The organism is Limnohabitans sp. T6-20 (assembly GCF_003063505.1).
GTDB lineage: Bacteria > Pseudomonadota > Gammaproteobacteria > Burkholderiales > Burkholderiaceae_C > Limnohabitans_A.
The window spans coordinates 360172-473662 of record NZ_NERW01000001.1; the positions used below are offsets into that span (position 1 = coordinate 360172).

102 protein-coding genes and 1 pseudogene (2 of these 103 running past the window's edge) are annotated in these 113491 nt (G+C 59.6%); 36 read left to right on the forward strand and 67 right to left on the reverse strand.

Annotated elements, in window-relative coordinates:
* The 7 genes in view from B9Z33_RS01760 to B9Z33_RS01790 are tightly spaced (at most 35 nt apart) and all read right to left on the reverse strand, a layout consistent with a single transcriptional unit that may run on beyond the window.
* Positions 1–658 carry the 5' portion of a nuclear transport factor 2 family protein gene (locus B9Z33_RS01760; RefSeq protein WP_108285305.1) on the reverse strand. It extends 299 nt beyond the left edge of the window, so only the first 658 of its 957 coding nucleotides appear in the window; its start codon is at positions 656–658; its stop codon lies off the left edge, out of view.
* Positions 655–1269, reverse strand: a complete 615-nt coding sequence (locus B9Z33_RS01765; protein ID WP_108285306.1) for a BMC domain-containing protein — start codon at positions 1267–1269, stop codon at positions 655–657. The genes B9Z33_RS01760 and B9Z33_RS01765 overlap by 4 nt, the downstream gene beginning before the upstream one ends.
* A gap of 9 nt (positions 1270–1278) precedes the next feature.
* Complete coding sequence (locus B9Z33_RS01770) at positions 1279–2778, reverse strand: aldehyde dehydrogenase family protein (RefSeq protein ID WP_108285307.1); 1500 nt, start codon at positions 2776–2778, stop codon at positions 1279–1281.
* 19 nt (positions 2779–2797) lie between these two features.
* The gene (locus tag B9Z33_RS01775; protein ID WP_108285308.1) at positions 2798–3856 is read right to left on the reverse strand and encodes a TauD/TfdA family dioxygenase; all 1059 of its coding nucleotides are present in this window, start codon (positions 3854–3856) and stop codon (positions 2798–2800) included.
* A 34-nt stretch (positions 3857–3890) separates the two neighbouring features.
* The gene (locus tag B9Z33_RS01780; RefSeq protein WP_108285309.1) at positions 3891–4646 is read right to left on the reverse strand and encodes an ABC transporter permease; all 756 of its coding nucleotides are present in this window, start codon (positions 4644–4646) and stop codon (positions 3891–3893) included.
* Entirely contained in the window at positions 4636–5436 is an 801-nt protein-coding gene (locus tag B9Z33_RS01785) for an ABC transporter ATP-binding protein (protein WP_108285310.1), read from the reverse strand. Before B9Z33_RS01785 ends, B9Z33_RS01780 begins: the two co-directional genes overlap by 11 nt.
* Before the next feature lie 35 nt (positions 5437–5471).
* Positions 5472–6476, reverse strand: coding sequence for an ABC transporter substrate-binding protein (locus tag B9Z33_RS01790; protein WP_108285311.1), 1005 nt, complete (start codon positions 6474–6476; stop codon positions 5472–5474).
* 168 nt (positions 6477–6644) lie between these two features.
* Between B9Z33_RS01790 and B9Z33_RS01795 the strand changes: the two genes are divergently transcribed.
* The gene (locus tag B9Z33_RS01795) at positions 6645–7355 is read left to right on the forward strand and encodes a Crp/Fnr family transcriptional regulator (protein WP_108285312.1); all 711 of its coding nucleotides are present in this window, start codon (positions 6645–6647) and stop codon (positions 7353–7355) included.
* On the opposite strand, the gene B9Z33_RS01800 is transcribed toward B9Z33_RS01795, so the two are convergent.
* The 4 genes from B9Z33_RS01800 to B9Z33_RS01815 all read right to left on the reverse strand — a co-directional run bounded on the left by B9Z33_RS01800 (position 7356) and on the right by B9Z33_RS01815 (position 12251).
* Entirely contained in the window at positions 7356–8204 is an 849-nt protein-coding gene (locus B9Z33_RS01800) for a 3-hydroxybutyryl-CoA dehydrogenase (RefSeq protein WP_108286082.1), read from the reverse strand.
* A 133-nt stretch (positions 8205–8337) separates the two neighbouring features.
* Positions 8338–10503, reverse strand: a complete 2166-nt coding sequence (locus B9Z33_RS01805) for a TonB-dependent receptor domain-containing protein (protein ID WP_108285313.1) — start codon at positions 10501–10503, stop codon at positions 8338–8340.
* A 55-nt stretch (positions 10504–10558) separates the two neighbouring features.
* Entirely contained in the window at positions 10559–10903 is a 345-nt protein-coding gene (locus tag B9Z33_RS01810) for a cytochrome c (protein WP_108285314.1), read from the reverse strand.
* Between the two features lie 64 nt (positions 10904–10967).
* Positions 10968–12251 (reverse strand): PQQ-dependent sugar dehydrogenase, encoded by a 1284-nt coding sequence (locus tag B9Z33_RS01815; protein WP_108285315.1) that lies wholly within the window; start codon positions 12249–12251, stop codon positions 10968–10970.
* A gap of 315 nt (positions 12252–12566) precedes the next feature.
* Between B9Z33_RS01815 and B9Z33_RS01820 the strand changes: the two genes are divergently transcribed.
* Positions 12567–13811 carry a glycosyltransferase family 4 protein gene (locus tag B9Z33_RS01820; protein ID WP_108285316.1) on the forward strand — a complete coding sequence of 415 codons (1245 nt, stop codon included), beginning with the start codon at positions 12567–12569 and terminating at the stop codon, positions 13809–13811.
* Between the two features lie 90 nt (positions 13812–13901).
* Entirely contained in the window at positions 13902–14519 is a 618-nt protein-coding gene (locus tag B9Z33_RS01825; RefSeq protein ID WP_108285317.1) for a hypothetical protein, read from the forward strand.
* A 123-nt stretch (positions 14520–14642) separates the two neighbouring features.
* Here the strand turns inward: B9Z33_RS01825 and B9Z33_RS01830 are convergent, their stop codons facing one another.
* The 3 genes from B9Z33_RS01830 to B9Z33_RS01840 form a co-directional block, all read right to left on the reverse strand.
* The gene (locus B9Z33_RS01830; RefSeq protein WP_108285318.1) at positions 14643–15080 is read right to left on the reverse strand and encodes a hypothetical protein; all 438 of its coding nucleotides are present in this window, start codon (positions 15078–15080) and stop codon (positions 14643–14645) included.
* A 63-nt stretch (positions 15081–15143) separates the two neighbouring features.
* On the reverse strand, positions 15144–15950 hold the full coding sequence (locus tag B9Z33_RS01835) for an ABC transporter permease (RefSeq protein WP_108285319.1): 807 nt from the start codon (positions 15948–15950) through the stop codon (positions 15144–15146).
* 3 nt (positions 15951–15953) lie between these two features.
* Complete coding sequence (locus B9Z33_RS01840) at positions 15954–16883, reverse strand: ATP-binding cassette domain-containing protein (RefSeq protein ID WP_108286083.1); 930 nt, start codon at positions 16881–16883, stop codon at positions 15954–15956.
* 219 nt (positions 16884–17102) lie between these two features.
* Here B9Z33_RS01840 and asd point away from each other — a divergent pair, with 219 nt between their 5' ends.
* Positions 17103–17960, forward strand: a complete 858-nt coding sequence (asd, locus tag B9Z33_RS01845) for an archaetidylserine decarboxylase (protein WP_108285320.1) — start codon at positions 17103–17105, stop codon at positions 17958–17960.
* 194 nt (positions 17961–18154) lie between these two features.
* Here asd and B9Z33_RS01850 read toward each other — a convergent pair whose 3' ends face one another.
* The 10 genes from B9Z33_RS01850 to B9Z33_RS01895 form a co-directional block, all read right to left on the reverse strand.
* A complete protein-coding gene (locus B9Z33_RS01850) occupies positions 18155–20029 on the reverse strand; it encodes a potassium transporter Kup (protein ID WP_369916194.1) in 1875 nt (624 codons plus the stop codon).
* A gap of 105 nt (positions 20030–20134) precedes the next feature.
* Positions 20135–21430 (reverse strand): glutamate--cysteine ligase, encoded by a 1296-nt coding sequence (gshA, locus tag B9Z33_RS01855; RefSeq protein WP_108285321.1) that lies wholly within the window; start codon positions 21428–21430, stop codon positions 20135–20137.
* A gap of 125 nt (positions 21431–21555) precedes the next feature.
* Complete coding sequence (locus B9Z33_RS01860) at positions 21556–22836, reverse strand: glutamate-5-semialdehyde dehydrogenase (protein WP_108285322.1); 1281 nt, start codon at positions 22834–22836, stop codon at positions 21556–21558.
* A 133-nt stretch (positions 22837–22969) separates the two neighbouring features.
* A complete protein-coding gene (gene holA, locus B9Z33_RS01865) occupies positions 22970–24022 on the reverse strand; it encodes a DNA polymerase III subunit delta (RefSeq protein ID WP_108285323.1) in 1053 nt (350 codons plus the stop codon).
* Between the two features lie 22 nt (positions 24023–24044).
* Complete coding sequence (lptE, locus tag B9Z33_RS01870; protein ID WP_108285324.1) at positions 24045–24629, reverse strand: LPS assembly lipoprotein LptE; 585 nt, start codon at positions 24627–24629, stop codon at positions 24045–24047.
* A 13-nt stretch (positions 24630–24642) separates the two neighbouring features.
* Positions 24643–27477 carry a leucine--tRNA ligase gene (locus B9Z33_RS01875; RefSeq protein WP_108285325.1) on the reverse strand — a complete coding sequence of 945 codons (2835 nt, stop codon included), beginning with the start codon at positions 27475–27477 and terminating at the stop codon, positions 24643–24645.
* Positions 27478–27787: 310 nt separating this feature from the next.
* The gene (locus B9Z33_RS01880; RefSeq protein ID WP_108285326.1) at positions 27788–28222 is read right to left on the reverse strand and encodes a biopolymer transporter ExbD; all 435 of its coding nucleotides are present in this window, start codon (positions 28220–28222) and stop codon (positions 27788–27790) included.
* 3 nt (positions 28223–28225) lie between these two features.
* Positions 28226–28870, reverse strand: a complete 645-nt coding sequence (locus tag B9Z33_RS01885; protein ID WP_108285327.1) for a MotA/TolQ/ExbB proton channel family protein — start codon at positions 28868–28870, stop codon at positions 28226–28228.
* 22 nt (positions 28871–28892) lie between these two features.
* Positions 28893–29708, reverse strand: coding sequence for a 4-hydroxy-tetrahydrodipicolinate reductase (gene dapB, locus B9Z33_RS01890; protein WP_108285328.1), 816 nt, complete (start codon positions 29706–29708; stop codon positions 28893–28895).
* Between the two features lie 58 nt (positions 29709–29766).
* Positions 29767–30306 carry an outer membrane protein assembly factor BamE gene (locus tag B9Z33_RS01895; RefSeq protein WP_108285329.1) on the reverse strand — a complete coding sequence of 180 codons (540 nt, stop codon included), beginning with the start codon at positions 30304–30306 and terminating at the stop codon, positions 29767–29769.
* Between the two features lie 84 nt (positions 30307–30390).
* Here B9Z33_RS01895 and fur point away from each other — a divergent pair, with 84 nt between their 5' ends.
* Positions 30391–30819, forward strand: a complete 429-nt coding sequence (fur, locus tag B9Z33_RS01900) for a ferric iron uptake transcriptional regulator (protein ID WP_108285330.1) — start codon at positions 30391–30393, stop codon at positions 30817–30819.
* A gap of 15 nt (positions 30820–30834) precedes the next feature.
* Here the strand turns inward: fur and hprK are convergent, their stop codons facing one another.
* The 4 genes from hprK to B9Z33_RS01920 form a co-directional block, all read right to left on the reverse strand.
* A complete protein-coding gene (gene hprK, locus B9Z33_RS01905) occupies positions 30835–31776 on the reverse strand; it encodes an HPr(Ser) kinase/phosphatase (protein ID WP_108286085.1) in 942 nt (313 codons plus the stop codon).
* Positions 31777–31801: 25 nt separating this feature from the next.
* Positions 31802–32269, reverse strand: coding sequence for a PTS sugar transporter subunit IIA (locus tag B9Z33_RS01910; RefSeq protein WP_108285331.1), 468 nt, complete (start codon positions 32267–32269; stop codon positions 31802–31804).
* Positions 32270–32433: 164 nt separating this feature from the next.
* A complete protein-coding gene (hpf, locus tag B9Z33_RS01915; protein ID WP_108285332.1) occupies positions 32434–32763 on the reverse strand; it encodes a ribosome hibernation-promoting factor, HPF/YfiA family in 330 nt (109 codons plus the stop codon).
* A 245-nt stretch (positions 32764–33008) separates the two neighbouring features.
* Positions 33009–34229 (reverse strand): MFS transporter, encoded by a 1221-nt coding sequence (locus B9Z33_RS01920; RefSeq protein ID WP_108285333.1) that lies wholly within the window; start codon positions 34227–34229, stop codon positions 33009–33011.
* A gap of 55 nt (positions 34230–34284) precedes the next feature.
* Between B9Z33_RS01920 and B9Z33_RS01925 the strand changes: the two genes are divergently transcribed.
* On the forward strand, positions 34285–35502 hold the full coding sequence (locus B9Z33_RS01925) for a patatin-like phospholipase family protein (RefSeq protein WP_108285334.1): 1218 nt from the start codon (positions 34285–34287) through the stop codon (positions 35500–35502).
* Positions 35503–35659: 157 nt separating this feature from the next.
* The gene (corA, locus tag B9Z33_RS01930; protein WP_108285335.1) at positions 35660–36646 is read left to right on the forward strand and encodes a magnesium/cobalt transporter CorA; all 987 of its coding nucleotides are present in this window, start codon (positions 35660–35662) and stop codon (positions 36644–36646) included.
* Positions 36647–36653: 7 nt separating this feature from the next.
* Here the strand turns inward: corA and B9Z33_RS01935 are convergent, their stop codons facing one another.
* The 4 genes from B9Z33_RS01935 to B9Z33_RS01950 form a co-directional block, all read right to left on the reverse strand.
* Complete coding sequence (locus tag B9Z33_RS01935) at positions 36654–37415, reverse strand: 5'-methylthioadenosine/adenosylhomocysteine nucleosidase (protein ID WP_108285336.1); 762 nt, start codon at positions 37413–37415, stop codon at positions 36654–36656.
* Positions 37416–37508: 93 nt separating this feature from the next.
* Positions 37509–39191, reverse strand: a complete 1683-nt coding sequence (locus B9Z33_RS01940; RefSeq protein WP_108285337.1) for a long-chain-fatty-acid--CoA ligase — start codon at positions 39189–39191, stop codon at positions 37509–37511.
* 76 nt (positions 39192–39267) lie between these two features.
* Complete coding sequence (pntB, locus tag B9Z33_RS01945) at positions 39268–40686, reverse strand: Re/Si-specific NAD(P)(+) transhydrogenase subunit beta (RefSeq protein WP_108285338.1); 1419 nt, start codon at positions 40684–40686, stop codon at positions 39268–39270.
* A gap of 98 nt (positions 40687–40784) precedes the next feature.
* Entirely contained in the window at positions 40785–42359 is a 1575-nt protein-coding gene (locus tag B9Z33_RS01950) for a Re/Si-specific NAD(P)(+) transhydrogenase subunit alpha (protein ID WP_108285339.1), read from the reverse strand.
* A 142-nt stretch (positions 42360–42501) separates the two neighbouring features.
* Here B9Z33_RS01950 and B9Z33_RS01955 point away from each other — a divergent pair, with 142 nt between their 5' ends.
* Together B9Z33_RS01955 and B9Z33_RS01960 are read left to right on the forward strand one after the other, a co-directional pair.
* Positions 42502–42996: an NUDIX hydrolase gene (locus tag B9Z33_RS01955; protein WP_108285340.1), complete on the forward strand. Its 495-nt coding sequence runs from the start codon at positions 42502–42504 to the stop codon at positions 42994–42996.
* An 86-nt stretch (positions 42997–43082) separates the two neighbouring features.
* Positions 43083–43583 carry a glucosaminidase domain-containing protein gene (locus B9Z33_RS01960; RefSeq protein WP_108285341.1) on the forward strand — a complete coding sequence of 167 codons (501 nt, stop codon included), beginning with the start codon at positions 43083–43085 and terminating at the stop codon, positions 43581–43583.
* A 41-nt stretch (positions 43584–43624) separates the two neighbouring features.
* Here the strand turns inward: B9Z33_RS01960 and B9Z33_RS01965 are convergent, their stop codons facing one another.
* The 4 genes from B9Z33_RS01965 to B9Z33_RS01980 all read right to left on the reverse strand — a co-directional run bounded on the left by B9Z33_RS01965 (position 43625) and on the right by B9Z33_RS01980 (position 48712).
* Positions 43625–45328 (reverse strand): GDSL-type esterase/lipase family protein, encoded by a 1704-nt coding sequence (locus B9Z33_RS01965; protein WP_158270157.1) that lies wholly within the window; start codon positions 45326–45328, stop codon positions 43625–43627.
* A 14-nt stretch (positions 45329–45342) separates the two neighbouring features.
* Positions 45343–46779, reverse strand: coding sequence for a DHHW family protein (locus B9Z33_RS01970; RefSeq protein ID WP_108285343.1), 1437 nt, complete (start codon positions 46777–46779; stop codon positions 45343–45345).
* A gap of 2 nt (positions 46780–46781) precedes the next feature.
* Positions 46782–47948, reverse strand: coding sequence for an MBOAT family protein (locus B9Z33_RS01975; RefSeq protein ID WP_233252745.1), 1167 nt, complete (start codon positions 47946–47948; stop codon positions 46782–46784).
* 218 nt (positions 47949–48166) lie between these two features.
* Positions 48167–48712, reverse strand: a complete 546-nt coding sequence (locus tag B9Z33_RS01980; protein ID WP_108285345.1) for a glucosaminidase domain-containing protein — start codon at positions 48710–48712, stop codon at positions 48167–48169.
* Positions 48713–48928: 216 nt separating this feature from the next.
* Between B9Z33_RS01980 and B9Z33_RS15805 the strand changes: the two are divergent.
* Together B9Z33_RS15805 and B9Z33_RS15670 are read left to right on the forward strand one after the other, a co-directional pair.
* Positions 48929–49207, forward strand: a pseudogene (locus B9Z33_RS15805) (LysM domain-containing protein); the annotation flags it as partial.
* 177 nt (positions 49208–49384) lie between these two features.
* Positions 49385–49960: an SGNH/GDSL hydrolase family protein gene (locus tag B9Z33_RS15670; RefSeq protein ID WP_233252691.1), complete on the forward strand. Its 576-nt coding sequence runs from the start codon at positions 49385–49387 to the stop codon at positions 49958–49960.
* Positions 49961–49988: 28 nt separating this feature from the next.
* On the opposite strand, the gene B9Z33_RS01990 is transcribed toward B9Z33_RS15670, so the two are convergent.
* The gene (locus B9Z33_RS01990; RefSeq protein ID WP_108285347.1) at positions 49989–50720 is read right to left on the reverse strand and encodes a lytic transglycosylase domain-containing protein; all 732 of its coding nucleotides are present in this window, start codon (positions 50718–50720) and stop codon (positions 49989–49991) included.
* 74 nt (positions 50721–50794) lie between these two features.
* Here B9Z33_RS01990 and mnmA point away from each other — a divergent pair, with 74 nt between their 5' ends.
* Positions 50795–51931, forward strand: coding sequence for a tRNA 2-thiouridine(34) synthase MnmA (gene mnmA / locus B9Z33_RS01995; protein WP_108285348.1), 1137 nt, complete (start codon positions 50795–50797; stop codon positions 51929–51931).
* Between the two features lie 24 nt (positions 51932–51955).
* Here mnmA and B9Z33_RS02000 read toward each other — a convergent pair whose 3' ends face one another.
* From B9Z33_RS02000 to B9Z33_RS02015, 4 genes are all read right to left on the reverse strand, one after another.
* On the reverse strand, positions 51956–53290 hold the full coding sequence (locus B9Z33_RS02000; RefSeq protein ID WP_108286086.1) for a DUF3422 family protein: 1335 nt from the start codon (positions 53288–53290) through the stop codon (positions 51956–51958).
* A gap of 117 nt (positions 53291–53407) precedes the next feature.
* On the reverse strand, positions 53408–54409 hold the full coding sequence (locus B9Z33_RS02005) for a C4-dicarboxylate ABC transporter (RefSeq protein ID WP_108286087.1): 1002 nt from the start codon (positions 54407–54409) through the stop codon (positions 53408–53410).
* A 76-nt stretch (positions 54410–54485) separates the two neighbouring features.
* On the reverse strand, positions 54486–54983 hold the full coding sequence (ssb, locus tag B9Z33_RS02010) for a single-stranded DNA-binding protein (RefSeq protein ID WP_108285349.1): 498 nt from the start codon (positions 54981–54983) through the stop codon (positions 54486–54488).
* A 46-nt stretch (positions 54984–55029) separates the two neighbouring features.
* Positions 55030–56214, reverse strand: a complete 1185-nt coding sequence (locus B9Z33_RS02015; RefSeq protein WP_108285350.1) for an MFS transporter — start codon at positions 56212–56214, stop codon at positions 55030–55032.
* A 165-nt stretch (positions 56215–56379) separates the two neighbouring features.
* On the opposite strand from B9Z33_RS02015, the gene uvrA reads away from it, so the two are divergent.
* Both uvrA and B9Z33_RS02025 read left to right on the forward strand, forming a co-directional pair.
* A complete protein-coding gene (gene uvrA / locus B9Z33_RS02020; protein WP_233252692.1) occupies positions 56380–59310 on the forward strand; it encodes an excinuclease ABC subunit UvrA in 2931 nt (976 codons plus the stop codon).
* A 64-nt stretch (positions 59311–59374) separates the two neighbouring features.
* Positions 59375–59773: a glutathione S-transferase N-terminal domain-containing protein gene (locus tag B9Z33_RS02025; RefSeq protein WP_108285352.1), complete on the forward strand. Its 399-nt coding sequence runs from the start codon at positions 59375–59377 to the stop codon at positions 59771–59773.
* Positions 59774–59951: 178 nt separating this feature from the next.
* Here the strand turns inward: B9Z33_RS02025 and B9Z33_RS02030 are convergent, their stop codons facing one another.
* From B9Z33_RS02030 to B9Z33_RS02055, 6 genes are all read right to left on the reverse strand, one after another.
* Positions 59952–60680: a GntR family transcriptional regulator gene (locus B9Z33_RS02030; protein ID WP_108331880.1), complete on the reverse strand. Its 729-nt coding sequence runs from the start codon at positions 60678–60680 to the stop codon at positions 59952–59954.
* A gap of 28 nt (positions 60681–60708) precedes the next feature.
* Positions 60709–61482, reverse strand: a complete 774-nt coding sequence (locus B9Z33_RS02035; RefSeq protein ID WP_233252693.1) for an ABC transporter ATP-binding protein — start codon at positions 61480–61482, stop codon at positions 60709–60711.
* Positions 61479–62252, reverse strand: coding sequence for an ABC transporter ATP-binding protein (locus B9Z33_RS02040; RefSeq protein ID WP_233252694.1), 774 nt, complete (start codon positions 62250–62252; stop codon positions 61479–61481). Before B9Z33_RS02040 ends, B9Z33_RS02035 begins: the two co-directional genes overlap by 4 nt.
* An 11-nt stretch (positions 62253–62263) precedes the next feature.
* Positions 62264–63196, reverse strand: coding sequence for a branched-chain amino acid ABC transporter permease (locus B9Z33_RS02045; RefSeq protein ID WP_108285355.1), 933 nt, complete (start codon positions 63194–63196; stop codon positions 62264–62266).
* Positions 63197–63209: 13 nt separating this feature from the next.
* Entirely contained in the window at positions 63210–64085 is an 876-nt protein-coding gene (locus B9Z33_RS02050) for a branched-chain amino acid ABC transporter permease (protein ID WP_108285356.1), read from the reverse strand.
* A 120-nt stretch (positions 64086–64205) separates the two neighbouring features.
* Positions 64206–65396 carry an ABC transporter substrate-binding protein gene (locus tag B9Z33_RS02055; RefSeq protein ID WP_108285357.1) on the reverse strand — a complete coding sequence of 397 codons (1191 nt, stop codon included), beginning with the start codon at positions 65394–65396 and terminating at the stop codon, positions 64206–64208.
* A 197-nt stretch (positions 65397–65593) separates the two neighbouring features.
* On the opposite strand from B9Z33_RS02055, the gene B9Z33_RS02060 reads away from it, so the two are divergent.
* Both B9Z33_RS02060 and B9Z33_RS02065 read left to right on the forward strand, forming a co-directional pair.
* Positions 65594–66340 carry an aspartate/glutamate racemase family protein gene (locus B9Z33_RS02060; RefSeq protein WP_108285358.1) on the forward strand — a complete coding sequence of 249 codons (747 nt, stop codon included), beginning with the start codon at positions 65594–65596 and terminating at the stop codon, positions 66338–66340.
* 367 nt (positions 66341–66707) lie between these two features.
* The gene (locus B9Z33_RS02065) at positions 66708–67322 is read left to right on the forward strand and encodes a CYTH domain-containing protein (RefSeq protein ID WP_108285359.1); all 615 of its coding nucleotides are present in this window, start codon (positions 66708–66710) and stop codon (positions 67320–67322) included.
* A gap of 39 nt (positions 67323–67361) precedes the next feature.
* On the opposite strand, the gene B9Z33_RS02070 is transcribed toward B9Z33_RS02065, so the two are convergent.
* Complete coding sequence (locus tag B9Z33_RS02070; RefSeq protein WP_108285360.1) at positions 67362–68270, reverse strand: LysR family transcriptional regulator; 909 nt, start codon at positions 68268–68270, stop codon at positions 67362–67364.
* A gap of 168 nt (positions 68271–68438) precedes the next feature.
* Between B9Z33_RS02070 and B9Z33_RS02075 the strand changes: the two genes are divergently transcribed.
* The gene (locus B9Z33_RS02075) at positions 68439–69413 is read left to right on the forward strand and encodes a tripartite tricarboxylate transporter substrate binding protein (protein ID WP_108285361.1); all 975 of its coding nucleotides are present in this window, start codon (positions 68439–68441) and stop codon (positions 69411–69413) included.
* Between the two features lie 37 nt (positions 69414–69450).
* On the opposite strand, the gene B9Z33_RS02080 is transcribed toward B9Z33_RS02075, so the two are convergent.
* Together B9Z33_RS02080 and B9Z33_RS02085 are read right to left on the reverse strand one after the other, a co-directional pair.
* Positions 69451–69909: a cupin domain-containing protein gene (locus tag B9Z33_RS02080; RefSeq protein ID WP_108285362.1), complete on the reverse strand. Its 459-nt coding sequence runs from the start codon at positions 69907–69909 to the stop codon at positions 69451–69453.
* A gap of 14 nt (positions 69910–69923) precedes the next feature.
* A complete protein-coding gene (locus B9Z33_RS02085) occupies positions 69924–71630 on the reverse strand; it encodes a sulfatase-like hydrolase/transferase (RefSeq protein WP_108285363.1) in 1707 nt (568 codons plus the stop codon).
* A gap of 209 nt (positions 71631–71839) precedes the next feature.
* On the opposite strand from B9Z33_RS02085, the gene B9Z33_RS02090 reads away from it, so the two are divergent.
* On the forward strand, positions 71840–72670 hold the full coding sequence (locus B9Z33_RS02090) for an alpha/beta hydrolase (protein WP_108285364.1): 831 nt from the start codon (positions 71840–71842) through the stop codon (positions 72668–72670).
* Between the two features lie 106 nt (positions 72671–72776).
* Positions 72777–73952: a serine hydrolase gene (locus tag B9Z33_RS02095; protein WP_108285365.1), complete on the forward strand. Its 1176-nt coding sequence runs from the start codon at positions 72777–72779 to the stop codon at positions 73950–73952.
* 21 nt (positions 73953–73973) lie between these two features.
* On the opposite strand, the gene B9Z33_RS02100 is transcribed toward B9Z33_RS02095, so the two are convergent.
* Entirely contained in the window at positions 73974–74954 is a 981-nt protein-coding gene (locus B9Z33_RS02100) for an AraC family transcriptional regulator (protein ID WP_108285366.1), read from the reverse strand.
* A gap of 109 nt (positions 74955–75063) precedes the next feature.
* Here B9Z33_RS02100 and B9Z33_RS02105 point away from each other — a divergent pair, with 109 nt between their 5' ends.
* Genes B9Z33_RS02105 through B9Z33_RS02120 form a run of 4 tightly spaced genes read left to right on the forward strand, consistent with a single transcriptional unit; the run spans position 75064 to position 78399 of the window.
* Positions 75064–75453 (forward strand): carboxymuconolactone decarboxylase family protein, encoded by a 390-nt coding sequence (locus B9Z33_RS02105; RefSeq protein ID WP_108285367.1) that lies wholly within the window; start codon positions 75064–75066, stop codon positions 75451–75453.
* 22 nt (positions 75454–75475) lie between these two features.
* Positions 75476–76537 carry a 3-keto-5-aminohexanoate cleavage protein gene (locus B9Z33_RS02110; protein WP_108285368.1) on the forward strand — a complete coding sequence of 354 codons (1062 nt, stop codon included), beginning with the start codon at positions 75476–75478 and terminating at the stop codon, positions 76535–76537.
* 29 nt (positions 76538–76566) lie between these two features.
* Positions 76567–77568, forward strand: a complete 1002-nt coding sequence (locus tag B9Z33_RS02115) for a tripartite tricarboxylate transporter substrate binding protein (protein WP_108285369.1) — start codon at positions 76567–76569, stop codon at positions 77566–77568.
* Between the two features lie 6 nt (positions 77569–77574).
* Complete coding sequence (locus B9Z33_RS02120; protein WP_108285370.1) at positions 77575–78399, forward strand: SDR family NAD(P)-dependent oxidoreductase; 825 nt, start codon at positions 77575–77577, stop codon at positions 78397–78399.
* A 110-nt stretch (positions 78400–78509) separates the two neighbouring features.
* Here the strand turns inward: B9Z33_RS02120 and B9Z33_RS02125 are convergent, their stop codons facing one another.
* Positions 78510–79205: a TetR/AcrR family transcriptional regulator gene (locus B9Z33_RS02125; protein ID WP_108285371.1), complete on the reverse strand. Its 696-nt coding sequence runs from the start codon at positions 79203–79205 to the stop codon at positions 78510–78512.
* Positions 79206–79659: 454 nt separating this feature from the next.
* On the opposite strand from B9Z33_RS02125, the gene B9Z33_RS02130 reads away from it, so the two are divergent.
* From B9Z33_RS02130 to B9Z33_RS02165, 8 genes are all read left to right on the forward strand, one after another.
* Entirely contained in the window at positions 79660–81033 is a 1374-nt protein-coding gene (locus tag B9Z33_RS02130) for a DUF1329 domain-containing protein (RefSeq protein WP_108285372.1), read from the forward strand.
* 30 nt (positions 81034–81063) lie between these two features.
* Complete coding sequence (locus B9Z33_RS02135) at positions 81064–82815, forward strand: DUF1302 domain-containing protein (protein ID WP_108285373.1); 1752 nt, start codon at positions 81064–81066, stop codon at positions 82813–82815.
* A 117-nt stretch (positions 82816–82932) separates the two neighbouring features.
* Positions 82933–85284, forward strand: a complete 2352-nt coding sequence (locus B9Z33_RS02140) for an RND family transporter (RefSeq protein WP_108286089.1) — start codon at positions 82933–82935, stop codon at positions 85282–85284.
* Between the two features lie 10 nt (positions 85285–85294).
* The gene (locus tag B9Z33_RS02145; protein ID WP_158270159.1) at positions 85295–86269 is read left to right on the forward strand and encodes a YCF48-related protein; all 975 of its coding nucleotides are present in this window, start codon (positions 85295–85297) and stop codon (positions 86267–86269) included.
* A gap of 39 nt (positions 86270–86308) precedes the next feature.
* On the forward strand, positions 86309–87769 hold the full coding sequence (locus B9Z33_RS02150) for a coniferyl aldehyde dehydrogenase (RefSeq protein WP_108285375.1): 1461 nt from the start codon (positions 86309–86311) through the stop codon (positions 87767–87769).
* Positions 87770–87812: 43 nt separating this feature from the next.
* Positions 87813–88418: a hypothetical protein gene (locus B9Z33_RS02155; RefSeq protein ID WP_108285376.1), complete on the forward strand. Its 606-nt coding sequence runs from the start codon at positions 87813–87815 to the stop codon at positions 88416–88418.
* A 2-nt stretch (positions 88419–88420) separates the two neighbouring features.
* Positions 88421–90007 (forward strand): FAD-dependent oxidoreductase, encoded by a 1587-nt coding sequence (locus B9Z33_RS02160; protein ID WP_108286090.1) that lies wholly within the window; start codon positions 88421–88423, stop codon positions 90005–90007.
* Positions 90008–90130: 123 nt separating this feature from the next.
* Positions 90131–91753 carry a long-chain-fatty-acid--CoA ligase gene (locus B9Z33_RS02165; RefSeq protein WP_108285377.1) on the forward strand — a complete coding sequence of 541 codons (1623 nt, stop codon included), beginning with the start codon at positions 90131–90133 and terminating at the stop codon, positions 91751–91753.
* Between the two features lie 107 nt (positions 91754–91860).
* On the opposite strand, the gene B9Z33_RS02170 is transcribed toward B9Z33_RS02165, so the two are convergent.
* The 7 genes from B9Z33_RS02170 to B9Z33_RS02200 form a co-directional block, all read right to left on the reverse strand.
* On the reverse strand, positions 91861–92481 hold the full coding sequence (locus B9Z33_RS02170) for a glutathione S-transferase family protein (protein ID WP_108285378.1): 621 nt from the start codon (positions 92479–92481) through the stop codon (positions 91861–91863).
* Between the two features lie 34 nt (positions 92482–92515).
* Positions 92516–94054: a sugar ABC transporter ATP-binding protein gene (locus B9Z33_RS02175; RefSeq protein ID WP_108285379.1), complete on the reverse strand. Its 1539-nt coding sequence runs from the start codon at positions 94052–94054 to the stop codon at positions 92516–92518.
* Entirely contained in the window at positions 94051–95160 is a 1110-nt protein-coding gene (locus tag B9Z33_RS02180) for a strictosidine synthase (protein ID WP_108285380.1), read from the reverse strand. The genes B9Z33_RS02175 and B9Z33_RS02180 overlap by 4 nt, the downstream gene beginning before the upstream one ends.
* Positions 95160–97286, reverse strand: coding sequence for an SMP-30/gluconolactonase/LRE family protein (locus B9Z33_RS02185; protein ID WP_108286091.1), 2127 nt, complete (start codon positions 97284–97286; stop codon positions 95160–95162). The genes B9Z33_RS02180 and B9Z33_RS02185 overlap by 1 nt, the downstream gene beginning before the upstream one ends.
* 103 nt (positions 97287–97389) lie before the next feature.
* On the reverse strand, positions 97390–98406 hold the full coding sequence (locus tag B9Z33_RS02190) for a sugar ABC transporter substrate-binding protein (protein WP_199220263.1): 1017 nt from the start codon (positions 98404–98406) through the stop codon (positions 97390–97392).
* A 61-nt stretch (positions 98407–98467) separates the two neighbouring features.
* Positions 98468–99439, reverse strand: a complete 972-nt coding sequence (locus B9Z33_RS02195; RefSeq protein WP_108286093.1) for an ABC transporter permease — start codon at positions 99437–99439, stop codon at positions 98468–98470.
* Between the two features lie 11 nt (positions 99440–99450).
* Complete coding sequence (locus B9Z33_RS02200) at positions 99451–101763, reverse strand: AMP-binding protein (RefSeq protein WP_108285381.1); 2313 nt, start codon at positions 101761–101763, stop codon at positions 99451–99453.
* Between the two features lie 293 nt (positions 101764–102056).
* Between B9Z33_RS02200 and B9Z33_RS02205 the strand changes: the two genes are divergently transcribed.
* A complete protein-coding gene (locus B9Z33_RS02205) occupies positions 102057–103244 on the forward strand; it encodes an acyl-CoA dehydrogenase family protein (RefSeq protein WP_108286094.1) in 1188 nt (395 codons plus the stop codon).
* Between the two features lie 26 nt (positions 103245–103270).
* On the opposite strand, the gene pyrF is transcribed toward B9Z33_RS02205, so the two are convergent.
* Positions 103271–104113: an orotidine-5'-phosphate decarboxylase gene (pyrF, locus tag B9Z33_RS02210; protein WP_199220265.1), complete on the reverse strand. Its 843-nt coding sequence runs from the start codon at positions 104111–104113 to the stop codon at positions 103271–103273.
* Positions 104114–104213: 100 nt separating this feature from the next.
* On the opposite strand from pyrF, the gene B9Z33_RS02215 reads away from it, so the two are divergent.
* Complete coding sequence (locus tag B9Z33_RS02215; protein ID WP_108286095.1) at positions 104214–105098, forward strand: DMT family transporter; 885 nt, start codon at positions 104214–104216, stop codon at positions 105096–105098.
* A gap of 127 nt (positions 105099–105225) precedes the next feature.
* On the opposite strand, the gene B9Z33_RS02220 is transcribed toward B9Z33_RS02215, so the two are convergent.
* The 4 genes from B9Z33_RS02220 to B9Z33_RS02235 are packed head-to-tail and all read right to left on the reverse strand — an operon-like array spanning position 105226 to position 108345.
* The gene (locus B9Z33_RS02220) at positions 105226–106062 is read right to left on the reverse strand and encodes a uracil-DNA glycosylase (RefSeq protein ID WP_108285383.1); all 837 of its coding nucleotides are present in this window, start codon (positions 106060–106062) and stop codon (positions 105226–105228) included.
* Between the two features lie 8 nt (positions 106063–106070).
* Entirely contained in the window at positions 106071–106568 is a 498-nt protein-coding gene (gene rimI / locus B9Z33_RS02225; protein WP_199220266.1) for a ribosomal protein S18-alanine N-acetyltransferase, read from the reverse strand.
* A gap of 11 nt (positions 106569–106579) precedes the next feature.
* The gene (gene tsaB / locus B9Z33_RS02230; RefSeq protein WP_108285384.1) at positions 106580–107365 is read right to left on the reverse strand and encodes a tRNA (adenosine(37)-N6)-threonylcarbamoyltransferase complex dimerization subunit type 1 TsaB; all 786 of its coding nucleotides are present in this window, start codon (positions 107363–107365) and stop codon (positions 106580–106582) included.
* On the reverse strand, positions 107362–108345 hold the full coding sequence (locus tag B9Z33_RS02235; RefSeq protein WP_108285385.1) for a DMT family transporter: 984 nt from the start codon (positions 108343–108345) through the stop codon (positions 107362–107364). The genes tsaB and B9Z33_RS02235 overlap by 4 nt, the downstream gene beginning before the upstream one ends.
* A 53-nt stretch (positions 108346–108398) precedes the next feature.
* Between B9Z33_RS02235 and dacB the strand changes: the two genes are divergently transcribed.
* Both dacB and B9Z33_RS02245 read left to right on the forward strand, forming a co-directional pair.
* On the forward strand, positions 108399–109967 hold the full coding sequence (gene dacB / locus B9Z33_RS02240; protein ID WP_233252696.1) for a D-alanyl-D-alanine carboxypeptidase/D-alanyl-D-alanine-endopeptidase: 1569 nt from the start codon (positions 108399–108401) through the stop codon (positions 109965–109967).
* Positions 109968–109971: 4 nt separating this feature from the next.
* The gene (locus tag B9Z33_RS02245) at positions 109972–110226 is read left to right on the forward strand and encodes a SemiSWEET transporter (protein ID WP_108285387.1); all 255 of its coding nucleotides are present in this window, start codon (positions 109972–109974) and stop codon (positions 110224–110226) included.
* A gap of 19 nt (positions 110227–110245) precedes the next feature.
* Here B9Z33_RS02245 and B9Z33_RS02250 read toward each other — a convergent pair whose 3' ends face one another.
* From B9Z33_RS02250 to purE, 3 genes are read right to left on the reverse strand one after another with little or no spacing between them, the layout of a single operon-like run.
* Positions 110246–111250, reverse strand: coding sequence for an L-threonylcarbamoyladenylate synthase (locus B9Z33_RS02250; RefSeq protein WP_108285388.1), 1005 nt, complete (start codon positions 111248–111250; stop codon positions 110246–110248).
* A 19-nt stretch (positions 111251–111269) separates the two neighbouring features.
* Positions 111270–112439 carry a 5-(carboxyamino)imidazole ribonucleotide synthase gene (locus B9Z33_RS02255; RefSeq protein ID WP_108285389.1) on the reverse strand — a complete coding sequence of 390 codons (1170 nt, stop codon included), beginning with the start codon at positions 112437–112439 and terminating at the stop codon, positions 111270–111272.
* Complete coding sequence (gene purE / locus B9Z33_RS02260) at positions 112436–112945, reverse strand: 5-(carboxyamino)imidazole ribonucleotide mutase (protein ID WP_108285390.1); 510 nt, start codon at positions 112943–112945, stop codon at positions 112436–112438. Before purE ends, B9Z33_RS02255 begins: the two co-directional genes overlap by 4 nt.
* 81 nt (positions 112946–113026) lie before the next feature.
* On the opposite strand from purE, the gene trxA reads away from it, so the two are divergent.
* On the forward strand, positions 113027–113491 hold the beginning of the coding sequence (gene trxA / locus B9Z33_RS02265) for a thioredoxin (RefSeq protein WP_108285391.1). The gene runs 489 nt beyond the window's last position; 465 of the gene's 954 nt are visible here — the first part of the coding sequence; its start codon is at positions 113027–113029; its stop codon lies off the right edge, out of view.

The window sequence follows — 113491 nt, forward strand, 5'->3', positions numbered from 1 at the left end:
CTTGCGGGGCAGGCGCAGCAGCGGCCACCGCCTTGACGGCCGCTTCGTCCACACGCATGTCAAAACGCAGCAAGCCCGATTGCGCTGCCTGCAGCAAAGCCGGGCTGGCGGCCAGGCGCTTGAACAAGTCGGTCAGCGCTTGTGCGTGGGCGGCCGTGCCCACACGCAAGGGCACCACCACACCCTGCGGTGCAGTCGCTGGCGCAGCGGCCGGAGCTGCTGGTTTGGGCGCACCAATCTGCTTCCAATAAGCGTCTTTGCGGGCGATCAGGCCATCGCGGATTTGGTACACATCGGTGCCATCCAGGGTGACCGATTGACCACCGGGCAAGGGCACGCCCACCTTGTAGTTTTGCACCACGGTTTGGCCCAGCACGTTCATGTGCGAGTCCGAGAACTTGGGGCCTGTGGGGCTGGCAAAGCGTTCTTTCAAAAACGCCAAGCATGCGGCGCGGCCATTGAGCACACGCGAGTCGGGCAAGGTCCACACCACATCGGGTGCAAAACAGGCCACGATCGCCTCGGCATTCGCAGCGGCGTAACCGGCTTCAAAGCGCTGCATCAGCGCGGCCACCGATGTATCTGCCCCCGTGGCTTTGGCACCCAGGGCCGTGCGCACCTGCGCCCGAATTTGTGCGCGCAAAGCGTCTGCGCTCATGCAGCACCTCCGGCGTCGCGAATCACAGCCTCGGCAACAGCGGCTGCGGCCCGCACGTCCGACGCATTGCCCGACAGGTACAAGCGACCGGCTGGGCCCATGAAGCGGCAGTCGATCAGCTTCACGTTGGCGGCTTTTTCGGCCTCGTTGGCCACCAGCAGCGCATAAGACGAGGTGGTCATCTCCATGATGTAGAGCGACTCGCCGGGCAAGAGCATGCTGCCGGACTTGCTGCGGTTGATCAAAAACGCGTGGTAGCCATCGACCCGGTCAATCACCTTGGAGGCCAAAATTTCGGGCTTGAGCACGCTCTTCTCGCTCACGCCCATGGCGTCCAATACGGCCGCACCGGCCGACTTGACCGACGAGGAAGACTGGCCGTGGAACTCCAGATAGCCAAACTGACGCTCCACCACCAGGTTGCCGGGCTTGACGTTGTCGTGCTTGAGGGCGATGTCGGTCAGCCACTCGATATCCATGCCGGGGGCCACTTCAATGAGCATGGCCGCATCGTTGTGGCGCGGCAAAAAGCCACGGGCGGTGGAGCCCAGCAAACACATCAGTTGTGGCTGCAAGCGGTCCAAAAAAATATAGCTGCGCAAAGTGGACATGAAGGGCTTTCAGCGAAGGTGTTCGAGTTCTTCCTGCACGATGCGCAGGACCATGGCCTGGAGTTCAGGCGTGAGGGTGGACAGTTGCGAAGGCGAGGCCCCGGCTTGTGAAGCCGCGCCCGAAGCCATGGCCCCGGCCCAGCCACCGGGCAGCGGAAAGGCCACGCGTTTCCAGTTGACCAGCAGCTCGGGGCCGACGTTGCAGTCCACCGAGCTTTTGCCCGCGTAACCCGTGCCGATGGTGAAGGTGTAGGGCAAGCCGGTGTTGGCACCGGTGGTGTCGTGCACTGTGGAGCCGTTGACGACCACGCGGTAATAGTCAAGGGCCGCGCCCCAGACCACCGCTTGTTCAGCGTTGGCGGTGTGGATGCCCGAGGTGTGGCCTGCACCGCTGTGCTGCAGCATGAGGCGCGCCACCTCAATGGCCTGGTCCATGCCTGGCACCACCACGCAGCCCAAGATGGGCGAGAGCTTTTCCTTGAGCAACACATGGCCCGCTTGCGGTTTGGCGATGGGGCAGACCAGCGCCTGACAATCCACCGGCACCTGCACGCCAGCGGCTTGTGCAATCTCTTGCGCCGGACGGCCGACCACCTTGCCGTTGAACTTGCCGCCAGGAAAGGCGTGGTTTTGAATTTTCAGCGCTTCTTGCTCGGTGCACACATGCGCACCCTGGCGGGCCAGCGCTTGCTGCATCTGCGTGGCGATGCTGGCGTGCAGCATCAGCACCGAAGGAGCCGAGCAAGGGCTGCCGTGGTCAAAGTTCTTGGCCGTCACAATGGTCTGCGCAGCGGCTTCGATGTCGGCGCTTGCGTCCACATAAATCGGCACGTTACCTGAGCCCACGCCAATGGCGGGGTTGCCCGAGCCGTAGGCGGCGCGCACCATGGGCGTGCCGCCGGTGGCCAAAATCACGTCGGTGCGGCTGTCGCGCATCAGGGCGCCTGTGGCCTCTACGGTGGGGCGGGTCAGAATCTGCAAAGCATGGGCTGGACCACCGGCTTTTTCGATGGCCGCTTGCAACTCGCGGGTCACGGCGGTGCAGCAACCCAGCGCCACCGGGTGCGGCGAGATGACCAGCGCGTTGCGCGTCATCAGACACAAAATGGTTTTGAAAATGATAGTGGCCACCGGCGAGGTGGAGTTGGACAAGCCCACCACCACCCCTGCAGGGCGACCGATTTCAACGATGCGCAGCGCATCGTTACGGCGAACACCACCCAAAGCGACCTTGTCCCAAGCCGTGGGCGTGAGCGTGCAAGCAATCTGGTTCTTGGCGATCTTGTCAGCCACTTTGCCAATGCGGCTTTCGCGCACGGCCCACTCGGCATAAAACTCGGCACGCGGCAGCAAGGCGGCCGCCACTTCTTTGGCCACGCGTTTGGCTTCTTCGGGCGTCCAAAGCGCCAGCGTGGCAGCGGCTTGTCGGGCACGGCCCAGCAAGTCGCGGGCCTCCTGCAAGGCAGCCAGGTCGTGGTCGGCCAGATCGATGGGGTTCATTGAACTCATGTAAGGGTGCGTCCCAGTTTCAACGTCGCTGAGCGACGTTGGCCACCGCGTTCAGGTCCACGCTTTCGAGCGCGCTGAAGATGGCTTCCACCGCCTGCTGTTCACGCGGGCTGGCCGCTTGCATGCGGGTGGTGTCCAGCAGCTGGCGCATGACAGAAGGCTGGCCACCTGCAGCAGCACCGGCACCGGCACCGGGGTTCAGCGTGGGCACAAAGTTGCCGCAAGTCATGCGCTGGCCTGCGCGGTAGTGCGGCGCGTAGTCGAACACGGCGTAGTGCTGCGTGGCGCAGTTGTCCCACATCGCCACCGAATCGTTTTCCCAGCGAAAGCGCACCATGAATTCGGGCTTTTTGACCCATTCGTACAGCATGTTGAGCACCGCCTCGGACAGGTCCATGTGCATGCCCAGCAAACGCTTGGTCCAGATCGAGTTGACAAACAAAATCTTGCGGCCGTTGTAGGGGTGCGTGATGACCGCCGGGTGGGTCACCGTGGGCGTGCTCTCGATCATCTTGCACTCTTGGGCACTGGCCTGCACCATCATGCCGCTCTTGGCAGAGGCACGCTGTGCCAGGCGCTCATTGATGTTGATGCGGCGGAAGTGCCAAGGCAGGTCGTGGTCAGCCTGCAGGCCTTCGAGCATCTGTTGCATGCCGGGGTTGAGCGCGTCATACGCGGCACCTGCGTGCATCCACATCGTGTCGCCACCCGAGGGGGGCAAGTCGGTGATGCGCAAGATGGAGACCATGTTGGGCTTCTTGCGAAAGGTCACGTCGGTGTGCCAGCGATCGGTCTCGGGCGCCTCGTTGCCCTGGTTCGAAATCAACTGGATTTGGGGGTGCCCTTCAATGTGCGGGAAGAACTCGTGCTGCTCCATCTCGCCAAAGTTCTGACCCAGACGGATATAGGCTTCAGGCTTCAAAGCCTGCTTGCGGAAAAACACCACGCCATATTGCCACAGCGCTTGTTTGATTTCTTCGTAAACGTCTTCCGAGCGGGTGTTGTTCAGGTCAACGCCGCTGATCATGCCGCCGATGGTGGGCGTCATGGGGTCGACTTGGATGTGACGGAATTTCATTTTTAATCTCCTTGATGTGTCAAAGCAGCCCGGCTCATTGCCAGTGCAGCAAACGTTTTTCAAGCCAGGTCATGGTGCGAACCACGGCCACGCCCAGCAAGGCCAGCACCAGCAGCAGCGCCATCACGCCATTGACTTCAAAGGTGGAGCCCAGGTAGGCCAGCGACTGGCCCAGGCCTTTTTCGGACGCGATGATCTCGGCACCGATCACGCCCAACATGGCGTAGATCAGACCCAAGCGCAGACCGGAAAAAATCACAGGCACAGCACCTGGCAAGGTGACTTGAAAGAACGTGGTCACGGCGCTGGCGCCCAGGGTTTTGCACAGCGTGACGTGGTCTTGGCTCACGCCACGAATGCCCGCCACCGTGCTGGACAACACGATGAAAAACGTGAGGCTGCAACCCACGGCGATCTTGGAGCCCAGACCGAGTCCAAACCACAAAATGAACAGCGGGGCCAGGGCAATACGGGGCATCACGTTCATGGCGTTGAGGTAGGGGTCGAGGAATTTCTCGACCTTCGGAAACGCCACAAACAGCAGGCCCACAGCCATGGCCGCCGAGCTGCCTAGGGCAAACGAAATCAGCGTGCCCGCCATGGTCCATCCCAGGTCGGTCCAGAGCTTGCCCGTGGCGATGTTGTTCCACAAAAATTTAATGACGCCGCTGGGCTGGCCGACAAAGGTCGGGTCGAGCCACCGGTTGACAGTCAACCACTCGCCCAGCGCCAGCAGCACGGCGATGAACACGATGTGGGCACCGCCCCAGCGCAATGTGTCAGCCTTCATGTTTGCTCCAGCCAGATTCGAGGTGCGACCACAGCTGCGCATACAGCTCGTGGAAATGGGGGTCTTTTTGCAGCTCGCGAATGGAGCGCGGGCGGGGCAGATCGATGGTGATGTCGGCCACGATGCGACCGGGCCGCGAGGTCATGACGACCACACGGTCGGACACGGCCACCGCTTCGGACAGGTCGTGTGTGACGAACAACACCGATTGTTTGTGTTGCTGACACAGGCGCAGCAACAGGTCTTCAAGTTGCAGCTTGGTTTGTGCATCCAGCGCACCAAAAGGCTCGTCCATCAGGAGCAGCGGCGAGCCCATGGCGAAGGTGCGGGCCAAGGCCACGCGCTGGCGCATGCCGTGCGACAAGGCCTTGGGCAAGGCGTTTTCAAAACCCGCCAGACCGACTTCTTGCAGCATGGCGCGAGCACGCTCCTCGGCCTGGGCACGCGGCACACCGCGCACTTCCATGCCAAACATGGCGTTGCCCAAAGCGGTTTTCCAGGGCATCAGGCTGTCGCGGGCCAGCATGTAGCCCACCTGCGGGTTGCCCTGACGCGGCGCCTGCCCACCCACCTGCAAGCCGCCCTTGCCGGTGTGCGGCACCAGCCCGGCGGCCAGATTCAGAAGCGTGGTTTTGCCACAGCCGCTGGGGCCCACCAGGGAGACAAACTCGCCTTGCCTGACGTGCAGCGAGACATCGGACAACACCTGGTGGGTGCCGTCAAAGCTCAGGTGCACGCCATCGGCAGCGATGGCCAGGGACGTTGCGCTCAATTCAGGTGCTCCGCTCATGCAAACAGTCAATCGTTCAGGTTCGCGTACTGTGATCAGCGCAGGCCCAGGATCTTGCTGGTGTCAAAGCTCCTGTCGATCTGCTTGGTGTTGAACAGGTAATCGGCCGCGTGCTGCAAAGCTTTGGGGTCCAGCGAGAACTTGGAACCGCCAATCGAGTTGCGCAACGAGGCCTCGACCGCTGCGGCACCCGCAGGGCCTTCGATCTTGAAGGTGTCGTTGATGACCTTGAGCACGGCCGCAAAGTTGGCGGGGTTCTGAATGAAGGCTTCAGACTCGCGCATGGCTTTGGCAAAAGCGTCCAGCGTGGCGCTGTTCTTTTGCGCAAAGTCACCCCGCACCGTCATCGGGCCAGAGGCACCGTTGAGCTGCGTGATCTCCTTGGGGCCTTCGCCTTTGCGGGGGTCCACGATCACTCGGCACACTTTCATGGCCGCGCAAAAACCGTCCATGGGGGCGAACAGCATCACGGCATCGATTTGCTTGTTGGCAATGGCGGGCAAGGCGGTGTTGGGCGCGCCCACAGGCACGATGGTCACGTCGCTGCCCGACAGGCCAGCACCCTTGAGCATGTCGAGCAACTGGAATTCAGCGCCGGAGCCACGGGCGGTCACACCAATCTTCTTGCCCTTGAGGTCTGCCATCACGGCGGGGTAGCCTTTGGCGGCGTTGGGCGTCTCGGTGTGGGCACCGGCCATCAAAAAGAAGATGTTGTCGCGTGCAGCGTTGCCAATGATCTTGAGGTCAGCGCCTTTGTTGGCAGCCTGAATCACCACTTCAGAGGGTCCAAACGCGACGTCAATGTCGCCGGCCATCAGGGTCTGGATGCCCAATGGGCCTGCGGGGATGGTCTTGAGCTCGCACTTGAGGCCGTTCTTTTCGCAGTAACCGTTGGCCGCGGCCACGCGAACAATCATGTTGCCCAGGCCCGGATAGTCCTGGATGCGCAAGGTTTGGGTTTGCGCCATGGCGCTGGCACCCAGGGTCAGAGCGATGGCGCCGAGGGTTGTGCGCACAAATGCAGGGGCAGAAAATTTCATGTCGTCTCCAAGGGTGTAGGTTCAGCGCTTGATCAAGGTCAAGTTCGGTGGGACTGATTTAAAAGCCCAAGGAAACGGCAAACTGTTTCTGAGGTGACAATTTAAGGGAAAGCACTCAAAATGAGTTCCCCATTGACCCATTCGTCCTGACCACGCACCACTACAGCCATGAATTCAACACGCCTTCACACCCGAGGATTGGCCTTCAAAAACATGGATGTGGACACCCTGTCCCACACCTGGGCAGCCAACTCCGCCTTGACACAACGCTCGGCCGCTGCCTTGCAAGGCATCGGCGTGCAGCGCCGCTGGCAAGAGGGGCAAGTGGTGCTCAGCCGAGGGCAATCCATCTCCACCGCGCTGTTGCTCATGAAAGGGCGCTTGCGGGTGAGCGTGACCACACCCGAAGGCGAGGAGCAATTGCTGCGCTGGATGTTGCCCGGTGAGATTTCAGGCTTGAGTTCGGTGTTTGCCGAAACCACCTACCCGGCCGATTTGGTTTCGGCAGGCCCAAGCCAAGTGCTGCACATTGAGCGTGCCAAATTGCTCGACCTGATCCGCCAGGACGCGACTGTCGCGGTCGATCTGCTACGCATCCTGGGTCTGAGGATCAACCAGCTTTTTGACACCCTGGCCGACCAGGGCATGCACACGCTGGAGCAACGCGTGTGGGCCACTTTGGAGCGCATTGCCAAGTTCAACAGCGTGCAAGTGGCTGATGGGGTGCAGCTGCGCGTGAGCCAATCGGACCTGGCGCAAGCCGCCATGGCCTCGCGCCAACGCGTCAACCAGCAGCTGCAACGCTTTCAGGACAAAGGCCTGATCCGGCTGGGCTACCGCAACATCGTGCTGCTGCGGCCAACCAGCCCCAAGGCTTGATCAGTAGGTGTAAACGCCCTGACCCGTCTTGCGGCCCAAACGCCCCGCAGCCACCATTTCTTTGAGCAAAGGGCTGGGGCGGTATTTGCTATCGCCGAATTCCTTGAGGTAAACCTCCATCACGGCCAGGCACACGTCCAGACCGATCATGTCGGCCAACGCCAGTGGGCCAATGGGCTGGTTGCAGCCGAGCTTCATGCCCGCGTCGATGGCTTCGGGTTCGGCCAGGCCTTCGCCCAGCACGAAGAAGGCTTCGTTGATCATGGGCACCAAAATGCGGTTGACCACAAAGCCGGGGGCGTTCTTGACGGTGATGGGGGTCTTGCCCAGCGCCAGTGCCATGTCGTGCACGGCGTCGTGCGTGGCGTCGCTGGTCTGCAGGCCACGGATGATTTCGACAAGCGCCATCATGGGCACGGGGTTGAAGAAGTGCATGCCGATGAAGCGATCAGCGCGCTGCGTGGCGGCGGCCAGCTGGGTGATCGAGATCGACGAGGTGTTGGACGCAATGATCACGTTGGGGGCCAACATGCCGTCGAGCTGCTTCAAGATCTTGACCTTGAGTTCGTGGTTTTCGGTAGCGGCTTCGATGACGAGCTGGGCACCCTTGAGATCGTCGTAGCTTGAACTGCCTTTGATGCGGCCCAACGCTGCGGCCTTGTCGGCTTCGCTGATTTTTTCTTTCTTGACCAGGCGGTCCAGGCTGCTGGCCACGGTGGCCACGCCTTTGGCCACGGCCGCGTCCGAAATGTCCACCATCACGACCTGGATGCCAGAGACGGCGCACGCCTGTGCAATGCCATTGCCCATGGTGCCTGCGCCGATGATGCCTACGGTTTGGATGCTCATGCTCTTCATTCCTTCAAAGTGGGTGGGACTCAAAAAGGAATGATCTTAACGGGACTGAACAAGGGTTTGACTGACAAATCGGTCAAGCTGGGGCAGCCGGACGCCAGAAAAACCGGTCTGGAGGAAACCCCTTTCAGAACCGGCGCTGAGCCTCCAAGCCCAGCAAGAGCTTGCGCCCCGCACCCGGCTCAAAGAAGCGGCCGTTGCCGTCGTTGACGATCACCGACCCTGCGTGTTTGCGGTCGCTCAGGTTGTCTACCCGGATGAATTCGCGCAAGGTCCAATCGCCATGGTCTTGCTTGAACTGGACAGCCAAATTGAACAAGGTGTGGCTCGCCGCAAAATCCGTGTTCAGGTCGTTGACTGCCACTCGGCCCACATGACGCGCCTCCAACGTCAAGCGACTGCCCGCCCAACCCATGTCCCAAGCAGCCTGCACAAACAACTGATGCTCTGGCAGGCCAGGAATGCGGTTGCCCGCAGGCACTTGCACTTGCGGGTTTGCATTGGGGCAACCCGTGGTGGTACAGGTCATGAAGGCATCCCTGTAATGGGCGCGCAGCCAAGTGTAAGCGGCGGTCCATCCGACTGCGCCCATGCGCGTCTGTCCCGACAACTCCAGGCCCTGACGGAGCGTACGCCCGGCATTCTGGAACGTGGTGCGGCCACCCGTGTTGTTTTGCACCACGATTTCGTCGTCGGTGCGGATCTCAAAGGCGGTGGCACTCCACTGGGTGCGTTCGGCCCGCCCGCGCAGACCGAGCTCAGCACTGGTGCTGCGTGCAGCGTTCAACGAGGTGTTGAAGCCCGACACCCCACCGCTGCGGTAGGCGACTTCGTTGAGCGTCGGGATTTCGTAGCCCTTGCCGATGCTGGCGAAAGCCTGCAAGGACGGGTTCAGTTGCAAGCGCGCACCCAGCACTGGCAAGGTGGCTTTGTAGCGCTTGCTGCCGCTGTCGTCCTTGTTGTTGCCGACGATGTAACTGTCCTTGGATTCGTATTCCGTGCGGGTCTGGCGCACCCCACCCATAAGCGTGAGGTCTTGCGTACGCCACTCGGCATGCAGATAGGGATCCAGTGTTTCGGCGCGGTTGACCTCGTCACGGCGGAGTTTGCCTTGCACACCCAGCGTGCTGCCGATGAAGTTTTCATAGCCCTTGCGCTTATCGCTTTGAAAGTCAGAGGCCACACCTGCGCTGAGCGACAGACGACCGCCCTGCCAATCGCCCTCGTGACGCCAGCGGGCATTCCAGCCCCAATAGTCACGATCCAGATCAATCACGCCACCCGAACTGCCTGCAGGTAGTTGTGCGCCCGTCGCAATCGATTGGTATTGCACCACCTGGCGCTGGCCGCCATAGCCCATCAACTCCAGCTTGTGGCCGTTGCCCAGCGCTTGCTCAAAGGCCAGGCCCAATTGGGTTTGAGCCACCGACTTGCGGGTGTTAAATGTCAATGCCGATGACGTGGTTTGCTCGGGATTGTCATCGAATTCGCCGCGGCTCAGGCCCTGCGGGTCCAGAGCAAAGCTGCTGTGCCGGTTGAACACCAGCACGGTGCGACCGCCTTCGTGCTGGCGCGAGAGTTTCAAATTGGCCGTCGTGCGGTCAGCGGCAGACTGGGGCCTCGTTCCGTCGGTTTCAAACCGGCTCAGATCGACGACATAAGACCAACCGGGCTCTTGGGCCGTGCCGGTTTGGCCTGTGGCCTGGGTGGACAAGCGCCACAATCCGTCCGAGCCTGCCACCAGCCCGGTGCGCCACTGCGCAGGCTGCTGGCCGCCTTCGGTGTACAGCAGCAAGGCGCCTCCTGACGACGCGCCATACAGCGCCGCCATCGGGCCACGCACCACCTCGACCCGGTCGGCACTGCCCAGCGGGAAGTTGGCCGCCTGGCCCGATCCATCGGGTGCGCTGGCTGGAATGCCGTCCACAAACAAGCGCACCCCGCGCACGCCAAAGGTGGCTCGTGCCCCGTAGCCTCGCATCGAAATTTGCAAGTCCTGTGCATAGTTTTGTCGGTTGCGAATGACCAAACCCGGCACACGGCTCAAACTTTCGGACAAGTTGACCTGGGCCTGACCGTCGCGCAGCTCTTCGCCTTCGACGACATCGACCGATGTCGCGCCTCGCCACAAGCCACCGCTGCCGCGCTCAACGCTCACCACAACAGGCGACAACGCGCCTGAATCAACAGACGCTGCTTGCGGCGGGCTGGATTGGGCTTGTGCGCTCGAAGCGCAAAGCAAAGCTGCCGCCCAAACAACGGGGCGCAAAACAAGAGGGAATGGGGCGGTCACAGGGCTGGCCTTGAAAAATCAGTGTGTGGCGTTATGCCGAAACAAAAATGTCGACTCAACGAGGTTGTCCGACTTCGATGGGAATAGACGCATACCAAGCCGCCAGGTTTTCAATTTCCTTGTCAGTCAGTGGCTTGGCCATCACCGCCATCACCTCGTTGGCGCGTTTGCCACTGCGGTACTGTTTGAGTTGCTCTTCAATGTAGATGGCGGGCTGCCCCGCCAGGTGTGGGGCATTGGGTATGGTGGAAAAACCCAATGCACCGTGACAAGTGGCGCACATGCCGGCTTTGACTTGCCCCGCCTTGGGGTCCGCTGCCTGCGCTTGAGGGAACATCGCGGCCAACATCGCCACAGTGCTCCCCAAGGCCTGAACGCGCCATGATTTAGCTGAAAACATCTTGAACCTTTTTTTACTTGAAAAAGGCACCCGCCATGAGCGGGTGCCTTCATCGATCACACCATCAGTTGCCGTAGGTCACGCGATAAATCGCACCTGCGTAGTCATCCGAAATCAGGATCGAACCATCCTTCATGACTGCCACATCGACCGGGCGGCCCAGGTAGGTGCCTGTCTCGGGGTTCAGCCAGCCTTCGGCAAACACCTCAGACTTGTCGGCCGTGCCATCGGCCTTCAGCGACACGAAGTTGATGAGTGCACCACTGGCGGGGCTGCGGTTCCAGGAGCCGTGCGAAGCGACAAAAATGCCGCCACGGTATTTCGCAGGGAACTGCTTGCCCGTGTAAAAGGTCATGCCCAACTGAGCCTGGTGCGCAGGGAACTCGACTTGGGGGAAGACCGCATTGGCGGGCTCTTTCATGTCCTTCAAATCAGGCGCCGCGGCCGAGCCAGCCACCTTGAACTTGCCATTCCAGTAGGGGTAGCCGAAATGCTCGCCTTTTTTGGTGGATCGGTTCAACTCACCGGGTGGGATGTCGTTGCCCAGGCCATCGGTCTGGTTGTCCGTCCACCACAGCGTGCCGTCTTTGGGGTTGAAGTCCTGGCCGACCGAGTTGCGCATGCCGATGCTGTAGACCTCGCGGCCGCTGCCGTCAAAGGGGTCCATGCGCACAATGCCGCCGATGCCCAAGCGGTTGAACTCATCGACTTTGTCAGCGGGCTGCACGTTGAACGGCTGCCCCAGCGTGACATACAGCTTGTTGTCTGGACCGATGCGGCAAGTGCGCGCACCGTGGTTGTAAGACTCGTGCTCGGTCGGGACCAACTTGCCTTGTGGCACCACCTCGATCACCGCGACATCCGGTCCTTCGTAGAAAAACTCTGCTGCCGGGAAGTTGAGCACACGGTTGTGCTCGGCCACGACCAGGAAGCCGTCCTTGGTCCAACACACGCCGTTGGGCACTTTGAAGTTGAGCGAAGGCGCAAAGGACTTCACCTCATCGGCAATGCCATCGCTGTTGCGGTCGGTCACGGCCCAAACGGTGGTCTTGCGAGTGCCCACAAACAGCATGTTGGTGGAAGGCGCGACCGCCATGTGCCGCGCATCGGGCACAACGGCAAACAGGTCAATTTTGAAGCCTTCGGGCAGCTTGATTTTTTTCAGGTTGTTGCGGATCGCATCGGCATTGCGCCCGGTTTGCGGTACCACCGGAATGTTCAGATCGGTCGTGGCGACCTTCATCTGCTTCATCGTGTTGAGGTTGTCCTTGGAGGCCTGCGCATGCACCCCTGCGGCCAGAGTAGCGGCCAGCAAGGCAGCGCTGAGTCGGGTCATTTTCACGTTCATCTCCTGTCGTTGATTTTTGCAATCGATGGTTATTGCCATTGGGAAACTCCGGGAACACCGAAGCTTGGCCTTTTCAATTTAGGTCAAAGCCACGGGTATGGGCTTGGTAAAAACCCTCTCAAAAGATGTTTATTTAGTGAAAAATATTTCATGATTTTTTAAATTTATGTATTCATTTATGTCGCGCACAGGACTGACAGAAACGAACTCTCGAAAAATTCGCTCTCCTTGGATCAAGGCCATTGGCCTTGCTAAACACCACATTGACAAGATCCGGTTTTTGGCGTGCGATGATTCCTCCTCACGTATCCCGCCATGAACATCCTTTTCGTCCACCAGAACTTTCCCGGTCAGTTCAAGCACTTGGCCCCCGCCATGGCGCGGCAAGGCCACCGCGTGGTGGCCCTGCACATCAACGCCTGCCCCCCTGTGCCGGGCGTAGAGCTGGTGCGCTACCCGGTCGCGGGCCGGCCCGGCCAAGGCACGCACCGCTGGCTGGCCGATCTGGAAGTCAAAACCCTGCGCGGCGAAGCCGCTTGGCAAGCTGCCGTGAAGCTGCGCGAACAAGGCTTTGTGCCCGATGCGATCGTGGCCCACCCCGGCTGGGGCGAGAGCCTGTTTTTGCAGCAAGTCTGGCCACAAGCACGGCTGGGCATTTATTGCGAGTTTTTCTACCAGCAACAAGGTGCCGACGTGGGCTTTGACCGGGAATTCGGCAGTCCAGACACCGACAACGTCTGCCGACTGCAAATGAAAAACGCCAACTATGAGCTGCATTTTCCGCGTGCGCACGCGGGCATCGCGCCCACGCACTGGCAGGCCTCCCTGTTCCCCGAGCCATTTGCCTCGCGCATCGCCGTCGTCCACGACGGCATCCGCACCGACCAGATCAGGCCTGACCCGACTGCGCGCATCCGCGTGCAAACCCCGCAAGGTGTTTTGCAACTGGGCAAAGACGACGAAGTCATTACCTTCGTCAACCGCAACCTGGAGCCCTATCGCGGCTACCACCAATTCATGCGGGCACTGCCCGCCATCCTGAAAGTCCGCCCCAATGCCCGCGTGGTCATCATCGGTGGCAACGAGGTCAGCTACGGCGCCGCGCCGCCACCCGGCTCCGACGGCCAAGCCCAAACGTGGCGCGAGATTTTCTTGAACGAGGTGAAGAGCGAGCTGGACCTGTCACGCGTGCACTTTGTGGGCAAGGTGCCCTATGCCGATTTCTTGCGTGTGCTACAGGTGTCCACCGTGCACGTGTACCTGACCTACCCCTTTGTGCTGAGCTGGAGCTTGCTTGAGGCCATGAGCGCAGGCTGCGCCATCGTGGCCAGCGATACCGCCCCGGTGCGCGAAGCCATCCGCCACGGCGAAACCGGGCAACTGGTGGACTTCTTTGATCCGGCAGCGTTGGCACAGCAGGTGATTGACTTGTGCGACGACCCGGCTGAACGTGCACGGCTGGGGACGCAGGCACGGGCGTTTGCGGTGGAACACTACGATTTGGAGACGCGGTGTTTGCCTGGGCAGATGGCGTGGGTTGAGGAGTTAGCGGGAAAATAGTTTTTCGGCTAGTCCACTTAAAAATGGTTGCATGCTGTTCTTGTTCATTTCTGAACCACCAGCTTCTTTCATTATTCACCTATCAAGCCAATGAGTAATTATTTTAGAACTGACACAGCGCTGGACTTAGTCGAAACGCTTGAGTTGACCAACGATTTTTTCTACAAAAGCAAAACTGATGCGCGTTACTGGAAGTGGTTCATAAATGCCTTGCACTCGGCAGTGCAAAGTACCGCATCACTTGCTCTTGAAGCTGGCAATGGGTTTTTAATACAAGAGCCGAAAATTGCGATGCAAATGATGAAGGCGGACATGTTCAAACCGGTTTCGCCGCGCATGGACCGCTTCATCGATCTCGTCAAAAAGTCTCTCGATAAGTCAAATCTCCGAGACTCAGCAATACCGTTTGAAGCCAATGATTGCGTCATTGCATTCTCCTCAATTAATGACCTTCGCAATGATTTCGCGCACTTCAACGTTAAAAGCTGGTCTATCGAGTTCATGCTGATATTAAAAAACTCTTCTATTCTTGCGGAGTACGTAGAGCACTACACGATCGGCACACCAGCAATTCTTTGGCACGATGAAGAACATCAACAGCGAGCAACTAAATCTGTGAAAAATTTGCGGAACCTAATTCAACTGCGTCTCACAACACAAAAACGACAAGTCCATGTACAAGGTACAACACAGTTTAACGAGACATAAAACCTATAAAGTGTCGTGAATCCGAGCCATAAATTTTAAGACGATAACTAAAAAAATCTTATCGTGTCAATCAGCACCTTGCCAATTGAAACAGTACAAAGCATATTTTGAATTCGCAATTTTTCACTTTCCAATTCGCGGAACAGGCACGCATTGCCCATTAACCGCCACCACAGCTACTGACTGCTTATCTTTCGCAACATACTGATAACTGTATTTGACATCAGACAGCTCGATTTGCTCAGACAATCGACCATAGATGGTGTTGTCGTATTCTTTGCGCCAGTAATAGTAGACCGGGATCAAGGATTCTGTACGCTCCGAAAACCTCCATTTCGTCTGTCGACTGCCTTCGGTATCGTATGAGATAGACATATCGCTCTTATTTATACATAGCGCAAATGTATGGTCTTTTTTTATACTATCGAATGCCTTCGAATAAAAAGTTCCATTACATGAAAAGCACATCTCCTGCGCGTGAGTGCTGAACCCAAACGATGTTACAAAGAGCAATGCCAAAATTTTCATAATTTCCTCACTTCCAGTTTTCAACTTACTCATTTTTTTAACTCACAACAAACTTCCGCTGCTGTTGAATCGACGCATCCTCCGGGATGAGTAATATCAGCTCCGGAACCGCTTCCGAGTCAACGCCAGCGCTATCCAAAACGACACCACTGCAAACCCCGCCAGCACCAACACATGACGCAGCGGTTGGTCCGGCCAGCGGTTCAAAAACAGCGGCCGCACCAAGTCGACGGCCACCGACAACGGCAACCAGTCGGCGATCACGCGCACGAAGCTGGGCAATTGCTCTCGCGGGAAAAAGATGCCCGAGAGGAACATCATGGGCGTGAGAAACAGGGTGAAGTAATAGGTGAAGAAGTCGTAGCCTTTGGCCAGCGCATTGAAGATCAGCGCCATGCAGCTGAAGGTGATACCCACGCCCAGCAGCACGGGCCAGGCCACCAAGAGCTTCCAGCTGTGGCTGATGCCCAGCGCCAGCATCACACCCAAAATGGCCGTGACGGTGAACAGCGCTTTGAACGCGGCCCACAGCATTTCGGCCAGCACCACGTCGTCCAAGCGCACCGGGGCGTTCATGATGCCGTCCCAGGTTTTTTGCACATGCATGCGCGAAAACGCCGAGTACAGCGCCTCAAACGTGGCGGCGTTCATGGCGCTCATGCAGATGCTGCCGCTGGCCAGGTACAGGATGTAGGGCACTTTCTCGCCGCCCAACTCGATCTGCCCGACCAAGGCCCCGAGGCCGTAACCAAAGGCCACCAGCCACATGAGCGGCTCGGCGATGTTGCCCACCAGGCTGGGGATAGCGAGCTTTTTCCAGACCAGCCAGTTGCGCAGGAACACGGGCCACCAACGCATGGACAGGCGGGGCGCGGACCAGATGTTGTTTTGAATTTGGCTCATGGCTCAACCCTCCTCACGGATCTGGCGTCCGGTCAATTTCAAGAACAGATCTTCCAGATTGGATGGTCGATGCAAGGTACGCAGCGCAGGCCAGGCTTGCAAAGCGTTCAACAAGGAGCGGCTGTCGTGCGTGTAGAAAAACACGGTTTCACCGCTGACCTCGACCCGCCCTGCCAGGGCCTTCAAGCTGGCCTCTTGCGCCAGCGCCACCGCGCCTTGGCCAAACACCTCGACCACCTCAGGCTCCAGGTGCTCGGCGATCAGGTCACGGGGTTTGCCTTCGGCAATCTTGCGGCCTTGGTCGAGCACCAAGAGGCGCGAGCACAGGCGCTCGGCCTCGTCCATGAAGTGGGTGGTGAGCAAGATGGACTTGCCTTCTTGCAGCAGCACCTGCAGGCGCTCCCACATGAGGTGCCGCGCTTGCGGGTCCAGGCCCGTGGTGGGCTCATCCAGCATGAGCAGTTGCGGGTGGTTGATGAGGGCGCGGGCCAGGCTCAGGCGCCGCTTCATGCCGCCCGACAGTTCGCCGGGCTTGGCTTTGGCCTTGTGGGTGAGCGCACCAAACTCCAGCAAGTGGGGAATGCGCTCGCGGATGGTGGCGTCGGGCAAGCCAAAGTAACGGCCAAAGACCAAGAGGTTTTCTTCAGCGGTGAAGTCCGGGTCCAGCGTGTCCATTTGCGCGACCACGCCCAAACGGGCCTTGATGTCCAAGGCATCCTTGGGCATTTGCAAACCGTCGAAATAACGGATGGAGCCGCCATCGGGCTGCGACAAACCCAGACACATGCGCAGCGTGGTGGTTTTGCCCGCGCCGTTGGGGCCGATCACGCCCAGGCATTCGCCGGGCTCGATGTGGAAAGACAGGTCATTGACCACCGTGGCGTCGCCGTAGCGTTTGACCAAGTGTTCGACCGAAAGCAAAGGGGAGTTCATGCCCGGATTGTGCCTGTTGGGTCGCCACCATTCGGCCGCAGGGGCGACCTCCCACAGGAAACAGGTCTCCATCTTTGTGGGAGCGAGCCCCTGCTCGCGAATGATTGATCAACCATGGCACGCATTCGGCCGCAGGGGCGGCCTCCCACAGGGGGAAAACCCGAGCAGGCGGCCCGATAAAATCGGGGCCTTCTACTGATCCGCCCAAGCGGCCCCCTCATGTCCCCTTCTTTCTCTAACCGCCTGGCGGTTTTGCCGCAGTACCTGATTCCCAAGCAAGCCCTGACCGCCTTTGCGGGCTGGGTGGCGGGTAGCCAGTGGGGTGTTGTGACCACCGGCATCATCGACCGCTTTGTGCGCCGCTACAACGTGAACATGAGCGAAGCGGCCAACCCGGACACGGCCAGCTACAAGAGCTTCAACGAGTTTTTCACCCGTCCGCTCAAGGCCAGCGCACGCCCATTGGCCGCAGCGGCCTACGTCAGCCCTGTGGACGGGGCCATCAGCCAATGCGGCCCCATTACGGGCGATCAGGTCTTTCAGGCCAAAGGCCACAGCTACAGCACCCGCGCCCTGGTGGGTGGCGATGCGGCACTGGCCGCACAGTTTCAGGACGGCGAGTTTGCCACGCTCTACCTGAGCCCACGCGACTACCACCGCATCCACATGCCTTGCGCCGGCCGCTTGACCCGCATGATTTACGTGCCGGGCGATCTGTTCTCGGTCAACCCCACCACGGCCCGTGGCGTGCCGGGCCTGTTTGCCCGCAACGAGCGGGTGGTGTGCGTGTTTGAAGGCGAGCACGGCCCGTTTGTGATGGTGCTGGTGGGCGCGACGATTGTGGGCAGCATGGCCACCGTGTGGCACGGTGTGATCAACCCGCCGCGCCCGGGCCAGGTGCGCGAGTGGACCTATGAGATGGGCAACATCACCCTGGCGCAGGGTGAAGAGATGGGCCGCTTTTTGCTCGGGTCCACCGTGGTGATGCTGTTCCCCAAGGACGTGATGCAGTTCAACACCGACTGGACACCCACCCGGCCCATTTGCATGGGCGAGGCGATGGGAACGTTGAATTAATGGGGATCTGACCCCGATTATTTTGAGTCAGATCGTTTTTGTGGGAGCGAGCCCCTGCTCGCGAAAGCTCGGCTGAGCCACTGCACACATTCGGCCGCAGGGGCAGCCTCCCACAGAGACAACCCACTCACACATAGGCAGCATTCAAATACCGAGCGCAGATCAGCGGCTTCAGCCCCGACTTGCAAGTTCAATCAGATTTCGATCTTGGAGCCCAGCTCGACCACCGCGTTGGTGGGCAGGTTCAAGAACTCGGCCGCCGCACTGGCGTTGTGGTGCATTTGAGCAAACAACTTTTCGCGCCAGGTGGCCATGCCGCCGCCAATGGTGGGGATCACGATGTCACGTGACAGGAAGTAGCTGGTCATCATGGGGTCGAGCTTGTAGCCGTCATCCTGAATATTGGCCAGTGCCGATGGCAAGTCGGGGTTGTCCTTGAAGCCGTAGTTGACGATGACTTGCCAGCAATCGTTGCCCAGCGGCGTCACATCCAGGCGCTTGTCGGCGTCCATGCGGGGCACTTCGTGGCTGCGCACAGTGACAAACAGATTGCGCTCGTGCAAGACTTTGTTGTGCTTGAGGTTGTGCAGCAAGGCATTGGGCACCGCACCGGTTTCAGCGGTCAAAAACACCGCCGTGCCTTCCACCCGAGTGGGCGGTGCAATGAAAACAGCTTCAAGAAAATCGCTCAGCTTCAGGGCGTCAGAACGCAAAGAATCGTTCAGCAGGCGGCGACCATCGTGCCAGGTCAGCATGAGGGTGAACACGGCCGCACCAATGAACAAGGGGAACCAGCCGCCATCAAACAACTTGAGCAGGTTGGAAGCCCAGAACGCCAGATCCACGACGAAGAAGAAGCCCGTTGCGCCAATGCACAGCGCCAGCGGCAGCTTCCAGGCGTAGCGGATCACAAAGAAGGTGAGCACGGTGGTGATCAGCATGTCGGTGCACACCGCAATGCCGTAGGCCGCTGCCAGGTTGCTGGACGACTTGAACATGACGACCGCCAACACGATGGCGACGAACAGGCCCCAGTTCACAAAGGGCATGTAGATCTGCCCCGTGTCGGTTTCGCTGGTGTGTTGCACCTGCAAGCGAGGCAAATAACCGAGCTGGATGACCTGTTTGGTCACGCTGAACGCGCCAGAAATCAGGGCTTGCGAGGCGATGACCGTGGCCATGGTGGCCAGGCCGACCAAGGGCACCAAGGCCCAGTCGGGCGCCATCATGAAAAACGGGTTTTTGACGGCCTCGGGCTCTGACAACAGCAACGCACCTTGGCCGAAATAGTTGAGAGTCAGGCAGGGCATGACCACGCTGAACCAGGCCAGGCGGATCGGTTTTTTGCCAAAGTGACCCATGTCGGCATAAAGGGCTTCGCCACCCGTGACGCACAACACCACGGCACCCAAAATGATGAAGGTGATGCCCGGGTTGTGCCACATGAAGCCCAAAGCGTAATGCGGGCTGATGGCGAACAGGATTTCGGGGTGCTGAACGATGTGCGACACGCCCAGCAAGGCGATGGTGGCAAACCACACCAAAGTGATGGGGCCAAAAAATTTGCCAATGCCCGCCGTGCCGCGCTTTTGCACCCAGAACAGCATGAACAAAATGACCAGGGTCAGCGGAATCACCGATTTTTTGAAGGCTGGAGAGATGACCTCCAGGCCCTCGACTGCCGACAGCACAGAAATGGCCGGGGTGATGACCCCATCGCCATAAAACAGGCAGGTGCCAAAAATACCCACCACCAGCAACACCTTGCGCAACTGGGGCCGGTCTTTGACCGATTGCGAAGCCAGCGCCAGCATGGCCACCAAACCGCCCTCGCCGTGGTTGTCAGCGCGCAGCACCAGCACCACATATTTGACCGACACGATGGTGGTCAGGGTCCAAAAAAAGATGGAGAGGATGCCGTAAACGTTTTCGTGCGTGAAGGGCACATGGCCGGAGCCAAACACCTCTTTCATGGCATACAGCACGCTGGTGCCGATGTCGCCATAAACGACGCCAATGGCGCCCAAAGTCAGTGCGACGAGTGAAGAACGGGTAGAAGACACGGGCATTGACCTGACGCGGGTCAAGCCGGATGGAAAACAAGTAGACTATTTTGCGCCCGATTCCAGCCCCGTGTCACCGTTCCTTTGGGGATTTGTTGCAGTGCAACAACTTTAGTCGTAAACCTCGGCCTCGGGGTCGGTCGCTTCCAGCTCGTAACTGGCCGCCAACATGGCCAAACGGCCAATCACGCCATACATGTAAAAGCGGTTGGGCACGCTGGCACCGGGTTTGACGCCAGGCTGGGGCAGGTGCGGGGTGTCGGCAAAGGCCAAAGGCACAAAGCTGGCGCCCGGGGCGTTGAGGTTTTCGTCCACACCGCGCTCGGCGTGCACGCGGTAAAAACCACCCACCACATAGCGGTCCATCATGTAGACCACCGGCTCGGCCACGGCGTCGTTGATGCGCTCGTTGGTCAGCACGCCTTCCTGGATGATCACGTCATTGACGGTCTGGCCGTCCTTGATGACATTCATCTTGTTGCGGGTCTTGCGGTTGAGCGCGTCCAGATCGGCCACATCGCGCACCGTCATGATGCCCATGCCGTAAGTGCCGTTGTCGGCCTTGACGACCACAAACGGCTTTTCGTTGATGCCGTATTCCTTGTATTTGCGCTTGATCTTGGTCAGCAGCGCATCCACGTTGCTGCGCAGGCATTCCATGCCCGTGCCTTCGGCAAAGTTCACATCGCCACACTGGCTGAACATCGGGTTGATCAGCCAGGGGTCGATGCCCAGCAGCTTGCCAAAGCGCTTGGCCACTTCCTCGTAGCTCTGAAAGTGCTTGGTCTTGCGGCGCACGCTCCAGCCCGCGTGCAGCGGCGGCAGCAGGTATTGCTCATGCAGGTCTTCCAGAATGCCTGGGGCACCGGCCGACAGATCGTTGTTGAGCAAGATGGTGCAGGGGTCGAAGTCTTTCAGGCCCAAGCGGTGCTTGCTGCGCACCACCGGCTCCAGGGTGATGCTCTCGCCATTGGGCAGCTCGATGGTGGTCGGCTCCTTGATTTCGGGATTGATCGAACCAATGCGCACATTCAGGCCCGCCATGTGGAAGATGCGCTGCAACTGCATCACGTTCGTCAGATAGAAGGTGTTGCGGGTGTGGTTTTCCGGAATGATCAGCAGGTTTTTGGCTTCCGGACAGATCTTCTCGACCGCCGCCTGGGCGGCTTGCACGGCCAAAGGCAGCATTTCCTGTGTCAGGTTGTTCCAGCCGCCGGGGTAGAGGTTGGTGTCCACCGGGGCCAGCTTGAAGCCTGCGTTGCGGATGTCCACCGATGTGTAGAACGGCGGCGTGTGCTCCATCCACTCCAGACGGAACCAGCGCTCAATCGCGGGCATGGAATCGAGGATGCGCTGCTCCAGCTCATTGATGGGGCCGTTCAGGGCAGTGACAAGATGGGGAACCATGGGCGACCTTTATGGGGCTGAAGTGACAAAAACAAGGAAATCATATGGGGCCAGAAGGTGCCATTGCAAGCACTGACCGGACAAAGGCCAAGGGCATGTGCGCCCAGCCACCCAGAACGAGCAGATCAGGTGCGGATTTCGCCTTCACCCAGAACCACATATTTGAGCGAAGTCAGGCCTTCGATGCCGACCGGCCCCCGGGCGTGGAACTTGTCGGTGGAAATGCCGATTTCGGCACCCAGCCCGTATTCAAAACCATCGGCAAAGCGGGTGCTGGCGTTCACCATGACGCTGGCCGAGTCCACCTCGCGCAAAAAGCGCTGGGCGTGCATGTGGTCGCGGGTCAGGATGGCATCGGTGTGGTGGCTGCTGTAGTGGTTGATGTGGGCAATTGCCTCGTCCACCCCTTCGACCACCTTGATGCTGATGATGGGGGCGAGGTATTCCTCGAACCAGTCTTGCTCGGTGGCGTCTTTCAGGTTCACCCCGGCGACCTGGCTCAGGATGGCCTTGGCCTTGGGGCAGCAACGCATCTCCACCGCCTTGGCTGCATAAAGCGCGCCAATTTTGGGCAAAAAGTCGGCCGCCACACCGCGCGCCACCAACAGGCTCTCGCTGGCGTTGCAGGGGCTGTACTTCTGGGTTTTGGCGTTGTCGGCGACCTTGACGGCCATGTCGATGTCGCAAGGGTCATCCACATAGGTGTGGCAATTGCCGTCCAGGTGCTTGATGACGGGCACCTTGGCTTCGGCGCTGATGCGCTCGATCAGGCCCTTGCCGCCACGCGGAATGATCACGTCCACAAATTGCGGCATGGTGATCAGCTGGCCCACAGCGGCGCGGTCGGTGGTTTGCACCAGTTGCACCGCATCGATGGGCAGGCCGCTGTCGGTCAGGGCCTGCTGCACCAGACGGGCCAGCGCCTTGTTGGATTCAATCGCCTCGGAGCCGCCGCGCAGGATACAGGCGTTGCCGCTTTTGATGGACAAGCTGGCCGCCTCGATGGTCACGTTGGGGCGGCTCTCGAAAATCATGCCGAACACACCAATCGGCACGCGCATCTGGCCCACGCGGATGCCGCTGGGCACCTGCTTCATGCCGACGATCTCGCCAATCACATCGGGCATGGCAGCCAGCTGCTCGCAACCTTGGGCGCAGGTTTCCAGCACTTTGGGCGTGAGTTTCAGGCGGTCCACCATGGGCTCGGCCAGCCCGGCAGCGCGGGCGCGCGCCAGGTCTTTGGCGTTGTCGGCTTGCAGGGCCTCGGTGTTCTCACGCAACAAGGCGGCCAGATGGCGCAAAGCCTTGTTTTTCACAGCGGCAGAAGCCTTGGCCATCAGGGCCGATGCTTTTTTGGCCTGCTGTCCCAGGGTCTGGACGTGTTCAGCGGTGTTCAGATCAGTCATTCAGACATTTTCGCAGATGCAGACCAAGTTCTTTGTGAGGTGCCTTCTTTGTGGGAGGCTGCCCCCGCAGCCGAATGCCCGAATTGGCTCAAGCCGACATTCGCGAACAGGGGCTCGCTCCCACCGGGAAACTTCAGCGAACGATGCAAAAGCGCGAAAAGCGCACGGCCAGGCGCTGCAGCGCTTGCCAGCCATCGGTCGGCCACTCGGGCACTTTCAGGCCTTTGACGATGCCATCCACCTGGTGGGCCGCTTGCAGCAAGCCATTCAGACGGGCCTCGGTCATGCGGGGCAACACGCGCTCAAACAGGCGTTCACGCGGACCCCACACGCGTTGCTCGCGCAGCGCCATGGGCAGGGGTTTGCCGCTGGCCATCGCGTCTTTCACCCGCTTCAGGGCACGGATGTCTTCGGCCAAGGTGTAGTGCACCAGCACAGCGGCCTCGCCTTCGGCCTGCAGGCCGTCCAGCATGCGCTGCACCCGGGCCACCTGCCCAGAGAGCACGGCCTCTGACAACTTGAACACGTCGTAACGCGCCACATTGACCACGGCGGTTTCGACCTGTTCCTGGGTGAGTTCGCCTTGGGGGTGCAGCAAACCGAGCTTTTGAATCTCCTGGTGCGCCGCCAGCAAGTTGCCTTCCACGCGGTCGGCAAAAAATTGCAAGGTGCGCTGGCCTTCTTCGCCTGACACGACGCTTTGTCCCTGCTGCTGCAGGCGCTGCGCGATCCACTGGGGCAAGGCATTGCGCTCGACCGGATCGATCTGGATCGACACACCCGAATTTTCCAGCGCGCCAAACCAGGCCCCCTTGCGGGTAGCCGCATCGAGGCGCGGCAGCAAAAACAAGGTCAGGGTTGTGTCGTTGCCTTGGGCGGATGCCCCCAGTTGCTGAATGGCGGTGCTGCCTTCTTTGCCCGGCTTGCCGGACGGCACGCGCACTTCCACGATTTGCTTGTCGGCAAACAAACTGAGCGAGCCGCCTGCAGCCAACACTTCGCTCCAGTCAAAATGTGCGCCCGACACGGTGTGCACGCTGCGTTCGGTGTAGCCCTGGGCACGTGCGGTGGCGCGGATGGCATCGGCGGCCTCCTGGATGAGCAGGGGCTCGTCGCCGTGCAAAACATACAGGCTGCGCAAGCCTTTTTGCAGGTGCGCCGCCAGCTGAGGAAGGGCCAGTTGCATGCGTGCGTTCAGAAAAGGGCCATCAGGGCTTGGCCGACGACTCGGAGGCTGCCGAAGCCTCTGGCGCTAGGGCCGGTGCTGGCGCAGGCAAGCTGCGTGGCTTGACCGCCGACAAACGGCGCATGATCTGCTGCACGATGTCGGTCTGCATGTCGCGGTACAAAATGCCCATCTCGATTTCTTTGGACAGCGCGGCCGTTTCGGTAAAACTCAAGTCCCGCTGCAAAGCCAATGAAACGGGCTCGATCAGCTCCACCCCTTGCGGTGTGCGCAAGCGAAACTGCACTTGCAAACGCAGTTGCAGTTCACGCATCTGCCCCGTTGCGCTCACCCCGACCGGCACCTGCTGGCGGGTCTCGCTCAGGATGTCGAGGATCGCATCGGCGTTCAGCATCTGCTTGGGCTCGGTCAGCAGGTCAATGCGCCCCGTGCCCAACAGATTGCGCCGCAGCTCCACGCCAAAAGGCGACGTGGTCGAAAAATTGGCGTACAGGGTTTTGAACGCGAAGTCGTTGGTTTGGCGCAGTTGAAACCCGCAGCCCGTGAGCCATGCAGGGACTGCGCCCAAGCTCACGGCCGTCAAAAAGAGTCTGCGAGAAGGTTTCATGGCGCGATCGCTTTCAAACCACCACGTTGACCAAGCGGCCAGGCACCACGATGACCTTCTTGGGCGCGGCGCCTGCGGCCTGCTTGATGAAGGCTTCGCTGGCCAAGGCCATTTGCTCGATCTGCGCTTTGTCGGCCGATGCGGGCACCAGGATAGACCCGCGCAGCTTGCCGTTGATCTGGAGCATCAGCTCGATCTGGTCACGCTCCAGCGCCGACTCGTCCACAACAGGCCAAGGCGCGTCCAGCAACTCGCCAACCGCTTTGGCATAGCCGAGTTCTTGCCAAATGGCATCGGTGATGTGCGGGCAAGCGGGGTAGAGCATGCGCATCAGGAGCGACACGCCTTCGCACAGGGCGGCGGTGTCACCTGCGCTGCCATCGGGCTTGAAGTCTTCCAGCGCGTTCAGCAGCTTCATGCAGCCGGACACCACGGTGTTGTACTGCATGCGCTCGTAGTCGTAACCCACCTGCTTGAGCACCAGGTGCATTTCGCGGCGCAAGGCCTTGGCCGAATCGCCCAAGGTGGCCTGGCTCAGGTCTTGGCCTGTGGCCGAGCGCAGAAGTTCGTGGTGCTTGAACGCGAAGTTCCACACGCGGCGCAAGAAGCGGTAGCTGCCTTCCACGGCCGAGTCGTTCCACTCCAGCGTGACTTCGGGCGGCGCGGTGAACATGGTGTACAGGCGCGCGGTATCGGCACCGTATTTTTCGATCAGGTCCTGTGGGTCCACGCCGTTGTTTTTGGACTTGGACATGGTGCCCACGCCTTCGTAGTCGATGGCGGTGCCCACGGGCAAGCGGCCGTCGCCACTGTCGGCTTCGTTCTTGAGCTTGGCACCGATGACTTTGCCGGTCTCGTCCAGCACATGCTCGACATCGTGCGGCCAGAAATAATCTTTGCCACCCTTGGCGGTGCGGCGTGAATAAATGTGGTTCAGCACCATGCCTTGCGTGAGCAGCTTGGTGAAAGGCTCATCGACCTTGACCAAACCCAGGTCGCGCATGACCTTGGTCCAGAAACGCGCATACAGCAAGTGCAAGATGGCGTGCTCGATGCCACCGATGTACTGGTCCATGCCGCTGCCGCCAGTGGCTTGGTTCTGATCGCGCATCCAGTAATCGGTGCCGCCTGCCACCATGGCATCGGCGTTGGTCGGGTCGCAGTAGCGCATGAAATACCAGGACGAATCCACGAAGGTGTCCATGGTGTCGGTCTCGCGGCGGGCGGGTTTGCCGCACACCGGGCAGGTCACGCCCGCGTGGAAACCTTCGTGCTTGTGCAGCGGGTTGCCCGAGCCGTCGGGGATGCAGTCTTGCGGCAGCACCACGGGCAGGTCTTTTTCGGGGACTGGCACCGCGCCGTGCACTTCGCAATGGATGATCGGGATCGGCGTGCCCCAATAGCGCTGGCGGCTCACGCCCCAGTCGCGCAAACGCCAAGTGGTTTTCTTCTCGCCCAGGCCTTTGGCGACCAGCAACTCGGCCACCTTTGTGACGGCGGCTTTCTGTTTCAGGCCGTCGAGTTCGCCGGAGTTCACGCAGATGCCATCTTTCAGCCCATAGCGCTCATGCCACTGGCTTGCGTCAAAGAAGCGTCCACCGACCTCAGCCAATAACTCGCCAGTATGTGCATCCCGCAACTCGCGGTGAGCATGGCCACTGACGTTGTCTTTGTACTCATGGACAACCACTTCGTCGTTTCTGGCGACAACTGGTTTGATCTCAATGACGATATGGCCACGAGTTGTATTAATTTTTTTCGCAAACTCAAAGTCACGTTCGTCGTGCGCGGGCACACCCATGACGGCACCATCGCCGTAACTCATCAGCACGTAGTTGCCCACCCAGACCTCGACCTGCGCACCTGTGATCGGGTGCGTGACGAACAAGCCCGTGCGCATGCCCTTTTTCTCTTGGGTGGCCATTTCGGCCTCGGTCGTACCGCCGCTCTTGCACTCTTCCAAAAACGCCGCCAAAGCGGGGTTGCTCGCAGCAGCGTGCAACGCCAGAGGATGCTCAGCGGCCACGGCGCAGAAGGTCACACCCATGATAGTGTCGGCGCGGGTGGTAAAGACGTACATCTTGCCGTCGCCGATCAAAGCGCCGTCGGCACCTTTGATGTCGTGCGGGAACGCAAAGCGCACGCCTTCGCTCTTGCCAATCCAGTTTTCCTGCATCAGGCGCACTTTGTCGGGCCAGCCGTTGAGCGTGGCCTTGTCGTTGCCGATCTGCACATGGTCGAGCAGCTCTTGCGCGTAAGCGGTGATGTTCAGGTAATAGCCCGGAATCTCGCGCTTTTCGACGGGGGCACCGGTGCGCCAGCCTTTGCCGTCAATGACCTGTTCGTTGGCCAGCACGGTCTGGTCCACCGGGTCCCAGTTGACGACCTGGGTCTTGCGGTAGGCGATGCCTTTTTCGAGCATCTTCAAGAACAACCACTGGTTCCACTTGTAATACGTCGGATCGCAGGTGGCGACTTCGCGCGACCAGTCGACCGCCAAACCCATGGCCTGCATCTGCTTTTTCATGTAGGCGATGTTCTCGTAGGTCCACTTGGCAGGGGGCACGCCGTTTTTCAGGGCGGCGTTCTCGGCTGGCAGGCCAAAGGCGTCCCAGCCCATGGGCATCAAGACGTTGTAGCCCTTCATGCGCAGGCTGCGCGTGAGCATGTCGTTGATGGTGTAGTTGCGCACATGGCCCATGTGCAGCTTGCCGCTGGGGTAAGGCAGCATGGAGCAGGCGTAGAACTTCTTTTTGCTGGCGTCTTCGGTGACGCGGTAGGCATCGCGGGCCGTCCAGCGGGCCTGCGCTGCGGGTTCGACTTCGAGGTGGTTGTACTTGTCTTGCATAGCCTGCGATTGTAGAGGGGGCGGGGGTCTGGCCCAGGACATGGCGACACAGCCCCAGCACACATTCGGCCGCAGGGGCGGCCTCCCACAGAAGCCAGGCAAGCCGACCCTCTTGTGGGAGCGAGCCCCCGCTCGCGAATGCCTGCTCTGGACGGGTTCCCATTCGGCCGCAGGGGCGACCTCCCACAGAAGCCCGGCAAGCTGACCCTCTTGTGGGAGCGAGCCCCTGCTCGCGAATGTCTGCTCTGGACGGGTTCCCATGAGGCCGCAAGGGCGACCTCCCACAAGGTCAGACCGTGGACTGGAAAACTCAGCGCCCGGGCGTTGGAGCTGGGGCTGTTTGTGCCACAAAACCGATGCGCGACAGCCCGGCTTTTTGGGCCAAGCCCATGGTTTCGACCACGCGGCCATAGGGGACGGACTCGTCGGCGCGCAACTCCAGCTCGGTGTTGGGGTTGCGTTTGGCGGCTTCTGCCAGCCGCAAGCGCAGGGCTTCAGGGGCGATGGGTCGGTCGTTCCAGTACACGGTGCCTTGCGCATCGACCACCAAAGACACCGCTTGCGGCGATGCACCCGCCTCGCCCCCTTCGGCACGGGGCAAGTCCAGCCGGATGGCGCTGGTCATCAGCGGGGCGGTGAGGATGAAGATCACCAGCAAAACCAGCATCACGTCCACCATGGGGGTGACGTTGATTTCGCTCATGGGCGCATCGGGTTGGCGGGATGCCAGGCGACCAAAGGCCATGGCTCAATCCTGCGGGTCGGCCAGCAGGCCCAACAAATCGTGGGCGAAGCCTTCGAGCTCGGCTTCGATCAGGTTCACCTTGCGACCCAAAATGTTGTAACCCAGCACCGCCGGGATGGCCACCGCCAAGCCTGCAGCGGTCATGATCAGCGCTTCGCCGACCGGGCCTGCGACCTTGTCGATGGTCAGCTGCCCGGCTTCGGCCATGCCGGTCAAGGCGTTGAAAATGCCCCAAACCGTGCCCAACAGCCCGACAAAAGGCGAAATGGAGCCGGCTGTTGCCAACCACACCTGGCCCCATTGCAGTCGCCGCACAACGCCCTGAAGGGCATCGCGCAGCACACGGGTCAGTTGTTGGCGGCGGTCTCCGGCAGAGGCCAAGGTGCCGCCTACGGACAGCAAGGTGGCGTCAAGCAAAGGGGCAATGCAGGTGTCGCGGTCAAATTGGGCCACGCGTTGACGCGCATCGTCAAACGCAGGGGCTTGCCAGAAAGCCGCAACGCTGCGGCGCGTGTCCAGCCCCACCCGCGACAGCAAACGCCATTTCCAGACCATCACCACCCAGCTGCCGATCGACAACACCAACAACACCAGCGCCAGCAGGCGACTGACCAGATCGCTGTGCAGCAAAAAGTCGTTGAGGCTCATGGCAGCGGCGGTGTGCTGTGACTCAGCGCAGGCTCAACACGTCAAACATGTCGAACAGGCCGCGCTGCTGGGTCGCCAGATAGCGAACCGCCCGCAAGCTGCCTTGCGCGTAAGTGGAGCGGCTGGAGGACTTGTGGGTCACTTCGATGCGCTCACCAATGCCGGCAAACAACACGGTGTGGTCGCCCACGATGTCGCCGCCACGGATGGTGGCAAAGCCGATGCTGGACGGGTCGCGCTCGCCGGTGTGGCCGTAGCGCTCGTAAACCGCGCACTCTTTCAGGTCGCGGCCCATGGCCTCGGCAATCACTTCGCCCATCTTGAGGGCGGTGCCTGAAGGCGCGTCCACTTTGTGGCGGTGGTGGGCCTCAATGATTTCGATGTCGTAGCCGGTCGACATGGCCTGTGCCGCCATTTGCAAGAGCTTGAGCGTGACGTTGACGCCCACGCTCATGTTGGGGGCCATCACGATGGCAATGTCTTTGGCTATTTCGGCGATCTCGGCTTTTTGTGCGTCCGTGAAACCGGTCGTGCCGATCACCGCTTTGACACCCAACTCACGGCACACCTTGAGGTGGGCCAGGGTGCCTTCGGGGCGGGTGAAATCAATCAGGCAACCGGCATTTTTGAGGCCTGCATGCAAGTCAGAGGTCACCAAAACGCCGCTGCTTTGGCCCAAAGGGGCTGCAGCATCGTGCCCCTGCGCGGGACTGGCCGCGATGTCGAGCGCACCGGCCAGGCGGCAATCGCCAGAAGACAGAATGGCTTCGATGAGCATGTGTCCCATGCGGCCAGAGGCGCCGGCGACGGTGATGGGCAAGTCGGTCAATTGAGTCATGTCTTTTTAAATGAAAGATACACACGCCATCGGGCACACGACCCGGACAGGACACCCGTTAACGGGGTGTTGGCTCCAAAGGGGGATAGCTGGCAGGCAGCGGCGCGGGAACAGGGGTGTCACCAGGGGCTTTTTGCACCGGGAACTTCTTCAGGTCTTCTTCGCTGGCTTGCAAATTGGGCACGCTGGTGGCCTGACGCTGCTGGACCAGCCGCTCGACAAACTCGGACTCGCTGGGCAGGTCGCCGCCTTCGACCGAAGCCACCACATCACCCTTGAAAAACACGGTGAGCTGGAAACTCTGGGGGGGCACGCCTTGGCGGCGAATGCTGAAGGCGTAATCCCAGCGGTCGGCATGAAACAAGCTGGTGACCAGCGGGGTGCCCAAAATGTCTTTGACTTGCGCACGGGCCATGCCCGGGCTGATCGCCTGGCGCTGCTCTTTGGACACGAAGTTGCCTTGCACCACCTCGGGCACATAAGGCTTGAAGGTGTCGCTGGTGAAGCTGGACATGCTCCCGCAACCCGCCAAACTTGCGCAAACAATGAGCATGGCCAGGCGGTTGCCTGTCAAGGGGAAAGTCAGGAAAGCTGTCATGGTTGAGGGCGTGCCGATATGATCGGATCATTGTAGCGGCAGCTTCATGTCCAACCCGGTTTTGCATACCCAGATACCCTTCACATGACCCAAATCGACGAACTGAAAAACAATGGTCTGAAAGCCACACTGCCCCGGCTGAAAATTCTGGACGTTTTTCAGAGCGGCGCGCAACGCCACATGACGGCGGAAGATGTTTTTCGCCACCTGCTGCGAGAAAACATCGACATCGGCCTGGCCACGGTGTACCGGGTGCTGACGCAGTTTGAACAAGCTGGCATCTTGAGCCGCAACCACTTTGAGAGTGGCAAAGCGGTTTACGAGCTCAACGAAGGGCAACACCATGACCATATGGTTTGCCTTGATTGCGGCCGGGTGGAAGAGTTCTATGACCCGGAAATCGAGTCAAGGCAACAAGCGGTTGCCACGGCCAAAGGTTTTGTGATTGCAGACCACGCCTTGAGTCTGTATGCCCATTGCACGCAAAACCCATGCCCTCACCGTCAGCGTTGAGCTGAAGCGGGGTACTTATTCCATCGCCCGCCGCTGGCGATCGATGAAGTCCTGGTAGGTGTCAATGCCGCGCATTTGCAAAATGGTGTTGCGCACAGCGGCCTCGACCAGCACGGCGATGTTGCGACCTGCCACCACCTGAATCACCACCTTGCGCACCGGGATGCCCAACACGTCTTGCACCAGAGGCTCTGAGGGCAGTCGCTCGTAATCGCGCTCCAGGGTCTCGCGACGCACCAGGTGAACGATGAGCTTCAGGCGCATCTTGCGGCGCACCGCCGTCTCGCCAAAAATGGCGCGGATGTCGAGCAAGCCGATGCCACGCACTTCGAGCAGGTTTTGCAGCAAATCAGGGCAACGCGCCTCGATGGTGGTCTGGTTGATGCGGTACAAATCGACCGCATCGTCGGCCACCAGGCCGTTGCCGCGCGAAATCAACTCCAGGCCCAGCTCGCTCTTGCCCAGCCCCGACTCACCCGTGATCAACACCCCCATGCCCAGAATGTCCATGAACACGCCGTGCATGGTGCTGCGGTCGGCAAAGTGTTTGGACAAATAGGCGCGCAGCACGTCGATGACGAACGCCGACGACTGGTCTGTGGAAAACATCGGAATTTGAGCCCGCTCGCACATCGACAGCAGTGCGTCCGGCGCAACCTGGCCATCGGCCAGCACCAGAACGGGCGGCTCCAACGTGACGATCCGCGCGATTCTGCGAGCGCAGTCTTCAGGCGTGGCGTTGCTCAGATAGGTCACTTCACGCGGACCCAGAATTTGAACCCGGTAAGGGTGGATGTAGTTCAGGTAGCCCACCAGATCGGCGCCCGATCGGGCTTCGCGCACGGCAACTTCGTCAAACCGGCGCTCTGAAGCACCCAAACCTGCCACCCATTGCCACTTCAGTTTGCCGCGGTGGTCCTCAAACAGGACATCGGCGCTGATGACGGAGGGTTTCATCGCAAAAGCCCAGGCCTTCGCCAACTCAAACGGTTTGAGCCGACTGCCATTGGGCAATCAGTTGGTGCAAGTCATCTTGGACCGTGCTGCTCTTGATGCGCTCACGCAGCGCAGAATCACTCAACAACTCGGCGATCTCGGAGAGGATCTCCAGGTGTTTTTGGGTGGCCGCTTCCGGAACGAGCAAGAAAATCAGCAGGTTGACGGGTTGCTCATCAGGCGCATCAAAACCAATCGGCTGGGCCAACTGGAAAACGGCTGCCATGGGCGCCTTCAGGCCCTTGATGCGGCCATGCGGAATGGCCACACCGTGCCCCAGACCTGTGGAGCCGAGACGTTCCCGGGCGAACAGGCTGTCAGTGACCAATGCACGGGAAAGCCCATGCAGGTTCTCAAAGAGAAGTCCGGCTTCTTCGAATGCACGTTTCTTGCTGGTGGCTTCCACCCCTACAAGAACTTGGGCAACAGGCAATATGGATGAGAGGCGATTCATGGTCGAGGCCGGATTATGCACCCGTCCGGGGCACAAAGGTTGCAAGATGTATCTGCCCTCAGGCCCCAGGGGGCATGCGCAGCCGCCAAGCCAAGCCCACGACCCCATTTATGCATCAAAAAGGCCGCTCTTGGCGGCCTTGAGTCAGATCGGTTGAAACCTCATCACATCATGCGCTTGGGTGCACTGTGGTGGTGATCGGTGATGCGGTCTTTGTGCTTGACCACCTGGCGGTCGAGCTTGTCGACCAGGTCATCAACCGCAGCGTACAAATCTTCGTGGGCGCTTTCTGCAAACAGGTCATTGCCTTTCACGTGGATGTTGCATTCAGCGCGCTGGCGCTTTTCCTTTTCTTTCTGCTTCTCGACGGTCAGCAGCACTTTGACGTCGACCACCTGATCGAAATGCCGGGTGATGCGGTCGAGCTTCCCTGTGACGTACTGGCGCAAGGCCGGGGTCACTTCCAGATGGTGCCCGCTGATGGTTAAATTCATAGTCGTCGCCTCCATAGATTCAGGGTAGAAAAAGCCCCGCCGAAGGCAGGGCTCCGAAACCACCTTGGGGGATGGTTCAGCCCCACTATGCGCCGCCCCTTATTGAAAAGCAAGGTCACTCAAGGTAAACCCCCAGAGGCCCGGGCCATTGCCCCCAAACAGGCTTTTCGGTGCTATCGTCCGACTTGAAGTGAAACGCGAAACACCACGCCCTTCACCCGGCTAAAAGCCCGCCCTGGCCACCCTCAAGCTGCCGAGGCTGGCGCACCATGCAAACGCAAATGCCCCGCCAGCCAGGCACTGAGCAAACTGGCAACCACCCCCAGCAAACCCGCCACCCAATAAAACGTGAGTTGTCCTTGGGCATCGCGCCCGATGATGAGGCCCGCCACCAAAGCCGCCAAACCCATGGAAGCGGATTGAACCGACGAGTTGAGGGTCATGAACGTCCCGCGCAAACGGGGCTCCACCGCCGATGAAATCATCGCCATGCCTGGAATCATGCGACCGCTCATGACGGTAAAAAACAAAGTCGAGATGGTGAGTAAGCCCCACAGCGGCAGACCTTGCGACAAGGTCGTGGCCATCAAGGGAATCGCCACCGCCAAAGCCAGACGCTGAAACACTTTGACTTTGCCCAGCCGGTCGGTCAAATGACCGAAATACCGGGCACTGAGCAAGGTGGCCACGCCACCAAACAGGTAAATCCAGGGCACCTCACCGGTCTTCATGCCTGCATTCGACTGCAGGTAAATGGTGATGTAAGGGATCACCGTGAAGCTGGCAAACATCATCAGCCCCGAGACACCGAAGGCTTTGAGGTGGTTGACCTCGGCCAGCACCTGCCCGATGCCACGCCAGACACTGGTCCGCTCCGGGTGATGCAGGTGCGCGTCCAGACGCGGCAGTGTTTGCCAGGCCCCCACAGCGAGCAAGCCTACGAGCAAGGCGATGCCAAAGAAAGGTGCATGCCAGCTCAAATGTGCTGCCAAAAACAGGCCCAAGGGCACCCCCGCCACCGTGGACACGGAAAACGAAGTCATGACCACGCTCATGGCCCGCCCCCTGCGCTCAAAGGGGATCACGTCGGCCACGATGGTCTGGGACAAAGCCGACAAAACGCCACCAAACAAGCCCGCGGCCACACGCGCCACCATCAGCCAAAAATAGTCGGGCGCCAAACCGCAAGCCAGTGTGGCCAGCCCAAACAGGGTGTACATCACGAGCAGCAAGCGTTTGCGACTGAAACGGTCGATGTAGGTGGCGGCCATCAGCCCGGACAGTCCAGCGGACAAGGTGTAGGCCGAGACCAGCAAGCCGAACTGCGCATTGCTGATGCCAAACAGGGCGGTGAACTGTGGCCCCAGCGGCATCATGATCATGAAATCCAGGATGTGGGTGAACTGGATGCCAGCCAGCGTGAAGAGAAGCCAGCGCTCTCGCCGTGGGATCAGATGAGGTGTCATGGAACAATGCAAGTGAATTGACTGAATCTAACACCCTGCGTCAAGACCCCAAGCCATGCACATCGACAGCCTGACGCCGCAGCTTCATGCAAGCAACCACCACCCCGTCCTTGGCCTGGTGCTGATGGGGGGCGGTGCACGCACCGCCTACCAAGCTGGCGCATTGCAGGCCATTGGCCAACTGTTGCAAAACCAGCGTGCCGGGGCTGCCCCAACCTTTCCTTTTCAGGTGCTGGCGGGCACGTCGGCCGGTGCATTGAACGCCACCTTTTTGGCCAGCAAGGCCATGGATGGCCTGAACGGACTGGATGAGCTGGCGCAATTTTGGGGCAAGCTGCGCTCCGAGGCGGTCTACCACCTGCCCCAAACCCCCATGGCCAAATTCAGCCGCTGGGCCACCGCCCTGGGACTGGTGCAGTCGGTCCGCCAATCTGCCGCGGTCATGGACAGTCTGGCCTTGGTCAACACCTTGCACAGTGCGATTGCGCTGGACCGCATCGACACGGCCTTGCAAAGCGGTGTCTTGCAGGCGCTGGCCGTCACGGCCTCCAGTTACTCCAGTGGTGCTCACTGGACCTTTTGCCAAACCCGTGATGGCCAGCCCATCCCCTGGAGTCGCCCCGGCAGGCGTGCAGAGCAACAACCCATCACCATTGAACACCTGATGGCCTCCAGCGCCATCCCTTTCATTTTTCCGTCCACGCCGCTGTGGGTGGATGGCGGGATGGAGTTTTTTGGGGATGGCTCCATGCGCCAGCTGTCACCTTTGTCATCTGCCGTGCACCTGGGCGCAGACCGGATATTGGCCATTGGCGTGGGGCAGCCCCAGCGGGCCAGCCTCGGCACCCCCATGCAGTCCAGCGGGCGACCTTCCTTGGGCACCATTGCGGGACACGCTATGGCCAGCGTTTTCCACGACACCCTGGATGCCGATGTGGCACAAATCAGCCGCGTCAACCAATCACTGAACATGCTGCCCGAGAGTGTCCGTGCCGAGTTGCCCTTCAGGTCGGTGAAAGTTTGGGCGCTGCAGCCCAGCGCTTCGCTCGATGCGCTGGCACAAGAACATGTCCAGTCCTTACCCAAACCGATCGTCCGGGTGCTGGAGGGTTTGGGCGCTCTGCGAGGCAGCGGTGCCGCCCTGGCCAGTTATTTGTTGTTCGAACCCGGCTTCATCCAGGCCTTGATGGCGCTCGGTCAAGCGGACGTGCAGGCCAGAGCCGATGAACTCCTGGGTTTTTTGAGCCCCCAGCCGGGTCATCCGGTGCGATAATCCGCCGATTCATTCTGGAGACACACTGCCGTGGAAACTACCCCGAGTCGGTAGCTTTCGGACGCCTTGAGCATTGGCCCATCGTTCGAAAGCTGCAGCACACCCTACTTCGCCGCCCCTTTGAACCTTTGGCACCTGGCCATTTTTCGGATTCGCCATGCTCAACATCTTCACACTCGTCAACGGTCGCCTCTTCCAGGAAGAGATTGAATCGCTCGAAGAACTCTCCCGTTTCCAGCCCATCTGGGTCGACCTGGAGTCGCCCACGCTGGAAGAAAAGCGCTGGATCAAACAGTACTTTGGCCTGTCCATCCCGGAAGACGCGATGGACGAGGACATTGAGGAATCTGCCCGCTTTTACGAAGAAGACAACGGCGAGTTGCACATCCGTTCTGACTTTTTGATCGCCGACGAGGACGAGCCGCGCACCGTGCGCTGCGCCTTCATCCTGAACCAACACAACGCCAACCTGAAAAGCCAGGGCGTGCTGTTCTCCATCCACGACGAAGACGTGCCTGTGTTTCGCCTGCTGCGCATGCGTGCTCGCCGCGCACCGGGCCTGATCGAAGACGCCAAGGAAGTGCTGCTCAAGCTGTTTGACGCGGACGCCGAATACTCGGCCGACACGCTCGAAGGCATTTACGACAAGCTCGAAATCGCAGGCAAAAAAGTGCTGTCGGGCGATGTGACCGACGCCATGGCCGGTGAAGTGCTGGGCGCGATTGCCAGGCAAGAAGACTTGAACGGACGCATTCGCCGCAACGTGATGGACACCCGCCGCGCGGTGAGCTTCATGATGCGCTCCAAGATGCTCAATGCCGAGCAGTTTGAAGAAGCCCGCCAGATCCTGCGCGACATCGACTCACTCGACTCGCACACGGCCTTTTTGTTCGACAAGATCAACTTCTTGATGGATGCCACCGTCGGTTTCATCAACATCAACCAGAACAAGATCATCAAGATCTTCTCAGTGGCCAGCGTGGCGCTGCTGCCGCCCACGCTGATCGCCAGCATTTACGGCATGAACTTCCAGTACATGCCCGAGCTGAACCAGACCTGGGGCTACCCCATGGCCATCGCGCTGATGGCCGCCAGCGCCGTGGTGCCCATGTGGTACTTCCGTCGGCGCGGCTGGCTCAAATAAACCCCGCTCAGACCGGCTGGCGGCTGAGCAGCCACTGCGAGAGGATGGCCAAGCTGTAACGGCTGGCCACCTCGCGGATGAACCGGGTGAAGTCGGTGTGCGCCTCGTCGTCCGCCCTGTCTGAAATGGTGCGCACCGCCGCAAAAGGCACGCCGTAATCGTGGCAAACCTGCGCCACAGCAGCGCCCTCCATCTCGACCGCCAAGGCGTCGGGCAAAGCCTGGCGCAACACGTGGCTTTCGGCCGATGTCGCCACAAAACGGTCGCCACTGATCACCAGGCCTTGGTGCGTTTGCGGACGACTCAAGTGAAATTGGGCCAGCGTTTCAAGACCCAAATACCGCTCGGCATCGCCCAACACCTGTTGCGTGGCTGAAGCCAGTTGCGCCACCAAAGTCGCATCGGCTTCAAAACGGGCGCGTCCATACAACGGCACCTCGTGGCGGGGAAACAGGGGCGATGCGTCCATGTCGTGCTGCACCAAGCCGGTCGCGACCACCACATCGCCAACGCGCACGTTCAGCCCCAAGCCTCCGGCCACACCGGTAAACACCAGCGTGTCCACCTGAAACCGCTCCAGCAAAACAGTGGCGGTGGTGGCCGCTGCCACCTTGCCAATGCGCGAGAGCACCGCCACCACCGTGTGCCCATGCCAGTGCCCCACCCAAAAGTCTCGCCCGGCCACCGACACGCGTTGCTCGTCCGGCATCTGCGCCAGCACAGCGGCCAATTCTTCGTGCATGGCACTCATGATGCCGATCACCGCCATGGGGCTTCCTTTGAAAGTGGATTGAAAAAGCGGCCACAAGGGCCGCTTTGGAGTGTATCGACCAGGCGGCCCGGCAAGGGCCCCCCGACGAGGTCAGGTTTTGTTGCGCAACTCGCGCCGCAAAATTTTGCCCACAGGGGTTTTGGGCAGCTCATCGCGAAACTCGATGACGCGTGGTTGCTTGTAACCCGTCATGTTCTCTCGGCAATAAGCCAGGATCTGCGCTTCGGTCAGCGCAGGGTCTTTGCGCACCACCACCAGCTTGACAGTTTCGCCGGTTTTTTCGTCGGGCACACCAATGGCGGCGCACTCCAGCACACCCGGGCAAGCCGACGCCACTTCTTCGACCTCGTTGGGGTAGACGTTGAAACCACTGACCAAGATCATGTCTTTCTTGCGGTCCACGATTTTGAAATAACCACGTGCATCCACGATGCCCACATCGCCCGACTTGAAGTAGCCTTCGGCGGTCATGACCTTGGCCGTTTCATCTGGGCGCTGCCAGTAACCGGCCATCACCTGCGGGCCTTTGATGGCGATCTCGCCAGGCGTGCCGGGGGTGGTGACTTCGCTGCCTTCGTCGTCGAGCAGCTTCATGAAGGTGCCGGGCAAAGGCACGCCAATCGTGCCGGTGAACTCGGTGCTGGTGGTCGGGTTGCAACTGGCCGACGGGCTGGTCTCGGACAAGCCATAACCTTCACAGATCGGGCAGCCTGTTTTCTCCAGCCAGAGCTTGGCCACGTTGGGTGTCACGGCTGTGCCGCCGCCCAAAGACACTTTCAAGTTGGACCAATTGACGGTGCCAAAATCCGGGTGATTGGCCAAACCGTTGAACAACGTGTTTACTGCCGGGAAGCTGTGAAACGTGTGCTTGGACAACTCCTTGAGCACCGCAGGCAGGTCACGCGGGTTGGGGATCAAGATGGTTTTCCCGCCCGAGCGCATGGACAACATCATGTTCACTGTGAACGCGAAGATGTGGTACAGCGGCAAGGCACACACGGACGTGGGCTGCTCCCCCGCCGGGATGCGTTTCATCACCGGCTCGTTCCAGGCCTCGGATTGCAGCACATTGGCGATCAGGTTGCGGTGCAGCAGCACCGCACCTTTGGACACGCCGGTGGTGCCTCCGGTGTATTGGAGTACGGCGATGTCGTTGGCTGAGAGTTCGGGTTTGCGAAAAGCCTGCTGGCGTCCTTTGGACAAAGCATCGTTGAACCGGACCGCCTGCTGCAGATTGAAGACAGGCACAATCTTCTTGACGTTGCGCACCACATAGTTGACCAAGTTGCCCTTGAGCCAACCCAAGCGATCGCCCATGGACGCCAGCACCACGTGTTGTACGGGGGTTTGCGCGATGCACTTTTCAAGAGTGGCGGCAAAGTTTTCGATGATCACAATCGCTTTGGCACCGGAGTCCTTGAGCTGGTGCTCCAGTTCGCGCGCGGTGTACAGCGGGTTGACGTTCACGACCACAAAGCCTGCACGCAAGATGGCAGCCACGGCCACCGGGTACTGCGGCACGTTGGGCATCATGATGGCGATGCGATCGCCTTTGCTCAGCCCCAAAGATTGCAGATACGCCGCCATCGCCAAGCTTTCCCGGTCGGTCTGGGCATAAGTGATGTCCTTGCCCAAAAAACTGTAGGCAGAACGGGTGGCGTATTTGGAAAAACTCTCTTCAAGCAAGCCCACCAGAGAGCTGTATTGGGTGGGATCGATGTCAGCTGGAACACCCTCGGGGTAACTATTCAGCCAAACGGGATTCAAGTTCATATCTGGTTCTCCTGCGGGTCAGTCTACCGCAGTACTGACGGCAAACTGACTCACAAAAGTACTGGGTTTCCCGGGTTCACACTTTCAGAGCGACCAGCACTTCGTCCAGCATTTTCTTGGCATCGCCAAACAACATGCGGTTGTTGTCTTTGTAGAACAAGGGGTTGTCCACGCCCGCATAGCCGCTGGCCATGGAGCGCTTCATGACGATGCTGGTGCGGGCCTTCCAGACTTCCAGCACCGGCATGCCGGCGATCGGGCTAGTGGGGTCATCTTGCGCGGCGGGGTTCACGATGTCGTTGGCACCAATCACGATGGCCACATCGGTGTCGGGGAAGTCGTCGTTGAGTTCATCCATCTCGAACACGATGTCGTAGGGCACCTTGGCTTCGGCCAGCAGCACGTTCATGTGGCCCGGCATGCGGCCCGCCACCGGGTGGATGCCAAAACGCACGTTCACGCCTTTTTCGCGCAAGGTTCGGGTGATCTCGAACACCGTGTGCTGGGCTTGCGCCACCGCCATGCCGTAGCCGGGCACGATGATCACGTTCTTGGCGTCGCGCAGCAGCTCGGCGGTCTCAGCGGCCAGGATGGGGCTGACTTCACCCTGCGGCTCGGCCGCACCACCGGCAGGCTTGGGCGCGGCAGCAGTGGTGCCAAAGCCCCCCGCGATCACGCTGATGAAGCTGCGGTTCATGGCATTGCACATGATGTAGGACAAGATGGCACCGCTGGAGCCGACCAGCGCACCCGTCACGATCAGCAAATCGTTGCTGAGCATGAAGCCGGTGGCTGCAGCCGCCCAGCCCGAGTAGCTGTTGAGCATGGACACCACCACCGGCATGTCGGCACCGCCAATGGCCATGACCATGTGGATGCCAAACAGCAAGGCGATAGCGCTCATGACGAACAGGGGGAACAAACCGGCTTCGATGGTCTCGGCCTGCAAGAACATGCGGCCAAAGTAGACAACCGCCAGCAAACCGGCCAGATTGAGCCAGTGGCGTCCAGGCAGCAACAAGGGACTGCCGCCGATGCGGCCCGACAGCTTGCCGAAAGCGGCAATCGAGCCCGAGAAAGTCACCGCACCGATGAAGATGCCGATGTAGATTTCCATCGCGTGGATGGTGTGCGCGGCGCTGTCGAGGTTTTTGGACGCTTCGGGGTCCACATACGTGGCATAACCAACCAGCACTGCGGCCATGCCAACCATGCTGTGCATGAGGGCGACCAATTCGGGCATTTGCGTCATTTGCACTGAACGCGCGGCGTACAGGCCAATGGCCCCGCCCAGCACCATGGCACCAACGATCCAGGGGATGCCAGCGGCCGTGACTTGCGGACCTAACACCGTGGCCGCCACGGCCAGCGCCATGCCGACCATGCCATAGAGGTTGCCGCGACGTGCAGTTTCCTGGTTGGACAAACCGCCCAAACTGAGGATAAAGAGGATGGTCGCACCAATGTAGGCGACCGTGGACAGGCTAGAGGTCATGAAGGTCTCTTTTCTTAATCGGTTGGGGACAGATCTGAAGATCTGCCCCAAAGTCTCAATCAGTTAGGGACAGAGCTGAAGATCTGTCCCTAAAGTTTTTATTTGCGGAACATCGCCAGCATGCGCTGGGTCACGGCAAAGCCGCCGAACATGTTGATGGCGGTCAAGACCAGCGCCACCGATGCCAAGATGATGATCAGCATGTTGGGGCGGGCTGCGGCGTTGGCCATGGGCGAAATCTGCACCAGCGCGCCGATGGCGATGATGGAGCTGATCGCGTTGGTCACGCTCATGAGCGGCGTGTGCAAAGCGGGTTTGACGTTCCAAACCACCATGTAGCCCACGAAGCAGGCCAACACAAACACCGTGAAGTGCGACAAGAACGCCGCTGGCGCGTAGGCACCGACCAGCGCAAACAGCACCGCCGTGACGGCCGCCACGATGACCAGCTTGCCTGCGGGCATGGGGCCCGAAGGCTCGCCGTGGCCGTGGCCTTTTTTGGCTGCAGGTGCCGCAGCTGGCTTGGGTGCAGGCTTGGGTGCAGCGACCAAGGGTGGCGCAGGCCAGGTGATTTCACCGTCTTTGATGACCGTGAGGCCCCGGATGGCGTCGTCTTCCATGTTGACGTTGATGACGCCGTCTTTGGTCTTGCACAGCTCTTCCGTCAAGCGGAACAGGTTGGTGCCGTACAGCGTGGACGACTGGCGTGCCATGCGCGAAGCCAAATCGGTGTAGCCGACGATGGTCACGCCGTGCTTGACCACCGCTTTGCCGGGTTCGGTCAGTTCGCAGTTGCCGCCTTGCTCGGCGGCCATGTCCACGATCACGCTGCCGGGCTTCATGCTTTGCACCATCTCGGCGGTGATCAGCTTGGGCGCAGGTTTGCCGGGGATCAGCGCGGTGGTGATGATGATGTCCACCTCACGGGCCTGCTGCGCGTACATGGCGCGCTGCGCGGCCTGGAAGCCCTCGCTCATAACCTTGGCGTAACCGCCGCCGCCCGAGCCTTCTTCTTCGTAATCCACCTTGACGAACTCGCCACCCAGCGACACGACCTGGTCGGCCACTTCGGCGCGGGTGTCGTTGGCACGCACGATGGCGCCCAGGCTGGCGGCCGCGCCAATGGCTGCCAAACCGGCCACACCGGCTCCAGCAATGAACACTTTGGCTGGGGGCACTTTGCCTGCGGCCGTGATCTGGCCGTTGAAGAAACGGCCAAAGGCGTTGGCCGCCTCGATCACTGCGCGGTAACCGCTGACGCCCGCCATCGAAGTCAGGGCGTCCATCTTCTGAGCGCGGCTGAGTGTGCGTGGCAAGGCGTCAATCGACAGCGCGGTGACCTTTTTGGCCGCCAGCTGTTGCATCAATTCGGGGTTTTGGGCGGGCCACAAAAAGCCAAGCAGCGTCTGGCCTTCGTGCATCAGTGCCACTTCGTCGGGCGTGGGGGCGCGCACCTTGAAAACGATGTCGCTGCCGCGCCACAGCTCGGCAGCGCTGGGCGCAATGGTCGCCCCGGCTTCGACATAGGCGTCATCCGACAGGTCGGCGAGTTCGCCAGCACCACGCTCCACCGACACGGCAAAGCCGAGTTTGACCAGTTTGGTCACCACATCGGGCACAGTGGCCACCCGTTTTTCACCGAGGAATATCTCTCGCGGCACGCCTATGCGCATGGTTTGTCTCCAGATGATGATGAAATCTCAGAATTTACGCCTGACAGGGCAAATCAGCACTGAAATATATACTGAAACTTACAACAGACGTCTGAGGTCAATCCCGGGCATCGTCACTCGGCACCCCGTCGATAATCTGAACATGGACACACGCTGGAAACCCAATGTCACGGTGGCCGCCATCATTGAGAAAAATGGCCGCTACATGTTGATCGAAGAACACACCCAGGAGGGCCTGCGCCTGAACAACCCGGCCGGGCACCTGGACGAGGGCGAATCACCCGCCGATGGCTGCGCCCGTGAAGCCCTTGAAGAAACGGCCCACCCATTCAAGCCAACGGCCTTGGTTGGCATCTATTTGTCACGCTTTCAGCGCGCTGCAACGGGCGAGGACATCACTTATGTGCGGATGGCTTTTTGCGGCGACATCGGCGATCTGCAGCCACACCTGAGCCTGGATGAGGGGATTGTCCGAACGCTTTGGATGACCCCCGAGGAAGTGCGCGCCAGTGCGGACCGCCATCGCAGTCCTTTGGTCTTGCGTTGCATTGAAGACCATCTGGCAGGACAGCGTTATCCGCTCAATTTGATTTACACCGATCCCGCCGTTTCCCTCCCCAATACCCCCCAGATCTGAGACTGGCCGGGCATGCTGATACCTTCAAATCTCCCCATGCGCGACAGCGGCTTTGACCGTCCGCACGACACGCCATTGATGGGTGCATGCGCATGAGCAATTGGAGTCGTCACATTTTGACTGGGCTTGGAGTGATCTTCTCCATCACCACGACCTGCACGCAAGCTCAACCCTTGGGCAAGATCAACCAAGATCTGGTTGAGGCTGTTTTCGTTGAAATTTGCAGGTTGAACATCCAGCAACCTGACATGGTGATGCGGCAAGCCATTCTGGAAACAGGTTGGATGCGTGCACCTTTTTTGATGAAGAGACAGAACCTGTTTGGTTTCAGAAATTCCAGCTATCTGATTTTCAATCAATGGCAAGACAGCATCGTGTACTACAAGTCTTGGCAAGACAAGCACTACAACGCCAACGAGCACAAAGACTATGGCGGATTCCTGAAAAGCATCCGTTACGCCAGCGCAGGCTACATGGAACATTTGCGGAAGATCCAATGGACCAAGTCGTGCCCTGATCAGGCATCAATCGCCCCTGATTCACCCCGGACAAACGATTCCCCTGCAACGTCGACGACAGGTGAATGATGGGCTGCCGTGCCCATCCATTCCCGTTCCCGACAGTCACTTCAAGGGGTTTTTTTGGACTTGCTCGATTTGGATTTGGTTGTCGATTTGACCGCTGCTTTCGGTTTGGCCTGATTGGCCTTGGCCCCGTGACGTGAGACCGTCTTGGCATTGGCTGCCGAGGCTTTACCTTTGGCCTTCACGGGAGCACTGACACGGATCAGATCAGGACGCAGCTGAAACGGCTGCAAAGCCTTGAGCCAAGCCGAAACCGATCTGGGCACTTCGGCTTGTTGAGCGTCCGTCCACAAACTGGTTTTGTCCGGATTATTTTTGCGCCAGCTCATGGCATTGAGCATCGCTTGCGCCAACAAATCGCCCTTGATCGCGTAACCCGTACCACTCAAATGCACGTGGTCAGGTTGGGCCAAGCCATAAGCATACCAAGTGCGCATGGCATCAGCGCCACCTGCCACACGGTACCAGTCGTACAAAAGGCAATCGTTTTCCTGGGCGATACGACGGATCAATTGCGCAAAATCCCAAGCAGCCGTAATGGGCTGTTTACGAAAATAGGTGTCTTGGACGCTGGTCAACACAATCAGGGCATCCGGGTGCTCGGCACGCACTTTCCGGATGGTTTCCACAATGGTGGCCTTCAACTGCTCAGGCACAGTGTTTTTATAGATGAGATCGTTGGTGCCCCAATCCAGGATCACAAGATCGGGTGCCAACAAACTCGACTGCGCTTCAAAGTAGGCCTGAGAGCGCAATGCCCCATATGCCGCCCCGCCCACACCGAGGTTGTGATAAATCACGCCGGGTGTCTTGTTTTCAATGCTCAAGCCATGCAACTCGAAAGTATCTTCGGGCTTGGGATCTGCATTCACCACATCAAAACGGATAACGTCAAACAGTTGAGGCACTGCGATCTCAACCATGCGGGAACTCCCCTGTGACCCGTCATCGCCTTGGAGTTCACTTTCCCACAAAAGATCGCCCGATTGCATCCGCAATCGGTACGCTGCAGAGGTGCTGCGGTACATGAATTTCAGCACTTTGGCACCGGGTTCGAACTGCTGATTGAACTGCAATGTGAAGGCAGACTGGGTACTGGCCGTTCGCGCGACGAAACCAGACACCCCCAAGGGCAATTTGGGGTAGACCTGAATGCTGTTGGCCGTGACCCACTCACCTTCGAAACTGGATTTGTAATCGTTTTGCGAATAAGTTTTGGCGATGGCGTAGGGGAACACCATGCCGCGCCCGGCACTGCCCATCAGCGATTGCAATTTGTGTCTGGAAATCTGAGCCCCATACCCGCCCTGAACATGGGAATCACCAAAATGCAGCACCGTGAAGCGCCCTTGTGCAGCCCCCTCCCACTTGTCTCTCAAACGCTGTAAAAGCTGAACATTGGCCGCCTCCAATGTGTTGACTTCAGGCGTGACGAATGTATAGAAAAGCTGAGCTTTCTCGGCGCCGATGAGGTCTGGCAGAGTTTTCCATCCAAATGCAGGCTTGGATGCGCCCTCTGCCGCAGCCGCAAGTGACGGGCGTCGCTGGAGTTGCGGGACTGGCGCATTTTTGGCTACCTGAGGGGCTGCGGGCTTTGCTACTGGCGTGATGCTCACCGCAGGCAAAGCAGGCATTGTCGGCACCGCCTTGACAGGCTCGCCCTGATCGGTTGCACAGGCCACCAACAAAGCACAAGCAGCCGCGCTGGCCACAGCACGCGTGGACAAACCACGAATCAAAAACGTCATGAAAGAATTCCTCTTCATTGCGCCGCCTCAGACGTTGACGCCTTGCGGGCCACGGCAACTCCACCCGTCAAGAACCCGCGCTCACGCTGCACCGTATAGCCACTCAGAAATACATATGAATTGTGCGCAAACAACAAGTCCTGGATTCCTTCTTGCTGAATCAGGGTCTTGATGTTGCCATTGAAATGACGGTAATCGAGCACATAAACCTCTTCGTAATGCGATGCAAGATAAGGGACAAACGCATTGCCATACGAGTCTTTTAGCACCACGATCTTGCGCCCATTTTTGACATCGCTGGTGATTTTCATCATGGGGTAATCACCCCCCAAGAATACGCCGTAAGCACCGGCCCCGCGAGCGTATTCGGCGTACAGCTGCGTTGGCTGACCCTGACGCGAACCCGCTGCATAAAATTTGACAGATGTCTGAACCGGCACCTTGTAATACTCCACCGTATCCCCCTTGCTCTTGAGGACAGGAGACAAGGTGCGATGGTAGAGGGTACCCAAGAAATTGGGAATTTCCTTTTTGGTCAGGGCACTCAATGGCAAGGGCGTGATGTGGGCTGCTTCTGCAAAAGCGGTGTAAGCGTAATAAGCCCCCAGACCTGTCCAATGGTGGTCCGTATTGAAATACACATATTCAGATGTGTGTTGCGCAAGTTTTTCATAAGCATGCACAGGCCGAACCTGCTGCGGCAACAAGCTCAAGGCGTGGTCGATGACCAACTTTTCCCGCATCACCCCTTTGTTGACTTTGGTCGGCAGGTAATAGTCCGCGCCAATCGGAATGGGCATGAAATAAATGTTGGTCTGCGGCAACTCCTGTTGGTAGCGCGCGAGCACCGCAGCAAACGGGACCGCCATTTGAGGCGAGCCCCCCAACATTTGCACCGCCCGATTTTTATAAATGATGACGGATTCGATGTTTTGGTAAGGGGTGTCGTCTGACTGCGAAACCACCGCAGCCTCAACGCCTGAGCCACCCGTCGAACCATCGGGTCGACGCGTCTGGGCTACACCCTCGCTGGCTGTTTGCGACGGCTTTGCCTGATTTGAGGCCGGTGCGACAGGCTGGCGAGCAGCTGCTGCTGGCGGCTCATGGGCTGCAGGTGTTGCACCACCGCCTTGATGATTGCCTTTGTCCGAGAACACCTGGATGTCGTCTTGCGCCCATCCTCGCCACTGCTTGATTTGTCCGGCCACATCCGTCAAGGAATACCTGAAGACGAAGTTGTCCGCCACAAAGTCGTCGATCTGCTTCATGTATGTTCCATGACCCATGGCCGACCAAGAGAACTCAGGAAACTGTGCAAGCTTGCGTTTTTCACCTTCAGACACCGCGTCTTTGGGCGTCATCACAAAAAACACGCCCAAACCGATCAGCAATCCTGTGAACACGATCGTTTGTATCCAGTCCATGTAAGGGGTGGAATGATGCTGCTGCATGGTCAGAACCGAAAGTAAATGAAAGGGTTGTAGGTTTGCCCAACCAGGAGCACCACACTGACCCCAAGGAACACCAAATTCTGAAAGACCACGGTCCACTGGTAAGTGATCGCAGTCAAGCGTTGCTTGAGGCTGGCATGCGCACGCGCATACAGAGGAGCACACATGACCAAGGCAAACACCAACCAATAGGCGTTGGCCCAGAACGCTGCGTCCAGCTGAAAGTTATACAGCGGCACATCGGCCATCCCGAACATCACTTTCAAGGTACTACCAAGACGACTCAAGTCCGTGAAGAAGAAAATGGCCCAACCCAAAACAATGAAGAAAATGGCATACAAGTGCTTCACGAAGTTGGGCATTGCGTCCAGCAAGCGCAACAGCACCTGCTTTTCAAACCAGAGAATCACACCGAAATACAGCCCCCAAAGCACAAAGTTCCAACTGGCACCGTGCCAGATGCCCGTGAGCCCCCAAACAATGAACATGTTCCGGATGGGATGCCGTCTGTTACCGCCTAATGGGATGTAAACATAGTCCCTGAAAAATGTGCCCAACGAAATGTGCCAACGTCGCCAGAAGTCGGTGATGGATGTGGCCGTATAGGGGTGCTTGAAGTTCTCGTGGTAATGGAAACCGAACATCCAACCCAAACCGATGGCCATGTCGGAATAGCCAGAAAAATCGAAATAAATTTGCAAGCTGTACATCAACAAACCAAACCACTCACCTGCGACAGTGGTCTGGCTCATGTCCTGACCCAAAAACTGCAGGCACAACTCTCCAGCGGTATTGGCGATGAACACCTTCTTGAACAAGCCCTTGCAAAAGCGGGTCACCCCGTTGCTGAAATCAGGCAAGTAGAACACCCGCTCTTCGATTTCACGGGCAATGTGCGAATAACGCACGATAGGCCCGGCCACCAGTTGGTGAAACGACACGACAAACAAAATGAAGTTCAAGAAATTCTTCTGTGCAGGGACCTCACCCCGATACACATCCACCGTATAAGAAATGGTTTGAAATGTGTAGAAAGAAATACCAATTGGCAACAAAATACCCGGCGCCTTGAAGCCCAGACCGGTCAAAGCATTCACCGTCTCGACAATGAAGTCGGCATATTTGAAAGAGGCCAGCAATGCCAAATTGACCGTCAACGAACTGATCACCCCCAAGCGGGCAATGACCTTGCGATTTTTAAAATGGTCAATGAACAGCCCGTTGAAAAAATCCCAAACACAAGAAATGACCAACAAACTCACCCAAATCGGCTCACCCCACGCATAAAAAATGAGCGAAAACACCGTCAAAATCAGATTGCGGACAGGCCTTTGTGGAAAGGCGTAGTAACAAATCAGACAAGCGGGGAGAAAGAAAAAAAGAAACGTCAGGCTCGAGAAAACCATGTCACTGCTCTATCGGCTACAGGAATTGATGGGCAATCCCTGTTCCAAGTAATATTTTTGAGATGGCTAGTGTAGTCGGGACTGCCATATTTGATCTGATCCAGGAACCGATAATAGTCATCCACCAAAGTCGGCATATTCTTGTCTTGCCATGCTTTGTAGAACAGGATGCTGTGCCCAAACTGGTCAAACCGCAGGTAATGACCGCGTCTGAAAGCAAACAAGTTGTTGCGGGTCATCAGGAAAGGACTGCGAAACCAGCCCGTCTCCAAAATGGCTTGCCGCATGACGACTCGAGGATGGCGGATCCCGGATTGGCAAATGGCATGGAACACCTGCTCTACAAATGCCGTATCCACTGGGCCGCGTGCGTCGAATTCATCTGACGCGACTTCCAAACGGTTCGGCACTGAACCATCCAACGCGTCCATCCACGCCGACGGCTGCTGCATCAGACACAAAATGCCGAAGATGCTCAGCCTCGTCAGCCAATGCACCCAACTGGATAGAAAGTGGTCGCGTTGCATACCCAATCACTGAAAGATGCATTCACAAAAAGCAAGCCCGTAAGCCGATTTCGCATTGTAAGTGGGGCTGGCCGTTTCAAGATCAATGCCGAATGGTTCAGGCATGAATATTGCTTATTTCGATTCAAGTGTCGAATAACCGATGTTTTGTGTTGAAACGAAATTGAATTTCATTCTATGAAGTCCGTGGGACCATTTCAAGCAGCCGCGCCCGCCATGGCGGACGCAGGAAGGCCTGTGCGCGTAAAAACAAGGATTGACCATTCATCCCAATTCACGCCAACCACCTTCCGGGAGACGCTCGCTCACGTCAAACCGACAGGTACAACGAACAGAGAGAGCGTTCAAGTCCAACGGGGCGACACCCTCACCGGACTTTCCCGGAAATACCTGCATGAGCAAGGCCAAACGCCCAATGCCTCAGAAGTTCATCGAATGGCCATGTCCGTGGCCAAAAACAATTCACTGGCAAACCCCAATCTGATACGTGTGGGGCAAACCCTCAATTTTTCTGCCACCCATTTCTCTGACACCCATTCGGCATTGAAGTCCCGAGAGCTTGTCAGCACACCGACGAGCAATCCCACAAAGCCGGACAAGGCCGCACTTCAACCGTCTTTAACCCCACCAAGCGCGTCATGGTCCGCAGGCACAGGCCCCAAGGTTGCCATCGTGGGGGACAGCATCGCTGTGGGCATTGGTGGTGCCATGCTCCAGCAAAGTGGCATCACACCCGAATTTGCACCCGGCCGGAAATTTTTGACGCAGAGCCAAGGCAGCTTTGCGGTCAACGCCGTTGGTGGTCACAGCAGCCCTCAGATTTTGGACCAGCTGAACAAACACGCCGGGGTCAAGAACGCCGAACTGGCCATCATCTCAGTGGGCACCAACGATTTCGTCAACAGCACGGTCAATAAGTACTACACGCCAGAGCGAATCACACAAAACCTCCAACGCATCCGCTCTGAACTCAATGCCAAAGAAAGGGTTTGGGTTTTGCCTTATGACCCCCAAGCACGGGAATTGGTGGCTTCGGTTGCAAGAGAGCGTGGGGACAAAACCGTTGATTTGACCCAATTCCAACCGGCAGACCGCTACCACCCCAGGAATTACGCGGCGATCGCCAACAGCATCTCGCCGCTATTGAGTCAGCTCAACCAAGCGCAGGCCGCAGCCCCCGGCGCCGACCAACAACAAGCTTGGGTGTCCACGCAAAACGCCCTGCTTGCTCGCAGCACCCGGTTCTGAAACCCGAGTCTCCCGCCCAACCGCCGATTCATTGCATCGGAACGCTCTTGACGCCGTTGGCTACCTGCGTCAGTCTGTCTTGTTCCAACAAGACCTTGGCGACATAACCCCCATCGTCGGTGGACTCTGCAGCACCCAGGTAATAACGCAAGCCGTCTTCCATAACGCCCGCTTTGGTTCGGATGCAATAAGCCAGCACATCGGCCCCGACACGCATGTTGGTGATCGGGTCAAAAGCAGCCAAGGGTCCACCATGGGGGGCATAGCGCTGGATGTGGATGTCCGTCATCACCTGCATCAGGCCCTGGGCTCCCGCCGAACTTTGGGCATAGGGGTGAAAGCCCGATTCAACCGCCATCACAGAAAGAATCAGGTACGGGGAAAATTTGTGCTTCTTGGACAAGACGTGAGCCTCCGCCACCAAAGCAGCCAGAGGCTCAGGTGCGATGCGGTATTTTTGCCCCAACCATTGCGCCACAGCCGCTTGGTCAGCAGGCAAATCCTTGAGCTCGACGGCCGTTGCGCGTTCGGCGGTGTTCTCTGGCAACCACGAAAGCAAGACCTGACGATCACGCAACCAATTAAAAACTGCCCCCTCGGCCGCTCCGAGCCACTGGGGGTTCAGCCACAAAGCCAACACCAAACTGGCCGCACCCAAGCCCACCATGGCCAAACCACTGTGGGTGATGATGAACAGGCCATGCGCGACATCGCGCAGGAATGTTCTGAAGTGTTGGCACCAAGTGCAGTTCGGGCTCATGAATGTCGACCAGTTTCACATTATAAATTTGTGCCTCCGACAGACATCGTGGGCAGTCACGGGATAATTGGGGCATGTCCCAACTCCCTCGCGTGGTCGTCGGCCTGTCCGGCGGCGTCGATTCAGCTGTCACCGCCTATTTGCTCAAGCAACAGGGCTATGACGTCATTGGCATCTTCATGAAAAATTGGGAAGATGACGATGACAGTGAATACTGTTCTTCCAACATCGACTTTGTCGATGCAGCGGCCGTGGCCGATGTGCTGGGCATAGAAATCGAACACGTCAATTTTGCGGCCGATTACAAAGACCGCGTTTTTTCGGAGTTTTTGCGTGAATACCAAGCCGGTCGCACACCCAACCCCGACATCCTGTGCAACGCCGAAATCAAGTTCAAGTCATTCCTTGACCACGCCATGCGCCTGGGTGCCGAGAAAATCGCCACCGGCCACTATGCCCGCGTGCGCTTGAACGCGCAAACAGGCCGCCACGAGCTGCTCAAGGGGCTCGACCCATCCAAAGACCAAAGCTACTTTTTGCACCGCCTGAACCAGGCCCAGCTGTCCAAAACCCTGTTCCCGGTGGGCGAACTGAACAAAACCGAGGTGCGTCGCATCGCCGAAGAAATCGGCCTGCCCAACGCCAAAAAGAAAGACTCGACCGGCATTTGCTTCATTGGTGAGCGGCCCTTCCGTGAGTTTTTGAACCGCTACATCAGCAAAGAGCCCGGCCCGATCAAGGACCCCACAGGCCGCACGATTGGCCAACACGTGGGCCTGAGTTTTTACACGCTGGGCCAACGCCAGGGTCTGGGTATCGGCGGCATCAAAACCAAGGGGGCACAACGCGGCGGAGGCGAGCACACCCCATGGTTTGTGGCCCGCAAAGACATCGAAAAAAACACCTTGTGGGTGGTGCAAGGGCATGACCACCCTTGGCTGCAATCGCCCATATTGCAAGCCACCGACGTGAGCTGGTGCGCAGGCACAGCGCCCGAGCCTGGCCACTATGCCGCCAAAACGCGCTACCGCCAGGCCGACGCACCCTGCAGCTTGCAAAACATGCACATGGCCGATGGACAAGCTGGTTTTGAGTTGCGCTTTGCGGAAAACCAGTGGGCCGTCACACCCGGACAAAGCGCCGTGGTCTATGACGGCGAGGTGTGCTTGGGTGGTGGGGTGATCCACTCAGCGCCAACCTTGACCAACTGATCCCGGTAGCAGTTTCCCGCTTGGTCAACCGTCTGATGCCTTCAGCTTGTCGTGGATGCGCTGCACAGTCTTCCACACCCCCCACAGCACCAGCGGAATCGACAGGCCTGCAACCACCTCGGGGTTCAAAGGCAGGCCCAGCTTGTTCAGGGCTTTGGCGCCATAGAGCACCAAGCTGACGACGTAATAGCTGATGGCCGCGATCGACAGGCCTTCCACGGTGGACTGCAAGCGCAGCTGCAGGTCTTGCCCCCGCGTGAGCTTTTCCAGCAGCTGCTGGTTTTGCGCTTCGGTGGCAATGTCCACCCGGGTGCGCAGCAAGGCGCTGGTGCGTGACACGCGCTCCGACAAGGACGCCAGGCGCTGCGCTGTGGCTGCCACGGTGGCCATGGCGGGCGACAAACGTCGCTGCATGAATTCACCCACGGTTTGGGTTCCGGCAATGGGTCGCTCGCGCAACTCGGCAATGCGCTGGCTCACCAAGGCGTCGTAAGCCCGTGTGGCCGAAAACCGATAACCGTGCTCCGCCGTGGCCCGCTCGATGCGGGCCGCCAAAGACACCAACACGTCCAGCAAAGCCTGGTCGCTGTCTTCTTTGCGTTCCAGCCTTGCCGTGATGTCGGCCAGCTGCGCTTCGGCATCCGACAGCACGGGCGACAAGGCCTTGGCCACAGGCAAGCCACGCAAGGCCATCAGGCGGTAAGTTTCCAGCTCCAGCAAACGCTGCGAAATGCGTCCGGCACGGGCTTCGCTGGTGTCCGGCGGGGCGAGCACCAGCATGCGTTCAAAGCCATCAGCCCCCAGCCTGAAATGGGTCAACACGCAAGAATGCGACCAGCCTTCCGTGGTGTTGCCCATGCGTGAGCCCACCACCGCGCCCTCGCCCAACCAAGCCTGCGCTTGCGCCACGGTGCCGGGCGCATCCACGTCGGCGGCCAACATGCCCAGATGGATGGCCGCCACCGTCTTGCCGGGGATCGAACGCAGCCACTCGCTGCCCGTCACCACTTGCAATGCCAACTCCGGCGATTGCGAACCCCACCCGGCATGCGCAGGCAAGGCCTGAACAATCGAGTAGCGGGTGAACTCGGTGTGGCGCTCCCATTTGACGGTGAAGCCGTCACAACGCAAGCGCAAAAAGTTGCCATTCAAGGAGTCCAGCATCAGCTCGGCATGCCCTGGCAAACGGCGCAAGTGCTGCCATTCCTCTTCACGGCTGATGCCGGCATTGAGCACCGCCACATAAACGATCAGGGCGGGCAAACGCACCCGTGCCGAGGGCCGTGCATGCACTTCATTGTGCAAAGCCCGGCGCAGGGCATCGTCCACCGGCAAATAACGCGAAGTGATCTCGTTCATGTTTTCATTTTGGACCAGCACACCGCCAGGCGGTCAAGTTGCCAGGAACGAAACAGTTTCAACCCGCACAGACATAAACCCTGCAGGCGTTCGCCTGTCGCTCACCCGAACAACCGGTCAAGGCAGCGCAGGCGCTGGCTGCGGCGCTTCCGGCACCAGCAAGCGGCCTTGCAGCAAACCCCGCACAGTGGCCATCAGCAGACCAGCAATCACACTGGTGGCAAAAACCAGCCAGGCCAATGCCAGAGCCTGAACCCAGCCCTGCGCGGGGGCCAAGTGCAAAGACAGCGCCGCCGAAGCCGCCAATGGAAAAGACATGCCCCAAAAAGGAATGCCAAAGGCCTGCGACAAACTGCGCCTGAACACCGTCATGGACACGAGCGTGAACAACACCATCACGCCCCAAAGCATGTGCACCAGCACCTCGGGTGCCCCCAGCTGCACACCCGACAAAGCCAGCACCGAAGGCGGGGCCATGGTGATGAAGGTGGTGGGCAGCAAACGCTGGGGCCACATGCCCACCGTGCCAATGCGCACCAAAACCAGCGCCAACGCCACAGGCCACAACACCGCCGCGATGCCGTACTGCGCAGCCGCCCAAACCGGGTGCCCCAAACTCACCCCAGCCAAAGCAGGCAACACATTGCCCACCACCGGAATGAACAAGGCAGGTGTCATCGCAGGCCAAAAGTGGCTAGTGGCCAAGCCTGGCTGAAACCACCGCTGAACCACCCCGACGGTCACCAGCATCAGGCTCGCAGAACCCAGCATCCACAAAGCGTCTGCCCACGGGCTGTAACCTGCATGCGCCACGCAAACGGTGGCAATCAGCACCAAAGACGAGGGCAGGGCGGCCACAAAGACATGGCGCAAGGGGTGGCGCACATCCTCCAGCACCTGCGCGGGAAACCGGACCGCCCGCCACAGCGTGGCCAGCAACAGCACCACAAGCACTGCACCCGCCAACACGCCCACCGCCGCCGACACCAGCAAGGCCGCACGCCCCCAGTGGGGAACCGCCCGGTGCCAAGCCAGTGACAGGCCACACAGGCCCATGACCATGGCAAACCACCCAAAATTCAAATGTTGCACGGGCAAGGCAGGACGACTTTCAATCATGGTGGGATTTTCTTTCATCGACATAAAAAAACCCGTGGTGTTCGCCACGGGTTCTTGAAACCATCGGTCCCATCCATCAAAACGGGATGTCGTCGTCCATGTCGTCAAAGCTGCTGGCCGCTGGCTTGGGTGCCGGGGCTGGGCGCTGGGCAGGTGCTGCGGCTGGACGTGCTGCCGGGGCCGACTGGCGCGGAGCGTAACCGCCACCACCGCCGTCATCGGACGGGCCGCCCATGCCTTGACGGCCACCCAGCATCTGCATGGTTTCGCCACGGATTTCGGTGGCGAACTTCTCGATGCCGTCTTTGTCGGTGTATTTGCGGGTACGCAGGCTGCCTTCCACGTAGACCTGGCTGCCTTTTTTCAGATACTGGCCTGCAATCTCAGCCAATTTGCCGAAAAAGCTGATGCGGTGCCATTCGGTGGCTTCCTTCATCTCGCCGGTCGCTTTGTCCTTGTAGCGGTCGGTGGTGGCCACGTTGATGTTGCTCACGGCATCGCCAGAGGGCAAATAGCGGGTTTCGGGATCGCGGCCCAAATTGCCGACGATGATGACTTTGTTGACGGATGCCATGAAAACTCCTCGATAAGACCCGGATTATGCGGCTTTTGTGTGGCTTTTATGCGGCCGCCTGAACTGGCGCAGCGCGTCCTGGCATTTGCATGGGCAAGGCCACCAGCCACCACAGCAACATGGCTGCCGCACAGCACAAAAACAGCACGGGACTGCCAAAACCCTTGACCAGCCACCCACCCAACCAGCCGCCCACAAAAAAGCCCAGTGACTGCAAGGTGTTGTACACGCCCATGGCGGTTCCCCGCACCTCGGCCGGAGCCAGCCGCGAGGCCAAACTGGGCTGGGTCGCTTCCAACACGTTGAACCCGCTGAAAAACGCCAGCATCAAACCTGCCAAGGGCCACAAATGGGCCGTGGCCGCAGACTGCAGGAACAGACCGACCTGCACCAATGCAATCAGCGCAATGGCGACCAAAAAGACTTTCTTGAGGTGCCCGCGCCGCTCCATCGCAAACACACCGCCCATGAGCACAAAAGAACCCAAAACCGCCGGCAAATACACCTGCCAGTGATCGGCCTTGGGCAGGCCTGCCTGCACCAGCATGGCGGGCACCGCCACCCACATGGCCAACTGCACGGCATGCAGCACGAACACCCCACAATTCAGACGCAGCAAACCCGCATGGCCCAGCACCATCTTGAGGCTGCCCCGGCCTTTGGCCGCCACCGGCGCCGCCGCAGGCACGGCACAGACCACCACGCCCACGCCCAGCAAAGCCAGCACGCCCGTGAGCCAGAACAGGCCGGACAAGCCAATGGCCCCCGCCAACACAGGGGCCACCACCAAGGACAAGGCAAACATCAACCCGATGCTGGCACCCACCAGCGCCATGGCTTTGGTGCGAACCTCATCGCGGGTCAAGTCGGCCAACAAAGCGGTGACAGCGGCGGACACAGCACCTGCGCCCTGCAAACTCCGGCCCATCAGCAAGCCCATCAAGTCGGTAGCGCCAGCCGCCCAAAAGCTGCCCAGCGCAAAAATGATCAGGCCCAACACAATCACCCGTTTGCGCCCGAAACGGTCTGAGGCCATGCCAAAAGGCAACTGCAGCAAACCTTGCGTCAAACCATAAATGCCCATGGCCAAGCCCAACAAGGCCGGGTCATCACCGCCCGGGTATTTGCGTGCCTCCAGAGCGAACACGGGCAAAACCAGAAACAAGCCCAACATGCGCAGCGCAAAAATACCCGCCAACGAGGCGCTGGCGCGTCGCTCCAGCGGGGTCATGGCGACAGACAAGGGGACAGATAGCTTTTCAGGGGTTTCGGACACGCGCAGCAGCCAAGGACGATGGTTCAGGGAAAAGGGTCATTGTCCCTGATTGGCCACCCCCGGTGCCAAAAACAGCCCCGGCGGGGATAATCAAAGGTTTTGCTGATCTGGCCGCCCACCGTGAAACTTGCTGACTCCCCTCTCTTGCCCGACGAACCCGAACCCGCGCGGTATTTGGCGTCAGCGCTGCGGCAAACCCACATCAGCGTGCGTGGTGCCCGCACCCACAACCTCAAAAATATCGACCTCGACATCCCGCGCAACCAGCTGGTGGTGATCACCGGCTTGTCGGGCTCTGGCAAGTCGAGCCTGGCCTTTGACACCCTGTACGCCGAAGGCCAGCGCCGCTATGTGGAAAGCCTGTCGGCCTATGCACGGCAGTTTTTGCAGCTGATGGACAAGCCCGATGTGGACCTGATCGAGGGCCTGTCGCCCGCCATTTCCATCGAGCAAAAGGCCACCAGCCACAACCCCCGCTCCACCGTGGGCACGGTGACAGAAATCCACGACTACCTGCGCTTGCTGTACGCCCGCGCTGGCACGCCGTATTGCCCCGACCACAACCTGCCCCTGCAGGCGCAAACCGTGAGCCAGATGGTGGACGCCGTGCTGGCCCTGCCCGAAGACACCAAACTCATGATCCTCGCGCCCATTGCGCGTGAGAAAAAAGGCGAGTTTGAAAAAGTCTTCGAGCAGATGCAGGCCCTGGGCTATGTGCGCTTTCGCATCAATGGCCAGACGGTAGAAGTGGAAGACCTGCCCACGCTCAAGAAAACCGAAAAGCACAACATCGACGTGGTGGTCGACCGCATCAAAGTCCGCTCTGAGGAAGATGCCAAAGCGCGCGACGCCCTGCGCCAGCGCCTGGCCGAAAGCTTTGAAGCCGCGCTGCACCTGGCCGAGCACCGCGCTGTGGCACTCGAGATGGACACGGGTAAAGAACACCTGTTCAACGCCAAATTCTCCTGCCCGGTGTGCACTTATTCCATCAGCGAGCTGGAGCCGAGGCTGTTCTCGTTCAACTCGCCCATGGGCGCGTGCCCGACTTGCGATGGCATTGGCAGCATGGCGTTTTTTGACCCGGAGCGGGTGGTTGCTTTCCCCAGTCTGAGCCTGGCCAGTGGCGCCATCAAGGGATGGGACAGGCGCAACGGCTTTTACTTCAGCATGCTCGAAAGCCTGGCCAAGCATTACCAGTTCGACATCGAAACGCCGTTTGAAAAACTCGCCCCTGCGCACCAGCAGGTCTTGCTGCAAGGCTCTGGCGACGAAGAAATCAAGTTCAGCTATGTGATGGAGTCAGGGGCCTCGCAAGGCAAGAAGGTCAGCAAAAAGCACCCGTTTGAAGGGATCATCCCCAACATGACGCGGCGCTACCGCGAGACCGACTCGGCCGTGGTGCGCGAAGACCTGGCCCGCTACCGCAACATGCAGGCCTGCACCGATTGCCAAGGCACGCGTTTGCGGCGCGAAGCCCGCCATGTGCGCATTGGCGAAGGCGCACAAGCCCGCGCCATTTACGAAATCAGCCACATCACCTTGGGCGAGTCGCAGCAGTATTTTCAGGGCCTGAAAATGCACGGGGCCAAGGCCGAGATCGCCGACAAGGTGGTGCGCGAGATCGCGCTGCGTCTGAAGTTCTTGAACGACGTGGGTCTGAATTATTTGAGCCTGGACCGCAGCGCCGACACTTTGTCGGGCGGTGAATCGCAGCGCATACGACTGGCCAGCCAAATTGGCTCAGGGCTGACGGGCGTGATGTATGTGCTCGACGAGCCCAGCATTGGCCTGCACCAGCGCGACAACGACCGCCTGATCGGCACCCTGCAACACCTGCGCGACATCGGCAACAGCGTGCTGGTGGTCGAGCACGACGAAGACATGATCCGCGTGGCCGACCACGTCATCGATATGGGGCCCGGCGCGGGCGTGCACGGTGGGCGCGTCATGGCGCAAGGCACTTGTGCCGACATCCTGGCCGCACCCGACTCAGTCACCGGCCAGTACATGTCGGGCCGCAAAAAGATCGAGATCCCCAAGCGACACAAAGCAGGCAAGGACTTCATCGAGATCGTGGGTGCCTCGGGCAACAACCTGAAAAACGTGAATGTGAAGTTCCCCGTGGGGCTGCTGACTTGCGTGACCGGCGTCTCGGGCTCGGGCAAGTCCACCTTGGTGAATGACACGCTCTATGCGGCTGCCGCGCACCAGATCCACCGGGCCCATGACGAAGCGGCCGCCCATGAAGAGATCAAAGGGCTGGAGCACTTCGACAAAGTCATCAACGTCGATCAGTCGCCGATTGGCCGCACGCCGCGCAGCAACCCCGCCACCTACACGGGCCTGTTCACCCACATCCGCGAGCTGATGGCCGAAGTGCCTGCCGCACGCGAGCGCGGCTATGGCCCGGGGCGTTTCAGCTTCAACGTGGCCGGGGGCCGCTGCGAAGCCTGCCAGGGCGACGGCATGGTGAAGGTGGAGATGCACTTTTTGCCCGATGTGTACGTGCCCTGCGACGTGTGCCACGGCATGCGCTACAACCGCGAAACGCTCGAAGTGCAATACAAGGGCCAGAACATCGCGCAGATCCTGAACATGACGGTGGAAGCCGCACACCAGTTCTTCAGCGCCGTGCCCAACATCGCCCGCAAACTGCAAACCCTGCTGGATGTGGGCCTGACCTACATCCGCCTGGGCCAAAGTGCGACCACCCTCTCGGGCGGCGAGGCGCAACGCGTCAAGCTCGCACTGGAACTGTCCAAACGCGACACCGGCCGCACGCTCTACATATTGGACGAACCCACCACCGGCCTGCACTTTGCCGACATCGACCTGCTGCTCAAGGTTCTGCACCAGCTGCGCGATGCGGGTAACACCATCGTCATCATCGAGCACAACCTGGACGTGATCAAAACAGCCGACTGGCTGATCGACATGGGCCCCGAAGGCGGCGCGGGCGGCGGCACGGTGCTGGGCGAAGGCACACCCGAGCAACTGGCCAAAAACAAGGCGAGTTTCACGGGGCACTATTTGGCGCGCTTGCTGTCATGACATCCGTCTGCACAGAGCCTTTGCATTGTTTGTCCAACCCATTTCCGAATTTTTGAGTCCCCCTATGAAAATCGTGATCCGTACATTTTTTAGAACCCTGCGCGTTGTGCTGGGCCCCGTCATGTTGCTGAAAGAACGCCTGACCCAACCGGCTGGTGTGCAACGCGCTGCCGCAGAACAAGCCGCTGTCAACCAAGCTTGCCAAAGCCTGGCGCTGTACCAGTTCAGCACCTGCCCGTTTTGCATCAAGGTGCGCCAGGAAATGCGCCGCCTGTCGCTGCCCATTGAAAAGCGCGACGCGCAACACAACGCGGCCAACCGCGAACAACTGCTGCAAGGCAGCGGCGCAACCAAAGTGCCGTGTCTTCAAATCACCGAGGCCGACGGACAAATCCGCTGGTTGCAGGACTCGGGGGCCATCGTGGCCTATCTGCAGGGGCGCTTTGCAGCGCCCGCCGTTTAAAGTAGCAGGTCCTCTTCAATATCTGCTTAGAGCCTTGCGTGCGTCAGCATGAGACCGGTACCACGGCACAAACCGGCATACTGTGGGCCGCTCACCTGACATCCTGAACGAGACCACCATCAACGGGCACTTTGTCAACATCGAACAAAGCGCGGTCACCACCCATGGTGGGAGGACCTCACGCTTTTCTTTTCTTGCTCAAAGCGGATGACGGTGCACTCTTGGCCACACTCATGCCCAGAAGCACAGCAAAGTCCAAGGTCTCCTCGATGGGTTCCGGCGTTTGAATCGCTTTTTCCACGTGGTTCAAATGGTGCAGCAACAATTTCTCAGCGCCAGTGGCATTGCCTGCCTCAATGGCTTTGACAATCTCATCGTGTTCGTTCTCGGGACAAGCGCTCTGGTCGGCGTCGAACTGGGCAATGACCAAGCCGGTCAGCGCCACCAATCGGCGAACGCTGTCGGCAAAAATGTGGTTATCGGTGGCCTCGGCCAGGCGCACATGGAAAGCACCGGTCAAATGCGCCAGCGTTGCGTGATCCCCGGCTTTTCGGGCGCTGGCTTCGAGCGCCAGATGTTGGCGCAAGCTGGTGGCTTTCTGACCTTTGAATTTTTGCGCCAAGGCTTGGACGACCGCACGCTCCAAAGCACAGCGCACGGCAAAGACCTTGTGCAGATCTTCCTGGCTCGGGCTGGCAACAAAAGCTCCCCGATTGTGGTGCGTCTCCACAATCAATTCCTGATTCAAACGCATCAACACTTCACGAATCCGAGTCCGACTGGTGGAGAACACCTCCGCCAGTTTTTCCTCGCTCAGCTTGGTGCCCGGCAACAGGCGGCGCTCACTGATGGCCGCATAAATGCGGTCGTAGATGTCTTGGATGCTGAAGGATTTGGGTGCAGTCACAGTGTCATTCCCAGGATGACTAATCCTATCAGCCTCCGAGATAAAGACGCTTGACATGGTCATTCGTCATCAGTGCTTTGGAATCACCCTCCAGTGCGACGTGCCCTGTTTCAAGGACATAGGCATAGGAAGAAAGCGCCAATGCCATCCGACTGTTTTGCTCCACAAGCACAATGGTGATGCCATCGCGCTGATTGATTTCGATCAGACTGCGACCGATCAAACGAATCACTTGCGGTGCAATGCCCAAAGACGGTTCATCCAGCAGCAGCAATTTGGGTCTTGCCATCAGCGCCCGGCCAATGGCCACCATTTGCTGCTCACCCCCAGACAGACTGGAGCCTTGTTGATGGAAACGTTCCTTGAGCCTTGGAAAACGCTCACAGACCTTCTCCAGGTCAATGGCTATCTCTGCTTTGTCGTTGCGGGTGTAGGCCCCCATCAGCAAGTTGTCCTTGATGCTCATGTAGGGAAACACATGCCGACCTTCCGGCACCATGGCCACACCTTGCCGAACCAACTCGTGTGTTGCAACGGTATGTGTCGGGCTGTTGATCACCTGGCCGTTGATCTTGACCTCCCCGGCCATCACAGGCCGCAATCCTGTGATGGCCCGCAATGCCGATGACTTGCCTGCGCCGTTGGCCCCGATCAAGGCAACGATGCTGCTGCGCGGGACTTTGAGGGTCACGTTTTCAAGCGCACGCACTTCGCCGTAACGCAGCGAAACAGAGCTCAGCGCCAGATGCGGTTGCTCGCTGCTGTCGCCACCATTGGCTGATATTGGGGATGGTGTGATCACAGGCCCAACTCCTCATCTTCTTGGCCCAGATAGGCTTCAATCACCTGGGGATTGTTTCGAATCTCTTCAGGGGTGCCTTCTGCAATTTTCTTGCCGAAATAAAGCACGTGAATGCGATCGCTGATGGCCATGACCGCTTTCATGTCATGTTCCACCAACAACACAGTCACCCCGGAAGCAGCGATCTTTCGTGTGATGGCTACGGCGCGATCGGTTTCCTCAGGATTCAATCCGGCATAAGGCTCGTCCAGCAACAAGACTTTGGGCTTGGCAGCCAATCCCATGGCAATACCCAGCAATCGCAGCAAACCCTGGGGCAGATAGCGCGCCTGGGTATCGGCACTGGCCGACAGTTCCATCAGCGCCAGAATGTCTCGTGAACTTTGCGCCAGGACTTGCTCATCCTGTCGTGCACGCGGTAACCGCAACACCACCTCCAGATCAGAGGCGGTGCGGTGCAGTTGATGCGCCAAAGAAACATGCTCCATCGCGGTCAGGTCAGGAAAGATGGTGGTCTCCTGAAAAGTGCGAACCAATCCCAATCGCGCCACTTTGTGCGGGCTCATGCCCGTGATGTCTTGCCCAAGCAGCAAAATCTGACCGCTGGTGGGGGTTAAAAACCCCGAAAGCATTTTGAAAAAAGTACTTTTACCAGCGCCATTAGGTCCAATCACCGACACCACCTGACCAGGATCTCCAGACAAGTGCAGACTCACATCTTCATTGGCGGTGAGCCCACCAAACCTCTTAGTGATGTGACGTGCCTCCAAAATGGATGTACTCATTTTCGGACTCCTTCCTGACGGGCACGGATTGACATCAGGCCATTGGGCATAAGCAAAATCACGGCAATCATCAAGACCCCATACACCAAGGTCTGGTATTGCTGGAACTCACTCAGCAGTTCAAACAAGATGGTCAGGGCAAACGCGCCGATCATGGCGCCACTGGCGTATTCCAACCCACCCAAAAAACAAAAGAGCATGTAATAAATGCTGTGTTCAACCGTAAAGCTTTGGGGGTAAACACTCTGAGTGAACACGGCAAAGTAGCTACCACCTAACCCACCCAAACCACAAGCCATGGCAAACGCCAGAACCCGGTAGCGCCACACATCCGTGCCAAAACTCTCCGCCAAGTCTTCATTCAAGCGCATGGCGCGAAAGATGCGCCCCAACCTTGAATAGTGCACACACCATGTGATCAAAAGCGCCACAGCCAACAGTGCCAACGCCAGGTAATACATGGGCAGGGGCGAATCGGTCGCAAAGGGTTGCGCCAGACCGGTGATGCCTTTACTGCCTTGCGTGAGATCGCCACCATTCAGAAATGCCAGCCGGATCGACTCGGTCAGACAAATCGTGAGCATTGAAAAATAAATCCCCTTAAGCTTGAGGATGGCACTGCCAATCACGGCACCCAACAAGGCAGCGACCACGGCGGACGCTGGCAAAGCCAACCAGAAACTCCATCCCAGCTTTGACAACACGATGGCAGTGGTGTAGCCCCCAATCAATGCGAAACCTGCCTGCCCAATATTGATGCGCCCGATGGTGAAAGTGATCCACACCCCAAAAGCAATGATGGACAGACCTGCACAGTTCATCAGCACTGACAACATGTACCGTGAATCGCCCACAAATAACGGCATGACCGCCAGCAGTGCCAAGAAAGCAATGGCGATGACACCATCGCGTTGGTTCAGAATTTTCATCTGTATCTCTCCCTCAACCCCAAGGCTTGCCATAAAGCCCATTGGGCTTGAAGATCAGGAACACGATCATCCCGACAAAAATCAGCAAGTACGTGACACTACCTGGCAACAGGTCATAACCAATCGCCTCTGCAAACCCTAACAAGATGCCTCCCACAATGGCACCGGATGTGACGCCTGCACCACCGATCATGATCATGATGAAAGCCTTGGTGGAGTAACCCGTTCCAACCCCCGAATTCACACCATAGACCGTGACCAACAAGGCTCCCGCTAAACCCGCCAGGGCGGCCCCGATGGCGAACCCCAATGTGGTGGTGGCTTTGACATTCACGCCCTGCAACCGCGCAGCTTCTTTGTCTTGCGCCACAGCACGCAACGCCCGGCCAGGACGGGTGTACTGCACAAACAAGAGCAGCGCCACAATGAAGACCACCGATAAAGCTGCTACCAACGCATTCGCATGCGTCAGGATCACGCCGCCTTCAGCCACATCGCCAAACACCCAGACACCATCCGCCACAGCAGGCACACCACGCTGTTTTTCACCAAAAACTGTCAACGCCAGGTTTTCCAGCAGCAAGGCGGTTCCTACCGCCATGAGCATGGAATTTTCTTCACGGGTGGCATTGGCCAGAACCGGTTGAAAGAAAAACCGGTTGAACGCTACACCCACCATCGCCAATGCAGCTGCTGCGCTCAGCAGTCCAAACCAAAACGGCATACCGAATTGGCCATACACGTAATAACAAATAAATGCACCGAGCATGAACATTTGCCCGTGGGCAAAGTTCACGACGCGCATGATTGAAAACACCATGGTCAGTCCAAGGGCAATGAGTGCATACACACATCCCAGGACCAATCCATTGACCATCACTTGGAGCATGGTTTAAAACCTTAGCGAGCAAAGAGAGACAATGCTTTCGAATCGGTCTGTAGCAGGCGCGATTCGAAAGCAAGAGAATGGACTCGGGCGCGCGTCCGAGTCCATGGAAGTCACCGCCTGTCAGTTCTTGATCGTGCCCACAAACAGTGTCTGAAATTCCTTGCCATCAAACTCATTCACAACCAAAGGAACCCCCACCTGACTGCGGCGACCAAAGTCTGCATTGCCGGTGAATTCGAGTTTGGTTGCGCCCCCTTTGACAAAGGGATTGGTCATCGAGAACGTTGCCATTTCTTTCTTGAACACCTCAACGTCATTGACTGCAGCAGGGTTTTTCTTGAACACAGCCAGGATCAACTCAAGCGCATAAACCTTGGTGCCGGCTTCGTCGTTCCATTCGCCTACGCGCTTTTTATAAGCCCCAACAAACTCTTTCATGTAATCCGATTGAATCGACGGCGTTGATGCACCGCCCACGCTCATGAAACCTTTGGCTTTGTCGCCTGCCACCTGCGCCAGTATCTTGGAGTCCTGACCAGTTTCAGTGGAAATGGTGCCCTTGAAACCCAGGTCACGCGCGGCCTTGTTCAACAAAGGTGCATCGGCAGGCGCAACACCTGACAGCACAATGTGATCCGGCTTGGTCTTGATGATCTTTGTCATCACCGGCATGAAGTCCTTGGTTCCGGGTTCATAGCTGTCCTGCTCGGCAACCACTTTCAAACCCAGTTTTTTGGCCGCTTCTACGCCTTCGATCTGTTGGTTCTTGGCATCTGATTCATTGCGTGCCAAGAAAGCGATCGACTTGGCGCCTTTTTTGGTTTTCAGGTACTCATAAATGATCGGACCAACTTGGTAGCTGGCCACCATGCCCAGCACCGATGCATTGGCCGGTGCTTTGTACAGTTCCTTGGCAAAGGCATAGGGGAAGTGCAATGCCTTGGCACGTTCCATCACCGGCTTCACAGCCAAGGCCGTGGTGTCAATGTTCGGACCAATGATGTATTTGATGCCCTGACTGGTCAGCTTCTCGGCATTGGTCACCGAGACTTTGGGATCGTTTTTATCGTCCAAACCCACCACTTCAATTTTGTACTTCTTGCCACCGATTTCAACACCACCTTTGGCGTTGTACATGTCCGCAGTGGTTTCCGCACAGTACTTGTTGACGAGCCCCCAGGATGCGGCTTCGCCAGACATCACACCGTTCACACCAATTTTGAGTACTTCTTGTGCATGCGCAGCCGTCATCAACCAAATTGGTGCAATGGCAGCCAGCGCCACGATTCGCAAAGTCGAACGTTTTTTCATATCTTCAGTCCTTTAAGAGTGAGAGAACAACAAATTGATCGTCAGCCAATCCAACGCATCGAAATAATTTATGCAAACAACAAATCAGTTTTTTTGTGTGCATAAATGATTTGCGATCGTATGCAATGTAGCCTACACTTTTGCAAACGAGACAAGTATTTACCCTAACCCAGCCACATTCGAAAAGAGAACTTCGCATGAAAATCAAGGTCATCAACCCCAACACCACCGCCTCGATGACCCAGCTGGTCGCTATGGCTGCGCAGAGTGTGGCGGGAACCGGCGTACTGATTCAAGCTGCACAACCAGCTGATGGACCGGTGTCAATCGAAGGCTTTTATGACGAAGCGATGGCCACTGTAGGTTTGCTGGAGGAAATTCGCAAAGGCGAGGCAGAAGGTGTAGATGGTTATGTGATCGCCTGCTTTGGTGATCCGGGACTGGATGCCGCACGCGAAATCGCGAAAGGCCCCGTGGTCGGCATTGCAGAAGCAGCCATGCGTACAGCCAGTTACTTGGCCACGGGTTTCTCCGTGGTCACCACCCTCACGCGCACGGTGATCATTGCCGAACATCTGGTCGATAAATATGGGGTTCGTAGCCACTGTCGTAAAGTGCGCGCCTGCGACATTGCCGTGTTGGAGCTGGACAACCCCTTGAGCAATGCTTATGCCACCATCTTGGATGAATGCAAAACAGCATTGATCCAGGACGGCAGCGCAGCCATCGTCCTAGGCTGTGCCGGCATGACCGATTTGTGCAACCGCTTGTCGGAAGATCTGGGGGTTCCCGTGATCGATGGTGTGACGTCGGCTGTGCTGATGGTCGAGTCTCTGGTGCGTCTACGCTTGGGCACCAGCAAAAAAGGAGACTACGCCCTGCCTCTTCCCAAACCCTATACCGGCAAACTCTGTCACCTGGCACCTCAGGTCAAGCCATCCTGAAATGCCCTTGCGAAATGTGGCTCCACTGTTTCTCAAAACAGTCTAAAGACGTGGCTTCAGGTGACAAACACCGTCACTCGCCCACACATTGACACGGTTCGTCAGACCTGCAACATCCACAGCTTCGCCCTGAACCGAACCTTGACTAACTCACGGCCATCAGGATGATCGTTACTGTCGTGCTGGGGCACGAGCTCTTTGGCCATGATATGAGCCAAGGGCTGGCCCCCGCCACGCGTTGGGACAACGTGGTGCACAAATTACTGACATACCGGCGATGGCTTTGGCTTTGATGGGCTTTTTGTAGCTTGCAGTGCGCCCAGTCAAACCACTTCTTGGTCTGCGTCCTTGGGTACCATCTCGATCCATGGAAACCGAACTCAAACTGAGCCTGCCTGAGGCAGACCTGCCGCGACTGTTGACTCACCCGCTGCTGAGGACGCCAAGCAGCACGCAGCGCCTGCTCAACACCTATTTCGACACGCCCGACCTGGCCCTGCACAAACGCCGCATGGCGGTGCGCGAACGGTTGGCAGACGATCAGTGGTTGCTGACCGTCAAGACGGCGGGACAGAGCGAGAACGGTCTCTCGCGCAGGCAAGAGTGGGAAGGGCCGACCACGCCAGGTGCTTTGCAGTTCGATTCTCTGGTGGAAGACGAGGCGCTTGCAGCCGATCTGATGGCGCTGCGGCCACATTTGAAAGCGCTGTTTTGCACCGACTTTCAACGGCAGCGCTGGCTCATTGCCCACGCGGAGGCCCAGATCGAAGTGGCACTCGATCAAGGCCTCATTCATGTGCCCGGCACAAAGCGGCAAGAAACACTGCTGGAGCTGGAGCTTGAACTGCTCAGCGACCCCGAATCCGCATTGATGGCGCTGGCCGATGTGCTGCGGCAAACACCGCTAGGCACCGCCAAGCTCACCCCCAGCGATGCGAGCAAAGCGCAGAAGGGCATGGCGCTTTGGCAGCGTTCGCGCTAGCGCGCCCCCGCGCCTGACCGCACACGGCAAGCACCCTCATCAAGCGCTGGCCTCGCGCAGCAACGTGGACTCCTGCAAAAAAGTATCAAGCAGGCGCTGCGCGGGCAAGGACAAGGGCGCGTCCGTGCGCGAAAAAATATGGATGGTGGTGGACGGCAAGGTCTCTTGCAAACTCAGTGCCACCAATCCCATGCGGGGACCGTGTGTGGCGTAAAACCGCTCAGGCACGATGGCCAAGGTGTCCATGCTGGGCAGCACGGCCAGCAAGGTCGAGAACGACTCGCAATCCACCGTGACCTTGGGCGCTGCCAGCCCGCGCTGCTCAAAGCCGAGATGCACGGGGTCACCTGGCCCCAGCCTCGGCCCCGAAAGCAACCACGAAGCACCGCTCAAATCATCCAGCCGTCGCGCTTGGGCCAAGGGATGCCCCTGCTTGGCGACGATGACCGATGGGCTGTCGATGAGTGGAGCAGCCTGCAGATCCCGCCCGATGCCTGCGGGCGGCAAGGGACCGAGCGCCATGTCCAGCTCGCCAGAGCGCAGTTGCTGCAAGGCTTTGGGGTACAGGGCATCCACCAGATGCACACGCACATGGGGCCAGCGGGACTGGAAGGCCGACACCGCGTTCGCCGCCAGCATCAAGGCTGCTGCGGGTGACATGCCCACGCTGAGCGTGGTCTGGCTGTCGCTGGTCAAGGCCGCCACCTCCTGACGAGCACGTTCGATCTCGCGCACCACGGTGGCCGCACGCGCGGCCAGCATTTCACCTGCAGGGGCCAGCCGGACGCCCTTGGGCGAGCGCACCACCAAGGCGGCCCCGAATTCGTCTTCGAGTTGCTTGAGGGCCTTGGTCAAGGCGGGCTGCGTCACGTTCATGCTGGCCGCCGATGCCCGCATGCTGCCGGTCTGGGCCAGGGTCAGCAGCAGCTGGAGTTGTTGCAATCGCATCGAAAAACCCCTTTTTCTGATAACCCATGGTAATCGTCTTCACCAAATGCGATTGGCGGTCCGCTGAGCGCGCCGATAGCATGGCTTGGGTTGGCTTGTGGCGGTGTCCACTCAGGGTCCCAGCAACACCCAACCGGCCCAGAGCCACAAAAAGACAAGGATGGAGACATGATTCAACGCAGACAACTGATCGGACACTTGGCCGCTGCACCGCTGCTGGCCAGCCTGCCTGTACGGGCACAATCTTACCCTGACAAACCCATTCGGATTATCGTCCCCCTGCCCCCGGGCAGCCCGCCGGATGTGCTGGCGCGTCACTTGGCCGATGCCGTGGGCCGCAACTGGAAGCAGCCCGTGATTGTGGAAAACCGGCCCGGTGCCACCGGCATGATCGGCCTGCAAGCGCTGGCCCGTTCAGCGCCCGATGGCTACACGATGGGCGTGATGTTCCTGACTCACACCGTGCTGCCCGAACTCATCGGACCCTTGCCCTACAACACGGCCACAGACTTTGCGCCCATCGCGAACCTGGTCTGGCTCTACAACGTGTTGGTCGTGCCCGCATCGTCTAACATTCAGACCCTGCAAGACCTGGTCAACCGCGCACGGGCCGAACCCAATGCGCTGAACTACGGGTCAGGCGGTAACGGCTCCCCCGCCCATCTGGTGGCCGAGTCCTTCTGTCAAGCCAGCAACGTGAAGATGACGCATGTCCCGTTCAAAGGCCCTGCCGAAGCGGTGTCGGCCCTGATGGGCAACCAGATCAACGCCATGTTTGCCACCGTGCCCACGGCGGCCGCGCTGGTGCGCTCCGGCAAATTGCGTGCAATCGCCGTGACCAGCCCACAGCGCCTGAGCGCTCTACCCAACGTGCCCACACTCGCCGAAGCGGGTGTGTCCGGGGTGGAGCTCAAGGAATGGGAGGGCCTGGTCGCCCCGGCTGGTACGCCCAAAGCCATCGTCGACAAATGGAACCAGGAGTTGTTCCAGGTGCTGGCGTCCAGTGAGCTGCGGGCCAAGCTGGCCGATCTGGGCATGTCGGTGGTCCCGCCCCACCCCAGCAGTGACTTTGCGGACCTGATCCGCAAAGAGCTCGATCACTGGGGCAAGTTTGTGCGCACCACCGGGTTGCGGCCAAGCTGATCTCCACAAGTGGCCCGACAGAGCCGGGCCACTGGCATTAATTGGCCGATGAAATCGGCGGCTCGAACACCACCCCAAATTCAGGTGCAATTTCTGTCACCTTGCGCGGGTTGGCGATGTTGTGAATGCGACGGTACAAAGCGGGCAACTCGCCTGCAGGTTCAGCCCAGAAAATGGCTTGCACCACCTTGCCACTGTTGTTGTAGAACGCATGTGGAATGCCCTTGGGCAGGTGACCGACTTCACCCGCGTGCACCGTGCTGCGCACACCGTTGATCACCACATCTACCGACCCGTTGAGCGGACTAAGGTACTCGTCCTGCTCGGGGTGCGTGTGCGGCGGCACAAAGCTTTCTTCCGGAAAGGTGGCGTGCCAGACAAACTGCTGCTCGTCGTACTGTTTGGGCGTGTAGACCTGGCCCATGATGTTCCAGGTCACCCCATCGATGCCGGTCGGGGAATGGTCGCAATCGGGCAATTGGACAGTGGGGCTCATGAGGGTCTCCGGTTTCAGGCTTTTTCGGTGGTGACGTGCTGGCCCGTCAGGCGATCGAGCGCCTCCTTGACCAACGGGTTGTGGCTCGCATAGCGGGGCTTGAAGGTCTGCCGCTGCGCCCGCAAATCGTCTTCGTCGGCATACCCGATCAGGATGCCGTTTTCGGCAATGCGGGCCTGTATTTCGGTGTTCTCGATCATCTCGTCGGACACCGTGACACGCTGGCGAGGACGTCGGGCCCACTCGAACAGGGCTTCGTGCAACCTCGCCCGTTGGCGCACATGCTCTGGATCGGCCGAGGCACCCAAATCGTTCAGCTCATGGGGGTCGGACTGCAGATCGAACAGCATCGAACGGTAGCCTTCGCACAGCACATATTTCCAGCGGCCATCAAAGGCCATGCGCATCCAGGCCTCGATCGGCGGCTGCTGCAATTCGATGCGGGCATCCTGGAACGCGTAGTCGCATTCGCACACCGCGATCTCGCGCCAATCAGACGGCGTCAGGCCAAACAGCCAGGGGCGCAGAGAGCGGCCATCCATGATGTGGGGCACAGGGTTACCTCCGTACACATCGAGGAATGTGGGCGCGATGTCCACCGCCTCCACCAGGGCCTGGCAGCGCGTGCCCCGGGTGGCGTCTGCACGGGTATCGGGGTCGTAAATGATGAGCGGGGTGCGCACCACCGGCTGATGAAACAGCTCCTTGTCGCCCAGCCAGTGGTCACCCAGAAAGTCGCCATGGTCCGCGCAGAACACGATCATAGTGTTGTCCATCAGGCCGCGCTCTTCCATGAAGGCGAAGAGCTTGCCCATCTCGTCGTCGATCTGCTTGACCAGGCCCATGTAACCCACCATGACCGCATCACGCACGCCGGGCTTGGCAAAGGTGCGCGAAACCCGGTGGTGGGTCATGGCGGCATAGACCGGATGCGGGTCCTTGAGCTCGCCCTCGGACCGCACCACGGGCAGGGCGTCCTCGGGTTTGTACATGCCTGCATAGGGCTTGGGCACCACGTAGGGCCAGTGCGGCTTGATGAAAGACAAGTGCGCGACCCAGGGCTGATCGCCTGCTTCGCGCATGAAGTCCATGGCCCGGCGTGTGGTGTAGGGCGTCTCGGAATGTTCATTCGGGATGCGGGCAGGCAGATGGCTGTACTTGAGGTACCAGCCCGAGCGGAACTGACCTTGCTCGTCCACCACCGTGTTGGCCCATTCCTCCCAAGGGTTGTCGCCCCCGAAGCCTTGCTTGCGCAGGTAGAGGTTGTAGTTGGGGTCGGGGTCATGGCCAGAAAACGGGTGAATGCCATCATCGCGCTCGTAAGGGTCAAAACCGCACTCGGCGATGCGGACACCGATCTGGGACTCGGGATCGATGCCCAAACGCGACATGCCAGAAGAGTCGCCACGCATGTGCGTCTTGCCAATCAACACCGAGCGCACACCCAGAGGCCGCAGATGATCGCCCAGTGTCATCTCGCCTGCCTTGAGTGGCACGAAGTTCCAGCTCACACCATGCGACTGCATGTAGCGACCGGTGTAATAGCTCATGCGCGAAGGCCCGCACACGGGCGACTGCACATAGGCGTTGTCAAAAATCACGCCCCGCTGGGCCAGCCCATCCAGATGGGGTGTCTGCAGCTTGGGGTGTCCATAGCAAGACAGGTGATCGGCACGCAGCTGATCACACATGATGAAGAGGATGTTCTTGACGCGTTTCATGACGGCGAAGCCTGGTGCGCAGGCGCAAATGATCGATGACCCATGCTAGGTACAAACGCCCCCACCATCCAATCGCATTTTTTGAAGCCGATTACCCAGAGTTATCGGCTTGAATTTCAATCCGCCTTGACAGAGCCCAGAGATGCACACCCAGCCCGCTGAACTGAATAAACTGAGGGCCACACCCGACCCGAACCCAGCCCCACACCATGCCCCACCACACCGCCGAATTTCAGTACGTCACAGGCCAGATGCGGCCCAGTTTTGGCGATCTGTTGGCCAACTTTGAAGCACACAATGCCCAAGCCTTGTCACTCCCCCATTGGGAGCTGGATGTGGCTTATGGACCGCATGCACGGGAAGTGGTGGATGTGCGCCGCAGCGAGGCCAAGGCACTGGGCACCGTGGTCTATCTGCATGCAGGCTACTGGCAATCACGCGACAAATCGCAGTTCCGATTTTTGGCGCCCGCCTTCAACGCCATGGGCTGGGACATGGCCCTGGTCAACTACCCCTTGTGCCCCGACGTGCGCATAGCGGACATCGTGGCCTCGGTTGCGCAGGCTTTGCAACAAGTGGCCGCCCATCAAAGCGAACGAGGGCGCCCCAGCCCGATCGTGCTCTGCGGTCATTCCGCAGGTGCCCATCTGGCCATCGAGCTGGCCTTGCAACAAGCCACTGCCGCAGCCCCGCTCCCGATTGCAGGTGTCGTGGCCATCAGCGGCGTGTACGACCTCCAGCCTCTGCTGGACACCACGCTCAACACCCGCCTGAAACTCGATGCCGAATCGGCAAAGGCCTGCTCACCCACACACCGTGCGCGCCCAGGCGCAGCCCCGGCCTTGTTCGTGTGGGGCGATACCGAAACCCCGGCGTTTCACGCCCAAAGCCAGGACATGGCGCGTTTGTGGCAGCTTCAAGGCAATGTGGCGCAATGCTCGGCTGTCGCCCAGGCCGACCATTTTTCGGTGCTGGAATACGTCACAGCGTCCGATGGTCTGGTTGCACAAACACTCCAGCATTGGGCGCACCCTGCTTGACGGATCATGAGAGCAGCACCGGGATGGGCCGACAAGCTGCTGTTACCCAAGCGATACCTTGGCGCCAGACTGTGATGTACAAACGACTCCAAAAATTGGAGTCCCCATGCACACTGTCAAACCCCTGGATTTTGCAAAGCCTGCCGATGTCGGCCTGTGCCCCGACCGCACGCAGCGCCTAATGGACGTGCTGCGCCGCGAAGTGGCCAGCGGCAGACTGCCCGGTGCCGTGGCCATGGTGGCCCGACGCGGGCAAATCGCCTTGTTCGAGGCCGTGGGCCAGCAAGACCCGGCCAAGGGCACGCCCATGCAGACCGACAGCATTTTCCGCATCTATTCGATGACCAAGCCGGTGGTTTCGGTGGCGGTGATGATGCTGGTCGAGCGCGGGCAATTGTTGCTGAGCGACCCGGTCAGCCGCTGGTTGCCTGAATATGCCAAGCAACAGGTGGCCACCGCCCAGGGGCTGGAGCCGGTGCGCAACCCGCCCACGGTGCAAGACCTGCTCCGCCACACAGCCGGGCTGACCTATGAATTTTTGGGCACATCGCCCGTGCAGCAGCAATACGGCACAGTGAAAATCGCCTCGCGCGAGCGGACCAACGCCGAGTTCTCGCAAACGCTGGCCGCGCTGCCTTTGCAGTTCCAGCCCAGCACCGTGTGGGCCTACAGCCGCGCCACCGATGTGCTGGGGCGCTTGGTGGAGGTGGTGAGCGGCCAAGGTCTGGGCGCATTTTTGCAAGCCGAGATTTTTGGCCCGCTGGGCATGGTGGACACGGGCTTTGCCGTGCCGACCGCGCAGCAGCACCGCATTGCCGAGCCCTTTGCGCACGACCCTGATGGTGGCGTACCCATGAAAGTACTGGAGCCACGCCAAGTGCCCGCCATGGAGGGCGGCGGCGGTGGCCTCATGTCCACCGCCATGGACTACACCCGCTTTTTGCAGTGCCTACGCAACCGGGGCGAGCTGAACGGCGTGCGCCTGCTGGGCCCGCACACGGTGGACTTCATGACCGCTGACCACCTGGGCAGCATTCCGGCCGATGGCACATTGCTGCCGCCTGGCCACGGTTTTGGCCTCGGGTTTGCGGTGCGCACGCAACTGGGCGTGTCGCCTGTGCCGGGCTCGGTGGGTCTGTATTACTGGGGCGGCATCGCGGGCACCACCTTCTTTGTGGACCCGGCGCTGGACATGTATGCGATGCTGATGATTCAGGCGCCCAACCAGCGCGATTACTATCGGCCGCTCTTCCGCGACTTGGTGTACGCGGCGCTGCTGTAATTTGCCTCCAATCCAGCGCGCTCAAGCATCACGCGCACGGGCGCCAAACTGGTCACGGTACCACCGCGAGAACGCGCTGGGTGCCGAAAATCCCAACAAGCTGGACACCTGGGCCAGCGGTCTGGATTTGTCTTGCAGGTATTGGCCCACGATGCGGCGGCGGTGGTCATCGACCAGCTGATGGAAGCCGTTGTTTTCTGCCGCGAGTCGCCGCGTGATGGTGCGGCGATCGCAGCCGAGATGCTGCGCCACCACATCGGCGGTGCACTGCCCCAAGGGCAGCAAAAGCAAAATCAGTTGTTGCACCTGGTGCGTGAAAGAGGGCGCATCCACCGCCTTGGATGCCACCAACTCCTGCGCATAGCGCGCCATCACTGGGTCGGCGCTGGGGTTGGGCTGGTCCAGGTCTGACTGGCTGCACATCAAGCCATTGAACTCGTGGTTGAACGCCACCTGGTCGCCAAAAACACGGTGGTGTGTCGCGCGATTGGCGGGCGCTGCGTGAGAGAAGCAAACCAGGCGGGGCCGCCATGCTGCACCCATGAACAGGCTCAAGATGCGGTAGGTCACGGCCATAGCCAACTCCGCCGCCTGCCGCCGTGATTCGGAAAGGTCCATCGCGAACTCCTCGCGAATCAGGACCAGCGTGTCCGCTTCTTCGATCTGGATCACCAAAGCTTCGTTGTGCACACGGATGTGGCGAACGATGGCATCGAGCGCATGGCGCAAAGTGGGCTCGTCGCGCAGCAGCAAGCCCAAAGGCCCCAGATTGGACAACCTGCGCGACTCGCCCATGCGCAGGCCGAATGCGGGCTCTGCCGCTTCGCGGGCTGCCATCTCCAGCAGCCGCACCACCGCGTTGGTGTCGATCTTCAAGTCCGGATCGCTCAGGCATTTGGCAGGCAAACCCACGGCGCGCACCAGCGTCAGCGGCTCCAGGCCGCATTGCTGCGCAATTTCTGTGAAATTGGTCAAGCTGGCACTGCGGATCAGGGTGGACATAGGGGATTCCCGTAAAGTCCCAAAATGGTAAGTCAATGTCCCGTTTTGTCAATTGGCATGTCCCCGTTTTTTGAATACTGGCTGCAGTTTCAAAACGCCACACACGCACATGTCCACGCCCAACACCGCCAATTTGCCCCCAACGCCCATCAGCGATGCCCTGCATGCCAACGGCCACTGGAACCCCAACTGGGACCCGATCGCCGAGGTCGACAAAGTCTGGATGGAAAAGTTTTTGAACATGGGACTGCACGGTAAGCATGTGCTGGACCCCAAGACTTTCGAATTGATTGCGATTGCCGTGGACGCGTCCTGCACCCACATGTATGCGCCCGGCGTGCGGACACACATCCGCAAGGCTCTGGAGCTGGGCGTGACAAAGGAAGAAATCGCGGCGGTGCTGCAGCTGACGTCCGTGCTCGGTGTGCACACCATGAGCATGGGCGCGCCGATCTTGCTCGAAGAAGTTGCCGCCCGCCAAACCCAAACCCCCACCTGAATTTTTTAAAAAGGTCACTCTCATGCATTTTCTTGACGACGCCCTCTTGCCCGAAAACCAGCAAAAACTCGTGATCCAGGTCGCGCCTTATGGGCCTCAGTGGATTCCCGGCGACAGCGATGACATTCCCGTCACGATGGACGAGCAAATCCAGAAAGCGGTGGACTGCTACAACGCGGGCGCCACCGTGCTGCATGTGCATGTGCGCGAAGCCGATGGCAAGGGCAGCAAGCGCCTGTCGATGTTCAACGAGATGCTGGCGCGCCTGCGCGAGGCGGTGCCCAAAATGGTGCTGCAGGTCGGTGGCTCGATTTCGTTTGCGCCCGAAGACGATGGCCAGGCCGCCAAATGGCTGTCAGACGACACCCGGCACATGCTGGCCGATCTGAACCCCAAGCCCGACCAGGTCACGGTGGCCGTGAACACCAGCCAGATGAACATCATGGACCTGATGATGGACGGCGACTTCACCGGCACCTCTTTCGAGAACCCGCAACTGCAGGCCGCGTACCAGGACATGGTCGTTCCGTCCAACCCCAGCTGGTACACGGAACACATTCGCCGCCTGGTGGCTGCGGGCATTCAGCCGCACTTCATGCTGGGCCACGTCCACCAGCTCGAATCGGTCGAGCGGCTGATCCGCCGTGGGCACTACTGCGGCCCGCTGATTTTGAATTACGTCGCCATCGGTGGCAGCTTGGCTGGACTGAACCCGGCCGACATGCTGGAATTTGTGCGCCGTGTGCCCGATGGTGCTGTGCTGACCCTTGAAACCCTGAACCGCCATGTCTACCCCATGACCGCCATGGCGATTGCCTTGGGTTTGCATGTGCGCTGCGGCATCGAAGACACCCTCAATGGCCCCCACCGCGAACGCATGAGCTCGGTGCAACAGATCGAGCACATGGTCAAGCAGGCGCGCCTGCTGAACCGCGACATTGCCAACGGCGATGAAGCCCGCGAGATTTACCAGATCGGTCAGTTCTACAAAGACACCAATGACACCCTGGCTCGCTTGGGTTACACCCCCAACCGCCGCCCTGGTGAGCGCGGCACCCCGGTGCGACACTTCCAGACCGCCTGATCCCGACCCTAAACACACAGGAGACAAACATGAACACCACCACACGCCCTTCATCTGCACCCCGCCGCGCACTGCTTTCAGTGGGGCTGGCGCTCAGTGCTTTCAGCCTCGGCGTGCAAGCGCAGCCGCTGTCCGACCGCCCCATCAAGATCGTGGTCGGCGCGCCCGCAGGCGGCACGGCCGACATCATTGCCCGCCTGGTGGGCAACGCCATGTCCACCAGCATGGGCCAGCCGGTGGTGGTGGACAACAAACCGGGTGCGGGCGGCGCGATCGCCATGGATGCCATGCTGTCAGCCCCCAAGGACGGGCACACCTATCTGCTGTCGGTCAACGCGCTGGTGACCGAGCTGCCTTACTCGATCAAGCCCAAATACGACCCCTTCAAGGACCTCAAGCCTTTGGTGGAGTTGGCTGGCAGCGGCCTGGTGCTGGTCGGCAACGCCTCACTGCCGCCCAAAGACCTCAAGGAAATGATCGCTTACGTCAAAGCCAACCCGGGCAAGATCAACTTCGCGTCCTACACACCGGGCACGATGTCGCATGTGATGGGGCTGCAGCTCAACAAACTGGCGGGCCTGGACATGAACCATGTGGGCTACAAAGGCTCGCCACCCGCCTTGCAAGACGTGATGGGCGGCTCGGTGCAGTTCATGTTTGACGGTTTGGCCACCTCCATCCCCAACATCAAGGGCGGCAAATTGCGCGCCTTTGCCGTCACCTCAGCCCAGCGTTCGCACGCCCTGCCCGATGTGCCGACCCTGGCCGAGCTGGGTTTCAAGGACATGACCCGCACCGCCTGGATGGGCTTGTGGGCCGTGCCCGGCCACCCCGATGCCGCGCTCAAACGCATCCGCGAAGAAACGCTCAAGGCCCTGGCCACACCGGCCGTGCGTGACCGCCTGTTGGCCGTGGGCCTGAACGTGAACACCCAAAACCCGCCCACACCCGAACAAATGGCCAAAAGCCTGCAGGAGGACTACGAGTCGGTGGGTGCCATGCTCAAGTCGGTCAACTACAAGCCCGAGTAAAGCACCATGCAGCTGCAAGGCAAAGTGGTGCTGGTCACCGGGGCAGGACTGGGCCTGGGCGGCACCATCGCGCAAGCCATGGCCAGGCAGGGCGCATCACTGGTCATCTGCGATGTGAACATGGACGCCCTGCACGCCACACAAGCGGCGGTGCAGGCCTTGGGGGCAGACTGCCTGGCGCTCGAATGCGATGTCTCTGACAGCGCGGCGGTCGACAACATGTTTGCCCTCGCAGGCCAGCGCTTTGGCACGGTGGATGTGCTGGTCAACAACGCGGCACGCATTCCCAGCTCGCCCGCTGAGACCGAACGCCGCAACCAGCACTACGCCTACATGACCACGCCCATGCCCCGCCAGGCGCTGGGCATCATCGCCTCGCTGTCCGACGAGGACTGGCTCAAGTGGTGGGGCGTCAACATGCACGGGGTGTTTTATTGCACCCGTGCGGCCTTGCGCTTCATGCAGCCCCAAAAATCCGGCCGCATCATCAACATCGCGTCAATTGCCGGGCTGGGTGCAGGCAGCACGCACAGCCCGGGCTATTCGGCCACCAAGGCGGGCGTCATCAGCCTGACGAAAACCACGGCGCTGGATGTGGCCGGGGCCAACATCTACGTCAACGCCATCGCCTGCGGCGGCGTGCTCACGCCACCGTTCGAGTCGTATCTGGACAACGCCAACGAAGCCCAGAAAAATAGTCTTTACCAGCTAGTCCCCAGCGGTCGACTCGGACGCCCGGAGGAATACGCCAATGTGGCCGTATTTCTGGCGGCGCAAGACCATTACCTGGTCGGCCAGGTCATCAGCCCCAACGGCGGCTTTGTGATCTGAGCGCTGGTTTTAATATCCAGCGCACCCATCCACATGCTATTCGGTTCGCCATCAAAGCGCTTGACATTCAGGTAGTTGATACCCTCGCAAGCTGCTGTCACGTCTAAAAATCAGTGGTCTCTCAGAAATGTGCTGAGATGCCCTCTGACCATGGCAATCATTTCGTCCATCATGATCCGCTCAACCCGTCCACCACTTTCAACGGACACTCGTGTCATGTGTGCGCCTGTTTCAATGCAGGTCAGAAACACATTCGGCGCCTTATCGGCTTTTAAATCCGGCACGAACTCCATGACTTTTTCTACCCAGGCATGGGCAAGACGTATGTTGTCTTTTCTGTCTATGGCTCTTAGCTCTGCCCAACCTTGAGAATCCATCCAGATGGCTCTATAGGTTGCATTGGATTTAACGTAGTCATGGTAGCCATACACAACATCTTCAAGATATATAAGAAACGCCTCAACACTGTCTACAGGCCCTAGAAGTTGCGTGTTTTGCTCATAAAAATAATCCAGATATCTTTCCAAAAGTGCCTGGATGATTTCTTCCCGATTGCTGAAGTACTGATACACGCTGGCGTTGGCCATACCCGAAGCCGCAGCAATGTCGGAAATTTTCAGGTTTGCCGCCCCCATCTCCAGAATGCAGGCTTCTGCAGCGACCAGGATTTTCTCCATTCGCTCCTTGGATCTGTCTTGTGAAGGCTTGCGCCTTGACAAACTGTCACCTTTTGGCAGCGAAGAGCCCTCATCCTTGGAGGGCGAATCCGAATTCACTATCTCGAACGCTTTTTTGCTGTTCACCATAACCCGTTCACCCTTTTGAATCGAACACGTTTTTATACGGTGTGGATCGTACGGGGACCTGGTGTAGCGGGTATTCAATCGACGCTGAAATCCTCATTTTTTTCATGACATACCAGCACTCATTCTCGTTCTGGTGACGTTCAGCACAAGTCAAGCATGGAAAAAGAAGTGTGATTCGAGTCCAAATTGACACATCACAGGCTTCTAAATCCCCAAATTAAATAAGGGAAAACGATTAGATATGACAACTTGTCACATTAAATGCAAGCCGCTAACATGAACATGACAGTTTGTCGCATTTAGTCATTCAACGCGCTGGCTGCATGGCCGAAAACCCGATGTTGCCCTCCCGCAAGCGTCAGCAGCGAAGGGCCTCCGATGGATGACAGACAACAGGAAATGCATGCCACTGAGGGCCCAAAAGCCGGATATCAACAACAAAAGGAGATCAACGATGACCCCACAGAACTTCACAAAATGGCGCACGCTCGCCCTAACCATTGGACTGAGTATCACCACGGGCGCCTTGCTGGCCGCCGTGGGCGAACAAGAGTCCGCCAAGTTGGGCAAAGAACTCACACCCGTTGGCGCAGAAAAATCGGGCAACAAAGATGGCTCCATTCCCGAATGGAGCGGTGGCTTGCCCAAGGGCAAACACAAAGCAGGCGACACCCGCAACGACCCATTCGCCGCAGACAAGCCCCTTTACAGCATTGATGCGAGCAACGTCGACAAATACAAAGACAAGCTGTCTGCGGGTCAGATCGAGTTAATCAAAACCCGCAAGGGTTACCGGATGGATGTTTATCCCACCCGACGCAGTTGCGGTTATCCGGAGTCGGTCTATGGCCAAACCAGAGTCAATGCAACGCAGGCCAAGCTCACGGCCGATGGTCAAGACAACTTGGTCCAGGCGGTCGGCGGCGGCTTCCCCTTCCCCGTCCCCAACAATGGTGCCGAAGCCGTTTGGAATCACCGATTGCGCTGGCAAGGTGAGGGTCGCATTGAACATTACCAAACCAACTTCATCAATCCCGATGGAAGTTTTTACAGCCTGACTCAGGACCAATGGGTCACGATGCCCTTTGCATCCAACAAAGCCAGGTCGCCGGAGGACGTTCAGGATGTCTTGCAAAAGCTGCTGAATGTCGCCACAAGCCCAGCAGCCCGAGCAGGCGAGGTCATCTTGGGCCACTTCTTCCTGTCAAAGCCCAACGATGCGTGGATGTATTTCCCGGGTCAAAGACGGGTGCGCCGTTTGCCAAATATGGCCTATGACAACCCAATTCCCGGTTACGAAAACCTTGAGACAGTTGATCAATATCCCATGTTCTCGGGTCAGTTGGACCGTTATGACTGGAAGTTGGTCGGCAAAAAAGAAATGTATGTGCCCTACAACAATTTTAAATTTGTAGCCAAGCGCCCACTCAAAGACATCTACGAAGGACAGTTCCCCAAGCGCGATCTGATGCGCTACGAGCTCCATCGGGTCTGGAAAGTGGAAGCCACCGTCAAAGCCGGCAAACGCCATGTCTTCGCAAAAAGAGAGTTTTACTTGGACGAGGACTCTTGGATGTTGCTCAACGCCGATCAGTACGACGCGCAAGGCAAATTGTGGCGGGTCATGGAAGCATCGATCTACCCCGCTGTCGAACTGGGCGCCTGTGTCAGCCAGGAATTCATGTCCTGGGATCTGAACTCCAACCGCTACATCGCTGAAAACGCTACTCAAGCGTCAAAAGACACGGACTGGCTGGCAGGTGCTGAAGGCCGCATTGACGCCAAACGATTCGAATCTGAAGAGCTGCGTCGTTTTGGCGACCGCTAAAAAAACCTCGACAAGATCAGGAGACAAACAATGCAAAGCAAAAACAAATTCGCACCTACAAAACTGGCATGGGTGTGCGCCGCGTTGACAGCCAGCATGAGCCCCATGGCCCATGCCGTCAAATTTGAGATGGACAACGGCATCACGGGCAGCTTTGATTCCACCCTCAGCTTTGGCATGCAAAAACGGCTGAAATCGCCCAACACCCGGATGATTGGCAACGACAGTGGCGGCAACGCACCCACATCTGGCGCACTGGGCGGTCTGGTCAATGGCGATGAAGCAACGGCCAATCCCGACATGAATTTCACCAACTCCGATGATGGCAACCTGAACTACAGGAAAGGGTCCGTGGTGTCGTCTGTCGTCAAAGGCACACATGAACTGTCTTTGCGTGAAGAAGGCAACTGGTCCATGCTGGGGCGGTTCACTTGGTCAAGCGACTTGTCAGCCCGAAAAACCATTCGATCACCTTTAGACGACGAAGCCGCGAATGTCCTCAAAAAAGACATCACCTTGCTTGACCTCTGGGTAGCCAAAGAACTGGACCTGGGTGGAAATTCAGCCAAGCTCAAGCTGGGCAATCAGGTCATCAGTTGGGGCGAAGACATCTTCATCTTGGGTGGCATCAACTCGATCAACGCTTTGGATTTGCGCAAATACCATATCCCCGGCACACAACTGAAAGAGATCTTCATACCTGCCCCAATGGCTTCATTGAGCACCAGTCTTGGCAAAGGCTTCTCTACAGAGGCGTATTACCAGTTTGCATGGAACGGCATGAAGCTCGACCCCGCTGGCACCTTTTGGTCAACGGCTGACTTTGTTGGAGCGGGCGGAAAACGTGGCGGCTACCTCCCCACCAGTTCAGGCTTGGGAGGCGGTGATTTTGATCCCACCCGAGGGCGCGATATGGCCAGCGTTGACACTGGTCGTGTGCCGATTGAGACGCAAAAACCACAGAAGGGCGGACAGTACGGTATCAACCTGAGGTACAAACCGGCCGCCAGCGACTCCGAGTTTGCCGCTTATTACATGCGGTATCACGACAAAATGCCGTTCATAGGTTACAAATCAAACGGGTTGGGCACACCCAATGCCATCGGGCTTTCGGGCTTGGAACAATACGGTGAAAACCTGGATTTGTTTGGCATTTCCATGAACACCAAAATGGGTGATTGGGCCCTTGGCGCAGAGTTATCCTACCGACCCAAGGACAGTGTGGCGATTGACCCCACAGTCCCTTTCAGCGGCAAACACAGCCTGTACGAAAAATCCAATGGGTTCACTACAGCTGCCGTATCCAATGGCTACGTGAGCGAGAAAAAATACCAGATTCAAGCCACAGCATTTCGTTTCCTTCCTACCGAACTGACCAGGGCATTGGGTGCCGCTGAAGGCTACGTGATGGCTGAGGTGGCTTACACAAAATACCCCCATCTGGACCTTTCGGGGGCTGTACCCTACTACATCACCGATTACTCCATGCCGACCAAAGGTTCCTGGGGGTATGTGGCTGAAATCGGCCTGAGCTACGCCAACTTCATGAATTCAGGTTGGACCATGAGTCCAGTCGTCGATTTCTTTCACGATGTGCGAGGCACAAGTCCCAACGCCATCCCATTTGTGGAAGGTCGAAAAGCTGTCGCCCTCGCACTCAACTTTGATTACCAGAACAAGATCAAAGCCAGCATTGGCTACACCACGTTCTTTGGTGGTGGAACGAAAAACCTGATGAGCGACCGCGATGTCATGAGCCTCACGATGTCCTACTCATTCTGATCTGCATGAAACCAATTTTTTCGGCCTAAGGGCCGGAAAAATTTCTTCCCACTTACTTGAAATGTGAACCGGCCTTTGGCGCGGTGGAATGCGAACGTGACAACACAAACAAGCTTGATGCAAAGACTGGAAGATTTCTTCTTCCACTTCAGAAAGACCATCCTTGCTGCGCTGGCCGTTTTCACGGTGTTGATGGGTGTGTTGGCTTCACAGCTGCACATGACAGCCGGTTTTGACAAGCAGCTGCCGCTGGGTCACGAATACACCGACACCTTCTTTCAATACCGCGATCAACTGTTCGGTTCAAACCGCATCATGGTCGCGGTGAGGTCAACCCAAAAAGACATCTGGGACGCAGCTTCGCTGAAAAAGCTGCACGAGGCCACACAAGCCTTGATGAATTTGCCCGGCATCGACAAACGCTCGGTTCAATCGCTGTGGACACCCAACACCCGGGTCTATGAATTGACAGAAGAAGGGTTTGAAGCCGAAGACGTCATTGACGGCAATGTGACACCCGACCGGCTGGATGCGGCACAAATTAACCGGATCAAAGCAAGGGTTGTCCGTGGGGGATATATCGGCAACCTGGTGGCCAACGACGGCACGGCCGCCATGATTGTCGCGGACCTGCTTGAAGAAGATCCACAAACGAAGCAAAAGCTCGACTATCTGAAACTGGCGCATCAAATCGAACAAGAAGTTCGCGTGCCACTGCAAACGCCTGAACATGCCATCCACATCGTTGGGTTTGCCAAACAAATTGGGGACATCGCCGACGGTGCCAAAGGGGTCCTGGTCTTTTTTGCATTGGCCATTGTGCTGACGGCCCTGTCGGTTTACTGGTACTGCCGATCAGTTTCATTGACGCTGTTGGCCCTGGGCTGTTCGATGGTCTCCGTGATCTGGCAGTTTGGCACCCTGCGTCTGCTGGGCTTCGGGCTCGACCCCCTGGCCATTCTGGTGCCCTTCCTGGTCTTTGCCATCGGTGTGTCCCACGGCATCCAGCAAATCAATGCCATTGCCAAGGCCTTGGCGTCTGGCGCCCATCCGATGGCGGCGGCCAAAGCCAGTTTCACGGGCCTGTTCATACCCGGAAGCTTGGCTCTTGTGACCGCTTTTGTGGGCTTCATCACCTTGATCATCATCCCCATCCCGATGATCAGGGAGTTGTCGATTGCCGCGTCGATTGGGGTCGGCTACAAAATCGTGACCAATCTGATCATGCTGCCTTTGGTGGCTTCTTACATCCAATTCCCAAGCACCTACGCTCAGCAACAGGAGGCACTGCAAAATCAGCGCAGCCGTCTCGTTGAAAAACTCGGCTGGATGGCCGAACTGCGCAACGTGCGCTATGTGATGGCTTTGACAGCGGTGCTCTTTGGCGTGGCCGTTTGGCAAAGTCAGGGCCGACACATCGGTGCCTTGCAAGCAGGTGCCCCGGAATTGCGCAGCGAGTCGAGATACAACCAAGACATCGATGCGATTGTTCAACGCTTTGACCTCGGCATGGAAGTGTTGACGGTGGTTTTTGAAACACCCGCCGATTCCTGCAATCAATACGAGGTCGTGAACTACATCGACCAATTCACGCAGCACATCTCGCAGGTACCCGGCGTGCTGACGGTCTCATCCATCTCGAGCTTGGCCAAGTTTGCCAACGCCGGCCTGAACGAAGGGCACCCCAAAATGACCGCCCTGCCCAGGGACAGCCAGGCCTTGCAAATCGCAGTGGGCTACTTGCCTGAAGCCGGGGGCTTGTTCAACCGGGCATGCACCATGATGGCGGCCAACATCTATCTGAGCGACCACAAGGCCACCACCATCCAAACCGTGATTGAAGCGGTCAAACGCTTCCGCACAGATTTCGATGGCCAAGACCAAGGTGTCAAGCTTCGACTGGCCTCGGGCAATGTGGGCTTGATTGCAGCCATCAATGAAGAGGTTGAGCAGCGCGAAATTGCCATGATGATGTACGTTTATGCCGCCATCGTGGGTCTGGTTCTTCTGGCCTACAGGGACTGGCGCGCCATGCTGGCCTGTTGCCTGCCTCTGACCTTGGCCACATTCCTCGGGTACTGGTTCATGAAGTCCCTCGATATCGGCCTCACCGTGGCAACCCTGCCCGTAATGGTTCTGGCAACAGGCATTGGCGTGGACTACGCCTTCTACATCTACAACCGATTGCTGGCCCATTTGGTGGCAGGTGCCAACATGAAGTCCGCGATTCAGGGCGCGCTGCGCGAAGTGGGCATTGCGACCATTTTCACCGCCATCACCTTGTCCGTGGGCGTGGCCACATGGTCGTTCTCTGACCTCAAATTCCAGGCAGACATGGGCATCTTGCTGACCTTCATGTTCATGATCAACATGATCATGGCCATCACCGTACTGCCCGCTTTTGCTGTCGCACTCGATGCACTTTTCCCACGCACGAAGCCGATCAAAGCCACGGCCCTTGCCCATTGAAAGCCTATCCATGAAACATCCACTCGCAATGCTTGGCCTGTGGCTGGCCATCGCCTCATCCGCTTTCAGCGCACAAGGGCAGAACACACCCTTGAAAGAAGATGCACAACGCCGATGGACCCACGCCCCCTCAAAGGTGGATCCGATGCGCGGGGTGTTTTTTGCCGCCACCCAGGCTGGCCAACGCATCGTGGCCGTGGGTGATCATGGGCTGGTGGTTTTGTCAGAGGATGGCAAAACATTCAAGCAAGCTCAAAAAGTACCCACCCGATCACCCTTGACCTCGGTGCATTTCCACGATGCCAAGCAAGGGTGGATCGCCGGACACGATGGCACCATCCTGGGCACACGCGATGGCGGCGAGCATTGGGACATCTTGCGACAAGAGCGCGGTAAAGACGAGGTTTTGCTGTCCATCTGGTTTGCTGACGCACAACACGGCTTTGCTGTGGGGCAATTCGGTCTTGCACTCGAAACCCAAGATGGCGGCAAAACCTGGGAAAGACGAACCCTCTCCACACAAACGCATGCGGCTGAAAAACATTTGATCCATCTGTTTCCCGGACGCCAAGGCATGCTGTTCATCGCTGCAGAGTCGGGCACCATTTTCCGATCTGCCGATTCAGGCAAAACCTGGCAAGCCATTCAAACCGCGAACAAAGGCTCTTTCTGGACCGGCAAGGCCTTGAGTGATGGCAGTCTGCTGGCAGCGGGCATGCGCGGCCATGTCTACCGCAGCCAAGACCAGGGCTTGAGCTGGACTGCCGCTGTCAGTGGCACGCAGCAATCCCTGACCGCCATCCATGAGCGCCAGGACGCCAGTGTGCTGATCACTGGCACAGGCGGCGTGCTGTTGCAGCGCGCAGGGGTTCATCAAGACTTCAAGCTTCAAACCCGGGGGGACAACGCCAGCCTGACCGGCGTTGTGAGCCACGCCTCTGGCGACGTCTTTGTCTCGACTGCAGGCATTTTGCGCAACGATTGAACAACCCAGCCCCCCCTTCCAACACACCGAACAACGCCCATGACCGAAGCCACACCCGCATCCGATTCACAAACCCTGTCCATTGAGCGCATCCAAGCTGTTTTTCAGGCACAAAAATCGGCCTTTGACAAAGCCCCTTACCCCAGCGCACTCCAACGACGCCAACAACTCAAGGCCATCAAGAAACAAATCAGCCGCTACCAGGATGTGCTCGCGCACGCGATGCATCAAGATTTTGGATGCCGATCGCATGCCGAATCCAAGATGCTGGATTTGCTGGGTTCCACGTTGGAGGCCAATCACGCCATCTCGCACGTCAAGCGCTGGATGCAACCCAGTCGCCGCGGCACAGAGTTGCTTTTCCTCACCAACAAACTGGAAGTGCGCTACCAACCCAAAGGGGTGGTTGGCGTCATCGTGCCGTGGAATTTCCCTGTTTACCTCGCTCTGGGGCCCTTGATTGCAGCCATCGCTGCGGGCAACAGGGTGATGGTCAAAATGCCTGAAATCACACCCCACACCAACGCGGCCCTGAAAAAAATGCTCGCCGAGATCTTCTCGGAAGAAGAGGTCTTTTTGATCGGGGAAGAACTGCGCTCGCCAGGCGACTTCACCGCCTTGCCCTTTCACCACCTGATCTTCACGGGCTCACCTGCAGTGGGCAAAATCGTGATGCGCCAGGCGGCCGACAACTTGACGCCCGTGACACTGGAACTCGGTGGCAAATCGCCTGCCGTGGTGAGCCGCCACTACCCCATCGCCGATGCTGCCAAACGCATCACCCATGGTAAAGCCACCAATGCCGGGCAGATCTGTGTCTCGCCCGATTACGCCCTGGTGCCGCACGAGAGCATGGGGGCATTTGTCGAAGCCGTGCAGGCCAGCTATACCCAACTGTTCAAAGGCTCTGTTCGGGACAACCACGACTACACCTGGATCATCAACGATCGACATGTCGCCCGCATCCGGGAACTTCTGGCCGATGCCGTGAGCAAAGGTGCAACCGTTGTTGCTTGCGCTGCGTATGACGCGGCCCAGGACGGCCGCAACATGCCCTTGCACGTGGTCACAAATTGCACGGCTGACATGCGCATCATGCAAGAAGAAATTTTCGGCCCCATTTTGCCGGTGATGTCCTATGACACACCCCAAGAAGCGATGGCTTTCATCAATGCAAGGCCACGCCCCTTGGCCTTGTATTGCTTCAGTCACAACCAGGCTGAACGTCGTCAGTTGCTGGAGCAAACCCATTCTGGCGGCGTCACCATTAACGACTGGGGGTGGCATGTGGTCAACCATGACGCCCCGTTTGGCGGTGTCGGCAATTCCGGCATGGGGACCTACCACGGCGAAGAGGGGTTTTGCGAACTCTCACACGCCAAAACTGTTTTCAAGCGGCACCGATTTTTCCCCATCGGCCTGTTTTATCCCCCTTACGGAAATTTTGTTCAGCGCCTGGCCCTTCGACTTTTTTTGGGCTCGGCCGATCCCAAGCTTTGAACCGCCGAGCTGATCTTTCCACCAATCAACCACTCCTAACGCCATGAAACATTCACCACTTTTTACAAAACGGCGCTTTCTTAAATTTTCGCTGCTGGGCGTTGCAGGTGCGGCCACCCTGGTGGCAGGTGCCGGCGCGTACATCACGCAGACCAACAGCTACCGACAACGCTACGGCAAATTGCTGGTCGTGGATGGCCATCTGGCAGACATTGCCCACACACTGGCCGAAGCTTGTGTGCCTGCCCGGCCGGGCTTTCCAGATATCGAGCAAGCCGAAGTGGTTAAACGGCTAGATGAAGAGTTGTTTTTTGTGAGCGACAACATCAGCAGCGATCTCAAAGCCGCCTTTTACCTGCTCGAGATGTTTCCGCTGGCCTATGGATATATGTCCCGCTTTTCACGGCTGAGGGTTGAGGAGCGAAAACAAGTGCTCACTGCAGCATCCGACACCCAGGACGACACGCTGCGCGCAGTGATTGCCAACCTGTCGGCCATGATGCGTTGGTACTACTACGGTCATCCGTCCACCTGGAAAGTGATTGGCTATGACGGCCCCTTCGCCAACCTTCCAGAAAAACACAGCGAACAACGCGTTCTATATGCCAAGTTGGTGAGCTCTTCCACAACCCCGATACAAGGTCAATGAACATGAATAACAAGGTTTTTGAGTACACAGACTACCCACAAATTTCGGAAATTGTTGCCGATGTCTGCATCATCGGATCTGGATGCGGTGGCGCAACCGTGGCGCACCGACTGGCTGAAGCCGGTGTGGATGTGGTCATACTTGAAAAGGGTGGCTATTACCCAGCCTCCACTTTTGACAACCGTGAATTGAACCAAGCTGGCAAAGTCGATGCCGAACGGGACCTGTCTACCGACACCAATGGATCGACCATGCTGACTTACGGTGAGCTGGTCGGCGGAACCTCTGTCCACTATTGGGCCGACAGTTACAGAACACCGGATGATCGCCTTGAATTGTGGCGCTCCCAATATGGCATCACAGGTCACGATGCAGAAAAACTGAAACCCATTTTTGATGACATCGAACGGCGTCATCACATTCAGGAGGCTGAACCTTTCAGATACAACCGCATGAACCAGTTGTTCAAAGAAGCTGTTGATGCCCTGGGGTGGGAAAGTGCCCCCATCAAGCAAGCCAGAAAAGGTTGCGCAGGCTCGGGACATTGCATGCAGGGTTGCGCCATCGACGCCAAGCAAAGCCAATTGGTCACCAACATTCCCTCCTCCATGGCTTTGGGCGCTCGTGTTTTTGCAGACCTGAAGGCCGATGACTTTGTATTTGATGGAAAACGCGTGACACAACTCCAGGCCAGTGTCATCGATCGGGCGCGTAACAGACCCAGTGGCAAAAAAATCACCGTCAAGGCCAAGCACTTTGTGGTCGCTGCTGGCGGTTTCAACTCCCCCGCCTTCTTGCTGAATCAGCCACGTTTGCGCGATTCTCTGCCCGCATTGGGCAAGCATTTCGGCATGAACCCATGTACCTACGCACATGGCCTTTATGACGAGCCCATCATCTTGTGGCGCAATATTCCTGCAGCGTATGGTGTTGAAGGATTCCGAAAGGCCCGTTATGACGCCAAGGGCAATTACATAGAAGGCGGCTACCTGCTGGTACCCGATCAGATTCAGCCTGGCTTAATGGCTTACACCATTCCTGGATTCGACGACGGTGCTGCAGAGTGGATGGAGAAACTGCCCAACGTCGGCGGTGCCATCGGTTGGTTGGATGACCACCCTGATGAACTGGGCGAAATGACGGTGGATGGCCATGGCGTTCGTCAAATTCACTACCCCTATGGACCCACAACCCAAAAGATGTTGCGCGATCTGATGAAAAAAGCAGCCATCGTGAATTTCAAGGCAGGCGCACGAAAAGTCATGCTGGGTGATTTGAAGCGAACCACCCTCTCCTCTGTTGCAGAGTTGGACCGCATTGATGCCATCGAAATCAAACCCGGCAGCTTGACTCTGGTCGCGCCTCATCCGTTTGGCGGTTGCCGAATGGGCACAGACCCGAAAACCTCAGTGACCGATTCCAGTCACAGGGTTCATGGTGTTGACAACCTGTTTGTTGCGGACCCTTCCGTTTTCCCAACAGGCCCGTCGGTTGACCCCAGCGTGACGATCATGGCATTCAGCTACATCGCAGCAGAGCACATCGCCAACGCCATGGGGAAAAAGACTGCGCCTCTTCAAAACGGGTAATTCCGTCATGCGCTTGCATCTGGGCACCTAAGCCAGGTGCGAAAGCCATTAACATCGAACCTCATCAGCGTGTCTTTTCTCGACGCTGTTGTGATAACTATTTGAAAATCTGGAGACCCCGCCATGCCCCAACCCGGCCTCATGATGAACCGCCCCCTGCTCATTTCGGGCATCCTCGAACACGGCGCTGCGCAGTTCGGTGACCAAGAAATCGTCTCGCGCGAGACGCACGGCCCGCTGCACCGCTACACCTACGCTGACGCGGCCAAACGCGCACGCCAGCTGGCCAACGCTTTGGCACACATGGGCCTCAAAGCAGGCAGCGCGGTCGGCTCGATCGCCTGGAACAACCACCGCCACCTGGAGGCGTACTACGCCGTCTCGGGCAGCGGCATGGTCATGCACACCTGCAACCCGCGCCTGCACCCGCAGCAGCTGATTTATGTGATCAACCACGCCGAAGACGAAGTGGTGCTGTTTGACGCCACCTTCGCGCCGCTGGTCAAAGGCATTGCCGCGCATTGCCCCAAGGTTCGCGCATGGGTCTGCTTGGCCGACGCGGCCAACACGCCCGCCATTGAGGGCGTGGCCAACGTGATGAATTACGAAGGCCTGATCACCGGGCACAGTGACAGCTTCAACTGGCCCGAGCTGGACGAGCAAACCGGCGCGGCGCTTTGCTACACCTCGGGCACCACGGGCAACCCCAAGGGCGTGCTGTACACACAACGCGCCATCGTGATGAACGCCACCACCGCTTGCATGCCCGATGTGCTGGGCCTGTCCACGCAAGAAACCATCTTGCCCGTGGTGCCCATGTTCCACATCAACGCCTGGTGCATTCCCTACGCCGCGCTGGTAGCGGGCACCAAGCTGGTCTTGCCCGGCCCCAAGCTCGACGGCCCCAGCCTGTTTGAGTTGATGGACGCCGAGCAGGTCACCATCAGTGCGGGCGTGCCCACCATCTGGATGGGCTTGATCCAGCACGTGGAGCAAAACAATTTGCGCTTTGCCCATATGAAACGCACCTGCGTGGGCGGCTCGGCCATGCCCATGGCCCTGATCGCCAAGTTCATGGACAACTATGGCGTGGAAGTGCGCCACGGCTGGGGCATGACAGAAACCACAGCTGTCGCCACCATGAGCAACCTGAGCCGCGCTGACCGCCTCAAGCCCGCTGCCGAGCAACACGCCATCGTGGCCAAGCAGGGCAAAACCGTCTCAGGCATCGAGATCAAGATCGTGGATGAAAACGGCGCGACCCTGCCCCGCGACGGCACCTCCCAAGGCGAGCTGATGGTGCGCGGCCAGTGGATCGTGGAGCGCTATTACAAGGCTGAGAAAACCGCGCTGGTGGACGGCTGGTTCCCCACAGGCGACATCGCCACCATCGACGCGCACGGCACCATGCAAATCCGCGACCGCACCAAGGACGTGATCAAAACCGGTGGCGAGTGGATCAGCTCGATTGACTTGGAAAACGCCGCCATCGGCCACCCCGCTGTGGGCATGGCCGCCGTGATCGGCGTCAAGCACCCCAAGTGGGACGAGCGCCCGCTGCTGTTCATCGTGCGCAAGCCGGGCCAGTCGCTTGAGAAGCAGGAAATCCTGGATTTCTTGACGACCCAAGTGGCCAAGTGGTGGGTGCCCGACGATGTGGTCTTCCTCGAATCGCTGCCCGTGGGCGGCACCGGCAAGGTTCAAAAGAACGACCTGCGCAAGGAATACGGCGGCGTGTTCAGCTGATCTGTTGCTCTGTGGGAGGCTGCCCCTGCGGCCGAATGTCGGCGCAATCGACAGCTTGTGCATTTCAACAGCATTCGCGAGCAGGGGCTCGCTCCCACCTGAATCCATCAAGCCTTGGCGCTGGGCCGCTCGTTCATCCGGTCGCGCCAGGCCTGCAAGGCTTGCATGCCCTCGTCGCCGGGCACGAACTTCATCAGGCCTCGCGCAAACTCCAGCGCGCAAAACGCGGTGATGTCGGCAATCGTGAAACGCTCGCCCGCGATCCAGGGTTGGCTTTGCAGGCTCTGGTCAAACCAGCGGGCGACATCGCGCACCTTGTCTGCCTGCGAACGGCCAAACTCGGGGAACTGCGGTTTTTCCAGCGCGGCCAAGCCCGGGTGGCTGTGGCGAATCGCATTGGCAATGCCACCCAGCAAATACAGCTCCACGCGGCGATCTGCCATCTCGATGAAGCCGCGCTCGTCACCGTCCACACCCATCAGGTTGGGCTCGGGGTAACGTCCCTCCAGCAAGGTGCAGATTGCCCGGGTCTCGGTGATCACGCGACCGTCATCCAGCTCCAGCGCGGGCACTTTGGCCAGCGGGCTTTTGGCCAAGTACTCAGGCTGACGGTGCTCGCCGCCGTTCAGGTCCATGTTGACCATCTCGATGTTGGTGATGTTTTTCTCGACCAAAAACATCAGCACCCGGCGAGGGCTGGGGGCACGGTGGGCGGTGTAGAGCTTCATGGTTTGTCCTTTGAACGCAAGGCTTATCAGCCGCTCAGTGAATAGCCGCGTACATGATCCCCTCTTGGGTGGCGTCGGTGGCCGAGAACTCGACCACCACCTTGCCCTGTTTGGCCACCAGGATGCGGTCAGACAGGGACATCACCTCGGGCAGGTAAGACGAAATCACCACCACCGCCTTGCCCGCATCGGCCAGGCGGTTGATTTCGGCATGGATCTCGGCAATCGCCCCGACATCTACCCCGCGCGTCGGTTCGTCAAAAATGATCACGTCCGGGTCTTGCACCAGGGACTTGGCGATCACCACCTTTTGCTGGTTGCCGCCCGACAGCTCGATCACCTTCACGTCCTTGCTGATGGCCCGCACATTGAGCAGGCGGCTCCAGTGCTCACCAATGGCCCCCGCCTTGGCCGAAGAGATGGCGCCGAACACGTTTTTGGATTTGCCCAGCAGGCCCATGTAGATGTTTTTGGCGATCGACATGGTTTCAAAAAAGCCTTCGACCTTGCGGTCTTCGGTGATGTAGGCGATGCCGTCATGCACCGCCTGGCGCGGCACCCGGTAGCGCACGGGTTTGCCGCGCAGCAGCACCTCGCCGCCATGAAAGAAGTCGCGCTTGATGAGCCCGGCCACCACTTTGAAGGTTTCGGTGCGCCCGGCCCCCACCAGTCCGAAAACGCCGGTGATTTGCCCTGCAAACACCGACAGCGAGTTGTTTTTCACCATCGACGCCATGCGCAGGTTGCGCACCGACAGCATGCATTCGCCTTGGGGGCGCACGGTGGTTTTTTTCTGGCCATAGAGGGTTTGCGACAAATCGCGCCCCACCATGGCCTGCACGATGCGGTTGCGGTCAAAGTTGCTTTTGTCGTCCGTCACGATGTGCTGGCCATCGCGCAGCACGGTGATGCGGTCGGCCAGCTGCAGGGCCTCTTCCAGGGCGTGCGAAATGAAGATGATGGACACCCCGCGTTCCTTGAGCTTGAACACGAGGTCAAAAAAGTACTTCTTTTCCTCGGGTGTCAGGCTGGCCGTGGGCTCGTCAAAAATGATCACGCTGGCCTGGTGCAGCACCGCACGGGCGATCTCCACCATCTGTTTTTTGGCCGCGCCCAGCAAGCTCACGGTGGCGGTCGGGTCCACGTCAAAGTTGAGGGACTGCAAAAACTGCTGCGCCGAAATGTAGACCCCGCGCAAGCGGTTGAAGAACTGCTCCTGACCCAGAAACAGGTTCTGCGCCACCGTCATGGTGGGCACCAGGCTGGTCTCCTGGAACACCATGGCAATGCCGTGTTCCAGCGCTTGCAAGGGCGTGGACAGCTGCACCTCTTGCCCGTGCACCAGCATCTGGCCCGAGCTCAGGGGCACGACACCGGCCATGACCTTGGTCAGCGTGGACTTGCCCGCGCCGTTTTCACCCAGCAGCGCATGGATTTCACCCCGACGCAGAGAAAAATCGACGTTTTCAATCGCCGGCACGCCGCTATAGCGCTTGGTCGCCTTGCGCAGTTCCAGCACCACCTCGGTGGAGGTGCTGGGTGTGGTGTTTGCTGGGTTTGTGGGGTGTGTCATGTCCGGGCCTCCGCCTTGTTCAGATCGATCCGCAAAAGTCGGCCCGCACCTTTGGAGGCCACCCACAAAGCGCCGCCCCACTCGACCACGGCCGTGACGCCGTGGTGGCGCCCGTCCACCTGGCTGTGCAAAGACGAGAGGATGCGGCCATCTGCCGCAACCCGCAGCACCAGGCCATAAGAGCGCGGGGGCGCCCAAGGTTTGAGCATGCCCATTTGCTTGACGCCCGCGCCTTGCAGGGGCTCCAGAAAGCTGTGGCCAGACGACAGGGCCGGGGCGATCCAGTAACGCGGGTCAATCTCTTGCAGCATGCGCTTGCGGTAAGCGGGCTCACGCAGCACAAACTCCACCAGCTGCGAGCGGCAGACAAAGCAGCTCAGCCAGAATCCGCCGCCCGCCGCTGCGCTCATGCGCGAGGGGTAGCCGGGCAATTCGGCCACCAGCGCACCCTTGCCCTTGCCAGCACCCGAGGCCGGGGTGACGCGGTGCTTCCAGCTCTCGCTGTACAGGGCCTGCCCACCCAGCGGCAGCACACCAAAAGCGTGGTGCAAACCGCTGGCCAGACTCTGCACCGCACCCGTGGCGGGCTGCCAGCGCGCCACGCGGCCGCTGTGGCCCAGTTCCATCAGGTCATGGCACCACTGGTCAGTGCTGCGCCGCTGTGAGCCATCGCTGAGCAAGACCGCGCCATCGGCCTCAAACGCCAGCGCATTGACGCTGTGCAGGGGCTGGCCCTCCAGGCTCTGCAGCACAGGCCCGTCGCTCAGGCTGCCGTCGGCCTGTGTGTGCAGCAATTGCACCTGCGTGCCGCCCAGGGCCACGGCCAGGGTGCCCTTGGCTTGTGCGGCCAGGGCGGTGATGTTCACGTTGAACTCACGCACCAGCACCGGCTGACCCTCTTGCAGGCGCAGCAAACGGGGCCCGGCGCTGATCCACAGCTGCTGGCCGTCACAGGCCAGGTCGTCAATGCCTGCGATCTCGGCCACCACGGTGGCGTCGTCGAGCTGGCGGTTGGGCTTGAGCGCCCCGTCCATGACCGGCACGGTGATGGCGGCGCTGCCGCGTCCCAGCAGTCGGTCACTCCAATTGCGCAAACTTGTCAGCATCAGCGTGCTCCCCAGCGTTGGCCGTATTGAGAAAAATTCGGATCGGCATTGTCGAGCTTGTAGCGGCCAATGCGGTTGTTGGAGATGCCGCCCAGGTACAGGTGGCCCTGGTGTTCGCGCATGGAGGTGATCATGGGGTGGTTCACGCCGCCCAGGTCCCACAGCGTTTCCAGGATCTCGCCTTTTTCAGAAAACTTGAGCACGCAGCCGGTGTTGATGTTGGGGAACAGCCACTCGTCAAACGGCACGCGCTTGGCCATGCGCTGGCGGAAGCCCGGCATGCGCAGCGCCAGGTCGTAAGCGGGGCCGCGCATGCCTACCAGGGCCAGCCAGTAGTTACCATCCGAGGCCAGGTTGATGTTGTCGGGGTAGCCCGGCAGGTTGTCGACCACCACCTCGACCTGGTCTTTCTTGGGGCCGTCAAACCAAAAGCGCTTGATGCAGCAGCCCCAGGTTTCGGCAAACAAGATCGACTGGCCGTCGCTGGCGATGCAAATGCCGTTGGGGAAACGCAGCCCGCGCAACACGGTTTGGGTGCTGTTGTCGCGCGGGTCATAGCAGACGATGCGGCCATTGCCACGCGCTTCCAGGCCATCGACCGCCCATTCGTGCATCTCGTAGCGCACGGTGGCTTCGCTGAAAAAGATGCGGCCGTCGTCGGCAATGTCCAGGTCGTCGGCCAGGCGTAGTCGGCTGTCGTCGTTGATCGAGCTCCAGCTGCGGTTGGTTTCATCGGTCACGCGCTGCACCTCGCGCTCGGGTGTGATGCGGTACAGGCCCATGCCGCCCACGCAGACCACCAGGTTGTCCTGCCGGTCAAAGGCCATGCCCAAAGGCTGGCCACCAATGTGCGCAAAGACCTCCATGCGCTGGTAGTCGGGGGCAAAAAAGCGGATCACGTCGCCATGGCGCGAGCCTGCATACAGGTTGTTCTCGCGGTCCAGGATCACGTCTTCGGGCGCTTCGATGCGGCCCAGACCAATCGTTTCGACCGCACGCAGTTTGTTGTTCAGGGTCCAGGGGCCAGTGGCTTGGCCTTCGCCTTCGGGCGTGCACACCGGCGCGGGTGCCAGGGCCTGGTAGGCCGGGCTCACATACACCTTGCTGATGATGCGGTGGCGGTTCTTGAGCCAGCGCACATCGATGACGGCCGCCGCAATCAGGATGCCCGCCAGCACCATGCGAGTCAGCCCCCCGGAGACCGACATGGAGGTCAGGCCGTTGGTGATGAGCAGCACCACCAAGGTGCCCACCAGGGCCTTGGTCACCGAGCCCCGGCCACCGCCCAGGCTGATGCCGCCCAGCACGGCAGCCGTGAGCACCAGCACCTCCATGCCGACGCCAATGTCGGCCCCCGCCGTGGCCAGGCGCGAGGCAAAAAAGCAGCCCCCCACCGCCGTCAGCATGCCGCTGGCGACATAGCTCAGGGCCACGGTGCGACGCACGGCAATGCCGCTGTTGTAGGCCGAGCGGCGCGAGCCGCCAATGGCCATGATGTGCCAGCCCACGCGCAGTCGCGTGAGCATCACATGCCCGCCGATAGCCGCGAGCGCATAGGCCCAGGCCACGGTGGGCAGGCCCAAAAACGTGCCATTGCCCAGAAAGTCCCACACCTCGGAGTCGGGGATGCTGCCGGCAATGGCGGTGGAATATTGCAGGCTCAGGATTTCATAGAGCGAGCGAAAAATGATCAGGGTGATCAGCGTGGTCAAAAAGGCGCGCAGGCGCAAATAACCGATCAACACCCCATTGACGGCCCCCAGCAAGGCGCCAAACAGCAGCGTGCCCGGCACGGCCAGGGCCACCGGCCACTTGAGCACATGCATCAGCATCAGGGCACAAAAATTGGTCAGCGCAAACATGGAGCCCACCGACAGGTCGATGCCGCCGACGATCATCACCAGCGCCATGCCCAGCACGATGAAGCCAATCTCTCCGGCTTGCCGCAAGGTGTCGGCCAACATGGTGGCGCTGTAGAAGTTGGGCACCAGCTGGCCCGAGAAAAAGACCACCATCACCAGCAGCAGCACCGGCACGGCGGTTTCCGTCCAGCGCTTGGACAGGATCTCGCCCACCCAGTGATCGGGCCAATATTTGTAGCGCAGTCGGGTCAGGGTTTCAGTCATGTGCAAACCAGGGTCTGTGGGGGTGTACAAAACAAGCACTCAAGGCGACAAGGAGGGCGGGCCATGCCACCCACCTTGTCGTCATGAGGCGTCGAAGGCCCGCTTACTTGGATGCGGCCAGCTTCCAGCAAGTGCCTTCAGCAGCGGCGTTTTGCTTGGTGATCGGGATCAGCGTGGTGTAGATGTTTTGCTTGGCTGCGCCGGGCTTGACGCCGCCTTGCACCAGCCACTTGATCATGGCCGCCATGTTGCTCGCTTGGGTCGGAACGTCGTAGCTGATGTCCAGGTCGAACGCCCCGGACTTGACCATGTCGCAAGCGCCTTTTTGTTCACCGCCACCCGATGTGGCCAGGTAGACCTTGCCGGTCAGGCCTGCCTCCTTGACCGCTGCTGCGGTTCCAATGTCCATGCCGTCCCAAAAGCCGATGATGCCGCACAGGTCCGGGTTTTGCTTGAGCACCGTCTGGGTCAAAGCCTTGGCTTTGGCGGCGTCCCAGTCAGCCGCCTGGTTGGACACGACCTTGATTTCGGGGTGCTTGGCCAGGATGTTTTCAACGCCCTTGAGGGTGTAAGCGCTGGTGGCGGCCGTCGGCGCGCCTTGCACGATGGCGATCTTGTTGCTCTTGCCCTTGCAAGCCTGCACCACGGCCTCGGCGTTGCGCTCGCCAATGTCCACCCAGTCAGCGCCCACAAAGGCGGTAGAAGGCTGGGCCGAGCGCATGTTGATCTGCACCACATAAATGCCTTCGTCTTCGGCCTTCTTGATCAACTTGGCGTAGGTTTGCACATCGGGGTTGTGGATCACGATGACAGCCGGTTTTTCGGCAATCAGCGCGGTGAAGGCTTGGGCGCCTGCGTTGGTGTTCCAGTTGGGGTCGCGCACGACCACTTTCATGCCCGCGGCTTCAAGTTCTTTTTTCAGACCCGCGTGCCAGCCAATGGCCAGGTCAAAGCCAAAAGCCACCGGAATGAAGCCCACGGTCTTGCCTGCAAGGGCTTTTTTGTAGCCGTCGCGAAACGGTTCATCCAGCCCTTTGCCTTGCGCCATGGCGGATGTGGCCGCGCAAAGGCCCAGCGTCAAAACGGCTGCTGCGGTGCTCAATTTTTGAAAAATCCTCATTGCCTGTCTCCTGGTGGTTAAAAGTGGTTGACGCCCCAACAAGCCGGGCGTCTGGCTGTGCTCAGATGTCCCCTTGCTGTGCGGTCTCTTCGTTGCGGGGGTTCAAAATCGAATCGATCAGGATGGCGGCCAGCAGCACCACCCCTTTGACAATGTTTTGCACGGAATAAGAGATGTCCATGATCGTCATGCCGTTGAGCATGGTGCCGATCAGCAGCGTGCCGATGATCACGTTGACCACCCCGCCCCGACCGCCCGCCAAGCCAATGCCACCCAGCACCACCACCAGCACCACGTCGTAGACCATGGTCGAGTTGAAGATGCGCGTGGGCATGCTGTTGACCGATGCCGACATGACCAGACCGGCAAACAAACCGACCAGCGCGGCCAGCACAAACTGCAACACCATGATGGGCCGTGTGGGCAAGCCGGTGGCGCGCGCGGTCAGCGGGTTGTCACCCATGGCGTAAATGAAAGTGCCAGCGCGCATGCGCCCCAGAAAAAGCGACAGCAGCGTGGCCGCCAAACCAAACATGATCACTGGCGTGGGAATGCCCAGCACCGCACCCCGACCCACCCAGACCAGCGCGTCCAGAGTCTCGGGCCACTGCACGACTTCGAGCTGAAAGATGAAAGCCTGGCCCAGCCCTGCCAAAAACAGACCCGAAGCCAGCGTGGTGAACAGCGAGGGCACTTCGGCATATGCGATCAACCAGCCATTGAGCAGGCCAAAGGCCAACGACAGGCAAAGCGCCACGCCCACAGCCGGGCCGATGCCATAACCGTTTTGCACCAGTTGCAGCAAAAAGCCCGAGGGCACCGCCATGGCCGCGATCATCGAAATGTCGATGCCCCGCCCGATCACCACCACCGCCATGCCCAGCCCCAAAATGCCCAGAATGGCGACGTTTTGCAGCAAGGTCAGCAGGTTGTCTACCTGTGCAAAGCCCGGCAAAAAGGCCGCCAGGGCGATGAACATCACCACAAAGATGGCGAAGACGATGGTCTGCTGTGTGGCGCGTAACTTGATCATGAACATCTCACTCAGATAAGGGCTGCTTGCAGGGACTGCCGCAGTTCGCGTTTGACGATCTTGCCGTTGAGGTTGCGCGGCAGCGGCTCGGTGCCGATGGTCCAGGTCTCGGGCACGGCGTAGTCGGCCAGCAGCGGCGTGCAATACGCTTGCAAGGCGCTGGCCTGCGTCTGGTCATGGAGTTCACGCACGCACACAAAGGCGTGCACACGCTCGCCCAGCACGGCGCAGGGTACGCCCACCAGCGCGGCTTCCAGCACCTGGGGGTGTTCACACAAGACGTTTTCCACCGAGGCGCAATACACCTTGTAGCCACCCCGGATGATCACGTCCTTCTTGCGGTCCAGAACGCGCACAAAGCCTTCGGCATCCATGCTGCCGATGTCGCCCGAATGCCAGAAACCGCTGGTGAACTCGCTGGCGGTGGCCTGCGGGTTGTTCCAGTAGCCGCTGACCACCATGGGCCCTGCGATCCAGATTTCGCCCACGCCGCCTCGCGGCAATTCGTTGCCCTGTTCGTCCACCACGCAAATCTCACCGCAGGGCACCGCCTGACCCACGCTGTCGCGGTGCGCAGCGGTCTGGCCGGGCGGCATGATGGTGGCGGGGGAGCAGGTTTCGGTGGCGCCATAGGCATTCATGAGCACCAGGCCAGGCAACTTGACGGCCAGGCCATCGATGGTGGCGGTCGGCATGGACGCTCCGCCATAGGCACCGATGCGCCAGTGGCTCAGGTCATGCTCTTGCAGGTCGGGCAAGAGCAGGCACAGGTTGTACATGGCCGGGACCATGATGGTGTGGGTGATTTTTTCAGCCCCCGCCAACCGGATGAAATCGGCCGCCTTGAACTGCGGCAACACCACCATGCAGCCGCCGCAGTGCAGCATGGCGTAGAGCTGGGCCACCAGACCGGTCACATGGCTCAGGGGCACGGCCACGGCGGTGCGGTCTTGCGCGCTCAGGTTCATCAATTGCGCGTAGTGCATCACCGAATGCACGATGTTCAGGTGGCTGATCATGGCGCCCTTGGGGCGGCCCGTGGTGCCCGAGGTGTAGAGCAGCACAGCCAAATCGTCCTCAGCGCCCTCGTGCGCCGTGCTCAGGGGCGGCGCCATCATGAGCGCGGCAAATGTTTCAAAGCCTTCACGCGCTGCCGTCCCCGTCACAATGCGGCACCTCAAATGCGGCAGTTGCTCGGGCGCGGGTTGCAGGTCGGCCAACTCGGCGCCGCAAATGAGCGCCTTGGCTTCGGAATTGTTCAGCGCAAACGCCAGCTCCACACCACGTGCCCTGGAACTCACGGGTACCAACACCGCACCCAGCCAGGCGCACGCCAGGGCGGCAATCACAAATTCGCTGCCATTGCCCAGGTGCAGGGCCACGCGGTTGCCCGCCACCACGCCGCGCTGGGCCAGACCGCCTGCGCATTTGCAGGCCGCGTGGTGCAGCTCATGCCAGCTCAGGCGCAAATCGCCACACACCATGGCCGCGCCTTGCGGAAACTGTCGCACTGCGCTGCCCAGCATCTGCGCCAGCGTGGCGGGTCGCTCGGCATAGCAGCGCACGATGCGGTGGTCAAAATGGCTTTCGCGACGGATGGCGGTTTTCAAGGCATCTCCTGCCAGGTTGGCGGTCGTGTGGGTGGTGTGCGGCGCGCTCAACACACCGCGCATGAGCATTTCGATGCAATGGGTGACCGCGTCTTGCAGGCTTTTTTCAGAATGCGCTTCGGGCCGGTACCAGCGCCCGATGCCGCCGATGGCCCCGACCACCGAGAACGCCCCAACCCCCGGGTCGCCCGCCATGATCCAGCCCTCGGACATGCCTTGCGCGATCAGGGCGCGAAAGTCCGCGTCCACCTGGGCCTTGAGGTTGCGCAGTTCGTGGCGCCGCACTTCGGGCAAGGGGTCTTCACCCACCCGGCTCACGCACAAGCCAAAGTCACCGGTGACCACGCTGGCGTACAGCTGCATGGCCAGGCGCAGACGTTCGCGCCCGCTGTGCCCTTGCGCTTGCAGCGCCTGCAAGCCGTTTCGGAACATGGCCAGTTCACGCTCCACACACTCAAACAGGATTTGCTCCTTGTTGTCGATGTAGTAGTACAGCGTGGGCTTGGTCACGCCCAGACTTTGCGCAATGTCGTCGAGTGAGGTGCCCTGAAAACCCTTGCGTGTGAACAGGCGCGCCGCCGCCAAGAGCACCGCTTCCTTCTTGGTCTGGTGCTGCTGCTCCCGCTCCTGTCGAGCTGCCCAGGGCGACGCGACCGTACCGGTAGCTCCTTTACCGAAGGTTTTGGCAGCAGTTTTTGTCGGCGTGGAAACCATCAAATCTCTTTTCAAAACAACAGTTACTGGCGAGTAACAGAACTGACTTAAGAATCAATTTAGAGCAAGACATCCCATCTGGCGCTAGGGGATTCCCTGAGCTGCAGCGCAACAACTGTCGACTGCGCGACAAGGTGGCCGATTGCTTGCGGGGCATGTCATGACCCCTGCGGGACAGGGAGTCACCCGTCTGACAGGTGCAAGAAGGCCTGAGCTTTCACACTGCAGGCAAGCGCCCGGCCTTGGCGGACTTCAAGGCACGCCAAGCGGCACACACCCCATGGAATGAACACATGAACTTTGACATCTCCCCCGACTTGCAGGCGCTGCGTGAGCGCACCCGCAAGTTCATCGCCGAGCAGGTGATTCCGCTCGAAGGTGACCCTCGGCACGGCGCGCATGGCCCTTCAGAAGATTTACGCCGCGAGCTGATCGAACGCGCCCGCGCTGCGGGTTTGCTCACCCCGCATGCCTCGGTTGAGATGGGGGGCCTGGGCCTGAGCCACATCGCCAAGGCGGTGGTGTTTGAAGAGGCCGGTTATTCCAACCTGGGGCCCACGGCGCTCAACATCCACGCCCCTGACGAAGGCAACATCCACCTGATGGAAGAGGTGGCCACGCCCGCACAAAAAGAGCGCTGGCTGCGCCCGCAGGTGGCGGGCCTCACGCGCTCGTGCTTTGCCATGACCGAGCCCGATCCGGGCGCAGGGGCTGACCCGTCGATGTTGACCACCACCGCCGTGCAAGAGGGTGACGACTACCTGATCAACGGCCGCAAGTGGTTCATCACCGGGGCAGACGGTGCGGATTACGCCATCGTCATGGCGCGCATGGAAGACGGCACGGCCACCATGTTTCTGACCGACATGGACAAACCCGGCATCCGGCTGGAGCGCAGCATGGACGCGATGGACAACTGCTTTACAGGTGGCCACGGGGTGCTGTGTTTTGACAACTTGCGCGTGCCCGCCAGCAATGTACTGGGCGAGGTGGGCCAGGGCTTTCGCTACGCACAGGTGCGGCTGGCCCCGGCACGCCTGACGCACTGCATGCGCTGGCTGGGCCAGGCGCGCCGGGCGCACGACATCGCAGTGGAGTACGCCAGCCGTCGCAAAGCGTTTGGCAAACCGCTGGCCGAACACGAAGGCGTGGGCTTCATGCTGGCCGACAACGACATCGACCTGCACACCGCCCGCCTGCACATCTGGCACACCGCATGGCTGCTGGACCAGGGGCAAAAAGGCGGCTTTGAATCAAGCCGCGCCAAGGTGGCCTGCTCAGAAGCCGAATGGCGTGTGGTGGACCGCTGCGTGCAGATTTTGGGCGGTCAGGGCGTGACGGCCGACACCCCCGTGATGCGCATCTTCATGGACATGCGCGCCTTCCGGATTTATGACGGCCCGAGCGAAGTCCACCGCTGGAGCATGGCCCGCAAGATCGTGCACAAGGCGAACAAGGCGCATGAGGCAGCGCAGGGCTGAAGCCCTGAGCGCTCAGCCCATCCAGCTCAAGCTTTGGCGGCTTCGAGCTGGTCCCGCGTGGCCATCGCCACTTTGCGCGCGGCCTCGGCAAAGTCTTCACCGCCTGATGCGTAAAGCACCGCACGCGACGAGTTGACGATGATGGCACCTGCGCTGCTGCCGTCGGCGTTGGCACGCCAGCCCGCCTTGACGGTGGCCACGGCGTCGCCGCCTTGTGCGCCCACGCCCGGAATCAGCAAGGGCACGGTGGGGGCGATCTCGCGCACGCGCTCGATCTCGTTGGGGTAGGTTGCGCCCACCACCAGGCCCAGCTGGCCGTTCAGGTTCCAGGGGCCTTGCGCCAGTCGCGCCACATGCTCGTACAGCAAGGGCTGGCCTTCGACCGAGGCCAGGCGCTGGTTTTGCAGATCGTCACCGCCAGGGTTGGAGGTGCGGCACAGCAAAAACGCGCCTTTGCCGTGGTACTTCAGGTACGGGGCCACCGAGTCCCAGCCCATGAAGGGGGACAGGGTCACGGCGTCGGCACCGTAGCGCTCAAAGGCTTCCTTGGCGTATTGCTCGGCGGTCGAGCCGATGTCGCCGCGTTTGGCGTCCAGGATGATCGGCACATGGGGGGCCACGCGGCGCATGTGTTCCATCAGGCGTTCGAGCTGGCCTTCGGCGCGGTGCGCGGCAAAGTAGGCGATTTGGGGTTTGAAGCTGCTGACCAGGTCGGCGGTCGCGTCCACGATGCGGGCGCAAAAGTCGTAGATCTTGTTGGCGTCGCCCTTCATGCCCGCAGGGAACTTGGTGGGTTCGGGGTCCAGGCCCACACAAAGCATGGAGCCGTTTTGGCGCTCGGCGGTGCGCAACATGTCTAAAAAGGTCATGGGGGCATTTTAAGGGGCGGCAAGACGGCGGGCGCGAGGCGGGCGGGCCGCGCGCTCACGGCGACAGCCCCACGCGGGGGCCAGGGCTAAGATGGCCGCCATGCACAAGCTTTCATCCAAGCAATGGACTGTTCTGGTCTTGCTCACCATCGTCTGGGGCATCAATTGGCCCATCATGAAAATCGGTGTCACGGGCTTCCCGCCCCTGACTTTCCGGGCCATGTGCATGTGGTTGGGCACACCGGTACTGGCTTTGGTCCTTGTGATGCAGCGGGTGCCATTTCGCATTGGCCGTGAGCATTGGCGCGAGTTGCTTTTGCTGGCTACTTTCAACATGTTTTTCTGGCACGGCCTGATCATCGTGGCGGTGCAGTCGCTGTCAAGCGGACGGGCCGCGATTTTGGGCTACACCATGCCCATGTTTTCGGCCGTGTTGGGGGCGCTGGTGTTTGGAGACCGTCTGGCCAAGCGCGCATGGGGTGGCGTGGCGGCGGCCTCGCTGGGCGTGGTGCTGCTGCTGTGGCATGAGCTGTCCAATCTGAGCGGCAAACCCATCGGCGTTCTGCTCGCCCTGGGTGCGGCCAGCACCTGGGCATTGGGCACGCAGCTGCTGCGGCGCACCAAGATGCCGGTGCCCACACTGGCGATTTCGTTCTGGATGGCTTTCATGACCACCGGTTTGATGACCGTGCTGGCCGTCTTGCTGGAGCGCGATCAATGGCATGCGCCCTCTGAAGCCACATGGGGGTCCATCGCGTTCAATGCTTTGCTGGTGTTTGGCTTTGCCCAAGCTGCCTGGTTTTATCTGGCCCGCAGCCTGGCACCGGTGGCGTCCACGCTCAGCGTGATGCTGATCCCGGTGCTGGGCGTGTTCACGGGGGCGGTGTGGTTGGGCGAGGTCTTGCACTGGCAAGACTGGGCTGCCGTGGGTTTGATGATGTTGTCGATCGCCGCCGTGCTCTGGCCTCAACGCCAAACGTGCTGAGGCCTTCACTGCTGGTAAGCCGCCCCGCTCTCCAAACACCGACGGAGCCACAGCACACATTCGGCCGCAGGGGCGGCCTCCCACAAAGTGTTCGCGTGGCTGCGGTCACAGCCACCGCGCACCAACCCTACTGGCCGCGCACCGCTTTCAGCGCCAATAACAGATCGACCCAGGCCTTGGCTTTGTCTGCCGGAGTGCGCAGCAGGCTGCTCGGGTGGTAGGTCGCCACCACGGGAATGCCTTGGAAAGTGTGCAACTGCCCGCGCAGCTTGCCCAGGGGCTCCGAGCTTTGCAGCACCGATTGCACGGCAAAGCGGCCCATGACCACAATGACTTTGGGCTGCACCAGCGCCACTTGGCGTGCCAGATAAGGCGCGCAGGTGCTCAGCTCTTGCAGCGTCGGGTTGCGCCCCGGGGGGCGGCACTTGACGGCATTGGTGATGTAAACGCCGCCTTCGCCATGCGCCTGGCGGGCCAAGCCCACCGCTTTGAGCATGTTGTCGAGCAACTGCCCGGCCTGACCGGCAAAGGGTTCGCCTTGTTGCTCTTCGTCTTCACCCGGAGGGTCCCCGATGACCATCCAGTCGGCTTGCACATCGCCCACGCCAAACACCGACTTCTTGCGTTGGCCACACAAATCACAAGCCTGGCAAGCCGCCGCCGTGTCTTGCAGGGAGGCCCAGTCCATCCGGTCCACGCCGTCGGCCAAGGGCTTGCCCGTCACCACCACAGCGGCCTGAACGGGCAAAGCGGGGGCGGGGCGCGCAGCCGGCGTTGCAACGGGCGCAAGGGGCGGCATGGGCGTCGCTACGGGCGGGGCCGAAACTACAGGCGCTGCATTTGGCAAAGCCGAAGCCTCGGGTTGCACCTGTACCTGCGCTTGGGGCCACCACACGCGCACCCCCATCTCGGCCAGCATGGCGCGTTGGCGTTCATCAAGGTCAAATCGGGTGGGGTCGCTCATGTTCAGGCTCACAGTTTCAAACTCATCACCACCGCATGCTCACGTTGCTGGCGGTCTGCAGGATAGTAATCCTTGCGAATGCTGACCTGCTTGAAGCCGTAGCGCTCATACACCTGCAAGGCGCGCAGGTTGCTCTGCCGCACCTCCAGCCACAGCCATTGCGCACCCTCATGGCGCGACATGAGCGACAAAGCGTCCAGCATCATGTGGCCCCAGCCTTGGCCTTGCCGTGCGGGAGCGACGGTGATGTTGAGCAAATGCATCTCTTCAAACCCGCGCATGGCCAGAAAATAGCCCAGCAATTCGCCTTCAAGCCACAGGCATTGGGCATCAAACAGCGGGTTCAGCGAATCCCGAAAATTGCCGCGTGACCAAGGGTGGCTGTAAGCGGTTTGCTCGATGGCCATGACCGCATCGAGGTCGTCCAGCGTCATGGGTGCCAGCGTGACCGCGTTGCGCGTGGCCTCGGAAACTTCTGCCACCGCTGCTTTTTTGTCCAACTTCATGCCCGAATCCGTCATGCGGGCTTGTCCGCCTTGACACTGGCGGCTTGGGCTTTCATGGCCTCGCGCTCGGCGGTGGTGTTGGCCACTTTGTCGCGGATGTACAGCGGCATGGCCTGATCGGCAGGCACCGCCAGGCCTTGCGCCCACAAAGCGGGGGCCAAACGCAGCAAGGCCGCCGCCGTGGGCAAAGCCACGCCATGCGCGCCTTGGGGCAAGCGTTCGCCATAGGCTGCAAATGCATTGCCCGCCAACAACACGGCACCGCCCTGCGGGCTGTGGATTTTTTCGGGAGCGCTGACCTGCAAAGGCGAGACCGTTTGCCACTGGCCCTGTGCCTGCCCATCCGCACACGATGCTGGCTCCCAACGGTAGACCGCGCTGTAGACCTCGTCCATGCGCGCATCAAGCAAGGCCAGCACCGTCAGCGGCGCATCGGGTTGAATGTGCCCTGCTTGGCATTTTTCAAACCGGGCCTCTTCGGCCACGGCCAGCAAAGTGTCGACCGGTAGTACGGGTAAATCGGCACCAAACGCCAGGCCCTGGGCCACAGCACAGGCCGTGCGCAAACCCGTGAACGAACCGGGCCCCCGACCAAACACGATGGCATCGAGCGAGGCCAGTGGCATGTCGGCCTCGGCCAGCATGGCCAGCACGGCGGGGATCAGCCCGCTGGAAGCCTGCGCACCGCCGGGCAAGGTTTGTGTCCAGACCTGCCCGTCGCGGGCCACCGCCAAAGACAGTACATCGGTGCTGGTGTCAAAGGCCAGCCAGCGCCCTGTTGGACTGGGTGCGCTCATGGCTTGCCTCCGGCAGTGACGCCGCTCGGCAACACAGCCGCCGATTTGGGCTGACGCACGCCAAACAAAATGCCACTGGTGACCAGCGCCAGCCCGGCCAGCAAATTCCAGTGCATCGGCTCACCCAAAAACCAAACCGCGCCCAAGGCCGACAAACCCGGCACCAGCGCCGTGATCATGGTCGAGCGGACGGGCCCGAAGTAACGCACCATCTGCGTGAACGTGATGCCCGAAATCACCACCGAGCCCACGCCTTGAAATACCGCCTGGAACAAAAACTCTGTCCACGGCACTTGCGTCAAGTGCGTGGGCAAAACGCCCCAGCCTATCAAGACCAGATACACCGGCACAAAACCCACAAACGCAAAGGCGGTGATGGCCATGGTGGCGCGCACCGCGTCCAGCCCATGGCGACGCACCGTCACGCTGTAAGCCGCCCAACAGCTGGCCGCCGCCATGAACAGCAAGTCGCCTTTCCAGACCTCGCCGCCTTCGAACGCCTTGAGCAAACTCGCGCCACCCACCAACACATCGCCCAGCACAATGAAGCCCAGACCCATCGCACGGGCCGAAGAGACTTTTTCACGTAGCACCAGCCAAGCCAGCAAAGTCGTCCACAAAGGCAAGCTGCCAGGCATCAACACCGAGGCGTGCGTAGCCGGTGCAAAAAAGAAACCGTTATAGGCCAGCACGGCATAGAGCAAGCCGCCCAAGAAGCCTGCTTGCACGGTGGGTGCTAAGGGCAATGGCGACAAGCCACCCAATGAGCCAACCTTTTGACCTGCTTGGCGTGCCGGACGCATCAGCCACCAAGCCCAGGGCAGCAAGATGGTGCTGGCCCCCACAATGCGGGCCAAGGCAATGTCGAGCGGCAGCAAGCCCCGCGAAGCTGAAGCCCGCGCAATGACGATGAAGCCCGTCCAGATGAGTACGGTAATGACAGCCGAGGCCAAACCCACGGTTTTTGAAGAAAATCGCATGGCCCGAATGATACGGCCCCGCCGCACAAGACCCGGAACGTTAGACTCACTGAATGACATTGCTCCACCCCAAGCGCTCCTTTTCTTTTATCTGGTGGATGGGCCTTTTAGCAGCGCTGATCTGGACCGGCGCAATACCCTTGCCCGCCAACGCGCAAGCTGTGCCTGCAGTGCGCCCTCACGCGCCCGATTTGCCACCGGCCGTTTTAAAAGCCCTGCGCCAGGCACAAGTGCCGCCCTCGGCCTTGAGCGTGCTGGTCATGCCCTTGCCCGAACCGAGCCCCTCGGGCCATCCGGCTCTGGTGGCATCTGCGCGCCTGTCGCATCTGCCGCAGACTGCCGCCAACCCGGCTTCGGTCATGAAACTGTTCACCACCTATGCCGGCTTGAGTCTGCTCGGATCAGAGCATGTTTGGCACAACCGCGTCTACGCCGATGGCCCTGTGCGTGACGGCGTGCTGCAAGGCAACTTGGTTGTGCGTGGCAGTGGCGACCCCAAACTGGTGCTGGAGCGATTGCAAGACTTGATGACCCAGACAATGGCCGCTGGTGTGCGAGAGGTGCGCGGCGACATCGTGCTCGATCGCAGCGTGTTCGATGTGCGCGAACGCAGCGAACCGTTTGACGACGAGCCGCTGCGCCCCTACAACGTGACGCCCGATGGCTTGCTGCTCAACTTCAAGGCAGTGGTTTACAAATTCACGCCAGATGCCGCCAGCAAGCTCGTGCAAGTGCGCTTCGAGCCACCATTGGCGGGCCTGAACGCGCCGACACAACTGCCCGCCAGCAGCGCCCCTTGCAACGATTGGCGCAGCCAACTCAAAGCCGACTTCACCCAACCTTTGCAAGTGCGTTTTGCGGGCAGCTACCCCGAGCGCTGCGGCGAACGCGAGTGGCCCGTGGCCTTCCCTGAGCCCGAGCAATATGCACCCCGGGTGATTCAGTCGATGTGGCTGGCTGCAGGCGGTCGCCTCTCGGGTCAAGTGCGCTATGGGTCACGCCCGGCGTCTGCACGGCTGCTGCTCGATGCCCTCTCTTTGCCGCTGTCCGAGGTCATCAAGGACATCAACAAGTTCTCGAACAACGTGATGGCACAGCAACTGTTTTTGACGCTGTCCAGCGAGTTGGGGGCACCCGGGCGCTTTGAGGCATCGCGCCTTCGCTTGCTCCAGTGGTGGCGCAACGCGTTCCCCGGACAAGAAGAACCGGTACTGGACAACGGTTCGGGCCTGTCTCGCACGGAGCGCAGCACCGCAGCGTCTTTGACGGCTTTGCTGCAAGCCGCACACGCCAGCCCGCACGCCCAGGCGTTTGTCAATTCACTCTCGCAAGCGGGCATCGATGGCACCACCGCCCGACTGAAGGAGCGCCACCCGCAGTCCCCGGTGATCGGGAATGCCTGGCTCAAAACCGGCTCGTTGCGCGATGTGGTCTCGGTGGCGGGTTATGTGAAAGGCCAAAGCGGACAGCGCTATACCCTTGTCGCCATCGTCAACCACCCCAATGCCAGTCAGGCCCGCCCAGCACTGGACCAGTTGCTGGAATGGACGGTACGTGACCAGAACAACACCGCACGTTTGTCCACTGCCACACGGCCCTCCACCACAGGCCAGCGACAATAAACCCATGACATTGATCGATTGGATCGGCTCCTTGGCCGCATTTCTGACCACGGCGAGCTTTGTGCCTCAAGCCTGGCAGACCTTTCGCACGCGGGATGTGAGCGGTATTTCGCTGGGCATGTACAGCCTGTTCACCGTGGGTGTGGCCTTGTGGCTGGCCTATGGCGTCTTGCTCGTGGCTTGGCCCATCATCATTGCCAACACCATCACCACCACCCTGGCGCTGATGATTCTGGTGATGAAGCTGCGTTACCGCTGAAGCGGCATCCAAAGCGGCGTTAAGCGGCAGCCCGTTGCAAGCGGTCGCGCACGCCTTCCCACTCGGGGGTGTCGGGCGGCAATTGCACCCAAATTTGCTGCACGCCACGGGCGTCCAATTCGCGCAACACGCTGAACAACGCGTGCGCAGCCTGCTCAGCGCTCTGCGGCTGGGCAAGCCACAGCACACCCGCGCCCAAACCAGCACCGTCCTCAGGGCGCTCGGCAGACCACAGCCCCAAGTTGTTGGCGTGCGGCCCCAAAGCTTGCAGTTTGGCGGCGATGTCTTGAGCCGACATCAGGCGCACCTTGGCGCGCGGCGCGTAGTGCGATTCGAGCGTACCCGAAGCGCGGGGCGCAACTTGGCCACCAACATCTTGTGGGGCGTCTTTGGCGCGCACAGCATGACCGCACGCGGCCTCGATTTGCGCCCGCGTGATCTGACCGGGCCGCAGCAACACGGGTTCGCCCCGCGTGCAGTCGATGATGGAGGACTCGATGCCCACATCGCATTCACCACCGTCCAGAATCAGCAAATCAGGGCCTAGCTCGGACTGCACATGCGCCGCCGTGGTGGGGCTCACGCGGCCAAAGCGGTTGGCACTGGGGGCCGACACGCCGTGCACACCCCAATCAGCACACGCCTTGAGCAGCGCCTGCGCCACCGGGTGCGAAGGGCAGCGCAGGCCAATCGAGTCCTGGCCCCCAGCCGATGCCGCAGCCACACCACTCTGGCGCGGCAAGATCAGGGTGAGCGGGCCGGGCCAAAACGCGTGCATGAGCTTTTGCGCAAACTCGGGCACTTGGGTGGCAAACAGCGGCACTTGTTCCATGCTGGCCACATGCACGATCAGCGGGTGATCGGCCGGGCGACCTTTGGCCACAAAAATGCGGGCCACCGCGTTGTCGTCGGTGGCGTTGGCGGCCAGGCCGTACACCGTCTCGGTGGGCAGTCCGACCAGCTGTCCATCACGCAGGGCTTGCGCCGCCTGCGCGATGGTCGCCTCGTTCGCACTCAGGATCATGAATACCTTCTGGATGGGCTTAAAACGCTTCGATGCCGAGCAAGGCCGCAGCCTGCAAGGCCGTCGCTCGCACCGCCTCGGGGCTGGCTCCGGTGACGTTCAGGTGCCCCATCTTGCGACCAGGACGCGCCGACAACTTGCCATACAAATGCAAGTGCGTGCCCGGCAAAGCCAGCACTTTGTCCCAGGCGGGGCTCGCACCCTCGGGCCACAAGTCGCCCAGCAAATTGAGCATGATCGACGGCGAGTGCTGGCGCGGTTGCGTGAGCGGCAAGCCTGCCAAGGTGCGCACCTGCAACTCAAATTGCGACTGGTCGCAGGCGTTCATCGTGTAGTGGCCGCTGTTGTGAGGGCGCGGGGCCATCTCGTTGACGACCAGCTGGCCGCCTTCGAGGATGAAAAACTCCACACACAGCACACCCACGTAGTGGATGCCTTCGGCAATGGCGCGTGTGGCGGCCACGGCCTGTGCAGCCAGCTCGGGCGGCACTGCGCCGTCATGCACAGTGGTCACGGCCAGAATGCCTTCGCGGTGCAAGTTGAGTTGCACCGGGAAATTCACAATCTGCCCATCGGCCCCACGTGCCACGATGACCGAACACTCGGCTTTGAGCGGCAGCATTTTTTCGAGGACGCAGGGCACGTTTTTGAGCTGCTCCCAAGCGGCGATCAACTCCTCGCGGGTCTTGACGCGAACCTGGCCTTTGCCGTCGTAGCCCATGCGGGCGGTCTTGAGGATGCCCGGCAACAAATCGTCGCCAACCGCCGCCAGTTGTGCAGGCGTGGCAATCACCGCATGTGGTGCCACCGGCACGCCGCAGCGCACAAAGTGGGCTTTTTCGGCAGCGCGATCTTGCGCAATCGCCACCGCATCGGCGCTGGGGGCCACCGGGCGCTGGGCGCCCAGCGTCATCAGGGCCGGTGCAGGCACGTTTTCAAACTCGGTGGTGATGGCCGCGCAGCGCTGCATCAGCTGCGCCAGGCCTTGCTCGTCCAGGTAATCCGTCTGGATGTGGTGGTGGCTCACCAGCCCGGCGGGGCTGGCGACATCGGGGTCAAGCACCGCCGTGAAGTAGCCCATGGCCTGCGCCGCGTGCACAAACATGCGACCCAACTGGCCGCCGCCCATCACGCCCAATGTGGCAGGCTGGCCATTGACCAGTGCGCCCGGCAAGATGGCCCGGCTCATGCGGCACCTGCAGGTGAAACGGGCGGCAAAGTCATGGCACGGGCTGCGGCGGTCTGCTCGGCACGAAAGGCTTCGAGCTTTTGGCGCAAGACCGGATCGTTGTTGGCCAGCATGGCCACAGCAAACAAGGCCGCATTGGCAGCACCCGCTGCGCCAATGGCGAAGGTGGCCACCGGCACGCCCTTGGGCATTTGCACAATGGAGTGCAACGAGTCCACACCCGACAAGGCTTTGGTCTGCACCGGCACGCCCAGCACCGGCACCACGGTTTTGGCCGCGATCATGCCGGGCAGGTGGGCCGCGCCGCCTGCGCCCGCGATGATGGCTTGTAAACCCCGTTCCGCAGCGCTTTGTGCATAAGCAAACATATCGTCGGGCATTCTGTGGGCCGAAACGACGCGGGCGTCGTGGGGGATGCCAAACTGTTGGAGAATCTGGACTGCGTGCTGCATGGTGTCCCAGTCGGAGCTGGAACCCATGACGACGCCGATGAGCGCTTGAGTCATTGGGTGCTTTTCGTGATCAATCTCGAATTTTAAGGTTTCGCTCCGCTCGGATCTGAAACACAACCCGGAACACTGCCCGCCATGATGGACGTCACGATACAAAACTTTGAAGCTGAGGCGATTGAAGCCTCCATGACCACGCCCGTGCTGGTGGACTTTTGGGCCCCGTGGTGCGGCCCCTGCAAGTCGCTGGGCCCTGTCCTCGAAAAAGTCGAAATCGCCTACGAAGGCCGCTTCAAGCTCGTCAAAATCGACTCCGACCAAGAACAGCAACTGGCACAGGCCTTCGGCATCAAAAGCATCCCGACTTGCGTCTTGCTCAAAAACGGCCAACCGGTCGATGGTTTCATGGGCGCGTTGCCCGAAGGCCAGGTCAAGCAATTCCTGGACAAACACCTGCCCGCCGCCGAAGAGTTGCAGGCCCAGGCTGCCGCAGAGGAAGCCCAACAACACCTGCAAGCGGGCGACGAGCACAGCGCCCGTGCCGCTTTGGAGCAAGCCCTGGCCACCGACCCCGGCAACGACGACGCCCGCTTTGACCTGGTC

What these genes read in the sequence shown, in the direction of transcription:
- B9Z33_RS01765 (WP_108285306.1), bottom strand. Translation starts at nt 1,269, where the DNA reads ATGTCCACTTTGCGCAGCTATATTTTTTTGGACCGCTTGCAGCCACAA.
- B9Z33_RS01770 (WP_108285307.1), bottom strand. Translation starts at nt 2,778, where the DNA reads ATGAGTTCAATGAACCCCATCGATCTGGCCGACCACGACCTGGCTGCC.
- B9Z33_RS01775 (WP_108285308.1), bottom strand. Translation starts at nt 3,856, where the DNA reads ATGAAATTCCGTCACATCCAAGTCGACCCCATGACGCCCACCATCGGC.
- B9Z33_RS01780 (WP_108285309.1), bottom strand. Translation starts at nt 4,646, where the DNA reads ATGAAGGCTGACACATTGCGCTGGGGCGGTGCCCACATCGTGTTCATC.
- B9Z33_RS01785 (WP_108285310.1), bottom strand. Translation starts at nt 5,436, where the DNA reads ATGAGCGGAGCACCTGAATTGAGCGCAACGTCCCTGGCCATCGCTGCC.
- B9Z33_RS01790 (WP_108285311.1), bottom strand. Translation starts at nt 6,476, where the DNA reads ATGAAATTTTCTGCCCCTGCATTTGTGCGCACAACCCTCGGCGCCATC.
- B9Z33_RS01795 (WP_108285312.1), top strand. Translation starts at nt 6,645, where the DNA reads ATGAATTCAACACGCCTTCACACCCGAGGATTGGCCTTCAAAAACATG.
- B9Z33_RS01800 (WP_108286082.1), bottom strand. Translation starts at nt 8,204, where the DNA reads ATGAGCATCCAAACCGTAGGCATCATCGGCGCAGGCACCATGGGCAAT.
- B9Z33_RS01810 (WP_108285314.1), bottom strand. Translation starts at nt 10,903, where the DNA reads ATGTTTTCAGCTAAATCATGGCGCGTTCAGGCCTTGGGGAGCACTGTG.
- B9Z33_RS01815 (WP_108285315.1), bottom strand. Translation starts at nt 12,251, where the DNA reads ATGAACGTGAAAATGACCCGACTCAGCGCTGCCTTGCTGGCCGCTACT.
- B9Z33_RS01820 (WP_108285316.1), top strand. Translation starts at nt 12,567, where the DNA reads ATGAACATCCTTTTCGTCCACCAGAACTTTCCCGGTCAGTTCAAGCAC.
- B9Z33_RS01825 (WP_108285317.1), top strand. Translation starts at nt 13,902, where the DNA reads ATGAGTAATTATTTTAGAACTGACACAGCGCTGGACTTAGTCGAAACG.
- B9Z33_RS01830 (WP_108285318.1), bottom strand. Translation starts at nt 15,080, where the DNA reads ATGAGTAAGTTGAAAACTGGAAGTGAGGAAATTATGAAAATTTTGGCA.
- B9Z33_RS01835 (WP_108285319.1), bottom strand. Translation starts at nt 15,950, where the DNA reads ATGAGCCAAATTCAAAACAACATCTGGTCCGCGCCCCGCCTGTCCATG.
- B9Z33_RS01840 (WP_108286083.1), bottom strand. Translation starts at nt 16,883, where the DNA reads ATGAACTCCCCTTTGCTTTCGGTCGAACACTTGGTCAAACGCTACGGC.
- asd (WP_108285320.1), top strand. Translation starts at nt 17,103, where the DNA reads ATGTCCCCTTCTTTCTCTAACCGCCTGGCGGTTTTGCCGCAGTACCTG.
- B9Z33_RS01850 (WP_369916194.1), bottom strand. Translation starts at nt 20,029, where the DNA reads ATGCCCGTGTCTTCTACCCGTTCTTCACTCGTCGCACTGACTTTGGGC.
- gshA (WP_108285321.1), bottom strand. Translation starts at nt 21,430, where the DNA reads ATGGTTCCCCATCTTGTCACTGCCCTGAACGGCCCCATCAATGAGCTG.
- B9Z33_RS01860 (WP_108285322.1), bottom strand. Translation starts at nt 22,836, where the DNA reads ATGACTGATCTGAACACCGCTGAACACGTCCAGACCCTGGGACAGCAG.
- holA (WP_108285323.1), bottom strand. Translation starts at nt 24,022, where the DNA reads ATGCAACTGGCCCTTCCTCAGCTGGCGGCGCACCTGCAAAAAGGCTTG.
- lptE (WP_108285324.1), bottom strand. Translation starts at nt 24,629, where the DNA reads ATGAAACCTTCTCGCAGACTCTTTTTGACGGCCGTGAGCTTGGGCGCA.
- B9Z33_RS01875 (WP_108285325.1), bottom strand. Translation starts at nt 27,477, where the DNA reads ATGCAAGACAAGTACAACCACCTCGAAGTCGAACCCGCAGCGCAGGCC.
- B9Z33_RS01880 (WP_108285326.1), bottom strand. Translation starts at nt 28,222, where the DNA reads ATGGCCTTTGGTCGCCTGGCATCCCGCCAACCCGATGCGCCCATGAGC.
- B9Z33_RS01885 (WP_108285327.1), bottom strand. Translation starts at nt 28,870, where the DNA reads ATGAGCCTCAACGACTTTTTGCTGCACAGCGATCTGGTCAGTCGCCTG.
- dapB (WP_108285328.1), bottom strand. Translation starts at nt 29,708, where the DNA reads ATGACTCAATTGACCGACTTGCCCATCACCGTCGCCGGCGCCTCTGGC.
- B9Z33_RS01895 (WP_108285329.1), bottom strand. Translation starts at nt 30,306, where the DNA reads ATGACAGCTTTCCTGACTTTCCCCTTGACAGGCAACCGCCTGGCCATG.
- fur (WP_108285330.1), top strand. Translation starts at nt 30,391, where the DNA reads ATGACCCAAATCGACGAACTGAAAAACAATGGTCTGAAAGCCACACTG.
- hprK (WP_108286085.1), bottom strand. Translation starts at nt 31,776, where the DNA reads ATGAAACCCTCCGTCATCAGCGCCGATGTCCTGTTTGAGGACCACCGC.
- B9Z33_RS01910 (WP_108285331.1), bottom strand. Translation starts at nt 32,269, where the DNA reads ATGAATCGCCTCTCATCCATATTGCCTGTTGCCCAAGTTCTTGTAGGG.
- hpf (WP_108285332.1), bottom strand. Translation starts at nt 32,763, where the DNA reads ATGAATTTAACCATCAGCGGGCACCATCTGGAAGTGACCCCGGCCTTG.
- B9Z33_RS01920 (WP_108285333.1), bottom strand. Translation starts at nt 34,229, where the DNA reads ATGACACCTCATCTGATCCCACGGCGAGAGCGCTGGCTTCTCTTCACG.
- B9Z33_RS01925 (WP_108285334.1), top strand. Translation starts at nt 34,285, where the DNA reads ATGCACATCGACAGCCTGACGCCGCAGCTTCATGCAAGCAACCACCAC.
- corA (WP_108285335.1), top strand. Translation starts at nt 35,660, where the DNA reads ATGCTCAACATCTTCACACTCGTCAACGGTCGCCTCTTCCAGGAAGAG.
- B9Z33_RS01935 (WP_108285336.1), bottom strand. Translation starts at nt 37,415, where the DNA reads ATGGCGGTGATCGGCATCATGAGTGCCATGCACGAAGAATTGGCCGCT.
- B9Z33_RS01940 (WP_108285337.1), bottom strand. Translation starts at nt 39,191, where the DNA reads ATGAACTTGAATCCCGTTTGGCTGAATAGTTACCCCGAGGGTGTTCCA.
- pntB (WP_108285338.1), bottom strand. Translation starts at nt 40,686, where the DNA reads ATGACCTCTAGCCTGTCCACGGTCGCCTACATTGGTGCGACCATCCTC.
- B9Z33_RS01950 (WP_108285339.1), bottom strand. Translation starts at nt 42,359, where the DNA reads ATGCGCATAGGCGTGCCGCGAGAGATATTCCTCGGTGAAAAACGGGTG.
- B9Z33_RS01955 (WP_108285340.1), top strand. Translation starts at nt 42,502, where the DNA reads ATGGACACACGCTGGAAACCCAATGTCACGGTGGCCGCCATCATTGAG.
- B9Z33_RS01960 (WP_108285341.1), top strand. Translation starts at nt 43,083, where the DNA reads ATGCGCATGAGCAATTGGAGTCGTCACATTTTGACTGGGCTTGGAGTG.
- B9Z33_RS01965 (WP_158270157.1), bottom strand. Translation starts at nt 45,328, where the DNA reads ATGACGTTTTTGATTCGTGGTTTGTCCACGCGTGCTGTGGCCAGCGCG.
- B9Z33_RS01970 (WP_108285343.1), bottom strand. Translation starts at nt 46,779, where the DNA reads ATGCAGCAGCATCATTCCACCCCTTACATGGACTGGATACAAACGATC.
- B9Z33_RS01980 (WP_108285345.1), bottom strand. Translation starts at nt 48,712, where the DNA reads ATGCAACGCGACCACTTTCTATCCAGTTGGGTGCATTGGCTGACGAGG.
- B9Z33_RS01990 (WP_108285347.1), bottom strand. Translation starts at nt 50,720, where the DNA reads ATGAGCCCGAACTGCACTTGGTGCCAACACTTCAGAACATTCCTGCGC.
- mnmA (WP_108285348.1), top strand. Translation starts at nt 50,795, where the DNA reads ATGTCCCAACTCCCTCGCGTGGTCGTCGGCCTGTCCGGCGGCGTCGAT.
- B9Z33_RS02000 (WP_108286086.1), bottom strand. Translation starts at nt 53,290, where the DNA reads ATGAACGAGATCACTTCGCGTTATTTGCCGGTGGACGATGCCCTGCGC.
- B9Z33_RS02005 (WP_108286087.1), bottom strand. Translation starts at nt 54,409, where the DNA reads ATGATTGAAAGTCGTCCTGCCTTGCCCGTGCAACATTTGAATTTTGGG.
- ssb (WP_108285349.1), bottom strand. Translation starts at nt 54,983, where the DNA reads ATGGCATCCGTCAACAAAGTCATCATCGTCGGCAATTTGGGCCGCGAT.
- B9Z33_RS02015 (WP_108285350.1), bottom strand. Translation starts at nt 56,214, where the DNA reads ATGACCCCGCTGGAGCGACGCGCCAGCGCCTCGTTGGCGGGTATTTTT.
- B9Z33_RS02025 (WP_108285352.1), top strand. Translation starts at nt 59,375, where the DNA reads ATGAAAATCGTGATCCGTACATTTTTTAGAACCCTGCGCGTTGTGCTG.
- B9Z33_RS02045 (WP_108285355.1), bottom strand. Translation starts at nt 63,196, where the DNA reads ATGAAAATTCTGAACCAACGCGATGGTGTCATCGCCATTGCTTTCTTG.
- B9Z33_RS02050 (WP_108285356.1), bottom strand. Translation starts at nt 64,085, where the DNA reads ATGCTCCAAGTGATGGTCAATGGATTGGTCCTGGGATGTGTGTATGCA.
- B9Z33_RS02055 (WP_108285357.1), bottom strand. Translation starts at nt 65,396, where the DNA reads ATGAAAAAACGTTCGACTTTGCGAATCGTGGCGCTGGCTGCCATTGCA.
- B9Z33_RS02060 (WP_108285358.1), top strand. Translation starts at nt 65,594, where the DNA reads ATGAAAATCAAGGTCATCAACCCCAACACCACCGCCTCGATGACCCAG.
- B9Z33_RS02065 (WP_108285359.1), top strand. Translation starts at nt 66,708, where the DNA reads ATGGAAACCGAACTCAAACTGAGCCTGCCTGAGGCAGACCTGCCGCGA.
- B9Z33_RS02070 (WP_108285360.1), bottom strand. Translation starts at nt 68,270, where the DNA reads ATGCGATTGCAACAACTCCAGCTGCTGCTGACCCTGGCCCAGACCGGC.
- B9Z33_RS02075 (WP_108285361.1), top strand. Translation starts at nt 68,439, where the DNA reads ATGATTCAACGCAGACAACTGATCGGACACTTGGCCGCTGCACCGCTG.
- B9Z33_RS02080 (WP_108285362.1), bottom strand. Translation starts at nt 69,909, where the DNA reads ATGAGCCCCACTGTCCAATTGCCCGATTGCGACCATTCCCCGACCGGC.
- B9Z33_RS02085 (WP_108285363.1), bottom strand. Translation starts at nt 71,630, where the DNA reads ATGAAACGCGTCAAGAACATCCTCTTCATCATGTGTGATCAGCTGCGT.
- B9Z33_RS02090 (WP_108285364.1), top strand. Translation starts at nt 71,840, where the DNA reads ATGCCCCACCACACCGCCGAATTTCAGTACGTCACAGGCCAGATGCGG.
- B9Z33_RS02095 (WP_108285365.1), top strand. Translation starts at nt 72,777, where the DNA reads ATGCACACTGTCAAACCCCTGGATTTTGCAAAGCCTGCCGATGTCGGC.
- B9Z33_RS02100 (WP_108285366.1), bottom strand. Translation starts at nt 74,954, where the DNA reads ATGTCCACCCTGATCCGCAGTGCCAGCTTGACCAATTTCACAGAAATT.
- B9Z33_RS02105 (WP_108285367.1), top strand. Translation starts at nt 75,064, where the DNA reads ATGTCCACGCCCAACACCGCCAATTTGCCCCCAACGCCCATCAGCGAT.
- B9Z33_RS02110 (WP_108285368.1), top strand. Translation starts at nt 75,476, where the DNA reads ATGCATTTTCTTGACGACGCCCTCTTGCCCGAAAACCAGCAAAAACTC.
- B9Z33_RS02115 (WP_108285369.1), top strand. Translation starts at nt 76,567, where the DNA reads ATGAACACCACCACACGCCCTTCATCTGCACCCCGCCGCGCACTGCTT.
- B9Z33_RS02120 (WP_108285370.1), top strand. Translation starts at nt 77,575, where the DNA reads ATGCAGCTGCAAGGCAAAGTGGTGCTGGTCACCGGGGCAGGACTGGGC.
- B9Z33_RS02125 (WP_108285371.1), bottom strand. Translation starts at nt 79,205, where the DNA reads ATGGTGAACAGCAAAAAAGCGTTCGAGATAGTGAATTCGGATTCGCCC.
- B9Z33_RS02130 (WP_108285372.1), top strand. Translation starts at nt 79,660, where the DNA reads ATGACCCCACAGAACTTCACAAAATGGCGCACGCTCGCCCTAACCATT.
- B9Z33_RS02135 (WP_108285373.1), top strand. Translation starts at nt 81,064, where the DNA reads ATGCAAAGCAAAAACAAATTCGCACCTACAAAACTGGCATGGGTGTGC.
- B9Z33_RS02140 (WP_108286089.1), top strand. Translation starts at nt 82,933, where the DNA reads ATGCAAAGACTGGAAGATTTCTTCTTCCACTTCAGAAAGACCATCCTT.
- B9Z33_RS02145 (WP_158270159.1), top strand. Translation starts at nt 85,295, where the DNA reads ATGAAACATCCACTCGCAATGCTTGGCCTGTGGCTGGCCATCGCCTCA.
- B9Z33_RS02150 (WP_108285375.1), top strand. Translation starts at nt 86,309, where the DNA reads ATGACCGAAGCCACACCCGCATCCGATTCACAAACCCTGTCCATTGAG.
- B9Z33_RS02155 (WP_108285376.1), top strand. Translation starts at nt 87,813, where the DNA reads ATGAAACATTCACCACTTTTTACAAAACGGCGCTTTCTTAAATTTTCG.
- B9Z33_RS02160 (WP_108286090.1), top strand. Translation starts at nt 88,421, where the DNA reads ATGAATAACAAGGTTTTTGAGTACACAGACTACCCACAAATTTCGGAA.
- B9Z33_RS02165 (WP_108285377.1), top strand. Translation starts at nt 90,131, where the DNA reads ATGCCCCAACCCGGCCTCATGATGAACCGCCCCCTGCTCATTTCGGGC.
- B9Z33_RS02170 (WP_108285378.1), bottom strand. Translation starts at nt 92,481, where the DNA reads ATGAAGCTCTACACCGCCCACCGTGCCCCCAGCCCTCGCCGGGTGCTG.
- B9Z33_RS02175 (WP_108285379.1), bottom strand. Translation starts at nt 94,054, where the DNA reads ATGACACACCCCACAAACCCAGCAAACACCACACCCAGCACCTCCACC.
- B9Z33_RS02180 (WP_108285380.1), bottom strand. Translation starts at nt 95,160, where the DNA reads ATGCTGACAAGTTTGCGCAATTGGAGTGACCGACTGCTGGGACGCGGC.
- B9Z33_RS02185 (WP_108286091.1), bottom strand. Translation starts at nt 97,286, where the DNA reads ATGACTGAAACCCTGACCCGACTGCGCTACAAATATTGGCCCGATCAC.
- B9Z33_RS02190 (WP_199220263.1), bottom strand. Translation starts at nt 98,406, where the DNA reads ATGAGGATTTTTCAAAAATTGAGCACCGCAGCAGCCGTTTTGACGCTG.
- B9Z33_RS02195 (WP_108286093.1), bottom strand. Translation starts at nt 99,439, where the DNA reads ATGATCAAGTTACGCGCCACACAGCAGACCATCGTCTTCGCCATCTTT.
- B9Z33_RS02200 (WP_108285381.1), bottom strand. Translation starts at nt 101,763, where the DNA reads ATGGTTTCCACGCCGACAAAAACTGCTGCCAAAACCTTCGGTAAAGGA.
- B9Z33_RS02205 (WP_108286094.1), top strand. Translation starts at nt 102,057, where the DNA reads ATGAACTTTGACATCTCCCCCGACTTGCAGGCGCTGCGTGAGCGCACC.
- pyrF (WP_199220265.1), bottom strand. Translation starts at nt 104,113, where the DNA reads ATGACCTTTTTAGACATGTTGCGCACCGCCGAGCGCCAAAACGGCTCC.
- B9Z33_RS02215 (WP_108286095.1), top strand. Translation starts at nt 104,214, where the DNA reads ATGCACAAGCTTTCATCCAAGCAATGGACTGTTCTGGTCTTGCTCACC.
- B9Z33_RS02220 (WP_108285383.1), bottom strand. Translation starts at nt 106,062, where the DNA reads ATGAGCGACCCCACCCGATTTGACCTTGATGAACGCCAACGCGCCATG.
- rimI (WP_199220266.1), bottom strand. Translation starts at nt 106,568, where the DNA reads ATGAAGTTGGACAAAAAAGCAGCGGTGGCAGAAGTTTCCGAGGCCACG.
- tsaB (WP_108285384.1), bottom strand. Translation starts at nt 107,365, where the DNA reads ATGAGCGCACCCAGTCCAACAGGGCGCTGGCTGGCCTTTGACACCAGC.
- B9Z33_RS02235 (WP_108285385.1), bottom strand. Translation starts at nt 108,345, where the DNA reads ATGCGATTTTCTTCAAAAACCGTGGGTTTGGCCTCGGCTGTCATTACC.
- dacB (WP_233252696.1), top strand. Translation starts at nt 108,399, where the DNA reads ATGACATTGCTCCACCCCAAGCGCTCCTTTTCTTTTATCTGGTGGATG.
- B9Z33_RS02245 (WP_108285387.1), top strand. Translation starts at nt 109,972, where the DNA reads ATGACATTGATCGATTGGATCGGCTCCTTGGCCGCATTTCTGACCACG.
- B9Z33_RS02250 (WP_108285388.1), bottom strand. Translation starts at nt 111,250, where the DNA reads ATGATCCTGAGTGCGAACGAGGCGACCATCGCGCAGGCGGCGCAAGCC.
- B9Z33_RS02255 (WP_108285389.1), bottom strand. Translation starts at nt 112,439, where the DNA reads ATGAGCCGGGCCATCTTGCCGGGCGCACTGGTCAATGGCCAGCCTGCC.
- purE (WP_108285390.1), bottom strand. Translation starts at nt 112,945, where the DNA reads ATGACTCAAGCGCTCATCGGCGTCGTCATGGGTTCCAGCTCCGACTGG.